Annotated in this window: 99 protein-coding genes, 1 tRNA gene, 1 other RNA gene and 5 pseudogenes (1 of these 106 cut by a window edge); 64 read left to right on the forward strand and 42 right to left on the reverse strand. The window is 39.3% G+C overall.

Annotation, left to right across the window (positions count from 1 at the left end; all coding sequences use genetic code 11):
• Positions 1–1,501, reverse strand: partial view of an exoribonuclease II gene (locus tag AB2N10_RS03090; protein ID WP_354625095.1) — the 5' portion only. Its footprint begins 470 nt before the window's first position; 1,501 of the gene's 1,971 nt are visible here — the first part of the coding sequence; it begins with the start codon at positions 1,499–1,501; its stop codon lies off the left edge, out of view.
• Positions 1,502–1,682: 181 nt separating this feature from the next.
• Between AB2N10_RS03090 and AB2N10_RS03095 the strand changes: the two genes are divergently transcribed.
• Together AB2N10_RS03095 and AB2N10_RS03100 are read left to right on the forward strand one after the other, a co-directional pair.
• A tRNA-Ser gene (locus AB2N10_RS03095) sits at positions 1,683–1,773 on the forward strand.
• A gap of 227 nt (positions 1,774–2,000) precedes the next feature.
• A complete protein-coding gene (locus AB2N10_RS03100) occupies positions 2,001–2,441 on the forward strand; it encodes a hypothetical protein (RefSeq protein ID WP_354625096.1) in 441 nt (146 codons plus the stop codon).
• Positions 2,442–2,477: 36 nt separating this feature from the next.
• Here the strand turns inward: AB2N10_RS03100 and AB2N10_RS03105 are convergent, their stop codons facing one another.
• A complete protein-coding gene (locus tag AB2N10_RS03105) occupies positions 2,478–3,524 on the reverse strand; it encodes a glycoside hydrolase family 18 protein (RefSeq protein WP_369434300.1) in 1,047 nt (348 codons plus the stop codon).
• Positions 3,525–3,731: 207 nt separating this feature from the next.
• Here AB2N10_RS03105 and AB2N10_RS03110 point away from each other — a divergent pair, with 207 nt between their 5' ends.
• Together AB2N10_RS03110 and AB2N10_RS03115 are read left to right on the forward strand one after the other, a co-directional pair.
• Positions 3,732–3,983: a hypothetical protein gene (locus AB2N10_RS03110; protein ID WP_354625099.1), complete on the forward strand. Its 252-nt coding sequence runs from the start codon at positions 3,732–3,734 to the stop codon at positions 3,981–3,983.
• Positions 3,984–4,168: 185 nt separating this feature from the next.
• A complete protein-coding gene (locus tag AB2N10_RS03115) occupies positions 4,169–4,681 on the forward strand; it encodes a methylated-DNA--[protein]-cysteine S-methyltransferase (protein WP_354625100.1) in 513 nt (170 codons plus the stop codon).
• 21 nt (positions 4,682–4,702) lie between these two features.
• Here the strand turns inward: AB2N10_RS03115 and AB2N10_RS03120 are convergent, their stop codons facing one another.
• Together AB2N10_RS03120 and AB2N10_RS03125 are read right to left on the reverse strand one after the other, a co-directional pair.
• Entirely contained in the window at positions 4,703–6,502 is a 1,800-nt protein-coding gene (locus AB2N10_RS03120) for a DUF3413 domain-containing protein (protein ID WP_369434301.1), read from the reverse strand.
• Positions 6,503–6,507: 5 nt separating this feature from the next.
• A complete protein-coding gene (locus tag AB2N10_RS03125; protein WP_354625102.1) occupies positions 6,508–6,732 on the reverse strand; it encodes a DUF1414 domain-containing protein in 225 nt (74 codons plus the stop codon).
• 181 nt (positions 6,733–6,913) lie between these two features.
• Between AB2N10_RS03125 and yejK the strand changes: the two genes are divergently transcribed.
• The 7 genes from yejK (at position 6,914) to AB2N10_RS03160 (ending at position 12,399) form a co-directional block, all read left to right on the forward strand.
• On the forward strand, positions 6,914–7,978 hold the full coding sequence (gene yejK, locus AB2N10_RS03130) for a nucleoid-associated protein YejK (protein WP_354625103.1): 1,065 nt from the start codon (positions 6,914–6,916) through the stop codon (positions 7,976–7,978).
• A gap of 240 nt (positions 7,979–8,218) precedes the next feature.
• Positions 8,219–8,509, forward strand: coding sequence for a 6-carboxytetrahydropterin synthase (locus tag AB2N10_RS03135; RefSeq protein ID WP_369434302.1), 291 nt, complete (start codon positions 8,219–8,221; stop codon positions 8,507–8,509).
• On the forward strand, positions 8,437–9,084 hold the full coding sequence (locus AB2N10_RS03140; RefSeq protein WP_369434303.1) for a 6-carboxytetrahydropterin synthase: 648 nt from the start codon (positions 8,437–8,439) through the stop codon (positions 9,082–9,084). Before AB2N10_RS03135 ends, AB2N10_RS03140 begins: the two co-directional genes overlap by 73 nt.
• A 17-nt stretch (positions 9,085–9,101) precedes the next feature.
• On the forward strand, positions 9,102–9,455 hold the full coding sequence (locus AB2N10_RS03145) for an HIT domain-containing protein (protein WP_354625105.1): 354 nt from the start codon (positions 9,102–9,104) through the stop codon (positions 9,453–9,455).
• Positions 9,456–9,485: 30 nt separating this feature from the next.
• Positions 9,486–10,085 carry a penicillin-binding protein activator LpoB gene (locus AB2N10_RS03150; protein WP_354625106.1) on the forward strand — a complete coding sequence of 200 codons (600 nt, stop codon included), beginning with the start codon at positions 9,486–9,488 and terminating at the stop codon, positions 10,083–10,085.
• Between the two features lie 52 nt (positions 10,086–10,137).
• Entirely contained in the window at positions 10,138–11,385 is a 1,248-nt protein-coding gene (locus tag AB2N10_RS03155) for a hypothetical protein (protein ID WP_354625107.1), read from the forward strand.
• 18 nt (positions 11,386–11,403) lie between these two features.
• On the forward strand, positions 11,404–12,399 hold the full coding sequence (locus AB2N10_RS03160) for an LPP20 family lipoprotein (RefSeq protein ID WP_354625108.1): 996 nt from the start codon (positions 11,404–11,406) through the stop codon (positions 12,397–12,399).
• Here AB2N10_RS03160 and AB2N10_RS03165 read toward each other — a convergent pair.
• Positions 12,360–13,277: a ketopantoate reductase family protein gene (locus tag AB2N10_RS03165; protein WP_369434304.1), complete on the reverse strand. Its 918-nt coding sequence runs from the start codon at positions 13,275–13,277 to the stop codon at positions 12,360–12,362. The genes AB2N10_RS03160 and AB2N10_RS03165 overlap by 40 nt on opposite strands.
• Before the next feature lie 107 nt (positions 13,278–13,384).
• On the opposite strand from AB2N10_RS03165, the gene AB2N10_RS03170 reads away from it, so the two are divergent.
• The 3 genes from AB2N10_RS03170 to AB2N10_RS03180 all read left to right on the forward strand — a co-directional run bounded on the left by AB2N10_RS03170 (position 13,385) and on the right by AB2N10_RS03180 (position 15,612).
• A complete protein-coding gene (locus tag AB2N10_RS03170) occupies positions 13,385–13,867 on the forward strand; it encodes a YajQ family cyclic di-GMP-binding protein (protein ID WP_354625111.1) in 483 nt (160 codons plus the stop codon).
• A 147-nt stretch (positions 13,868–14,014) separates the two neighbouring features.
• Positions 14,015–14,824 carry a mechanosensitive ion channel family protein gene (locus AB2N10_RS03175; RefSeq protein ID WP_369434305.1) on the forward strand — a complete coding sequence of 270 codons (810 nt, stop codon included), beginning with the start codon at positions 14,015–14,017 and terminating at the stop codon, positions 14,822–14,824.
• Positions 14,825–14,955: 131 nt separating this feature from the next.
• Positions 14,956–15,612 carry a cupin domain-containing protein gene (locus AB2N10_RS03180; protein ID WP_354625114.1) on the forward strand — a complete coding sequence of 219 codons (657 nt, stop codon included), beginning with the start codon at positions 14,956–14,958 and terminating at the stop codon, positions 15,610–15,612.
• A gap of 45 nt (positions 15,613–15,657) precedes the next feature.
• Here AB2N10_RS03180 and ettA read toward each other — a convergent pair whose 3' ends face one another.
• Entirely contained in the window at positions 15,658–17,334 is a 1,677-nt protein-coding gene (gene ettA, locus AB2N10_RS03185) for an energy-dependent translational throttle protein EttA (RefSeq protein ID WP_354625115.1), read from the reverse strand.
• A gap of 246 nt (positions 17,335–17,580) precedes the next feature.
• Here ettA and AB2N10_RS03190 point away from each other — a divergent pair, with 246 nt between their 5' ends.
• The 11 genes from AB2N10_RS03190 to AB2N10_RS03240 all read left to right on the forward strand — a co-directional run bounded on the left by AB2N10_RS03190 (position 17,581) and on the right by AB2N10_RS03240 (position 32,824).
• Positions 17,581–18,675 carry an acyltransferase family protein gene (locus AB2N10_RS03190; protein WP_354625116.1) on the forward strand — a complete coding sequence of 365 codons (1,095 nt, stop codon included), beginning with the start codon at positions 17,581–17,583 and terminating at the stop codon, positions 18,673–18,675.
• A gap of 319 nt (positions 18,676–18,994) precedes the next feature.
• Positions 18,995–20,260, forward strand: a complete 1,266-nt coding sequence (gene glyA, locus AB2N10_RS03195) for a serine hydroxymethyltransferase (protein ID WP_354625117.1) — start codon at positions 18,995–18,997, stop codon at positions 20,258–20,260.
• A 722-nt stretch (positions 20,261–20,982) separates the two neighbouring features.
• Positions 20,983–22,614 carry an ABC transporter substrate-binding protein gene (locus AB2N10_RS03200; protein WP_354625118.1) on the forward strand — a complete coding sequence of 544 codons (1,632 nt, stop codon included), beginning with the start codon at positions 20,983–20,985 and terminating at the stop codon, positions 22,612–22,614.
• Between the two features lie 74 nt (positions 22,615–22,688).
• Positions 22,689–23,609, forward strand: a complete 921-nt coding sequence (gene oppB / locus AB2N10_RS03205) for an oligopeptide ABC transporter permease OppB (protein WP_354625119.1) — start codon at positions 22,689–22,691, stop codon at positions 23,607–23,609.
• Between the two features lie 12 nt (positions 23,610–23,621).
• Complete coding sequence (gene oppC / locus AB2N10_RS03210; RefSeq protein ID WP_354625120.1) at positions 23,622–24,524, forward strand: oligopeptide ABC transporter permease OppC; 903 nt, start codon at positions 23,622–23,624, stop codon at positions 24,522–24,524.
• A 19-nt stretch (positions 24,525–24,543) separates the two neighbouring features.
• Positions 24,544–25,512 (forward strand): ABC transporter ATP-binding protein, encoded by a 969-nt coding sequence (locus tag AB2N10_RS03215; protein ID WP_354625121.1) that lies wholly within the window; start codon positions 24,544–24,546, stop codon positions 25,510–25,512.
• A complete protein-coding gene (gene oppF, locus AB2N10_RS03220; protein ID WP_354625122.1) occupies positions 25,509–26,498 on the forward strand; it encodes a murein tripeptide/oligopeptide ABC transporter ATP binding protein OppF in 990 nt (329 codons plus the stop codon). Before AB2N10_RS03215 ends, oppF begins: the two co-directional genes overlap by 4 nt.
• Positions 26,499–26,940: 442 nt before the next feature.
• Complete coding sequence (locus tag AB2N10_RS03225) at positions 26,941–28,167, forward strand: efflux RND transporter periplasmic adaptor subunit (RefSeq protein ID WP_354625123.1); 1,227 nt, start codon at positions 26,941–26,943, stop codon at positions 28,165–28,167.
• Positions 28,168–28,181: 14 nt separating this feature from the next.
• Positions 28,182–29,735 carry an efflux RND transporter permease subunit gene (locus AB2N10_RS03230; protein WP_369434306.1) on the forward strand — a complete coding sequence of 518 codons (1,554 nt, stop codon included), beginning with the start codon at positions 28,182–28,184 and terminating at the stop codon, positions 29,733–29,735.
• Positions 29,736–29,751: 16 nt separating this feature from the next.
• Positions 29,752–31,368, forward strand: a complete 1,617-nt coding sequence (locus tag AB2N10_RS03235; RefSeq protein ID WP_369434646.1) for an efflux RND transporter permease subunit — start codon at positions 29,752–29,754, stop codon at positions 31,366–31,368.
• 1 nt (position 31,369) lies between these two features.
• Positions 31,370–32,824 carry an efflux transporter outer membrane subunit gene (locus tag AB2N10_RS03240; protein WP_354625124.1) on the forward strand — a complete coding sequence of 485 codons (1,455 nt, stop codon included), beginning with the start codon at positions 31,370–31,372 and terminating at the stop codon, positions 32,822–32,824.
• A gap of 382 nt (positions 32,825–33,206) precedes the next feature.
• Here AB2N10_RS03240 and AB2N10_RS03245 read toward each other — a convergent pair whose 3' ends face one another.
• From AB2N10_RS03245 to AB2N10_RS03280, 8 genes and pseudogenes are all read right to left on the reverse strand, one after another.
• A complete protein-coding gene (locus AB2N10_RS03245; protein ID WP_354625125.1) occupies positions 33,207–33,506 on the reverse strand; it encodes a YciI family protein in 300 nt (99 codons plus the stop codon).
• Between the two features lie 2 nt (positions 33,507–33,508).
• Positions 33,509–34,062, reverse strand: a pseudogene (locus AB2N10_RS03250) (septation protein A).
• A 31-nt stretch (positions 34,063–34,093) separates the two neighbouring features.
• Positions 34,094–34,903, reverse strand: a complete 810-nt coding sequence (gene trpA / locus AB2N10_RS03255) for a tryptophan synthase subunit alpha (RefSeq protein WP_354625126.1) — start codon at positions 34,901–34,903, stop codon at positions 34,094–34,096.
• Positions 34,900–36,090 carry a tryptophan synthase subunit beta gene (gene trpB / locus AB2N10_RS03260; RefSeq protein ID WP_354625127.1) on the reverse strand — a complete coding sequence of 397 codons (1,191 nt, stop codon included), beginning with the start codon at positions 36,088–36,090 and terminating at the stop codon, positions 34,900–34,902. The genes trpA and trpB overlap by 4 nt, the downstream gene beginning before the upstream one ends.
• 28 nt (positions 36,091–36,118) lie before the next feature.
• Positions 36,119–37,528, reverse strand: coding sequence for a bifunctional indole-3-glycerol-phosphate synthase TrpC/phosphoribosylanthranilate isomerase TrpF (gene trpCF, locus AB2N10_RS03265; protein WP_369434307.1), 1,410 nt, complete (start codon positions 37,526–37,528; stop codon positions 36,119–36,121).
• Positions 37,522–38,544 carry an anthranilate phosphoribosyltransferase gene (gene trpD, locus AB2N10_RS03270; RefSeq protein WP_369434308.1) on the reverse strand — a complete coding sequence of 341 codons (1,023 nt, stop codon included), beginning with the start codon at positions 38,542–38,544 and terminating at the stop codon, positions 37,522–37,524. Before trpD ends, trpCF begins: the two co-directional genes overlap by 7 nt.
• Positions 38,544–39,152 (reverse strand): aminodeoxychorismate/anthranilate synthase component II, encoded by a 609-nt coding sequence (locus tag AB2N10_RS03275; protein WP_354625129.1) that lies wholly within the window; start codon positions 39,150–39,152, stop codon positions 38,544–38,546. Before AB2N10_RS03275 ends, trpD begins: the two co-directional genes overlap by 1 nt.
• A 4-nt stretch (positions 39,153–39,156) precedes the next feature.
• Positions 39,157–40,760: pseudogene (locus AB2N10_RS03280) on the reverse strand (anthranilate synthase component 1).
• 354 nt (positions 40,761–41,114) lie between these two features.
• On the opposite strand from AB2N10_RS03280, the gene AB2N10_RS03285 reads away from it, so the two are divergent.
• From AB2N10_RS03285 to rluB, 3 genes are all read left to right on the forward strand, one after another.
• The gene (locus tag AB2N10_RS03285) at positions 41,115–41,984 is read left to right on the forward strand and encodes a PHP domain-containing protein (protein ID WP_354625131.1); all 870 of its coding nucleotides are present in this window, start codon (positions 41,115–41,117) and stop codon (positions 41,982–41,984) included.
• Positions 41,981–42,601, forward strand: a complete 621-nt coding sequence (locus tag AB2N10_RS03290) for an L-threonylcarbamoyladenylate synthase (RefSeq protein ID WP_354625132.1) — start codon at positions 41,981–41,983, stop codon at positions 42,599–42,601. The genes AB2N10_RS03285 and AB2N10_RS03290 overlap by 4 nt, the downstream gene beginning before the upstream one ends.
• A 95-nt stretch (positions 42,602–42,696) precedes the next feature.
• Positions 42,697–43,572: a 23S rRNA pseudouridine(2605) synthase RluB gene (gene rluB, locus AB2N10_RS03295; RefSeq protein ID WP_369434309.1), complete on the forward strand. Its 876-nt coding sequence runs from the start codon at positions 42,697–42,699 to the stop codon at positions 43,570–43,572.
• A gap of 49 nt (positions 43,573–43,621) precedes the next feature.
• Here the strand turns inward: rluB and AB2N10_RS03300 are convergent, their stop codons facing one another.
• The 4 genes from AB2N10_RS03300 to AB2N10_RS03315 are packed head-to-tail and all read right to left on the reverse strand — an operon-like array spanning position 43,622 to position 48,671.
• Positions 43,622–45,172 (reverse strand): efflux transporter outer membrane subunit, encoded by a 1,551-nt coding sequence (locus AB2N10_RS03300; RefSeq protein WP_369434310.1) that lies wholly within the window; start codon positions 45,170–45,172, stop codon positions 43,622–43,624.
• Positions 45,173–45,201: 29 nt separating this feature from the next.
• Positions 45,202–46,305, reverse strand: coding sequence for an HlyD family secretion protein (locus tag AB2N10_RS03305; RefSeq protein WP_369434311.1), 1,104 nt, complete (start codon positions 46,303–46,305; stop codon positions 45,202–45,204).
• Positions 46,306–46,308: 3 nt separating this feature from the next.
• Positions 46,309–46,521, reverse strand: a complete 213-nt coding sequence (locus tag AB2N10_RS03310; RefSeq protein ID WP_354625136.1) for a DUF1656 domain-containing protein — start codon at positions 46,519–46,521, stop codon at positions 46,309–46,311.
• Positions 46,521–48,671, reverse strand: coding sequence for an FUSC family protein (locus AB2N10_RS03315; protein WP_369434312.1), 2,151 nt, complete (start codon positions 48,669–48,671; stop codon positions 46,521–46,523). The genes AB2N10_RS03310 and AB2N10_RS03315 overlap by 1 nt, the downstream gene beginning before the upstream one ends.
• Positions 48,672–48,869: 198 nt before the next feature.
• On the opposite strand from AB2N10_RS03315, the gene AB2N10_RS03320 reads away from it, so the two are divergent.
• A complete protein-coding gene (locus tag AB2N10_RS03320; protein WP_369434313.1) occupies positions 48,870–51,278 on the forward strand; it encodes a DNA polymerase II in 2,409 nt (802 codons plus the stop codon).
• Positions 51,279–51,285: 7 nt separating this feature from the next.
• Here the strand turns inward: AB2N10_RS03320 and AB2N10_RS03325 are convergent, their stop codons facing one another.
• Positions 51,286–52,188: a LysR family transcriptional regulator gene (locus tag AB2N10_RS03325; protein ID WP_354625313.1), complete on the reverse strand. Its 903-nt coding sequence runs from the start codon at positions 52,186–52,188 to the stop codon at positions 51,286–51,288.
• 127 nt (positions 52,189–52,315) lie between these two features.
• Here AB2N10_RS03325 and AB2N10_RS03330 point away from each other — a divergent pair, with 127 nt between their 5' ends.
• The 3 genes from AB2N10_RS03330 to AB2N10_RS03340 are packed head-to-tail and all read left to right on the forward strand — an operon-like array spanning position 52,316 to position 55,254.
• A complete protein-coding gene (locus AB2N10_RS03330; RefSeq protein WP_354625141.1) occupies positions 52,316–53,002 on the forward strand; it encodes a type 1 glutamine amidotransferase domain-containing protein in 687 nt (228 codons plus the stop codon).
• Between the two features lie 21 nt (positions 53,003–53,023).
• A complete protein-coding gene (locus tag AB2N10_RS03335; protein ID WP_354625142.1) occupies positions 53,024–54,181 on the forward strand; it encodes an iron-containing alcohol dehydrogenase in 1,158 nt (385 codons plus the stop codon).
• Positions 54,182–54,210: 29 nt separating this feature from the next.
• A complete protein-coding gene (locus AB2N10_RS03340; RefSeq protein WP_354625143.1) occupies positions 54,211–55,254 on the forward strand; it encodes an NADP-dependent oxidoreductase in 1,044 nt (347 codons plus the stop codon).
• 78 nt (positions 55,255–55,332) lie between these two features.
• Here the strand turns inward: AB2N10_RS03340 and AB2N10_RS03345 are convergent, their stop codons facing one another.
• The 3 genes from AB2N10_RS03345 to AB2N10_RS03355 are packed head-to-tail and all read right to left on the reverse strand — an operon-like array spanning position 55,333 to position 56,446.
• The gene (locus tag AB2N10_RS03345; protein ID WP_369434314.1) at positions 55,333–55,485 is read right to left on the reverse strand and encodes a hypothetical protein; all 153 of its coding nucleotides are present in this window, start codon (positions 55,483–55,485) and stop codon (positions 55,333–55,335) included.
• Positions 55,482–56,114 carry a hypothetical protein gene (locus AB2N10_RS03350; protein ID WP_369434315.1) on the reverse strand — a complete coding sequence of 211 codons (633 nt, stop codon included), beginning with the start codon at positions 56,112–56,114 and terminating at the stop codon, positions 55,482–55,484. The genes AB2N10_RS03345 and AB2N10_RS03350 overlap by 4 nt, the downstream gene beginning before the upstream one ends.
• Complete coding sequence (locus AB2N10_RS03355; RefSeq protein WP_354625145.1) at positions 56,075–56,446, reverse strand: hypothetical protein; 372 nt, start codon at positions 56,444–56,446, stop codon at positions 56,075–56,077. Before AB2N10_RS03355 ends, AB2N10_RS03350 begins: the two co-directional genes overlap by 40 nt.
• A 415-nt stretch (positions 56,447–56,861) precedes the next feature.
• Between AB2N10_RS03355 and AB2N10_RS03360 the strand changes: the two genes are divergently transcribed.
• The 7 genes from AB2N10_RS03360 (at position 56,862) to AB2N10_RS03390 (ending at position 65,601) form a co-directional block, all read left to right on the forward strand.
• Positions 56,862–57,593, forward strand: coding sequence for a DUF3857 domain-containing protein (locus tag AB2N10_RS03360; RefSeq protein WP_369434316.1), 732 nt, complete (start codon positions 56,862–56,864; stop codon positions 57,591–57,593).
• Between the two features lie 170 nt (positions 57,594–57,763).
• The gene (locus AB2N10_RS03365) at positions 57,764–58,927 is read left to right on the forward strand and encodes a transglutaminase family protein (protein ID WP_369434647.1); all 1,164 of its coding nucleotides are present in this window, start codon (positions 57,764–57,766) and stop codon (positions 58,925–58,927) included.
• A complete protein-coding gene (locus AB2N10_RS03370; protein WP_369434317.1) occupies positions 58,924–60,081 on the forward strand; it encodes a tetratricopeptide repeat protein in 1,158 nt (385 codons plus the stop codon). Before AB2N10_RS03365 ends, AB2N10_RS03370 begins: the two co-directional genes overlap by 4 nt.
• A gap of 159 nt (positions 60,082–60,240) precedes the next feature.
• Positions 60,241–60,978, forward strand: a complete 738-nt coding sequence (locus AB2N10_RS03375; RefSeq protein ID WP_369434318.1) for a pirin family protein — start codon at positions 60,241–60,243, stop codon at positions 60,976–60,978.
• 612 nt (positions 60,979–61,590) lie between these two features.
• Positions 61,591–63,372: a right-handed parallel beta-helix repeat-containing protein gene (locus AB2N10_RS03380; protein WP_369434319.1), complete on the forward strand. Its 1,782-nt coding sequence runs from the start codon at positions 61,591–61,593 to the stop codon at positions 63,370–63,372.
• A 208-nt stretch (positions 63,373–63,580) separates the two neighbouring features.
• Complete coding sequence (locus AB2N10_RS03385; protein WP_354625153.1) at positions 63,581–64,609, forward strand: acyltransferase family protein; 1,029 nt, start codon at positions 63,581–63,583, stop codon at positions 64,607–64,609.
• A 275-nt stretch (positions 64,610–64,884) separates the two neighbouring features.
• On the forward strand, positions 64,885–65,601 hold the full coding sequence (locus AB2N10_RS03390) for a hypothetical protein (RefSeq protein ID WP_354625154.1): 717 nt from the start codon (positions 64,885–64,887) through the stop codon (positions 65,599–65,601).
• A 503-nt stretch (positions 65,602–66,104) separates the two neighbouring features.
• On the opposite strand, the gene AB2N10_RS03395 is transcribed toward AB2N10_RS03390, so the two are convergent.
• The 4 genes from AB2N10_RS03395 to AB2N10_RS03410 form a co-directional block, all read right to left on the reverse strand.
• Positions 66,105–67,841, reverse strand: coding sequence for a methyl-accepting chemotaxis protein (locus tag AB2N10_RS03395; RefSeq protein WP_369434320.1), 1,737 nt, complete (start codon positions 67,839–67,841; stop codon positions 66,105–66,107).
• Positions 67,842–68,073: 232 nt separating this feature from the next.
• Complete coding sequence (locus AB2N10_RS03400; RefSeq protein WP_369434321.1) at positions 68,074–71,166, reverse strand: EAL domain-containing protein; 3,093 nt, start codon at positions 71,164–71,166, stop codon at positions 68,074–68,076.
• A 48-nt stretch (positions 71,167–71,214) separates the two neighbouring features.
• Positions 71,215–72,189, reverse strand: coding sequence for a DUF3369 domain-containing protein (locus tag AB2N10_RS03405; protein ID WP_354625158.1), 975 nt, complete (start codon positions 72,187–72,189; stop codon positions 71,215–71,217).
• Between the two features lie 280 nt (positions 72,190–72,469).
• Positions 72,470–73,375, reverse strand: coding sequence for a hypothetical protein (locus AB2N10_RS03410; protein WP_354625159.1), 906 nt, complete (start codon positions 73,373–73,375; stop codon positions 72,470–72,472).
• Between the two features lie 177 nt (positions 73,376–73,552).
• On the opposite strand from AB2N10_RS03410, the gene AB2N10_RS03415 reads away from it, so the two are divergent.
• The 3 genes and pseudogenes from AB2N10_RS03415 to AB2N10_RS03425 all read left to right on the forward strand — a co-directional run bounded on the left by AB2N10_RS03415 (position 73,553) and on the right by AB2N10_RS03425 (position 77,025).
• Positions 73,553–74,623, forward strand: a complete 1,071-nt coding sequence (locus AB2N10_RS03415; protein WP_354625160.1) for an endonuclease/exonuclease/phosphatase family protein — start codon at positions 73,553–73,555, stop codon at positions 74,621–74,623.
• A 278-nt stretch (positions 74,624–74,901) separates the two neighbouring features.
• Positions 74,902–75,228 (forward strand): annotated as a pseudogene (locus AB2N10_RS03420) (TerB family tellurite resistance protein); the annotation flags it as partial.
• 193 nt (positions 75,229–75,421) lie between these two features.
• Positions 75,422–77,025, forward strand: a pseudogene (locus AB2N10_RS03425) (ABC-F family ATPase).
• Between the two features lie 140 nt (positions 77,026–77,165).
• Here the strand turns inward: AB2N10_RS03425 and AB2N10_RS03430 are convergent.
• The 5 genes from AB2N10_RS03430 to AB2N10_RS03450 all read right to left on the reverse strand — a co-directional run bounded on the left by AB2N10_RS03430 (position 77,166) and on the right by AB2N10_RS03450 (position 81,978).
• Positions 77,166–78,008 carry a GGDEF domain-containing protein gene (locus AB2N10_RS03430; RefSeq protein ID WP_369434322.1) on the reverse strand — a complete coding sequence of 281 codons (843 nt, stop codon included), beginning with the start codon at positions 78,006–78,008 and terminating at the stop codon, positions 77,166–77,168.
• Between the two features lie 291 nt (positions 78,009–78,299).
• Positions 78,300–79,574 carry a GGDEF domain-containing protein gene (locus tag AB2N10_RS03435; protein ID WP_369434323.1) on the reverse strand — a complete coding sequence of 425 codons (1,275 nt, stop codon included), beginning with the start codon at positions 79,572–79,574 and terminating at the stop codon, positions 78,300–78,302.
• Positions 79,575–80,000: 426 nt separating this feature from the next.
• A complete protein-coding gene (locus AB2N10_RS03440; protein ID WP_354625163.1) occupies positions 80,001–80,570 on the reverse strand; it encodes a YceI family protein in 570 nt (189 codons plus the stop codon).
• Between the two features lie 24 nt (positions 80,571–80,594).
• Positions 80,595–81,122: a cytochrome b gene (locus AB2N10_RS03445; protein WP_354625164.1), complete on the reverse strand. Its 528-nt coding sequence runs from the start codon at positions 81,120–81,122 to the stop codon at positions 80,595–80,597.
• Positions 81,123–81,336: 214 nt separating this feature from the next.
• Complete coding sequence (locus tag AB2N10_RS03450) at positions 81,337–81,978, reverse strand: glutathione S-transferase (protein ID WP_354625165.1); 642 nt, start codon at positions 81,976–81,978, stop codon at positions 81,337–81,339.
• Between the two features lie 261 nt (positions 81,979–82,239).
• On the opposite strand from AB2N10_RS03450, the gene AB2N10_RS03455 reads away from it, so the two are divergent.
• From AB2N10_RS03455 to AB2N10_RS03485, 7 genes are all read left to right on the forward strand, one after another.
• Positions 82,240–82,431: a hypothetical protein gene (locus AB2N10_RS03455; protein WP_354625166.1), complete on the forward strand. Its 192-nt coding sequence runs from the start codon at positions 82,240–82,242 to the stop codon at positions 82,429–82,431.
• 93 nt (positions 82,432–82,524) lie between these two features.
• Positions 82,525–84,768, forward strand: coding sequence for a peptidase U32 family protein (locus tag AB2N10_RS03460; RefSeq protein WP_354625167.1), 2,244 nt, complete (start codon positions 82,525–82,527; stop codon positions 84,766–84,768).
• A gap of 133 nt (positions 84,769–84,901) precedes the next feature.
• Entirely contained in the window at positions 84,902–85,669 is a 768-nt protein-coding gene (locus AB2N10_RS03465; RefSeq protein WP_354625168.1) for a hypothetical protein, read from the forward strand.
• Between the two features lie 12 nt (positions 85,670–85,681).
• The gene (locus AB2N10_RS03470) at positions 85,682–86,365 is read left to right on the forward strand and encodes a DUF2987 domain-containing protein (RefSeq protein ID WP_369434324.1); all 684 of its coding nucleotides are present in this window, start codon (positions 85,682–85,684) and stop codon (positions 86,363–86,365) included.
• 15 nt (positions 86,366–86,380) lie between these two features.
• On the forward strand, positions 86,381–87,175 hold the full coding sequence (locus tag AB2N10_RS03475) for a phosphotransferase (RefSeq protein ID WP_354625170.1): 795 nt from the start codon (positions 86,381–86,383) through the stop codon (positions 87,173–87,175).
• Positions 87,176–87,331: 156 nt separating this feature from the next.
• Complete coding sequence (locus AB2N10_RS03480) at positions 87,332–88,015, forward strand: phosphoglycolate phosphatase (RefSeq protein ID WP_354625171.1); 684 nt, start codon at positions 87,332–87,334, stop codon at positions 88,013–88,015.
• A gap of 11 nt (positions 88,016–88,026) precedes the next feature.
• The gene (locus AB2N10_RS03485) at positions 88,027–89,496 is read left to right on the forward strand and encodes an FAD-dependent oxidoreductase (protein WP_369434325.1); all 1,470 of its coding nucleotides are present in this window, start codon (positions 88,027–88,029) and stop codon (positions 89,494–89,496) included.
• Here AB2N10_RS03485 and AB2N10_RS03490 read toward each other — a convergent pair.
• On the reverse strand, positions 89,493–90,875 hold the full coding sequence (locus AB2N10_RS03490) for an anti-phage deoxyguanosine triphosphatase (RefSeq protein ID WP_354625174.1): 1,383 nt from the start codon (positions 90,873–90,875) through the stop codon (positions 89,493–89,495). The genes AB2N10_RS03485 and AB2N10_RS03490 overlap by 4 nt on opposite strands.
• A 349-nt stretch (positions 90,876–91,224) precedes the next feature.
• On the opposite strand from AB2N10_RS03490, the gene AB2N10_RS03495 reads away from it, so the two are divergent.
• Together AB2N10_RS03495 and AB2N10_RS03500 are read left to right on the forward strand one after the other, a co-directional pair.
• The gene (locus AB2N10_RS03495; protein ID WP_369434326.1) at positions 91,225–92,211 is read left to right on the forward strand and encodes a hypothetical protein; all 987 of its coding nucleotides are present in this window, start codon (positions 91,225–91,227) and stop codon (positions 92,209–92,211) included.
• Between the two features lie 526 nt (positions 92,212–92,737).
• Positions 92,738–93,169 carry a hypothetical protein gene (locus tag AB2N10_RS03500; protein ID WP_369434327.1) on the forward strand — a complete coding sequence of 144 codons (432 nt, stop codon included), beginning with the start codon at positions 92,738–92,740 and terminating at the stop codon, positions 93,167–93,169.
• A gap of 74 nt (positions 93,170–93,243) precedes the next feature.
• On the opposite strand, the gene AB2N10_RS03505 is transcribed toward AB2N10_RS03500, so the two are convergent.
• Entirely contained in the window at positions 93,244–94,725 is a 1,482-nt protein-coding gene (locus AB2N10_RS03505; protein ID WP_354625177.1) for a carboxypeptidase M32, read from the reverse strand.
• Between the two features lie 236 nt (positions 94,726–94,961).
• Between AB2N10_RS03505 and AB2N10_RS03510 the strand changes: the two genes are divergently transcribed.
• Positions 94,962–95,600, forward strand: coding sequence for a DNA-3-methyladenine glycosylase I (locus tag AB2N10_RS03510; RefSeq protein WP_354625178.1), 639 nt, complete (start codon positions 94,962–94,964; stop codon positions 95,598–95,600).
• Here AB2N10_RS03510 and AB2N10_RS03515 read toward each other — a convergent pair.
• A complete protein-coding gene (locus AB2N10_RS03515) occupies positions 95,590–96,399 on the reverse strand; it encodes a DUF2914 domain-containing protein (RefSeq protein WP_354625179.1) in 810 nt (269 codons plus the stop codon). The genes AB2N10_RS03510 and AB2N10_RS03515 overlap by 11 nt on opposite strands.
• Before the next feature lie 314 nt (positions 96,400–96,713).
• Here AB2N10_RS03515 and hisS point away from each other — a divergent pair, with 314 nt between their 5' ends.
• The 5 genes from hisS to AB2N10_RS03540 all read left to right on the forward strand — a co-directional run bounded on the left by hisS (position 96,714) and on the right by AB2N10_RS03540 (position 101,775).
• Complete coding sequence (gene hisS, locus AB2N10_RS03520) at positions 96,714–98,003, forward strand: histidine--tRNA ligase (protein ID WP_354625180.1); 1,290 nt, start codon at positions 96,714–96,716, stop codon at positions 98,001–98,003.
• A gap of 10 nt (positions 98,004–98,013) precedes the next feature.
• A complete protein-coding gene (locus AB2N10_RS03525) occupies positions 98,014–98,682 on the forward strand; it encodes a tetratricopeptide repeat protein (protein ID WP_354625181.1) in 669 nt (222 codons plus the stop codon).
• A 22-nt stretch (positions 98,683–98,704) separates the two neighbouring features.
• Entirely contained in the window at positions 98,705–99,901 is a 1,197-nt protein-coding gene (bamB, locus tag AB2N10_RS03530; RefSeq protein WP_354625182.1) for an outer membrane protein assembly factor BamB, read from the forward strand.
• Between the two features lie 180 nt (positions 99,902–100,081).
• Positions 100,082–101,548, forward strand: a complete 1,467-nt coding sequence (gene der / locus AB2N10_RS03535; RefSeq protein WP_369434328.1) for a ribosome biogenesis GTPase Der — start codon at positions 100,082–100,084, stop codon at positions 101,546–101,548.
• Entirely contained in the window at positions 101,548–101,775 is a 228-nt protein-coding gene (locus AB2N10_RS03540; protein WP_354625184.1) for a zinc ribbon domain-containing protein, read from the forward strand. Before der ends, AB2N10_RS03540 begins: the two co-directional genes overlap by 1 nt.
• Positions 101,776–101,846: 71 nt before the next feature.
• Here AB2N10_RS03540 and AB2N10_RS03545 read toward each other — a convergent pair whose 3' ends face one another.
• The 4 genes from AB2N10_RS03545 to AB2N10_RS03560 are packed head-to-tail and all read right to left on the reverse strand — an operon-like array spanning position 101,847 to position 105,301.
• On the reverse strand, positions 101,847–102,425 hold the full coding sequence (locus AB2N10_RS03545) for a BON domain-containing protein (protein ID WP_354625185.1): 579 nt from the start codon (positions 102,423–102,425) through the stop codon (positions 101,847–101,849).
• A gap of 7 nt (positions 102,426–102,432) precedes the next feature.
• The gene (locus tag AB2N10_RS03550) at positions 102,433–103,017 is read right to left on the reverse strand and encodes an SIS domain-containing protein (protein ID WP_354625315.1); all 585 of its coding nucleotides are present in this window, start codon (positions 103,015–103,017) and stop codon (positions 102,433–102,435) included.
• Positions 103,018–103,035: 18 nt separating this feature from the next.
• Positions 103,036–103,404, reverse strand: a complete 369-nt coding sequence (locus tag AB2N10_RS03555; protein ID WP_369434329.1) for a YraN family protein — start codon at positions 103,402–103,404, stop codon at positions 103,036–103,038.
• Entirely contained in the window at positions 103,373–105,301 is a 1,929-nt protein-coding gene (locus tag AB2N10_RS03560; protein ID WP_354625186.1) for a penicillin-binding protein activator, read from the reverse strand. Before AB2N10_RS03560 ends, AB2N10_RS03555 begins: the two co-directional genes overlap by 32 nt.
• 146 nt (positions 105,302–105,447) lie before the next feature.
• Between AB2N10_RS03560 and rsmI the strand changes: the two are divergent.
• Positions 105,448–106,305, forward strand: a pseudogene (gene rsmI, locus AB2N10_RS03565) (16S rRNA (cytidine(1402)-2'-O)-methyltransferase).
• A 57-nt stretch (positions 106,306–106,362) separates the two neighbouring features.
• Positions 106,363–106,720: RNase P RNA component class A (gene rnpB / locus AB2N10_RS03570), an RNA gene on the forward strand.
• A 148-nt stretch (positions 106,721–106,868) separates the two neighbouring features.
• Here rnpB and AB2N10_RS03575 read toward each other — a convergent pair.
• The gene (locus AB2N10_RS03575; protein ID WP_354625188.1) at positions 106,869–107,144 is read right to left on the reverse strand and encodes a hypothetical protein; all 276 of its coding nucleotides are present in this window, start codon (positions 107,142–107,144) and stop codon (positions 106,869–106,871) included.
• A gap of 259 nt (positions 107,145–107,403) precedes the next feature.
• Between AB2N10_RS03575 and glgA the strand changes: the two genes are divergently transcribed.
• The 5 genes from glgA to AB2N10_RS03600 all read left to right on the forward strand — a co-directional run bounded on the left by glgA (position 107,404) and on the right by AB2N10_RS03600 (position 113,827).
• Positions 107,404–108,882 (forward strand): glycogen synthase GlgA, encoded by a 1,479-nt coding sequence (gene glgA / locus AB2N10_RS03580; protein WP_354625189.1) that lies wholly within the window; start codon positions 107,404–107,406, stop codon positions 108,880–108,882.
• Between the two features lie 233 nt (positions 108,883–109,115).
• Complete coding sequence (speA, locus tag AB2N10_RS03585; protein ID WP_354625190.1) at positions 109,116–111,029, forward strand: biosynthetic arginine decarboxylase; 1,914 nt, start codon at positions 109,116–109,118, stop codon at positions 111,027–111,029.
• A gap of 10 nt (positions 111,030–111,039) precedes the next feature.
• Entirely contained in the window at positions 111,040–111,960 is a 921-nt protein-coding gene (gene speB, locus AB2N10_RS03590) for an agmatinase (RefSeq protein ID WP_354625191.1), read from the forward strand.
• A 239-nt stretch (positions 111,961–112,199) separates the two neighbouring features.
• Positions 112,200–112,754: a GNAT family acetyltransferase gene (locus tag AB2N10_RS03595; RefSeq protein ID WP_354625192.1), complete on the forward strand. Its 555-nt coding sequence runs from the start codon at positions 112,200–112,202 to the stop codon at positions 112,752–112,754.
• A gap of 20 nt (positions 112,755–112,774) precedes the next feature.
• Positions 112,775–113,827 carry an alpha/beta fold hydrolase gene (locus AB2N10_RS03600; protein WP_354625193.1) on the forward strand — a complete coding sequence of 351 codons (1,053 nt, stop codon included), beginning with the start codon at positions 112,775–112,777 and terminating at the stop codon, positions 113,825–113,827.
• A 7-nt stretch (positions 113,828–113,834) separates the two neighbouring features.
• Here the strand turns inward: AB2N10_RS03600 and AB2N10_RS03605 are convergent, their stop codons facing one another.
• Genes AB2N10_RS03605 through AB2N10_RS03615 form a run of 3 tightly spaced genes read right to left on the reverse strand, consistent with a single transcriptional unit; the run spans position 113,835 to position 115,214 of the window.
• Complete coding sequence (locus tag AB2N10_RS03605; protein WP_354625194.1) at positions 113,835–114,026, reverse strand: hypothetical protein; 192 nt, start codon at positions 114,024–114,026, stop codon at positions 113,835–113,837.
• A 59-nt stretch (positions 114,027–114,085) separates the two neighbouring features.
• Positions 114,086–115,084: a cupin domain-containing protein gene (locus tag AB2N10_RS03610; RefSeq protein ID WP_369434330.1), complete on the reverse strand. Its 999-nt coding sequence runs from the start codon at positions 115,082–115,084 to the stop codon at positions 114,086–114,088.
• Positions 115,068–115,214, reverse strand: coding sequence for a hypothetical protein (locus tag AB2N10_RS03615; protein ID WP_369434331.1), 147 nt, complete (start codon positions 115,212–115,214; stop codon positions 115,068–115,070). The genes AB2N10_RS03610 and AB2N10_RS03615 overlap by 17 nt, the downstream gene beginning before the upstream one ends.
• Positions 115,215–115,343: the final 129 nt, after the last annotated feature.

The following is a 115,343-nucleotide window of genomic DNA, read 5'->3' on the forward strand; positions in this document are numbered from 1 at the left end:
GGGATGTCCATGTCGCATAATGCTCAACGCCCATGGTGAAATGCGCTTCTGGTTTACTTTTGGTGTCTGCATAGGCAAGCAGTTTACGTAGTCTATGGTCTAAATAGTTATTATGCAGGTTACTCACTTGTTGACGCATTTTGGTATAACCGGTTAACGTTGATAAAGCATCAACATCACTTTCTATACCATATTCAGCCAGTAATTCGACGGCTTTAGCTAAACGGTCGGAAGCAAAACCAGAATGGCTATTAAAGACGCCTTGCGCTCTATGTTTTGCTAAAAAGTCACCCGCACAAATATTAGCGGCAATCATCGACTCTTCTACGAGACGGTTCGCGGTGCGTCTTGGCTCGCAGATAATTTCGTACACTTCACCTTTATTATTGAGTTTGAAGGTGTAGTCTGGTTGGCTTTTAAAGACGACATTATTATCGCTTCGCCATGTGAAACGTTTTAATGTCGCCTCATTTAAGGTGTGTAATAGCTTACTTAACTGACGACTAGGTTGCCACACATCATTATTACCCTCTTCGTTTTCTAGATAATCGGAAACATCATTATAATTAAGACGATAATGTGATTTTATCCATGCAGCAAAAAAGGTTGCTGGCCCCTCTAATTGGCCATCATGATTGATTTGAACAGCGCAACAAAGTGTAGCTCGCTTTTCTCCCTCTTTTAATGAACAGAGACTATCGCTTAAATCTCGCGGTAACATTGGTACATTGAAATTGGGTAGGTAGTGAGTAAAGGCACGTCGTTTTGCTTCATCGTCAATGGAGCTGTTTTCAGGCACGTAGGCAGAAGGATCGGAAATGGCGATGGTTAGTAGCCAACCCGCGCTATTTTCTTCTATATAGAGTGCATCATCCATATCCTGTGTATTAGCACCATCAATGGTAAAAAAAGGTGTTTTAGTTAAATCGGCTCTTTCTAGATCTGTATCAATAACCTGCCATGGATGGTCAAATTCAGGGGCTTTAGCGGGAAGATTATGTGTTGCAACCGCCACTAATCGGTAGGCAAAGGGATCGCTGCCATCGGCAATCTTCTCAATCACCTCGACCATAAAACCATTGCCTTCTAAGGCATGACTCAATAATTTTACTTTTACCCAATCTCCATCAAGATAGCCATTTTGTAAAAGCTGATGGCCGCCTTTGACCTTGAAAAATGCCTTTAATAGCGGATTATTTGGTTCGATATTAAGATGTTTGCCTTTCACTGATAGACGGGCAATAAAAACATCAATGCCAGCTTGTTTTAATTTGTTAGGTTCCGCCGTTGATTTATCACCATTTTCACGAATAAACGCATTGATATGGTCGCCATGCAATACTTTTTTCATCTCACTCGGCGGGATAAAAAAGCGTTTACCTTTGTCTGTTTCTAGAAAACCATAGCCACGTTCAGTTGCTTTTACAATGCCTTGACGTTTCGGGATGTTTTCTTGAATTTGAGTTTTTAATTGGCTAAGCAATGGGTTGTTCTGAAACATAAAATAAAACCTTAAAATGAATGCTGTGCACAAACGAAAACTGAATGGCAAGACAGTAGGTAAATATAAAGGGGATTGCCGTTCAATAAAAGGGGCAAATACTCAAAAGGCATGAAAATTAAAATAAATAAAAATAATGCTTGGCTTTTTTATTAATTATGTTTAATATGCGCCTCGTTCCGGAGGGGTGGCAGAGCGGCTTAATGCACTGGTCTTGAAAACCAGCGAGGGTTAATAGCTCTCCGAGAGTTCAAATCTCTCCTCCTCCGCCACATTAAAGAAAAAGCCCACTGATTTCAGTGGGCTTTTTCGTTTCTACAGTATTAAAATCAACGTTAAATTGCTCTTAAGTAAACAATTATTGGTTGTTTACTCTTACTGGTTCATGAAACCGCATTGTATTTGCTATAATCGAATCTGTTTTTACGTTAATAATGGTAACAAAAACTATCACTGCTGGTAATTTGTTATTCGATTTAAATATATTTAGGAAAATAATATGGGTAAGATCTTTTCATTATTCTTTTTGCTGACTCTCTCTTTTAGCTCGATGGCCAATCAAACATCACAAATTATGTGCGGTTTTTTGTCCAATCAAACAGGGCTGATTGCAGAGCAAGTGCAAAGTGGAAAAGCTATCGAAGCGGTTGATGAATACCAAGAACTGCTCACTATATTTCCTGAGGGTGGACCATTTTTCCAAAGTGAGGTAAGGGGGTTTTTATTAATGACAGAAGAATTGTCTCCTGATTATGTTAGTAGCTTTTTTGCTCATGCTTGTATTAATAATTATATTTCTGATAAAGCCTTGATTATTAAATTGGAACCAATTATTAAAGAAGCTTGTATTGGTAAAAAAGAAGAGCCTCGCACTTGTATATATAAAACGCTGAATGATTGGGCTGCGAGTCAAATAGCGAAACAACCTGCGAATAAATAATTAACGCTTGGCGTGGAGCCAAGCGTTAAGGTGTGATTAATCGCAGATAGTTACGATGTTGCCATCTACCGTTTCTTTGATTGCATCGAGCAACGAATAGGTCGGATACTCTCTATAGGCATCTTGATCAAGCGATTGCATCATCATGCCTCCCGCATATTTCATCGCGTATTCGGTTTTATCGACCACGGTGGGGATACCATTATAATCTCGACTTTTGCTATTATCGGTGCACGCATAACTTCTGCTTTCATTGACTATTTGGTCAAAGCTTTCCCCGTTATCAGCAAATAAGGGGATACCTAGGACAAGTTTATTTTTAATTAAGCAACGCTCCGTCCAATAGTCAATAGAATCAATTGCATCTTGTTTAGATGATTGTAAATTATCGGAGTTACTTGTATTAAAAGCCCTGACATTCACAAAATTTACATCATCAAAGACCGTGCTATCAATGAGGTCGGCATAATTTTCATCATCACCAACACCAGAGATAACCGCAATACTTAGTAGATAACCTTTATCCTGTAATTTACTAGATAGCGCGGAGACTAAATCTTCAAAAAGATCACCTTCACTCTTATCCTTTGGGTATTGCCAGTTGAGATCAACACCATTTAAATCATAATCTTCAATAAAATCAATGATGTTATTTACCCATGTTTTGGTTAAAGAGCTTGAGCTTGCAATTGTCTTAAAGTTTGCGCTGCTACCGCTGTCACCTCCGATAGAAATTAGTATTTTGACATTTTGCCCCTGTGCGTAGGTTATCATATCTTCAAAGTCATTGATTTCACTGTCACTGAAGGCGACCAGTGAGCCATCTGATTTAAACTGTAAATAGCCATAGATTAGGTGGGTCAGAGATGCGTAGTAGAGGTTATCAATTTCATCGCTATTATCGCCATTCCAATAGGCAACTTTTTTAAATGAAACCGCAGTCGTATCCGTTGCACATTCCGTTTTATTATTATCGGAAATATTATCATTTATTTTCGAAAAAAGCCCTTGGCAGGCAGTTAAGCTAGCGACTGTAATGAGGCAAAACAGGTACGTTTTACAACGCGTTAGTAAGTCATTCAAAATGATTTCCTATGTAATATTGATATCGGGTATTGATGAGTCCCTAATATCGCTAACTTAGGTTATCTGTGCAAGTTAAAAATAGTATTTTCTGTGCTTCGGTCTTAATAAAAAAAATTGTTCAGCCACAATAAATTTTTTCTCTTTCTAAAATTGAGAATTTGGTTAATTATTTATTTAGTTGCAATCACCAACCTTGGGAGGTTTATGATGAATTACGAAGAAGAAGATGATCTATTTGATGATGATGATATTGACCTTCTTGATTTTGATGTAAATAGCGATGATTTTGAAGTGGTTATGCCCGTTCGTTCAAAAGAGCAAACACGCAGAGAGATTGAGTTATGGCATGAAAAGAGACTGTTGAAATTAGATCTTGATAGTACATTTGATGACTACGACTACGACGATGACTTTAACTACGATATTGGTCGGGATACTGACTACAATTTCGGCTGAGTTAAAGCGACTGCAATAAGCTTGTTCTTAAGTGATTAAAACAAGCTTATTGCCCTGCCTCAATTAAAAGCAAGTGAAGCTATTGCTAAAAAGTAGCGCTCGCTTTCATCGATTTGTTGTCACGCCTAGATAGATTTCATAATCAAAGGAATTGGTATAACTATTCTTTTAAGGGAGTCGCACTGATGTACTTTGATTATATCGAAACACCAATAGGTTTGATTAAATGCCACGCTTCTGAGCTAGGCATAACAGAGGTTGAGTTTAGTGCGAGCCGAATAGGTGAGTGTAATGCGAATCAACACACTGAGTTATGTCTGATACAGCTTGCGGAATATTTTTCAGGGGTAAGAAAAACATTTGATTTACCGCTTGCTCCGCATGGCAGCCATTTTCAAAAAACTGTTTGGTTATGCTTAGCTAAAATCCCCTATGGTCAACTGCTTAGTTACGCTGATATTGCACGTATGATTAACAACCCTAAAGCATCACAAGCAGTGGGCGGAGCAAATGCTAAAAACCCGCTTGCGATTATTATTCCCTGTCATCGAGTTATCGGTTGCAATGGTAAATTAACAGGGTACGCGGGGGGGCTACATCGTAAACACTGGTTGTTAGAGCATGAGGGGATTACTATTAACGGTTTAGCCGATCAACAAAAAATAGCGATAGAAGATTATCGCTATTGTGTAAGCTAATGCCTTGATCGGGAATATCTCTTAATTAAAACGCCTTAGTTTGGTTAGTACATCAATAAGTAGGGTAATGTCTATTTCATCTTCGTTTAGCTCATCACCAAGCCAGTTAATGCTCTCTATCTCGCCGTTATTTGAAAAGCGCGTTATTTTTTCTTTTTGATAAATAATATATTCTTTCGTACTGCCCGACAGGACATATTGGCGCTCTCTGTTATCAAATAGGCTTTGACCACTGCTGTATAGATCTGGGTTATCTTTACTGCCAAATAGCGCCTCCATTAAAGTGGGGACAATATCAACATGACTGGTCATGCGGGTTATTTGTCTGGGTTCTTGTATTCCAGGCCAAAGTACAACTAAAGGGACATGGGCGTTATGGATCATGGCATCGTTACTGGATAGATTATCAAATGTTTTGCCATTTGTGCCGGTGATGATAACGATGGTATTCTCGAGTAAGTCCTTTTTTATTAGGGTTGAAATGACCCCGTTTATTTGTTCATCTATCGCCAATACTTGCTGCTGGTATTGCGTTAATTTTTGTGACTGCGCAGTTAACGTCAATGGGGTTGTGTTGTTCGCTGCAGCACGTCCTTGCTTGTAGTATATAAAGCTAAACCATTTTTCATTTTGAGGTTGTTTAGTTATCCACTGTTGCCATTTTAGTGTGCTACTCGCATTGCTATTTTGTTCTGAATAATTTTCTAATTCAGGTGTTTTTATTTCGCTAAAACTGCTCTGCAAAAATTCCGGATGTACAAATCCAATACTAGAAAAAAGACCAAAATTGTAATTTTCTTTGGATAGGTGAGTCATTAATATAGGTGGAATATAGTTACTGGTTATTTCCGGCCAATAGCGATTAGGTAAACCATAGAATAAGCTAAATATTCCCTGCGAACGATTAGTCGCACCGCTGAAATGCATTGTATAATTCAATCCTTGTTTACTCAGTGAATGTAAAAATGGCATATTGTTTTCATTGAGCATATCTGCACGTAATCCACCTGCACTGATGAGTATGACATTTTTAGGTGTGCTTGCTAGTGGTTTCATAAAAGATAACGTGCTTTTGGGGTAGTGTAGATATTCGACTTGTGCATTGGCATAAGCACTTTGTTGGTTAATTCTTTTTAATAATTTTTCATCGCTAAGCCAGCCTTGTTTGGTCAAAAATGAACGTGCCGTCATAGGATAGGAGAGTGGGTAAATAGATTTCTGTTGGACAATTGGGCGATATTGCGTTGCATCAGCCCAAATGAACGTTAAATGGGTGATAACAAAAGTAGTAAATAGGAATATAGCGATCGGCTTACCAATGGCTTTAGCTTGCAATACGCGACGTTTACGCCAAACAAAATAAGAGATAGCTAATTCAATGGCGAAAATTATAGGAATAGATATGTAGTGCAAATTGATTGAGTAAATTTGCTCAACCTGTTCTGGACGTTGTAAAAATTGCCAAATTAAAGGGGTAATATGGAAGCTATATAGCTTGAATATTTGTGTGTCTACAATTAATAACGTTAACGCTGCGGTACTTATTATTATTGCTAATAATCGGTATAAGCGTTGCATTCGTATAATAAACGCCAGGGGAAAGAGTATTACAACAAATACCACTGCGCATAAAAAACTAGCATGGCCAATTAGGCTAATGAATTGATATGCGATTCCCACAGGCGTGTCAGCTAATCCGGCATATTTTATATAGCGAAGGCTGATTAATGAAATGAGTATGAGGTTAAAAAAAGTAAACCAATGCCCCCAGCTGATTAAGCGAGAGGCGTTATCGTGGAATTTATTACCCGTTTCAACCATATTAATTATTTTTCTTCTGTTTTAAGTGAGGCGGTGAAGGCATCAACAAATTTTTCACCAATTTCAGCACGTTTGTTAACGGGAACATTATTATTAATGATATGTGTAATGCTATTGCCCAAAATCATCAGACTTAGGTCAATGGAGACATCATTATCATGTAATACTTGTAAAACTTCATTTAAGATTTTTTCAATTTTTTTATTAGAATACTTAGAAATAATTGGCATAGTAATTGGTTAACTCGTTAGTAATAAATAATTTTATAATAACATAGCAATGGCAAAGGTAACCTAGTTTTTATTTTTATTAGCAAAATTTTCAATATCGGTATCTTGCTTGCTACTATTGGCTGTTTGTATCTGTATAATCCATACAGACTAATTACTTTTTTTATCTGGTGCACTTGTTATGAATATCTCTGCAACGAACATTATTCTTCATTCATTGAATTACAGCCCTGAGGGTGTACTACAGTGTAAAATGCGTGAAGGTGAATTGCCAATATCACCATCAATTGAATCTTTTTTAAGTGAGTTGCATCGTACTTATCAAAGTAAAACGAATAAAGCATTCGCTTCTTTTACCGCTGATAGTGAAAAAGAGTCGCTATTTCGTGATGCATTAGAAAAAGAGATGGCTGGCGAGCTCGACTTTGTCAGTTTATCGCAACAAGCGGCAACTTGCTTGGTGACTGAATTACAAAAGTATGACTTTGCTGAGCAGGGCGTATTGTTAATTAGTAAATACAGTTGGACTGCTAGTGAATATCTATTTATCGCGTTATTGCACAATAATGAGTCTGTTAGTGTTAACGATAATTTAGAATTGCAGGTCAGCCAGCACATTGAAACGACTAAAATCCAACTGGTTGCACGTATTGATTTAACCTTGTTTGCTCGTGATCCGGAATCAAATCGCTATATCTCCTTTATAAAAGGGCGTGTTGGGCGTCAAGTGTCTGATTTTTTCTTGGACTTTATGGGGGCGCAAGAAGGTTTTGATGCTAAAGCTCAAAATCAAGGCTTAATGAAAGCGGTCGAAGCATTTTGTGATAAAGAAGCTTTGCCGATAACGCAAAAACAAGAGGTAAGGGAAGTTGCCTTTGAATATTGTAAAGAGCAATTAAAACAAGGTGATGATATTGATCTTTCGGTATTATCAGAGCAACTGCAAGAGTCGCCTAAACTCGAAGGTAGTTTTTATGATTTTGTCAGCGAAGATTATCAATTGGAAAATAGTTTTCCTGCTGATCGTAGTGTGATGCGTAAATTAACGAAATATGTCGGGCAGGGGGGCGGAATTAGCATTAGTTTTGACCAAAAACATCTTGGTGAACGTATACATTATGATGCGGATAGCGATACCCTAACTATTCAAGGGATCCCACCTAATCTTCGCGAGCAGTTGAAGCGGGATGGTGATGTTGGTGAGTCAGATAGCCGTCTTGAAAATGACGATACAGCACCATTTTAATGCTTATCCCCATGTTATCTCCAGATGCTTGTCTGGCGCCAACTCGGACACCTGAGCCTCATGTAAAATGAGGGAATTGTTATTCGTTTTTCGAGTTTGACAACGCAGCATTGGTTTTCGGGCTAGCGCCCCGTAGGGCAAGAAAATAGCATAGTTATGCCATGCAGCTCAGTATTTTGTTTCTTACTGACTTTGTACCTTGAAGTATGATGACTATATTACTAAATTAATGAGAGAAGAATGAAATTATTTGTACGTGATTTAACGGTTATTGATGCATCATACTTAGATGCACAACGAGGCTTCGTTGGAGAGAGTTATCAAGTTGATATAACGCTTGACGGTAAGCTCAATGAACAATCGATGATACTTGATTTTTCATTGGTGAAAAAGAAAATTAAAGCAATCATTGATGCCGAGGTAGATCATAAGTTGCTTGTGCCACATGCCGCTGAAAATTGCAGTGTGATCCTGGAGCTGAACGCTCTCAGGTTAATTATATTCTCAATGATAATAGCGCTATTCAATTAAAATGCCCCAATGAAGCCTATTGTTTATTAGAGAGTGAAACCGTCACACTTGAATTATTAGAAACCTATCTTGAGCAAGTTATTTTATTGCAACTGCCTGATAATATTACCGGGCTTGAAGTGAAATTAAGAAATGAACAGATTGCAACACCTTACTATCATTATACTCATGGTCTAAAGAAGCATAATGGTAACTGTCAACGTATCGCTCACGGACATCGTTCTAAAATAGATATCTATATTGATGATGTTTACAGTGATGCCTTGGTCAAGGATTGGGCTAACCGTTGGCGCGATATTTACCTTGTTAGTGCTGAAGATGTGATAGATAAGGGGGATTTGTCTTTTATTGTATTACAGAATAAAAGCGATAAATTATGTACCGCTTACCATGCACAACAAGGGTATTTTGAACTTTTGCTCCCAGCTAGTCGAGCTGAAGTGTTGCCTAGAGATACCACCGTTGAAGAGTTAGCAAATTATATTTGTGAGCAAATAAAAGCGCGTTATAGTGAACAAAAGATCACCGTGTATGCCTATGAAGGTATTGGTAAAGGCGCAATTACAGAACGATGAATCGTAACGGAGGGAACATGGCCGAAGAGACAATATTTAGAAAAATTATTAATAAAGAAATTCCGTCTGATATGCTTTATCAGGATGAATTTGTTACCGCATTTCGTGATATATCACCAAAGGCGCCAACACATATTTTAATTATTCCTAATAAATTGATAGCGACTGTTAATGATATTGAAATTGAAGATGAGTTATTGATAGGTAAACTTTACAGTGTCGCTAAAATGTTAGCGAAGCAGGAGGGGATTGCAGAATCTGGTTATCGTTTAATAATGAATTGTAATCAAGATGGTGGGCAAGAGGTCTATCATATCCACTTACATTTAGTCGGTGGTAAGCCGCTTGGTAAAATGGTTGCTGGAAATTAAATCTTATAAAATAATTCTTTGGAGTAAAAAATGCAGAGTAAAAAAAATATTTTCTTAGCAGCGTTAGTCGCTATTTTTGTTAGCGCTTGTTCAACATCTGTCGAACGTTTAGATGCCGAGAAAGAGGTTGATTTAAGTGGGGCGTGGAATGATAGCGATTCACAGTTAGTTGCCAAAGAGATGATTGAAGATTCATTATCTCGCGCTTGGTTGAAAAACTTTGTAACAGCAAGTGGTGATCAACCCGTTGTCATCGTCGGTAAGATAAAAAACCTTAGTCATGAGCATATTAACACGAACACTTTTATTGCCAATATGGAGCGTGAGCTCATTAATTCTGGCGAGGTACAGTTTGTTGCGTCTGCAGCCGCACGAAATGAAATTCGTGATGAACGTAGTGATCAAGATCTGCATGCATCGGAAGAAACGCGTAAAGAGATGGGTCAAGAGTATGGCGCTGATTTTATGATGCAAGGGCAAATTAACACGATTATTGATATTGACGGTAAAACACAGGTGCGTTATTACCAAGTTAATTTAGAGTTAATAAGCATCAAAGATAATCGTAAAGTTTGGATTGGTGAGAAAAAAATCAAGAAGTTAATCAAAAATAGTAAATTGCGTGAATAATTTAAGCTTGATGGCGCTATCTATTTTATGACTAAATATGTCGGATTCACGGATGCCTAAAGTGATATTAATTATGCTGTGCATGGCCATGGTAGGTTGTGCGCAGCAACAGCAGCAAGAGAGCTTTCAACTAGCTAATTTACTCTATTCTCAAGAACCACAAACTGTACTTAAACAATTACAAAAGAGTGAGCCAAGCGAACGTAGTTCCGCACAATTCCATCTAAATATTGGCATGGTCTATTTATTAAGCGGTCATTTTCATGATGCGATTGATATATTAACGCTTGCTAAGCGTGAAATGGCGGTTTTAGAAGCAGCATCGGTCAGTGAAAACTTTGCGGCAGCGACTATTAGTGAAACTTTGCGCAACTATAGTGGTTATCCCACTGATAAAGTGATGGTGCATACCATGTTAGCTTTTAGCTACCTATTCAATAATGATATTGATGGGGCGCGTGTCGAGGTACTGCAAGCGGATGTTGCGATGAAGAAGCTGGCTAATCGGCAAGAGTTATTAGGTCAGTTGGCGAGCGCTCACTTGTTGTCTGCGGTTATTTATGAAATGCTCGATGAACAATCAAATGCCTTAATTAGTTATAAATTTGCCGCTGATATTATAAAGCAACGAGGATATGCTTTACCCTTAGGGTTAAAAAAATCACTGTTACGTATGAGCTTTAAAATTGGTGATCAAGCTCAATATAATCAATATCGAAAGCAATTTGCCAATTTAGCACTTCCCACTGAAAATAGTAAAAGTCGCATTTTTGCCTTTTACTTTGATGGTATCGTAAGTCATAAAATACAGAAATCACTGATGGTGCCCGTTGATGATGGGGAGCAAGTTATTCGTATTTCTGTTCCGAGTTATCCGGTAAAAAATTACCCCCTAAAAAGGGCTAATTTAGTTTTAAAAGAGCAGCAAGCAAACACAGAGTTAGTTGAGGATGTCGAAGGTATAGTGAGGGATGATTTGTCCGACGATTATCCTTCTATACTATTAATGACGACGGCGAGGGCGTTGAGTAAGTACAAATTAGTCGATACGAGTAATGATGTAGAACCCTTGTTGGGATTGATTGTTAATATGGCTACACTATTAACAGAGATAGCTGATTTGCGCAGCTGGAATACCTTACCATCAAACATACAATTTACTTATTTAGAGACCAATGAAAATGGGGTATCAGTTCAAAATAATGGTGATGCAATTAAAGTTGTGCCAATCGAAAAAGGTTCTCAAAATATTTTGTTAATTAATGGTTTGTCTAATTCAGTATTTCATTATCAACAGTAGATTTATAAAGAGTATGCTATGTATAAAAAATTATCCCGCACTTTAATTATATTTATTAGCTGTTTGTTTGTTTATGGATGTAGTTTTAATTCAGCCCAACAACGCCCCACATGGATTGATAACGCCAGCCAAGACTATGCTGCTCAAGATTATTTAACGGCTGTAGGGCAATCAGATAAGCGTGATCGTGCGACGCAAAATGCCATTGCTAATCTGGCCGAAATATTTTTAGTTAATGTTAACGCACAAACCAATACATTAACGGAGGCGACTAAACAGCAAAGTGCCTTAGGTGTCAGCATGGAAAGCTCGACTGAGTTACGTCGAAGTATCCAAACCGAGACAGATCAAGTTATCAGTGGTGTTGAGATAAAAGAGACATGGTTAAGCCCAGAGGGCGAATACTATGCTTTAGCTGTGTTAAACAAACGCAAAGCGGCATTAAGTTTAAGCGAATCAATAATGGATTTGGATCAAGCAACGCTAAAGTTGGTGGAGTTTAGCCGTCAGGGCGCCACCAATGAACTCGCCTCTTTAAATGCGCTACGTAAAGCGCGTGATTTACAGTTAACGCGCTCGATGGCTAATTTACAACTTAAACAGGTGGGCGTGTCTGGCATTGAGAGTGATTTTTCTAATAGTAAACTTGAGCAGTTGATCGTCGAAAAATTAGCGGCCATAAAAATAAGTGTACAACTCGACCATGATGGTCATAAAAGAAGCATTCAAGGTGGATTGGCGCAATTAGGCATCACCGTAGTTGAATATGCTGATTTACAGATAAATGCAGATATAGACGTTACTGAACCGACCTTACTTGATGGTTGGTATTGGGTGCGCGGGAGTTATACTTTATCCATTGCAGATAAAGGTGTCATGCTCAGCCATAAACGCTGGCCCGTAAAAGTGTCCGCTAAACAAAAAGAGCTACTTATACCGCGTTTAGAGGATAATATTAATCGCCAACTCTCTAACTATTTAATTGAATTACTTAGTGATTCTCCCTCTTTGTAGAGGCTGTATTGATCGATTTTTTGATGTAGCTTGGCAATTGTTGGCACGTTGATCGCGTGTTTAGCTGCCTTTGCTAATAAATAACCGCTTATATATTCATTTTCTGTTTTGCGTTTAAAATGAATATCACGATTCATGGATGAATAATTTTCTGCTGTCTTGCTTATTACTTGCGTAACAGTCGCAAGCAGCTCTTCTTCTGAAAATGGCATCTTTTCTGCTTTACTGATGAGCACACTCTCTTTGATAATTCGGTTAATTAACGTTGCAAACTCAGGGGCGAGTAGTTGACCATTTTTAACTTGGTAGATTGCAGTTAATGGGTTTATGGCAACATTAATTAACAGTTTTAACCACAATTTTTCATTGATATTATCAACCCAATGGGTCTCATTTAATGCTTTATTTAATGGCAAAATGAGATCTTTAAATGGTATCGCTAAATCATTGTAAGCGCCTAAATAGGTAGGGCCAACTCCCGTTTGTTGTATATTTAAGTGAGAGTTCAGTAAACTCGCATTGGCCGTCGTTGCACAAATAATTGGATTTGTAGGCAACAGTTTGGCGACTTTTTCGGCACACCCCATACCGTTATGCATTAAAATAATGGGTTGTTTGTCGCTAATTAGTGTACGTTGCGTCACTATGGCCTGTTCAACTTGCGTTGCTTTGACGCAAACTAGAATAGGATCGTAATCATTTTTTAATGATGCACTACAGGAAATTGCTACCTCTGTTATTTGTTGCTGTAAATCTTGATAGCAGAGTGCATTACTTTGTGCGGCTCTGCGCATAATTAAATGAACATCTTCACCGATGCGTTTTAAATTGGCAGCCCATAAACAACCTATTGCGCCAGCGCCTATTATTTGCCACATGCTATTTACCTTTAAATACTTACTTTGCCAGATCATAACATAGATGAATCTCTTTTTTTCTGGTAACTTATGCCTCAATTATTAAATTTACTTTATAGGAATACAATATGCCTTCATTTGATATCGTTTCAGAAATAAATATGTCTGAAGTTCAAAATGCCGTTGACAATGCCGGTCGTGAATTAGACACGCGTTTTGACTTTCGTGGTGTAAAAGCGAGCATAACGTTAACAAAAGATGTTGTAAAATTGACCGCTGAGCATGACTCGCAATTACGTCATTTGGCTGATATGTTGCGTACTAACCTTATTAAACGCGGAGTCGATTCTCGTGCCATGAGTTTAGATACAGCCAATGCGAGTGGAAAAACATGGACACAAAATGTAACTTTCGCTCAGGGAATAGACCAACCCACGTCTAAAAAGCTGATCAAACTTATCAAAGATAGTAAAGCGAAAGTACAAGTTGCTGTACAGGGTGAGCAGTTACGTGTGACTGGCAAAAAGCGTGATGATTTACAATCTGTTATGGCACTTGTGAAAGGCGCTGAATTAGATGCCGCTTTCCAGTTTAATAATTTTCGTGATTAATCATTAAAAATGACAGTCGCATTCATTTTAGTGAGTGGTAAGGTTAATTAATTTAATTTATAAATCACAAATATTTTACAAAACAATATAAATGTATTAATTTGTTTTGCATATCCAATTCGGATTTATTTTAGCAAGGAGCAGTATATGGACGTAGAAAGTATAATCAATTTAGGAACAGAAATAGTCTTAGAATATGGCCCTAAAGTAATTGCAGCCATTGTCGTTTGGGTTGTCGGTATGTGGGTGATTAAGCTACTGATTAGTGGTGCAAATAAGGTGATGAACAAGAGTAATCTTGATGTCTCCCTAAAACCTTTTTTAGCTAGCCTTTTTGGCATGACGCTTAAGGTATTATTGGCGATTACCGTGTTAGGCATGCTGGGTATTGAAATGACCTCTTTCATTGCCATTTTAGCAGCTGCTGGTTTAGCCGTGGGCATGGCATTATCGGGTACCTTACAAAATTTTGCTGGTGGCGTGATGATCCTAATCTTTAAACCTTTTAAAGTTGGTGATGTCATTGATGCACAGGGTTATGTGGGGGCGGTTAAAGAGATCCAAATTTTTAATACCATCTTAAAAACCCCTGACAACAAAACCATTATTTTACCAAATGGTGGCTTATCTACGGGATCTATGGTTAATTTTTCAACGGAAGGCCGTCGTCGAGTTGATTGGACTATTGGTGTTGCCTATGGCGATGATTTGGATCAGGCTCGTGCGGTTATCCGTAAATTATGTGATGCCGATGCGCGAATTTTGAAAGATCCTGAAGTGGTGATTGTTGTTTCTGCATTAGCTGATAGTTCGGTAAATTTTGCCGTTCGAGCATGGGTTGAATCCAGTGATTATTGGGGCGTTTTCTTTGATATGAATGAAAATGTTTATAAAACCTTTGCCAAAGAAGGTTTACATATTCCATTCCCACAAATGGATGTTCATGTTCATAAGTAAGTTGTTAATAACAAGGCAAAGCATTCGCTTTGCCTTTTAATTTATACCCTACCTGTTTTTTCTACCCACTTCTTTTATTTATACTCGGGGCATTTGACCTTTTTTAGCCAACTATATTTGAGGAAAATTACATGTTGAATATGGATTTTAGCAAACGAATTGTTGTGGATAGTAATCAAATGGAGTGGGTTATTAGCCCATCCCCTAATGTTTTACGTAAGCCGCTAGAAAGAGAAGCAAAAGAATCAGGGCACACAACGAGTATTGTTCGTTATAAAGCGCAATCCTCTTTTAAGGCTCATTTGCATCCAAAGGGTGAAGAAATTTACGTGCTTGAAGGTGTATTTTCCGATGAAAATGGTGACTATCCAAGCGGCTCCTATATCCGTAACCCACCCGGTAGTACCCATACTCCCTTTAGTCGTGAAGGTTGTACGATTTTTGTGAAACTGAATCAATTTTCACCTGAAGACAATCAACAGGTTAATATTGATACCAATAATTCTATGTGGCTAGCGGGGATAGGTGGCCTACAAGTGATGCCATTACATGAATTTGCTCATGAGCATGTTGCGTTAGTTAAGTGGCCTGCTAATGAACGTTTTCAGCCCCATAAACATTTCGGTGGTGAGGAAATATTAGTCTTATCTGGTGTTTTTATCGATGAATTTGGCGAGTGTCCTGCAAATAGTTGGATCCGTTCACCTCACATGAGTGGCCACTGTCCCTTTGTTAAAGAAGAGACCATTATTTTGGTTAAAACGGGCCATTTACCTTTACTACCATGATAAAAAAGCCTCTATCTTAGAGGCTTATCATTTTTATGGTTAAAGTCACGATATACGTTTGTACTTTATTCGATGCGGTTCAATCGCAGCGGCACCATAGGTTTTTTTCAACCACGCTTCATATTCTGTAAAGTTACCTTCATAGAAGTTAATCTGCCCTTCATCACGGTAATCGATGATATGAGTAGAGATTCTATCTAAGAACCAACGGTCATGGGAAATGACCATCACACAACCAGGAAAACCGAGTAGGGCATTTTCTAAAGCGCGTAAAGTTTCTATATCCAGATCATTGGTTGGTTCATCGAGGAGCAGTAGATTACCACCTGATTTTAATAGTTTAGCAAGATGTAAACGGCCGCGTTCACCACCAGAAAGGTCACCCACTATTTTTTGTTGATCGGTACCTTTAAAGTTAAAACGGCCTAGGTATGCGCGACTTGGAATTTCGGTATTACCAATTTGAATAATATCGCTGCCTCCTGATACTTCTTGGAAAACGGTGATTTTATCATCCATGTGATCACGGAACTGATCGACACTGGCAAGTTGTACCGTTTCACCTATTTTGATTTCGCCTGAGTCGGGTTGTTCTGTGCCTGATAGCATTTTAAATAGGGTCGATTTCCCTGCACCATTTGCTCCAATAATCCCAACTATGGCACCCTGTGGAATGCTAAAGCTCAAATCATCAATCAACACACGTCCATCAAATGACTTTTTAAGATGGCTAACATCAACGACTTGTGTGCCTAAACGAGGGCCTGGTGGAATAAATAGCTCATTGGTTTCATTACGTTTTTGGTAATCTTGATTATTAAGTTCTTCAAAGCGAGCCATACGCGCTTTACTTTTCGATTGGCGACCTTTCGCATTAGAGCGCACCCATTCAAGCTCGGTTTCAATTTGACGCTGACGTGCTTTTTCCTGTGCGCCTTCTTGTTTTAACCGTTCATCTTTTTGCTCTAGCCATGATGAGTAGTTACCCTCCCAAGGAATACCGTAGCCACGGTCTAACTCTAAGATCCAACCTGCGACATTATCTAAGAAGTAACGGTCATGGGTAATGGCGACAACGGTGCCTTCGTAATCATGTAGAAAACGTTCTAACCATGCAACGGATTCAGCATCTAAATGGTTGGTTGGTTCATCTAATAATAACATGTCAGGTTTTTCAAGCAGTAGTCGACATAGTGCAACGCGACGACGTTCACCACCCGATAATAGATTTACTTTAGCATCCCAAGGGGGTAAACGTAACGCATCTGCTGCGCGTTCTAATTGGTTATCTAAGTTATGACCATCGTGAACTTCGATAATCGCTTCGAGTTCACCTTGGCGTTTTGCTAATGCATCAAAGTCGGCATCTGCTTCAGCATAGGCGGCATAAACACTATCTAACTCAGTGAGTGCGTTTTTTACTTCGCTAACTGCTTCTTCGATTATTTCGCGCACGTTTTTGTTTAGGTCAAGTACGGGCTCCTGTGGTAAGTAACCAATTTTAGTGCCAGGGAAAGCACGAGCTTCACCATCATACTCTTTATCAACACCAGCCATAATGCGCAAAAGTGTTGATTTACCTGAGCCATTTAAACCCAGTACGCCGATTTTTGCGCCAGGGAAGAAGCTGAGCGATATATCTTTAAGGATGGTACGTTTCGGAGGAACAACTTTACTCACCCGATTCATTGAAAATATGAATTTATCTGGTAATGGTGCCATTTAGGGACCCCTTGTTAGCATATTGAAAATGTAAGAATAATAGGGGAAATATCTAAAAATATAAATAGCTAATCACATGCGAAGTAGGCCGCGTACCGAATTTGCCAAAATTATAATTTTAATCTAAAAAAATATGGGCAAAAATTGTGATGTTATGCGGTTTTTGCTATCTATTTTGATACAAGGCTATCTATGTATGCTTAACTAATGCACAAAACATTTCTTTACTAAACGAATATTTAAGCTGTGGATATTAAATTTACCGAACAACACTCCCTTTTTATTACTTACTCCAAAGCACTTGCCATGATCACCGTGGTGATTGGCCACTATAATTGGATGCCATTGGATATTTATGATCCCTATATTTACCATATGCCGATTTTTTTTATTATCGGTGGCATTGTGATGAAACCGATTCGTGATGTGAAAAAGTGGCTGAAAGACTGTGTTACAAAATATATATTGTATATGGCCATTTGGTATATGGTGATTGGTTTAGTTACTTGGGTTATTAACCATATATTTGCTACAAAAATTGTGCTTCGTTTTTCTGATAGTGGGCAATTTAATCCGTTAGAATTTGCGCTTCAAAGCAATATGCATAATAACAGCTTATTTATGGTGGCTTGGTTTTTGGTTGCATTTTTTCTCATCTCTTCACTCTTTAAGATGCAGATTACTTTGATGCTTTCCTATCTGCAGCCGCGTTTTGTTCCTTTATTGTGTTTAGTTATGGGACTGTTGGTCGGTTATGTTGCAATTGCCGAAGTTGCCCCTCTATTTGATGTGAAAAAATATTGGCCAAACCCGAAAGAGTATTGGTTGATTAATTTTGTTTGTCAGTTAGGTGTTGCTTACATGTATTTGGCTATTGGATATGTAATTCAAAATAACCTTAAGATATTTGCCTCATTTAACATCTTCATTATCTCTGTACTATTGATGTTTACCTTCGTTGGTAATGACTCTTTTCATCGTTTGGGCATGTCTTGGAGTCAATACCCAGATGGTTTTTCTATCCATCTTGTTAGTGCATTACTAGGGTGTTTTAGCTTATTTTCCGTTGCGTATTTTTTAAGCGTATCGGTAAACAATCGAGCTTTAAAAGCGATCGGTTTACATTCCAAAGATATTATGACGATGCATATGTTGGCTTTTGTGATTATTGATCTTTTCATGGTGCAGTTGGGTTACTATGAATACGATAAAATATTGGCATTAGTGCATTACAAGTCAGCATCTATGTGGGCTATTTATATCTGTTTTGGTTTATTTATGCCCATTGCCGTACGTTACTTTATCTCACAACTACAAAAAACGATGCTTGTTAAAATATAACCCTGTCACCTCTAGATGCTTTGCTAGTTAGCGGCTGTAGAACATGGAAATCAGCTCCTAGTATTTTTAAGTATCATGGTTATAAATGGTTAAACTTTATTACTTGTCATTTTATAGAATACGGTAAAAAAGCTGTACGGATATATTTTAATTAATGATCTTCATTGTTACTTATTTACTATGAATTTTGTTCATCTTAAATCCCAAAAAAATTAATTTTTTTACGCTATGCAAGTGACAAAACTTTGCGTAAAATGAGCTACATCACAGAATCATTTAGATTTTATTAGATACCTACCATTTTTAGCAGGAGATGCGCATGTTTAACCGCGATATGAATATTGCAGATTACGATCCGGAATTATGGAAATCAATGACAGATGAAGTTCAGCGTCAAGAAGAGCATATTGAACTTATTGCATCAGAAAATTACACTAGCCCTCGTGTAATGGAAGCGCAAGGTAGTCAGTTAACTAACAAATATGCAGAAGGTTACCCTGGTAAACGTTACTACGGTGGTTGTGAGTATGTTGATGTAGCTGAGTCATTAGCGATTGAACGTGCTAAATCACTATTTGGTGCCGATTACGCAAACGTGCAACCTCATGCCGGTTCACAAGCTAACTCTGCAGTTTACCAAGCACTTTGTGCACCCGGTGATACTGTTTTAGGGATGAGTCTTGCGCACGGTGGTCATTTAACACACGGTGCATCTGTTAGTTTTTCTGGTAAAATTTACAACGCAATTCAATATGGCATTAATCCTGAGTCAGGTTTAATTGATTATGCTGAAGTGGAAGCATTAGCGGTTGAACATAAACCTAAAATGATTGTCGCTGGTTTTTCTGCATACTCGGGTATTATTGATTGGTCTAAATTCCGTGAAATTGCCGATAAAGTAGGTGCTTACCTATTTGTAGATATGGCACACGTAGCAGGTTTAGTGGCTGCGGGTCTTTATCCTAACCCGGTTCCTTTTGCTGATGTTGTAACGACAACAACCCATAAAACATTGGGCGGTCCTCGTGGTGGTTTAATTCTTGCCAAAGCAAACGAAGAGATTGAGAAAAAACTTAACTCGGCAGTATTCCCGGGTGGTCAAGGTGGCCCATTAATGCATGTTATCGCAGCTAAAGCGGTTGCATTCAAAGAGTGTGCAGAGCCTGAGTTTAAAGTTTATCAACAAGCCGTGTTAGATAATGCAAAAGCGATGGTAAAAGTATTCCAAGAGCGCGGTTATAAAATAGTCTCTAACGGAACTGAAAACCACTTGTTCCTAGTGGATTTAATCAGCCAAGATATTACAGGTAAAGAAGCGGATGCCGCATTAGGACTTGCTCATATCACGGTAAATAAAAACTCAGTACCTAACGATCCTCGCTCGCCATTTGTAACTTCTGGGTTACGTATTGGTACACCTGCATTCACGCGTCGCGGTGCAACACCTGTGGATGCAACTGAATTGGCTGGGTGGATCTGTGATATTCTTGATGCGATTAAAGACGAAGAGAAATTAGCAGCCGCTATTGAGAGTGTGAAAGTGAAAGTTGCCACGTTCTGTAAAGCAAACCCTGTCTATGGCTAATTAAGCTTGCATTTATTTGCGTAAATATCGATTGCCGTTTATGAAAGTAAGCGGCATTTTTTTATCCTTTTTCTTATCTCATAAAGGTACCTGACATCCAATACTGGATGCGCTTTTTGTATCAGCATTGTAGCTCGGCTCAACTCATACCAACTCCGGTAAGTATGTGATCTAAATTTTGCGTAGGAAAAACAGCTTAATTCAAGGCGTAATTTGACGTAAATGGTATCAACTCCTCTTATTTATACCAATCCGCATAAGTATTTGATCTATCTTGTTGGTTAAAATAATCGTAATAGCTAGTTATTACTTCTTATCATTAAGTGCAGAAGTGCATAAATTGAATATGCTCTCCACTCTCGATTCTCACTTTGTTATTAGCTTTTAGCTTGCTTTAACGTGTTTCCTCGGCTACAAATTGAACATAAAAATGAAGGAAAAGTAAGTTAATGGCTTTTTTTTTATCATTCCTGCATTTTTAATCGCATTTTATTGATCTTAAATTATGTTGTACAAATATAAAATGCTATGTTGCTGTCGCATCGATTTCAAATATGCAGTAGTTATGCAGTGAATATGCAGCTGAAAGTGGTTCCTTATGCGTTTTTTGTGCATATTTATGCTTTCGGTTGGTTTTCTGATTTCAGGTTTTTATCAGTAAAAACTGTATCAAAAGAAGTTTGACTACTTTATGGAAGATAAACAAACAATGGAGTTTACACATGTATAAGAATAAAATAACTCAATCCCTACTTTTAGCTGCCGGACTTTCTTTGGCTGCAACCTCTATCACAACCTTTGCCGCAAATGTTCCTGCTGGTGTCAAGCTTGCCGCTAAACAAGAACTTGTGCGTGGTAATGGCACTGAAGTCGCTTCGATTGATCCACATAAAACAGAGGGGGTACCTGAATCTCATGTAATTCGTGATTTATTAGAAGGTTTAGTTAACCAAGATGCTGATGGTAATACAATTCCTGGCGTAGCGGAGCGCTGGGAAAACATTGACAATAAAACATTTACTTTTTATTTACGTAAAGAGGCTAAATGGTCAAATGGCGATCCTGTCACTGCGCATGATTTTGTTTATAGCTTTCAACGAGCCGTTGACCCGACAACTGCATCACCTTATGCATGGTATCTTGAAATGACCACCATGACCAATGCTGCAGATATCATCACAGGTAAAAAGGATAAGTCTACTCTCGGTGTTAAAGCCATTGATGATTATACTTTACAGGTTGAGTTAGACAATGCGGTACCCTATTTTGTTATGATGATGGGCCATACCACCATGAAACCTGTCCATAAAGCGACCGTTGAAAAATTCGCCGATAAATGGACGAAAGCTGAAAACTTTGTTGGTAATGGCGCCTTTGTGGTTAGCAATTGGGTTGTTAATGAACGCATTGAAATGACGCCGAATAAAAACTACTGGGACAATGCAAAAACAGTATTAACCAAAGTGACATTCTTGCCTATTGAAGATCAAGTGGCTGAGATGAATCGCTTCCTTTCTGGTGAAATTGACCTTACCTATGAAATTCCAAATGAGCACTTTAAACGTTTGCAAAAAGAACATGCCGAGTCGCTAGCCATTAAAGGTAATCTGTGTACTTATTATTATAACTTTAATACTCATAAAGCACCTTTTGATGATCTACGTGTACGTAAGGCTATCTCCTACGCTATTGACCGTGATATCGTCGCTAATGCAATACTTGGCCAAGGACAAAAACCAGCTTACTTTTTAACACCTGAAATCATTGCTAACTTTGCGCCTCAATTACCACCTTATGGTAAATTAACGCAAAAAGAACGTATTGCAGAAGCGAAAAAATTGTTAGCTGAAGCGGGCTACAATAAAGAGAATCCTCTTAAATTCTCATTGTTATACAATACCAGTGAAAACCATAAAAAACTCGCCGTTGCGATTGCATCAATGTGGAAGAAAACATTGGGTGTTGAAGTGACACTAGAAAATCAAGAGTGGAAAACCTACCTAGAAACCAAAAAACAAGGTAACTTCGAAGCTGCTCGTGCTGGTTGGTGTGGTGATTACAATGAGCCATCAACCTTTACCTCATTAATGGAAGGCAGTAATACTACAGGTGGTATTCATTATAAAAGTGCTGAATATGATGAACTAATCAAACGTGGTATTGAAACAACCTCCGATGCTGAGCGTGAACAACTATACTACGCACAGGAAGCTTTACTTGCTAAAGACATGCCGATTGCACCAATTTATCAATATGTTACAACTCGTTTAGTCAACCCTCATGTGGGCGGCTATGCGGTTAATAATGCAGAAGATAAACTTTATTCAAAAGATATGTATATTATTGCGAAATAATATCTTTTGTATCGGAATACAAAGAGGCTATAGCAGCCTCTTTTTTGTTTAACTTAGCTAAAATTGAGTGAATTATGTTTAAATTCATCATGAAGAGGGTGATTGAAGCAATACCTACAATGCTGATATTAATCACTGTCTCTTTTTTCTTAATGCGATTTGCACCAGGTAGCCCATTTTCCAGTGAACGCACCTTACCGCCACAAGTCATGCAAAATATTAATGCAAAATATGGTCTTGATAAACCAGTTATGGAGCAATATGCCTCCTATTTAACGAATGTGATGCAAGGTGATTTAGGTCCTTCATTTAAATATAAAGACTTTACCGTTAATGAGTTGGTCAGCGCTGCTTTACCTGTTTCGGCGACCATTGGCTCTATTGCCTTTATTTTTGCCCTCTTTTTTGGTGTTTTGGTCGGCACTGTTGCGGCGCTGCGGCAAAATACTTGGTTAGATTACACAGTGATGTCAACGGCCATGCTCGGCATCGTTATGCCATCCTTTGTACTAGCACCCGTGCTTATTTATATATTTGCTATCAATTTAGGCTGGTTTCCTGCCGGGGGGTGGCTTGATGGATCTTCACAATATATTGTGCTGCCTGTTTTAGGGATGGCGATGATGTATGTGGCCACTTTTGCACGTATTACGCGCGGTAGTATGATTGAAATTTTAAATAGTAATTTTATTCGTACCGCGAGAGCGAAGGGGTTGAGTTTCTCCTATATTGTTTTGAAACACGCATTGAAACCAGCAATGTTACCCGTTGTCTCTTATATGGGGCCTGCATTTGTCGGTATCATTACTGGATCCGTTGTTATCGAAACTATTTTTGGTTTACCGGGCATTGGTAAGTTGTTTGTTAATGCCGCTTTTAACCGTGATTATTCCTTAGTAATGGGCGTTACCATATTAATTGGTTTTCTGTTCATTATCTTCAATGCGATCGTTGATATTTTACTTGCTTTTGTCGATCCAAAAATTCGCTATTAAGGGACTAATCTTATGTTAAACACAAAAAAAAATAGCGCCACAGTGGAAAGTTTAGCTGAAAATTTAGAGATTGAAGGGCGCAGTCTTTGGCAGGATGCGCGAATACGTTTTATGCGCAATAAAGCGGCGATGGTGAGTCTATTCATTTTAGTTGCGATTACTGTATCTGTTATTTTTGTACCGATGTTTGCAGAGTTTGCCTATGATGACACCGATTGGTATGCCATGCATGAAGGCCCCTCCAGTGTGCACTGGTTTGGCACAGATAGCCTTGGGCGAGATTTATTGGTGCGTACTTTTATTGGTGGTCGAATCTCATTAATGGTTGGTGTTTTAGGGGCATTTGTCGCGGTCATTATTGGTACTGTTTATGGTGCTACTTCTGGTTTCATTGGTGGTAAAGTCGATAGAGCGATGATGCGTATTCTGGAAATACTTTACTCTATTCCCTTTATGTTTTTGGTGATTGTATTAGTCACCTTTTTTGGCCGTCATATTATTCTTATTTTTGTTGCGATTGGTGCTATTGCTTGGCTAGACATGGCGCGCATTGTACGTGGGCAAACATTGAGTCTACGTGGCAAGGAGTTTATAGAAGCTGCACAAGTCTGTGGTGTCAGTAAATGGAATATTATCAGACGCCATATTATCCCCAATGTATTGGGTATCGTTGCTGTCTATTCCACGTTGTTAGTGCCGAGCATGATCCTAACGGAATCTTTTCTCAGTTTCTTAGGGCTCGGAGTACAAGAGCCGATGACAAGCTGGGGCGCTTTATTGCAAGAGGGGGCACAAACCATGGAAGTGGCTATTTGGCAGATCTCTTTTCCTGCCGCGTTTATGGTGATCACGCTCTTCTGCTTTAACTATATCGGTGATGGTTTACGCGATGCGTTAGATCCAAAAGACAGATAAAAGAATTGAAGGATAGATAATGAATTTATTAGATGTTAAAGATCTACGTGTTGAATTTACCACACAAGATGGTGATGTAACCGCCGTCAATGATCTTAATTTTTCTTTAAAAGCGGGCGAATCACTGGGTATCGTTGGTGAATCTGGCTCAGGGAAATCGCAAACTGTATTTGCTTTGATGGGCTTATTAGCCAAAAATGGCATAATTAACGGCAGTGCAAAATTTGAAGGTAATGAAATTCTCAATTTACCAGAAAAAGCACTCAACAAGGTGCGTGCAGAACAAATTGCCATGATTTTCCAAGATCCCATGACTTCACTTAATCCTTACATGAAAGTCAGCGCACAGATGATGGAAGTGTTAATTTTACACAAAGGTATGAGTAAAAAAGAGGCCTTTGAAGAGTCGGTAAAAATGCTTGAGGCAGTTAAAATACCAGAAGCAAGAGCACGTATTAATATGTATCCCCATGAGTTTTCAGGCGGTATGCGTCAACGTGTGATGATCGCAATGGCACTGTTGTGTCGTCCTAAATTGCTGATTGCTGACGAACCAACAACGGCGCTTGATGTCACTATTCAAGCTCAGATCATGGCGTTGTTAAATGAATTAAAAGCGGAGTTTAATACGGCTATTATCATGATCACACACGATTTAGGCGTTGTCGCTGGCAGTTGTGATAAAGTCTTAGTGATGTATGCAGGGCGTACCATGGAATATGGCACAGTGGATGAAATTTTCTACAAACCAAGTCACCCTTACACCGAAGGATTGTTAAGGGCGATTCCTCGTTTAGATACGGATGGCGATATATTACCAACTATTCCGGGTAATCCACCAAATTTATTAAATTTACCGACTGGATGCCCATACCAAGATCGTTGTCATCGTGTTATGGAACGTTGTAAAAAAGAAGCGCCGCAATTAATACCTTTTGCAGAACAGCGCTCCCGTGCTTGTTTTTCTGACTGGGAGTCTTGGTCATGAGTAGTAATAAAAAATTAATTCTTGATATTAATGATCTGAAAGTTCAGTTTGCTATTCCTTCTAAATCGATTTGGCCTTGGGCTAATGGAAAAGAGTTAAAAGCTGTTGATGGTGTTTCGCTTAAATTGTACGAAGGGGAAACCTTAGGTGTCGTAGGTGAATCAGGGTGCGGGAAATCAACCTTAGCGCGTGCGATTATAGGCTTAGTACCTGCCGCTGCCGGCAGCATTGTTTGGTTAGGTGAAGATTTAACTCAACTCGCTGATGAAGATTTACGTCTCAAGCGTAAAGAAATTCAGATGATTTTTCAAGATCCTTTGGCATCATTAAATCCTCGCATGAATGTGGGGGATATTATCGCTGAGCCATTACGTACTTTTTACCCCAATTTAAGTAAAGATGAGGTTAAAGCACAGGTCAAAGAGATGATGTCTCGCGTTGGCTTATTGCCGAACGTGATTAACCGTTATCCCCATGAGTTTTCCGGTGGGCAATGTCAACGTATTGGTATCGCGCGCGCATTAATACTCAAACCAAAAATGATCATTTGTGATGAACCCGTTTCAGCCTTAGATGTATCAATTCAAGCACAAGTTGTTAATTTATTGAAAGAATTACAACAGGAGTTTGGTTTGAGCTTAGTTTTTATTGCCCATGATCTTTCCGTTGTGAAACATATAGCAGACCGTGTATTGGTGATGTACCTTGGTAATCCGGTTGAATTTGGTGAATGTAAAGCGTTGTTTGCAGATCCGAAACATCCTTATACGCAGGCGTTAATGTCTGCTGTGCCTATTCCAGATCCGCGTATTGAGCGTAATAAAAAAATACAGATGCTAGAAGGGGAGTTACCTTCGCCAATTAACCCGCCTTCAGGTTGTGTATTCCGTACACGCTGTCCGATTGCAACGGATAGTTGTGCAGCTGAAAAACCACGATTAATTGGCAATGAAACACACGCATTGTCCTGTTTGTTGCGCAGTTAATCATAGCTGATTGATTTGCTAATAGTTAACCCATCAATATGATGGGTTATACCCATTCCTATATTTTAATAAATATAAATGAGTAGTTCATTAAGCCATCCTTTAAAAATGGTAAAAAATTAATTATTTTTGCTGGTGCCTGTACATAGAAAGATATGCTTGAATTGCCAACTTAAAAAGTGATAAAGAGTGGCAAACAATGAATGATCTCCATTGTTGATATTTCATTACTTTCCAATAAACATCACATTAAAGGCGTATAAAAATCAAGCTTTATCATGTAATAATATATTTAATGTTGAATTATCCTTTCTCTCTGTTAAAGTGCGATCATCGCCGTTTTATTTAGTGAATCTATTGAATTAAAACGAACTTTCATTGGCACTTTTTTTAAGTGAGTCTAAAATTTTACCGTTAGAGTTAAAAACAAGGAATCCGCATAGTGATTAAAATAGGGCGCCGGCTTTACGTGACATATCCTCTTACTAGCAAACATTTATTATTATTGTTAGGTTTCTTTTTGGTTGGATGTGATAAAAAAACTGATGCACCGCCTCCTGTTGTCAGAGAGGTTAAAGTCATTACTGTTGAACCAAAAACCGTGGATATTAAAATCCCACGTTTGGCTCAGCTAGAGAGTTCCAAAGAGGTTGCTGTCGTTGCCCGAGTTTCAGGCTTCTTAGATAAAGTTGCTTATAAAGAAGGTACTGCTCTTAAAAAAGGTGACGTCATGTTTATTATGGATAAACGTCCGTTTTTAAGTGAACTTGATGCGACAAAAGGTGAGTTGGCAGCTGCACAGGCAAGATTATGGACCGCCAATGCAAATTTAAAACGTATTAAACCACTTGCTGAAGCTGATGCGATGAGCCAAAGTGATTTAGATACAGCAACAGGCGAACAACGGGCTGCAGAAGCCGCCGTATATTCAGCTCAAGCTGCGGTAAAAAATGCACAATTGAATCTGAGTTATACAACTATCAAAGCCCCTGTAACCGGATTAAGTGGTGCAGCCTTCCAACGTGAAGGAGCCTATTTAAATTCAATGGGGGAATCTGCTTATATCTCTTACGTTGCGCAATTAGATCCTATTTGGGTCAATTTTGCTTTATCGCAAAATGAATTAACTAAGTATATGCAAGAGCAAAAAGATGGCTTGATAACAGCACCAGAGCAAAGCGATTATAAATTTGAAATCGTGCTTGCCGATGGCAGTACATATCCTCATACAGGTTACTTGGACTTTTCTTCGCCTATCTTTGATAAAAATACAGGTACGGTGAAAATAAGAGCCGTGGTACCAAATCCGAATCTTTATCTACGACCTGGTATGTTTGTATCGGCAAATATATTAGGGGCAAAACGTCCTAATTCAATCGTTATCCCTCAACAGGCAGTGCAACAACGTGCTAATGGACCTATCGTTCTAGTGGTTAATGATAAAGGCATCGTCGAAGCTCAGCCAGTTGTTATCGGTGAGTGGTTAGGTGATGGTTGGATTATCGAAGATGGTCTTAATGGTGGGGAAGCGCTAATCGTTGATGGTTTTAAAACCACAGCACCTGGAATGAAGGTGAAAGCTTTACATTATATTCCTAAAGCAAAAGAGTCCGCGAAACCTGAAAATACAAAAGATCAGGTGAAGACCACCGAATCTGTTGAGCATTAATTAAGGATATAATAATGGGCCCAAGTTTTTTTATTGATAGACCAATTTTTTCTTCGGTTATATCTATCGTTATTGTATTAGCTGGTTTGGTCTCTATGTCGGTCACTCCTGTTTCGCAATATCCCGATATTGCTCCTCCTACAATCAATGTATCTGCGACATACCCTGGTGCGACCGCAGAGGTGGTTGCTAATACTGTTGCTGCGCCTATTGAGCAGCAGGTTAATGGTGTCGATAATATGATCTATATGGTTTCCACAAGTTCATCTTCTGGAAACATGACACTCGTTGTTACCTTCGAACCAGGAACTGATCCAGATATCGCACAGGTTAACACGCAAAACCGGGTTGGGCAGGCAACGGCTCAACTTCCTGAAATCGTAAATGCACAGGGTGTAACAACGCAAAAGGTATCGCAATCTTTCATGATGGTAATTAGTTTTACCGCAGATGAAAAGAAAATGAGCAAAGTAGAGCTAGACAACTATGTTAATCTCTATATTTGGGATGCGATCAAGCGATTACCAGGTGCTAACTTATCAACGGTTTACCCTAGTCCTGACGTCGCTATGCGTTTGTGGCTACAGCCAGATAGACTAGCGCAAATGGGGATTACTATTCCTGAAATCACCAATGCGATCAGTGGACAAAATCAAGCCTTTGGTATTGGTCAGTTAGGGGCTAATCCTTCGCCTGCCGGTACAATACAAAATATTCCGATTACCAGCCAAGGTATGTTGGTTAAGCCCGAAGAATTTGACAATATTATGATCAGAGCGGGTACTGAAAATAACGCATCAATCGTACGTGTACGTGATATTGGCCATAGTGAGTTAGGCTCAAGAAACTACTCATTGACCGCTAAAACAAATGGCAAAATTGCAAGTCAATTGGTGGTATATCAACAGGCAGGTGCGAACGCAATTAAAACCGCTACTTTGGTAAAAGAGACACTCGAGGAGTTAAAGCCTAACTTCCCTAAAGGGGTCGAATATGAGGTGGTGTTAGATACCACTAAATTTACCCAAGAATCTATCAATAAAGTTGTTCATACCTTCTTTGAAGCGGTAGTGTTAGTTGTTATTGTTGTATTTTTATTTTTACAAAGTCTTCGTGCGACGATTATCCCTGTCATTGCGGTACCCATTGCAATTATCGGGGCTTACATTGGCATTTATGGTCTCGACTTCTCGACTAATATGCTGACATTGTTCGGTATGATCTTAGCTATCGGTTTGGTGGTCGATGACGCTATTATCGTGGTTGAAGCCGTTGAACACAAAATGGAGAGTAAGGGGTTAGATCCAAAATCTGCAGCAAAAGAGGCGATGCAAGAGTTAACTGGCGCATTAATATCAATCGTATTGGTACTTTCGTCGGTATTTTTACCTATTGCGTTTTTAGGTGGTATGACCGGTACGTTATATAAACAGTTTGCCATTACCATTGCCATTTCTATGGTGATATCGGGTATCGTTGCATTAACGTTGTCGCCGGCTTTATGCTCAATAATTTTGAAAGCTCCTAAGAGAAGACAAGAAAAAACATGCGTTTTTTGCCGCTTTTGATAACGGTTTTAATAAAATAACGGATCTTTATATACATGGTGTTAGATTTTTTATCTTCAATAAGACCATCGGTTTATCGCTATTTTTAGGTGTGATCGTTGCAATGGTCATGCTCTTTAAAGTGTTACCAAGTAGTTTTGTTCCCGAGGAAGATCAAGGTTATTTATTTGGTTTAAGCCTGCAACCGGATGCAGCTAGTCTTGAGCGTACTACCGCGGTAAATGATAATATTGCGACTATTCTACGTAACGATGAACCTGCGATTAAATCGGTTGCGACTTTAAACGGCTTTAGTATTCTTGATTCACAATTTAGAACCAATACCGGTCTATTGTTTGTGCAATTAAAAGAGTTTGAGGAACGTACAGAAGCTGGTATGAGTTCCTTTGATGTTGTTAAAAACTCACGCAAAGATTTAGCCGGAATAGAAGATGGTATTGGCATGCTAGTCAGTCCGCCATCATTACCTGGTTTAGGTTCAACGGGAGGGTTCGAATTCTATATTCAAGATAAGATCGGAAGTAGTCCTGCTGAATTGGAAAAAGTAACACAAGAGTTCCTCTCCGCTGCAAGAAAAAAACCTGAATTAGCGGGCGTAAGTACGACATTTACAGCGTCAGAAAGGCAACTTTATCTTGATGTTGATCGTTCACGTGCTGAGTTAATGCAATTATCGATACCTGATATTTATCAGACGCTTGGTGTTTATTTTGGTTCCTCATACATTTCACAATTTACTGATTTTGGTCGAATTTGGCAGGTAATTATTCAAGCCGATGGTAAATACCGTAATGATCCGAGTGACTTTGATAATATTTACGTTAAATCTCAAACGGGTGAACAGATACCACTTTCTGCAGTATCGACATATAAATATGTTGCTGGTGCAAATATGTTGCCGCGTTTTAATGGTTTCCCTGCAGCAAAAGTTACCGGTGCACAAGCACCCGGATACAGCTCTGGGCAAGCGATTGAAGCAATGGAAAGTGTAGCGCAACAGGTATTGCCAGAAGGTTATGATTACACTTGGTCAGGTCAGGCTTATCAAGAGAAAAAAGCAGGTAACACTGCAATTATTGCCTTTGCCTTTGGCTTAGTCATGGTGTTCCTGATTTTGGCTGCGCAATACGAAATGTGGACACTACCGATTGGGGTTATGCTTGCCGTTCCTTTTGCAATTTGTGGCGCTCTTTTAATGACCTGGGGACGCGGACTTGAAAATGATGTCTATTTCCAAGTTGGACTTGTTACCTTGGTCGGGTTGTCCGCTAAAAATGCAATCCTTATTACCGAGTTTGCTTTAGATAATTTCCGTAAAGGGATGTCTTTAGAAGAGGCGGCTATAGAAGGTGCTAGATTAAGATTAAGACCGATTGTGATGACTTCATTAGCATTCATTCTTGGTTGTGTACCGATGGCGATTGCATCAGGACCTGGTGCAAATAGTTTACATGCGATCGGGACTGGTGTAATTGGTGGCATGTTAGCATCGACCCTTATTTCATCATTTTTTGTACCGATGTTTTTTGTTATTGTTGAGAATGTTAGTGCTAAGTTTTCTAAGGAACATAAAACAGCTGAAAGCAGTGAAGTGGCCGCAATTGATAGTGCTAATATTAAGGAGGAAAATTAAGATGAGATTCCTTAAACGTAGTTTAGTTAGTGCATGTTGTTCGGTTGTTTTATTTGGCTGTACTTTAGGCCCTGATTACAAACGTCCTGATATTGAAATGGCTGATAGCTGGAGAGTTAACTACTCTTCTGCTGCTGAATTAGCGAATGAGAGTTGGTGGAAAAAATTTAATGATCCAGAGTTGGATCATTTAATTTCAGTGGCTTTACAAGAAAATCTCAATATTAGTATCGCAGCGAGTCGGGTAGAACAATTTCTTGGGGCATTAAATACCACTCGCGCAGAGTTCTATCCACAAATTGGTTACAGTGGCGATTTAGGGCGAACTCGTCTATCAAAAGAGGCTTTTGGTACGGGAAGTGATCCCTACTATAGCCAATATGACGCTGCGTTAGGTGCCACTTGGCAGCTTGATCTGTTTGGCCGTGTACAACGACAAACGGAAGCGGCTATTGCTCAAGTATATAGCTCTGAGCAAGGTCGTCGCGGTGTTATCATGTCTGTTGTGACAAGTGTAGCGACAAGTTATATCGGTTTGCGTGGCCTTGATCAGCAATTACTTATTGCTCAGGAAACTGCCGACAGTTATAAAAAGACCTTAGATATATTTTTACTTCGTCATAAATTTGGGACCGCATCTATGATGGAAGTGGCGCAAATAGATTCTCAGTATCAGCAAGCACTGGCTTCTATTCCTGAGTTACGGGCAAAAATTGCAGCGCAAGAAAATATACTATCGATCTTATTAGGCAAGAATCCTGACGCTATTAAACGTGGTCTGAATTTAGCTGAAATGAAGTTACCAGAGGTACCTAGTGCTTTGCCTTCTTCATTGCTTACTCGCCGCCCTGATATCATGCAAGCAGAGCAAAATTTAATTGCAGCTAATGCACAAGTAGGTGTGGCTGAAACACTCTATTATCCTGATATATCAATCACAGGTGCGCTTGGCTTAGTTAGCTCCGATTTAGGCGATTTTGTACAAACTAGTGCTCGAACATGGAATCTAGGAGCAAATATTGCTGGTCCAATATTTACTTTTGGACGTGTAGAGGGGGTTGTTAAATCCGCTGAGGCTGCGCGAGATGAGGCTGAAGGAAATTATCGTTATACAATTTTAAATGCTTTGCGCGAAGTAAATGATTCGCTTGTATCAACTAAAACAACGGCGGAATCGTATACTTCTCAGAGTAAAAGAGCAGACTCTTTACGCACCTATGCAAGACTTGCACAGATGCGTTTTGACAATGGTGCATCGAGTTATTTAGAAGTGTTATACGCCAATACAGAGTTATTTCAAGCAGAGTTAAATAGCGTTGATGCGCAAGTTGCCTATTACAATTCGTTGGTTAATGTTTATAAAGCAATGGGTGGCGGTTGGGTTGATACCGTCGTAGAAGAGGTTGATCCTACGCTTACCATTGAAAAAAGAGTGGCAGAGCAGGAATACTTTTAATCGCTGAATGACCTCTTTTTAATGATTAGTCGTGATTATAAACGGTTAATGGTTAACTGAATGAAATAGAAATCCGATGTTCACAAGAGATCGGATTTTTTTTATTGGTTAAAAAAATAATAGATCAGCTATTTATACCAATTCCGATAAATAGCTGATCTATTTTACTGGTTAAAACAACTTACTGCTGCGTTGTAATTTTCGCAAAGGGAATAACCATTTACGTCAAATTACGCCTTGAATTAAGCTGTTTTTCCTGCGCAAAATCTAGATCACATACTTACCGGAATTGGTATTATTCCGATTGGTATTATTGCAATGCAAGCGCAAGGGGTAAACGGAGAGCTATCTCTCTCCGTTTGTATAGTATTTACCTATTTGACTAAGGCAGAGCTTGCTTAAATGGTTTTACGATTACTTTGCTGTAGATACCCGCTTCGATATAAGGGTCACTATCGGCCCAAGCCTGAGCATCCTGGAGTGATGGAAATTCAGCAATCACCGTTGAGCCTGTAAATCCTGCTTCACCCGGATCATCGCTGTCAATCGCTGGGCATGGCCCTGCAATAACTAAACGGCCTTGCTCATTTAATGCTTGTAGGCGTGCAATATGTGCAGGGCGAGCTTGTTTACGTAGTGCTAGGCTATTTTCAATATCTTGTGAAAAAATGACGTATAACATAATTATTTATCACTCTCTGGTTGAGTAGTTACAGGAAGGTATTTGTATAGGTATAGTCCACTTAGGACGGTAAAAACAAGGGTTAGGGCTAATAGACCAAACACTTTAAAGTTTACCCACACATCTTGAGGTAAATTAAATGCTACATAAAGGTTCAATAGGGCTAATGCTGAAAAAAAGATTGCCCAAGCTGTATTGATGTTATTCCAAATATGATCGGGTAAACACAGCTTTTTTTACCTAGCATTTGTTTGATAATGGGCTTTTTATAAAATAGTTGACTAACGAGTAAAGCAACTGAAAAGAGGCCATAAACGATGGTAACCTTCCATTTTATGAATAGATCATCGTGGAAGATAAGTGTAAATGCACCAAATACCAATACCATTAAAAAAGTGATGAGGTGCATTTTTTCTACTTTGCCATTTTTATAATAATTAAAGGCAAGCATTAGCCCCGTCGTCACCATTAATGATGCTGTGGCTATATAGATGTCGACCATTTTATAGACGGCAAAAAATATGATTAATGGTATAAACTCAAAGAATTGTTTCATCGCTCTCTCTTTTCATTATTTAGCTCGCAAATTATTTATGAGTTGCCGCTTTCATTTTACTGATAAATTTATCCATTTTTGACAGTAATAGCGCCGGATCATTAACATTTTCTTCTATTATTTTGACCACTGCGGAGCCTGATATTGCACCTGCCGCCCCTGATTTTATCGCTTCTTTCACTTGTGCTGGTGTTGAGATACCAAAGCCTAAAAGTGCAGGAGGCGCTTGATGTTTGTTAAGGGTTGCTAGCATATGTTCAACGGGCATTCCGGCCTTTGCATCAGCGCCTGTGACACCTGCGCGACTAAGTAGATAGGTATAGCCTTCGCCATACTCCGCGACTTGTTGTAATGTTTCTTGATCACCATTAGGTGGTGCGATAAATATTTGCTGCAGGCCAAATTTACTGGCAGCTGCGCGGTATGGGGCACTCTCTTCTAGTGGTACATCGGCGATAAGAATCGAATCTACGCCTGCTTCAGCACAGCGTTGATAGAAGTTTTCGATACCATTGCGATAAACAAGGTTAACATAAAGAAGCAGACCAATTGGAATGGTTGGGTGCATTTTACGTATTTCTGCAATAATCTGTAAACAGCTATCGGGGGTTGCTCCGGCATTTAGTGCGCGGGTTGATGCATCTTGAATAACCACGCCATCGGCAACGGGGTCAGAAAATGGGATACCGAGTTCTAGTGCATCGGCGCCAGCTTTCACTAAGGTATCAATGATTTGTATCGATAGTTCACGGTTTGGATCACCAATAGTAACAAAAGGAACAAATGCACCTTGCTGCTCTGTTGCTAGACGATTAAACAATGCTTGATAACGTTGCTTCATTTTTTCATTCCTTTTTTTGTGAAGATCTCGGCAACGGTAAAGATATCTTTATCACCGCGACCAGATAAATTAACAATAATGATTTGCTCTTTATCATCTTCTTTAATTATTTTTAATGCATGTGCTAGTGCATGAGCCGACTCTAATGCGGGAATGATCCCTTCTTGTTCAGCGAGGGCTTTAAATGCATCTAGTGCTTCATTGTCCGTTGCATTAACATATTGCGCACGTCCTGTTTCAGCAAGATAGGCATGTTGTGGACCAACAGAAGGGAAATCAAGTCCTGCAGAAATAGAATAGGATTCTTGAACTTGACCATGTTTATCCTGCATCATTAAAGAGTGCATGCCAAAGAAAATGCCTTTAGAGCCATATGATATAGGACAGCCATGCTCACCCGTTTCAACGCCATGACCGCCGGGTTCAACGCCAATAAGTTCAACACTAGGATCGTCAATAAAGTCGTTAAAAATCCCAATTGCATTGGAACCTCCCCCAACGCAAGCTATAACCTTATTAGGTAATATTCCTTCTTTTTTAAGTATTTGTTGTTTCGCTTCTTCGCCAATAACTTTTTGAAATTCACGCACAATCGTTGGGAATGGGTGAGGTCCTGCGGCGGTGCCGAGCAGATAATGTGCGCTATCATAACTACCCGCCCAATCGCGTAGGGCTTCATTACAGGCATCTTTTAATGTCGCTGATCCAGACGTGACAGGAATTACTTCTGCACCCATTAAACGCATACGAAATACATTGGGCTCTTGGCGTTCACAATCGACTGCACCCATATATATTTTACACTTTAAACCAAGCAGGGCACAGGCTAGTGCAGTAGCAACACCATGTTGACCAGCCCCCGTCTCGGCAATTATTTCATTTTTGCCCATGCGTTTGGCAAGCAGTGCTTGGCCCAGAACTTGGTTAGTTTTATGCGCACCACCGTGAAGTAAATCTTCACGTTTTAGGTAAAGCTTGGTTTTTTTACCTTTAGTTAAATTACGGCATAGAGTAAGCGGAGTTGGACGACCTGCGTATTCAGTTAATAACTCTGCAAATTCAGCAATAAATTCAGGATCGGTTTGTGCTTTTAAAAACTCTTGTTCAAGTTGCTTTAATGCTGGAACCAGAATTTGTGGTACAAACATACCGCCAAATTGTCCAAAATAGGGATTTAATTTTTCCATTGTTCTGTATACCTTATTTTAAAATATTTTAATTACGTTGCATGTAGCTGCGTATAGCTGAAAAGGCTGCTTCTAATTTACTTCTATCTTTTATGCCGGGTTTACTTTCTACACCAGAGTTAAAATCTAGTCCTGCACAACCAATTAATGCCGCTTGCTGTGCATTTTCTGGTGTTAAACCACCCGCCAGTATAATAGTGCTTTTATCGATACTGGCATCATTAAGTAGCTGCCAATTGAATACTTCACCCGTGCCACCACTTTGATTGCCAATGCGTGTGTCGAGAATATGTTTTTGCACATTATATTTACTAAATTCAGGTAGTTTGTCACTAATGCCGTGCGCTTTCCATATTTCACATTGGCTTGGTAAAATGGCGCGTAACATTTTAATATCTTTAGGTGTTTCATCACCATGAAGTTGGACAGCTGTTAGCCCAAGCTGTTTTACGGTGTAGGCAATTATTTCTGGATCTTCATTTTGGAATACTCCGACATACAGCAATGGTGCACCTGCCATTGTCAAGCGTGCCTGTTCCATGTCTACATAACGTGGTGATCTTTCTACAAAGATCAAACCACCATAGACGGCACCGGCCTGACAAGCATCGGCTGCAGCACGAGGCGCGGTTAAACCACACACCTTATTTTCGCCATAGATTAAGCGGCGACATGCGCGATCAATATTTTGTTGCCCCATAATCGAGCTACCCACTAAGAAGCCATTGGCATATTTACTTAACTCTTTTACCTGAGCGTGGTTATAAATACCAGATTCTGAAATGACAATACGATCAGCAGGAATGCGAGCAGCTAACTCCTTAGTACGATCAAGGTCGATACTGAGATCACGTAGATTACGGTTATTAATACCAATGACTTTAGCACCTAAGGCGATAGCTCGGACTAATTCGTGTTCATTACTCACTTCGGTCAATACACCCATATTTAGGCTATGTGCTGTATCACGATAAGCTTGATAGGCATCATCATCAAGTACCGATAGCATCAATAATATTGCATCTGCTTGATGGTAACGAGCTAAATAAATTTGGTAAGGATCGACAATAAAATCTTTACAAATGACCGGCTGAGTAACCTGTTCACGTACTTGAGTAATGTAGTTAAAATCGCCTTGGAAGTACTTTTCATCGCTTAGAACTGATATCGCACTGGCATAGTTTTTATAAACACCTGCAATTAAATCTAAATCGAAAACGGGACGAATTAACCCCTTTGATGGAGACGCTTTTTTACATTCTAAAATAAAGACACTGTTATCTTGATCTAATGCTTGGTAAAAGTGACGATCACTTTCAGTGATCTCATCTTTGAAGGAAATTAAAGGTTGTTTTTGCTTCCGTTCAGCCACCCACAATAATTTATCATCAACAATTTTACCAAGGATGGTATTTTGTAAACTTTGGTCATTTAACATTGACTCTGCTCCGCTAATTGTTGCATTAATTGTAAAGGTTTACCTGTCTTCATCATATCCAAAGCCATGCTTGCCCCTGTTTTAAAATCATCGGCAAAGCCATTTAGTACCAAAAGGGCAGAAACGTTAATGGCCACAGCAGCTTGCTGTGCATCGCTGCCTTTACCCTGCAATATTTGCTCAATGATTATTTTGTTCTCATTGGCATCTCCACCAAATATGGTTTCAATGGGGTAGCGTTTTACGCCAAAATCTTCTGGCGTTAAACGATATTCGATAATTTCACCATCTTTGAGTTCAGCAACTTCTGTTTCACCATGTAATGCCACCTCATCTAAGCCACTGCCGTAGACAACCATGACACGTTTCATGCCGAGTTGTTTATGTACTTCCGCTATCGGTTTCAATAACTCCGGTGCATAGACGCCCATCAACTCAAAATCGGGACGAGCAGGATTGACTAATGGACCTAACAGATTGAAAATAGAACGTGTTTTTAAGGCCGCGCGAACGGGCGCAGCAAAACGCATACCTGCATGATATTGTGGGGCAAAAATAAAGCAGATATTTAAATCATCTAAACATTGGCGGGCAATCTCTGGGCTCATATTGAGATTAATACCAAAGGCGGCTAATAAATCCGATGAGCCCGACTTACTTGAGACGCTACGACTACCATGTTTACAAACTTTCACGCCACATGCCGCAGCGACAAAGGCACTCGCCGTTGAGATGTTAATGGTACCGAACCCATCTCCACCCGTACCGACAATATCGGTAAAAGGATAGTCAGGGCGGGGAAAGGCTACCGCCTGCGCTAATAATGCTTGCGCAGCACCGGTGATCTCCTGCGGAGTTTCACCTTTTATTTTTAAAGCGGTTAAAACCGAAGATAAAACAATTGGGTCGATTTCACCTTGCACAACCAGTTCAAAAAAGTGTTGGCTCTGTGGGCTAGAAAGTGATTTACCCTGATAAAGTTGTTCTAACATAGCTTGGATATTAAATGCATTCATTAAACACTCTCCCTAGTGGTGACCAAGTTTAAGCAATTTTCTAATAATTTAGCGCCTTCGCAGGTTAAAATAGATTCAGGATGGAATTGCAAGCCAATAACCTTATCCTGCTCGTTATAAACGGCCATACACATACCGTTGTAATCTGCGACGACTTCAAGACTATCGGGGACAGTTGAGCCGATTAATGAGTGATAACGGGCGACGGACAAGGGCTTCTTTAACCCTGCGAACATTCGGTCTCCGCAGTGACTAATTAATGATGACTTACCATGCATAATCTGTTCTGCTTGGCCAACAACGCCACCATATTGTTCGATCAAAGCCTGATGGCCTAGGCAGATGCCGATCATCGGTATTTTACCGCGGCATAAGCTGATTAATTCAATTAAACATCCCGCAGCACTGGGGGTACCCGGGCCGGGGGAAAGTACTAATACGACTTCATTTTCACAGGCATCAATATAGCTTTTGATCTGAGTTGCAGATAAGCTATTACGATATATTTTAACCGGATAACCAAGTGCTTTAAATTGATCCACTAAGTTGTAGGTAAATGAATCAAAGTTATCAAGAAAAAACAGGGTTTGTTTTGTTGTCTTAGTCATCTGCTTATTTTCCTACACTCGGGGTTGCTGAAACTGCTTGTAATGTTGTGCCGTGGGCTAGGGCGATCGCATTGAGAACTGCCGCTGCTTTGCTACGCGTTTCATCGGCTTCAGCCTGAGGGTCAGAATCAAAGACGACACCAGCTCCAGCCTGCGCCTGTGCAATACCATCTTTAACAAAGGCCAACGAATAACAATACAGGTATCCATATCGCCGTTGCCATTAATGTAGCCCACCGCTCCACCGTAACTACCGCGGCGCTTTTTCTCGACTTGTCGGACTAAATCCGATGCGCGTATTTTAGGGGCACCAACTAGGGTTCCCATATTCATGCAGGCTTGATAGGCATGTAATGCATCTAGATCAGAGCGTAATTGACCAACCACACGGGAAACTAAATGCATAACGTGGCTATAACGATCAACCTGCAATAAATCAGCAACGTGGCGAGAGCCCGGTTCACTAATTCGTGCCACATCGTTACGTGCTAAATCGACTAGCATTAAATGTTCAGCCGTCTCTTTTTTATCTAAGCGTAATTCCAGTTCCAAACGGCTATCTAAATCTTTGTTAATAGTGCCATCTCTATTAAATCCGCGAGGGCGAGTTCCTGCAATTGGGTAAATCTCAACTTCATTGCTAGATTGGGTATATTTCAAGGCACTCTCAGGTGATGCGCCAAACAAAATAAAATCCTCATCTTTAATGTAAAACATGTAAGGACTTGGATTGGTCTCTTTTAGCTTGGCATAGGCGGCAACCGGATCGGGACAAGGCAGAGAAAAAGTACGTGATGGAACCACCTGAAAAATATCACCCTTAACAATATACTCTTTTAAGGTTTGGACATTCTGGCAAAATTGTTGATCCGATACATCCGTTGTGACCTGCCCATTAAGTGGTGTGATAGAGGGGAGTGGGGCAACAAAGTTATCACAATAGTCTTGAATCTCTTTGATACGTGATTGAATGCGTTGTTCATTCTCACTGGAATATAGGCCGCCAAAAACAGTACCGAGAATTTCACTTTGTTGTGTTTGATGGTCTTGAATTAACAGCGTTTCAGCAACATAGAAGACAAAATCAGGGCAGATATTATCACTCTCTGGCACATCTAATAAATCTTCGAAGGTAGCGATGAAATCATAAGCAAAAATTCCACCGAGAAATAGTGCTTGATTGTGAGCCGAGCTGTTTTTTACTTTGTCAACAATACAGCGCAACGCATCAACTGGAGAGGCTGATTTAAGGCGTTTATCTTCATCACCACTGTTATCAGAAGCTGGGAAGGTCAGTTGTAAATGGGAGGGAGATTGTTGCGTAATAATCAGTGTTGAAAATTGAGGGGTAATAAAGGTGAGTAAGTCTTTACCATTATCGGTTAATGCCTCGAGCGTCACAACGAGGCCGTGACAACTTATTTTCATACATGCATCGAGTAGCATTAAACTTTTAAGGTGGGCTTTACTGGCTATTTCAGCGGAGTCCAAAAGTAGTTGGTTATGACTATTTTCTGCGATTCTCTGAAATAATGTGAGTGAATCACTGATATATCTGCAATTTGCAGAGATGCTTTTTAAAACGCCAATGGGGTGTAATGTGTTCATTTTCTTATCCTTTCATATATTCAGTCTGTGGTTGGCATATTCTTGTTATGTTTACCATCGCCATCGCTGTATAAGGATCTGCGCAATTATATCCATATTACTTCTCAAAATTTGTTGTTAATTTTTTTACTTTTAAAGCTGCAAATACAAAAAAAGCCCGCGTTATGCGAGCTTTAAGGTTTTCTGGAAAAATCGATAATATACAAAAAACTCATTGCTCGCCTAAGAGAATGAGTGCCACCAAGAATCTTTAAGAGTAATTGTATTTAAAATCATATATTATGCATCCAATAAATTATGGTAACCATTTTTTGCGATTCTGCTTTTAATGTCAAGTTGATTTTTAGGATATTCATGTTAATTGATCTGCACTCACACACGAAAGCGTCGGATGGACAATTAACCGCCAAAGAACTCGTTGAGCGCGCAGCAAATCGGCAAGTTGATATATTGGCAATTACTGACCATGATACGGTTGATGGCTTAGCTGAAGCTCGACAAACTATTGCTGAGAAAAATCTAAAGTTAACGTTAATTGATGGGATCGAAATAACCACGAATTGGTTAAATCATGAAATTCACCTTGTTGGTGTCAATATCGATCCCAGCCATCACGCATTAACCGATTTAATCGCACAGCAAAAGCTAAAGCGTGAAGAGCGAGCGATGGAGATGGGTAGGCGATTAGAAAAAGCAAAATTATTGGGCGTCTATGAAGGGGCGAAAGCTCTGGCTGGTGACGGTGCAATCACGCGTGCTCATTTTGCTCGGTATTTAGTGACCATAGGCGCTGCACCAAGTTTCGCAAAAGTGTTTGATAAATATTTAAGTCGTGGCAACATCGGCTATGTTCCGCATAATTGGGTTGACTTAGCGGAGGCCATTGCAGTGGTCCATTTAGCGGGTGGACAAGCTATTTTGGCTCACCCTAACCATTACCATCTATCCAATAAATGGATGCGCCGCTTGTTTAGTGAGTTTAAAAGTTTTAATGGTGATGCCATGGAAGTGGCGATGGGGCAGCAGTCTCCACAAATGCGTCAGCAGTTAGCGATGTGGAGTGTTGAATATGGATTACTCGCATCGCAGGGGAGTGATTTTCATTTTGTGGGGCCTTGGCGTGACCTCGGTAAATCGTTACATTTACCCGATATAAGTAAAGCAGTATGGGCAGATTGGCCTATTTACAAAGAACTATTAAGTAGAGACGGAATGTTAAAATGAGTCAATTTTTTTACGTGCATCCAGAAAATCCACAAATTCGATTAATGAAGCAGGCGGTGGATATTTTAAAAAATGGTGGGGTAGTGATCTACCCGACGGATTCTGGCTATGCATTAGGTTGTACCATGGACAATAAGCGTGGTTTAGAACGTATATGTCAGATTCGAGATTTAGATAAAAAGCATAATTTTACTTTGGTATGTCGAGACCTCTCAGAGATAGCCACTTATGCTCGCGTTGATAATCAAGCCTATCGTGCTTTGAAAAGTAATACGCCGGGTGCCTATACTTTTATATTTAAATCAACCAAAGATTTACCTAAAAGATTAATGAACCCAACTAAGCGCACTATTGGTATCCGCATTCCTGATAATGCGATAGCCTTAGCTTTATTGGCTGAGCTTGGTGAGCCTTTGATGACAACCAGTTTAATTTTACCGGGTTCGCAAAGTACGGAGTTTGATCCTGAAGATATAAGAGACAAATTAGAAAACCGCGTAGATTTAATTTTAAATGGCGGTTATCTTGGCGAATCACCAACGACAGTTATCGATTTTTCCGATGACGAAGTGGTTATTTTGCGTGAAGGTGCTGGTGATGTAAGCCCCTTTATATAAAAACAGCGCACCATTGTTAGGTGTGATTAAATTTGCCAACAGCGCCTTTGCGCTTGTTGGTATTGGCTTAATGAGAATTACCCAAGGATATTAAAATGAGTGAAAAACTACAGAAAGTATTAGCGCGTGCAGGTTTAGGATCGCGCCGTAAAATGGAAACGATTATTGCCGAAGGACGTGTTAGTCTCGATGGTAAAATTGTGCAACTCGGTGAACGTGTTACTGAAGATCAAGTGATCCGTGTCGATGGTCATGTGGTTAAAAATAAAACCGCAGAAACCGTCGTTTGTCGCATATTGGCATACAACAAACCGGAAGGCGAAATTTGTACGCGCAGTGATGAAGAGGGGCGTAAAACTGTATTTGAACGTTTACCGCGTTTAAATGGTGCACGTTGGATCTCCATCGGTCGATTAGATATTAATACCTCGGGTTTATTGCTATTTACCACCGATGGTGAATTTGCTAATAAAATGATGCACCCCAGTAATGAAGTCGAGCGTGAATATGCGGTACGTGTCTTTGGTGATGTTGATGAAGCGATGCTTAACCGTTTACGCATGGGGGTGAAACTCGATGACGGCGAAGCGAAGTTTTTATCAATTAAAGAGTCAGGTGGCGAAGGTATTAATCGTTGGTTCCATGTTGTATTAACAGAAGGTCGTACACGTGAAGTACGTCGTTTATGGGAAAGCCAAGGTGTACAGGTAAGTCGTTTAATGCGTGTACGTTATGGCAATATTCATTTAGATAAACAGTTACCCCAAGGTGGTTGGCAAGAGTTAAACCTAAAAGAGGTCAACTATTTACGTAAATTAGTGGATATGCCTAAGGAGACGGAAAGTAAGGTTCGTGTCGATATTGGTAAAGTAAAAAATGCACAATCGCGTATTCGTCGCGCGGTGAAAAAACATAGTCAGCATCGTAAAACGAATGAGCGTCGCCGTAATACCAGCCGAACGCGTAGCTAACGTTATTTGCTAGCCACCTTCGCAAAGAAGGTGGCTACGTTATGGCAAATTATTGTAACAGATCATCCCAATTAGCCGTTCTTGCTTTCATCTCTTGTTTTATCTCTTGCGGTAATAAATCCACCGGATCACGATCCTCTCTTATTTGCCACCCACCGCCGAGTGCAAGGTAAACATCGACCAAACTTGCTGCAATCGCTCCCTGGTGAGAGGCTAATAAATCTTCTTGTTGAGAATAGGAAACTAAAGTGTTAATCACTGTATTAAAGTTTACCGCCCCATTTTGATATTGAAAGGTGGCAATATCCGCAGCACGTTTTGCTGCTGCCGCCGATGTTTCATATAACGTCACTTGTTCTTGATTTTTTAAGTAGGCGACTATTTTATTTTCAACTTCAACCTGTGCGGATAAAACGATGTTTTTGTAATCAATTAATAATTGTTGGAATAAGGCATCCTGTAAACGAACATTACTCTGTAATCTTCCATAATTGAATATATCCCATTCAAAGGCACTGAAAATCGACCATGTTTTGCTATTACTATTGAATAAATTACCCATGCTATCGGCACTGTTTCCGATAGAGCCGCCTATCGAAAAGTGTGGATATAATTCACTGGCCGCAAAGCCTATTTGTGCACTTTGAGCGGCCAGCGAACGTTCTGCTACGCGAATGTCAGGTCGTCGGCGGATAAGATCCTGTGGCATTCCCAAGGCGATGAATGGTGAAGCAATGGGAATAGCTTGTTGCTCGTTCAGTATATAATTCAGTGCTTGCGGCGATTCTCCTAATAGTAGTGCTAACGCATTTTTAGATTGCTGCAGTGATATCTGTAAACTTGGTACACTTGCTTTGCTGTTGTTGAGTAAGCTTAATGCCTGATCGACATCCAACTCACTGGTATCGCCGGCATTCGCTTTTGCTAAGGCAATGCGGTAGTTTTCCTCTTGCAGTTGGATACTTAACTGTGAAACATCAATGCGCCGTTGATAGGTGCGAATTAAAATGTAATTTTTAACGACTTGTGATATTAGCGAGATGACTACGCCATCATAATTGGCAACATTGCCATCGAGTTGCGCTTGAGATGATTCAATTTGACGCTGAAAACGGCCCCATAAGTCAACCTCCCAACTCAAATTAAAGCCACTATTATAGTTGTTGAATGCGCTGCCATTTGCTTCTTGCCTTGATACACCCGCAGTGATGGATTGTTGTTGTGGATATTGATTCGCAGTGGCAATCGCCAATTGTTGCTGTGATTGTAAAACACGTAGCGCCGCCGAGCGAATGTTGAGGTTTTGTTTTAATGCGGCTTCTACAAGACCATTAATTTGCTCATTGTGGAATGCATTTTTCCACCATTCAATACTCGGTTGTTGGTTTTCAATAGCAGCATGTTTATCTACTATCGCCATTTCTTGTTGCTGCTCTGTAAATTTTGTCTGCTCTGGGATGAGGTCATTATCGCTAGGAGCGATATAATTAGGACCCAGTGTTGTACAGCCACTAAGTACTAAACAGAGTAAGGGTGTTATCACTCTATTTTTTTTCATATGGTCTAAACGATCATCTTGATCTATTGGTAACGCGGCCATTCTTTTCTCTTATGTGTAGACATTAATTGCTATGAACATGGTTCGGAAAAAACCAGTACAGATGCTGTTGAGCCGACACGTAGTGCGACATTTTCAGGAATATCGAGTAATTTGATATTAACAGGGATACGCTGTGCAAGTCGAATCCATTCAAAGGTCGGATTGATAGTGGGAAGTAGTTCAAATCCAGTGCTTCCCGTTTGCTGGGCAATCCCCCAACCTAAATCAGTGACGACCCCTTCGATCGGAGTGTCTGGATAGCTCATTAAGGTGATAACTGCACGATTACCTGGGCACATATTTCCGACGGAGTTTTCCTTAAAGAAGCCACTTATCCAATAACTATTCACATCAACAAAGGCAATAATGGGTTGGTTGGCCACCACCTGAGAACTGATTCGCAAATTTAAATTGGTAACATAACCATCAACGGGCGCGATCACCTTGGTAAACTGTAAGTTAAGTTTAGCTTGCTCTACAGCTGCGCGGGCCGCTCGAATTTTAGCATTGTCTTCCCCCATTGCGCCAAGTGCCGCTCTGTTTTGTGCCAAATCCGCTTTTGCGGCAAGCAGTGTGGCGTTAGCTTGACTGAGACTCGCTTCCGCTGATTTTTTTTGTTCAATGGATATTTCGTAATTAGCCTTAGCCAGTTGTACCGCTTTTAAGGACGTTGCTTTTTGTGGCAGTAACTCCTGTTGGCGTTGATATTCCGCTTTGTTTTTTGCAATGGTGGCAAGGTTTGCATCAATATTCGCATTTGCCTGAGTAATGGCATGAAGTGACACGTTAACATGGGCTTCGCTTGATTTTATTTGCTCAATCAGAGAGTTGTAATTATTAACTGCGCTGTCAAGTTGTGCCGTTGCTTGTGCTAAGGCATTGTCAAAGGTACGCGGATCTATCTCAAAAAGCAGTTCGCCAGCCTTGACAAACTGATTGTTTTTTATTGGCAAGGTAATGATTTCGCCAGAAACACGCGGTGCAATTTGAATCACTTTTGCTCTCACTTGCCCATCTCGCGTCCATGGATGGTTTATATAGTCATAATATTTATAGGCAAAGGCTAATACTGCAATGAGCAGCACACTTCCCGTTAATAAGTAACTTCGATATTGTTTAATGAAGGTCGCCATAGGTTATCCTGGAATGACAAAAAGACTAAAGAAAATAGTATAAATAATGTTAAATGCAATAAACACTATCGGGGTATAGAAAAAGTATTTGGCTAAATCATACTTGTTTAATAAATAGACGGTTAACATAGAGACTATGATGGCCAGTATCCAAGCAATAAACAGAGGCGGAAAATAGACGCCACCGAGGGCAAATTCATGGGGAATAAAACGCATTATGCAAACCTCTCTTGTTGCCATTGTTGCCAGTCTATTGCCTTTGCTGCGTGTAAATAGTTAATACTTGCTTCTGATATTCCACGATAACTTGCAATCAATAGCAAGATTGATTCTGCTTCATCTTCACTGATGATATTAGCTATTTTATTGACTATTTGTGTTGTGAGGTACTCCATATTGGCCAGTCGTTGCCTCATAAACTCTTCATTTCCTGCATTCGGGGGGCGACTCCATAACTGTAAAGGCTCCATAATAAATTTTTTAAATTTATTTAACTGTCTATTTAGCTCAAGATTATCACAGTAGATCCCATCACATTGATGTAATTGTTCAATTCGATAGGATAACGTTTGCAAGGCAAGGAGTAAATCATGTGACTGTTGTTGCGTTGTATTATTAAAGGTTTTGTAATCAATAGCTCGGGTCCATGTACCGATATCCTGAGGCAATGCTTTTATTTCATTCAAATGTCGCGATAATCGATACAGAAAAAAAGATGATTTATTTTTTTTGGCAAAAAAGAGTGAATTAGCAGATAACCACAGTGCTTTTTTAAAAAAGTATTGCACGCGTTTTTGTACATGTTTCTCTGGAGAGGAATATTGTAATAAATAAGAGACTATATAGGCTAAAGAAACAGCCATAACCATGAACAGGCCTTTATTGAAGATTGCTGCTACGTCATAGTTTTGTTGGTTGGAAATTACGATGATATTATTAATGCTCATCAGCGAAACCAATTTTCCAGTGCCTGTAAAAAAGTAGGAAGCGTAGGAAACTATAATAAAAAAGACCAGCGCCAGTTCAGCAAAAAGGGTGATTTCAGGCAAGATAAATATATAAATACAGATGCATATGGGAATAAGAAGGACAAAGTTTTTTAATATTTCAGCTAGATTGATTTGTTGATTTAAGCTCACACTCATGGCAAGTATTGCCGCTAACTCAAATAAAGCATAGTGTCCGGGCGTATCGATGTATATCCAAATGATAAAGCCAATAATCAATACTAGAGGCGGAAAAAAAGCCTTGCAGATCGATATCCAAGTTGGTTTTATTGTTTTTTGCCATAAAGAAGGAGTTGGATATATTTCAACTGTATTAGCCGCTAAAAGCCCCATTAATCCTTGTAAATAATTAATCGTGTATTTTAGATTTTTATCGATCTCTTTTAGCTCTTTAAGGGTTAACGAGATAGCCGCTCTATCATAGTGAGAGAGTGTTTTTAAGATGGCAGGATCTGCCACTAAAGGGATTTCGCTTAGTTCGATATGACATTTCTTATTAGATACGATCTCCTCTATTTCATTAAATAGTTGTATTCGTTGGCTAAGATGTTCATTTAATCTAGGTATGACTGCATTTAGGTCGAGATGTGAAAGCATCGATAAGCTTGCATGCCATTTTTGTAAACACTCCGTCTGTACAGTAAAAATAGCGACCATCCCTTTCAAGAGGTGGCGATTGCTAAATATTCTAATATTTTCAGAACTTTCTATTTGTGTTGCATTGCTAAAGTTAGTTAACAGTGTGATTTGTTGGTTACCAAATTCAACCTGCGATAAGCTTGATGGCGAACCCTCTATTATTTGTTGGCAATTGGCGATCATTAATTTTTGGCTATGGATAAGTTTAAGATAGGCTTGTTTAATTGCTCCGGTATTTTTTTGTGGCCAAATAAATATGCCAATCAGGCTATAGACAGCGACCCCGAGTATTGTTTCAATGGTGCGTGCAATAGCATGTTGAAAGAAATCATTGACATCCCCTGGTATTGCTGTGATCGCAACGGCTAAACAAGTAAACCCCATAACATTCCAGAAATAGGGTTTATCCTCATCGATTACCATCATGTAGCTTGTAAAGAAAATAAAAACGCTACAAAATCCTAAAAATAACCATCTTTCCTGCGGCGCTAAGGCGACAATGGCAATAGCGGCTAGGCAGCCAGGTATGGTGCCCGCAGCCCGTAACATCCCTTTTTTTAAGGATAATCCCGGCGGAGACAAGGAAACCATAGCGACTGCGAGAGCTGACCAGTAGGGATTTAACCAGCCAGAGCCAAGTGCGATACCATAGGCAATGACAAAGGCCATGCCGACTTTAATCGCTTCTTTGGTGTGACTTGATATTGTTAATCTAGTCATAGTGGTGCGACTACTTATTTGATTATTCATTGGCTATATAGGGTAATTGGCATGGCGTTATCTCTTCCTGCATTGTAAATTTAATTGCTTATCCTGTATTGTAATTTATTTGCTCTGTGTGAAATTTAGGTTATATGTTTAATTCAACTCTATTATGAGTCCCATTCACTATTTTCAATCAACAAATGGTCGCCACTATTGAGTCATATTCTTTTACGCAACACTATTGAAGGTTTAATTCTATCTCGACAGCAAAATGAAACGGCACAGGGGGTTGAGCTGGTTCTATGGCTTGCCACTGGCTTAGGTCCGTGTCGTGTAGTTATTCCTGCGCAACGTTATGTATTTCTGATTTTACAGGATGATTTAGCGCGTGCTATTTCATTATGGCAAAGCAGCAAGCTAACCCCGCAACAAATTCGCTCATTATCCATTAAATCTTTCAATCAGCAACCTGTTACTGCAATTTATACATTGAATAATAAACAATTCCGAGCATTACAAAGTATTTTAGATAGTGCCGGTATTGCGCATTTTGAAGGAGATATAAAAATAGCAGATCGCTATCTCATGGAGCGCTTTATCTATGGCACAGTAAAAGTGCAGGGGGATATAGAGTGGAATGGACGTTATTGGACAAGCATTGCTCCTAAATTAAGTGCGGGGACGGCTTCACCTCAACTAAAATTTGTCTCCTTAGATATTGAATGTAGTCCACGGCAAACGTTGTATTCGATTGCGTTAACCTATGCGAATAGCAGCAGTGCATCGATAAATAGCTCGCCCTATTCACGGGTCTTAATGGTCGGCCAACAAGCGCAAACTGAAGATATCAACATTCAATGGGTGAAAGATGAGCGAGCACTATTAGAGGCGTTACAACAATGGTTCATTGACCATGATCCGGATCTTATTATTGGTTGGAATGTCGTTGATTTTGATATGCAGTTATTGGTGAAGCGTGCTGCATTGCACAAGATGCCACTTTGTCTCGGCCGTGATCAATCGCCATTACGTTGGTTAACGCATCAAGATAATCCAAACCAAGGCTCATTGATTATCAATGGTCGGGTCGTATTAGATGGTATTGATCAGTTAAAAAATGCCAGTTGGCACTTTGATAGCTTCAGTTTGCAATTTGTTAGTGAATCGCTGCTGGGCGAAAGCAAATTGCTAGCTAGCAATGAGGATAAAGGGCTGGAAATCCAACGTCTTTTTGAGCAAGATCCGATTGCGCTGGCACGTTATAATCAACAGGATTGCTTATTGGTTGAACGTATTTTTGCAAAGGCGCAATTGATTGAATATGCCATACAACGCGCTTGCCTTACGGGCCTTGCATTAGATAGACGTGGCGCATCGGTGGCGGCTTTTACCAATTTGTATCTGCCGTTATTACATCGTAGCGGTTATATTGCCCCCAACATAGGTGATATTGAGGCGCAGCACTCTCCCGGTGGTTTTGTAATGGAATCAGATCCGGGCTTCTATTCTTGGGTGTTAGTGTTAGATTTTAAATCCCTTTATCCATCAATTATGCGTACCTTTAAAATCGATCCGATGGGGATGATTGAAGGGTTACGTGAAGATCCTTCCCTCTCCATCCCCGGTTTTAGAGAAGCGCGATTTAGCCGCAGTGCCCATCATCTTCCCGGCATTTTGGATAAATTAAGTGCCGCCAGAGAGCAGGCTAAGAGAGAGAACAACCAACCATTTCAGCATGCGATTAAAATTATCATGAACAGTCTCTATGGTGTGCTTGGCTCGGCTGGTTGTCGTTTTCATGATACCCGTTTAGCGAGTTCCATTACCCTGCGTGGACATCAAATCATGAAGGAGACCAAGCAAGTTATCGAAGCGCAAGGTGAACAAGTCATTTATGGTGATACGGATTCAACCTTTGTGTGGTTAAAGGCGTGCAAAAATAGTGAACAAGCAGCACTGCGGGGGCAGACGTTAGAGAAGATCATTAATCATTACTGGCAGCATAAATTAGAGAAAGAGTACCAATTACACAGCTATTTAGAAATTGAGTTTGAAACCTGCTTTAGAAAATTTTTTATGCCCACCCTGAGAGGGTCGACAACGGGATCTAAAAAACGCTATGTTGGTTTAAAGCAAACCGCAACGGGTGAAAAAATGTTGTTCAAAGGGCTAGAAACGGTGCGTTCCGATTGGACCGAGTTAGCACAAAACTTTCAGCAAGCGTTATACGCCAAAGTGTTTGCCGATGAGCCTATTGATGATTTGATCATCGAGACCATTAATCAACTTAACCGAGGTCAACTTGACCAACAGCTTATCTATCACAAGCGTTTACGCCGTCCTTTGGCGGACTATATTAAGAATGTCCCGCCGCAAGTGCGGGCAGCACGTTTAGCGGATCAACATAATGGCGCATTAGGGAAGCCCTTACGTTATCAGCAGCGCGGTCGGATCGCTTATTTGTTCACCATTAATGGCCCCGAGCCTCAGGAGTACTTAGCTTCAGCTATCGATTATCAGCACTATATTGATAAGCAGTTGAAACCGATTGCCGAAGCGGTATTGCCCTTACTGGGTAAGGATTTTGAACAAATCGTTTCCGATCAGCTATCACTGTTTTAACAATAAATTAGAGCGTATTGTATTTCACAAAATAGGCTTTTAAATAATCGATTAATAAACGTAATTTTTTTGAGTCCGCGCCACCCGGAGGGAATACCCCGTAGACATTAATATCAGAGAGTTTGTAATCATCGAGAACCGACTCTAGCGTGCCCGCTGCAATTTTTGGCTTTGCATCGTAGGTGGGAATCCGACCTAAGCCATGTCCTCCCTCAACAAAGGCGGTGCGAGCTGAAGCATTGTTGGTGCTGATCCCTCCCTTGACCTTGATGCTAAAGGAGCGATTACCTTTGCTAAGCTCTAATGTATTGGAGGTGAGTTTATAGATAACCCACTGATGTTCAGTTAATTGAGCAGGGGTCGTTGGATAGCCATGCTTTTTAAAATAGTCTGGAGAGCCACATAGGCAAGTTGTGAGCGTTGATAATTTACTCGCTTGTAATCCCGAATCCGCTAAGGGGGCGCCACGAATAGCAAGGTCAATCCCTTCCTTAATAATATTAACCACCTCATCGGTAAGCACCACATCTAACTCTACTTTTGGATAAAGTTGCCGAAATGAGTTGAGCGCTGGCACAATGGTTTGCAGCCCGATATTTACCGGGCAGGTCATTTTTATCAGACCTTCTGGTTCGTTTTTTAAATTTTCAATTTGCTGATTGGCGGCAGAAGCTTGCTCTGCGATGACTCGGCAACGTTGAAAATATTGTGTGCCTGCTTCGGTTAAGGTGATTGAACGAGTCGAGCGATTGAGCAGCTTAATGCCTAAATGGGTTTCTAATTTTTTTATATGATAGCTCACGACCGCGCGTGATAAACCGATATGTTTGGCAGCGGCACTGAGACTACCTTGCTCAACGACCTGCGCGAAGACGACCATGCTTTTTAGCTGTTCAAAGGAGATATCCATCATTAATTCTTTTATTGTCAAATTTATTGAAACAATGTAGTTAAATAACTGCGCATTGTCCAAACAATATTCGCGGCATATACTGATCTACGTCAAATAAAGTAAGGTCATCAAAAGGAGTTAATTTATGAGCAAGAAAATATTAATGGTTTTAACATCCCACGATAAACTCGGCAACACGGGTGAAAAAACGGGATTTTGGGTCGAAGAGTTTGCCGCGCCTTATTATCTATTTAAAGACGCAGGCGTTGAAGTGACGCTGGCCTCTCCCGTTGGTGGACAGCCACCGATTGATCCGAAAAGTGAGTTAGCTGATTTTCAAACCGAGTCGACCAAACGATTTGCCACAGATAGTGCTGCACAATTGCAATTAAAAGAGACTAAGCAACTTGCTGATATTGATCAAGCTGATTACGATGCGGTTTTTTACCCTGGTGGTCACGGGCCTTTATGGGATTTAACCGATAACAGTGATTCTATTACCCTAATAGAAGCTTTTCTTAATGCCAATAAACCCGTAGGGGCAGTCTGTCATGCGACTGCTGCATTGTTAAATATTAAAGATAATGCCGGGCAATATGTTGTAAAAGATAAAATCATTAGCGGTTTTAGTAATAGTGAAGAAGATGCCGTGCAATTATCCGATATTGTGCCATTTTTATTGCAGGATGAATTAATTAAACGCGGAGCAGACTATCAAAAAGGAGCGGATTGGTCTCCCTTTGCAGTACAGGATGGGCAACTTATTACGGGACAGAATCCCGCTAGTTCTGAGCTTGTTGCTGAAAAATTAATTAAACAAATTAACGCGTAATTATTAAAGAGAGGGCACAGTATGTTCAATTTTAGTTTCGAAAATCAAACCCGTATTCATTTCGGTGAAGGACAAATTAGCGCAATAAGCAAAGAAATTCCAGAGGATGCCAAAGTACTCGTCGTCTATGGCGGCGGCTCGATAAAAAGCAATGGCGTTTATGAACAAGTGGTGACGGCATTAAAAGATCATACTTGGTTTGAGTTTTCTGGTATTGAGCCAAATCCCAAATACGATACGTTAATGAAAGCACAGGCGATTATCAAAGAACATGGTATCGATTATTTATTAGCGGTTGGTGGTGGATCCGTTGTTGATGGCAGTAAATTTATCGCTGCGGCGGCGTTTTATGAAGGTGATGATCCTTGGGATATCGTTGCCAAGCAAGCACCAATAAGCAAAGCGCTACCAATTGGTGTGGTATTAACCCTACCAGCGACGGGTTCAGAAACCAATATTGGTTCGGTTGTGACTCGAGGTGGCACTAAGTTACCCTTTATGAACCCGTTGGTTCGCCCTCAATTTGCGGTGTTAGATCCTGCGGTCACATTATCATTATCGGATCGTCAGATTAGCAATGGTGTAGTGGATGCCTTTGTTCATACCATGGAGCAATACCTTACCTATAGCGTTAATGGGAAAGTTCAAGATCGTTTTTCAGAAGGGTTATTGCAAACCTTAATTGAGGAAGGGCCGAAAGCGCTTAAAGCAGAAACGAAAAACGACCTTGAAGTACGAGCCAATATTATGTGGTCAGCAACGATGGCGCTGAATGGGTTAATTGGATCGGGTGTACCGCAAGATTGGTCAACACATATGATAGGACATGAATTAACCGGTGCCTATGAAATTGACCATGCGCGTACCTTGTCAATCGTTTTACCCGCGGTGATGAAAGTGCGTCAAGCTGCTAAACACGACAAATTACTTCAATATGCACAACGTGTATGGCATACCAACAGTGGCAGTGACGATGAACAAATCGCACAAGCGATCACATTGACGGAAAATTTCTTCCATGAGATGGGCGTGCCCGTTCGATTATCTGAAGTCGATTTAGGAAAAGCAGATATTGATCTGCTCATTGCGAATCTTGAAGCGCATGGCATGACGGCATTAGGTGAAAAACAAGAGATCACTATTGCAGAGAGCCGCAAAATATTAGAGCAAGCTTTGTAATCTTACTGAATATATAGATGGAAATAATGATGGCACAAACGAAAGATTTTAATCGACAAATATTATTATCATCGCGCCCTGTTGGCGCGCCAAAGTCTGATAATTTTAAATTCGTTGAAAGTGAAAAACCACAGATATCAACGGGGAAAGTATTACTGCGTACGGTCTATTTATCACTAGATCCCTATATGCGCGGACGTATGAGTGATGCCAAATCCTACGCGCCGCCTGTTGAAATTGGTGCGGCGATGGTTGGTGGCACAGTATGTCGCGTTGAGCAATCGTTAAATAGTGATTTTGCCGTTGGGGATTGGGTTGTCTCTTTTTCTGGATGGCAAGATTATAGCGTTAGCGATGGTGTGAATCTGCTTAAGTTAGATGCCAGTTTAACCCATCACTCATATGCGTTAGGCATTTTAGGTATGCCAGGATTAACGGCTTATATGGGGCTGTTGGATATTGGTCAGCCTAAAGCGGGAGAAACGGTGGTGGTTGCTGCGGCAACGGGTGCCGTGGGCAGCTTAGTGGGGCAAATAGCTAAACTTAATGGCTGTAAAGTGGTGGGTATTGCTGGTGGAAAAGAAAAGTGTGACTATGCAGTGCAAGCACTTGGTTTTGATTATTGCTTGGATCATAAATCGGCTAATTTAGCAGAACAATTGGCAGAAGCTTGTTGTGACGGTATTGATGTCTATTTTGAAAATGTCGGCGGTAAGGTTTTTGATGCCGTACTACCTCTGTTAAATAGTAAAGCACGCATACCGCTATGTGGCTTAATTTCACAGTATAACGCCACTGAGTTGCCAACGGGGCTGGATAGGTTATCCATGCTAATGGGGACGTTGTTGGTGAAACGTATCAAGATGCAAGGTTTTATCGTATTTGATGATTATGGGCACCGCTATAACGAGTTTAGTGAGGCAATGGTAGCTTGGTTAAGTGCCGGTAAGATTAAATATAAAGAGCAATTAGTCGATGGTTTAGAAAATGCACCGACTGCATTTATGGGATTACTACAAGGTGAGAACTTTGGTAAATTAATTGTGCGCGTTGGCCCCGATGATTTAAATTAATGCCGATATATTGCCATGCAATTCGGGGTGTTGTAACACCCTGGCTTATAACGCCAAAGTAGTCATTTGGCGTTTTATTTAAAAAAGAGCATGTTTACTAAAATCAGGACTGGGTACAACGGGACTGAAATAAAAACGTAAACCATATTCAGCACCAAAATTATCTGGTTTCTCAATATATTTATAGGCTTCAATTCCTATGCGCACCGGCATTGGGCCAATTTTTGTCATGGTATTAAAACCAAATCCAACTGGAATCGTCCAGACATCACCATTATCCGCTTCCCGTTCGCTGTAATATTCGGACTGCCAAACCCAAAATTGGTTGAATCATTATAACGGTAAAATGCGATATATTGGATATTTGTCATATTCACATCGTCACGATCTTGAACGCCTGAAATACTCCACCAGTGCTGTACGACTGCGCCATACATATACTCTTTAGGTGCGCCAACATGTAGCAAAACAGCCATCGGGCCAACACTGTTTTTCCCTGTTCCAAAGGCTTTGTTCGTTGCTGTATCGAGCATTGCAGTAATACCGAAACCCATGATATTAGGTGGCTTGACCATATCATTGCTGCCTAAGGCATTCCATAAAACGATATCGCCCATCTCAGTTTTTCTTTCAAAATCAACCGAAACGGGTAATTCGCCACCGGGGTATTGCGTTGCCCCTTGTCTTAACTGTGGCGTTTCCCAGCTGTGAATCGGAATAACAGGGCGGAAGATATATTTTATATTCTCGGTTAGCTGGAAGGGCATAACAGGTTCAATAGTGGTGGTGTTATAGACCTTTTTATCTTCCCCGAGAAAATCTAAATAATCGCCATCGTACCAAGTCGTATCATTTTGCATATACAACAGCATAACTCACCCAGCGGGTTGTTAATCATTTCATTGATTTGAGCCTGCGTATAGCCACCATTTAACGCTTGCTGCTTTTCGTTGGGTGTTAATGCCTTCTTTGAGGATTGTGCGCTATTGTTAGTTTTCGTCTCGACTTGTGCTAATTGTAGTGAAAAATCATCACGATAGCTCAAAGGAGAGGGCTCGCTGATTGAATTGGCATGCCATAGGCTTGCGTCAATAGCAAAGTTTGTAGCATTTTCTAAAGCCATTAGTTGAGGGGATAAACCTAGGCTAATCAATCCAATGGCTGAAACCATGCTTAATTGAGAGATGTTCATTGAAAATTCCTTTTATATTTTTCCATGGCAAAATAAATTGCCTTCGCTCATCGTAACTGAGCCCTGATTATTACTAAAGTAAATTATAGTTTATCCACATGCTAGGAGTTATATTTTTATTTGCCATCCTAACAACTTCTCTACTTAAAATAAAAAATAAACATCAAAAATATGTTTTTTAGATTTTAAAAAAACATGCCTTTTTTACCTGATTATTTTTTGTTTTTTTGTATTTGTCTCTAACAAATTGATAATAGCCCTATTTTTGACATTTTTGACTGTTATACTGAGTCGCTAATAAATAGAGGTCGTTCCGGTGCTGATTATTCCTTATGGTGATGGTTGTCATTTTTTTATGATAGTGGGGCGGGTTTAGTGAGCGTTTTTTGCTTTCTTTATGGAGATTTGATTGTATATGGATATTTTTCTGCGTCGTAGCAGTGCTATATGTTGTTGTCACTATTTTATTGTCGCTGTTATTTTATTTTTTCAAAGTATCAGCATAGCAGCGACCCAATCACAGCTTGTTGAGTCTAACGGCTTTAGCTATCGTATCGCTCCCAGCGATTTATGGGTCAGCATAAATGGTTATGATATTCCGGATAGCGACTCCTCTGAACCGGTTAGCTATCTATTAGTTGATCAGCAAGTGAAATTCGCTAATGGTCAAGCAACGGTTTATAACCGGAATGTTGAACAGCCGTTAACAACGGAAGGGGTCATGCGATCCTCTCGTGTAGAAGTCTCCTTTAATCCCGTTTATCAAAAATTAGTGTGGCATAAGGTCACCGTAAAACGGGGTGCTAAGGAGATGAATCGTCTCTCCTCCTCGGCTATTACCTTGCTGCAAAGGGAGCAGTCTTTAGATCAAGAAATTGTTGATGGTTATGTGACTGCGATGCTGGTGATTGATGATACTCGTAAGGGGGATGTTATTGATTACAGTTACTCTATTGAAGGTCGCAATCCAATCTATGGTCAACATGCCTTTTTTAATACCTTTATGGGCTGGACGGTTCCGTTGTTAAACTCAACAGACGTTTTATTTTTGATAACAGTCGTGATATTCAATATAAGCTCGATCAATTTGATGATAAACCCATTATTTCGCAAAAAAATGGGTTCACTGAGTATCAATGGACGCTGAAAAATACGCCCGCCATTTTTGTAGAAAAAGAGTATCCAGCATGGTATCGCGTTTATCCCCAGCTATCTTTTTCATCCTTCCAAAGCTGGAAAGACGTCAGTGCTTGGGCAAAGCCTCTTTACGCAAATAGAACGATTAGCAATCCTGAACTGCTGAACTTTATCTCTAAAATCAAGCCATTAAAGCCGCAAGAACAAATTGTTAAAGCATTGCAGTTTGTGCAAGGAGAGATTCGTTATTTAGGCATCGAGTTAGGGGTTAATTCCCATCAACCCCATGATCCAGATGAGGTGTTTAAAAATCGCTTTGGCGATTGTAAAGATAAAACATTGCTGCTTATCGCCATTCTTGAAAAATTGGGGATCACCGCTCATCCCGCCTTGGTTTCCACATTTGGGGCGGTTAACCTACCTAATGAGTTACCTAGCCCTATCGAATTTAACCATGTTATTACACGGGTCGAAAGTGATGACCAAGTTTATTGGTTAGATCCAACGAGAAGCTTGCAGAGCGGTGCATTAGATCGCCTTGGCTATCGCAGTTATGATAACGCCCTTGTTGTTGGCCACCCATACCTTGCTCTGGTTGAAATGCCCAAAACGGCTCAGCAGGTAGCTGAAATTCGTACGCGTGAGTATTTTAACGTCATTGCCTACGAAGCCCCTGTGGATTATCGAATCGTGACGGAGTATAGCGGTATTGAAGCGGAATATATTCATTCTCAATTTATCACGCAAGGTCAAACGACCATGGCGCGTAAATTTCTCAATTATATGAATCGTATTTACCCAAATTTGCAAGCGGGTGCCCCTTTAACTTTTGAGTATGATTCTGAACAAAATATTGCAACGGTTGTTGAGTCCTATCGTCTTACTGACTTTTTTAGAACAGAACCAGAGCGTCTATTAGCAGATATTTATCCCTATAGTATTGCAGAATATTTTACACTGCCAACAACGGTGAACCGTAAGACTCCCTTGGGACACATTTATCCTATAAAAGTAATGCATCAATCCTACATTTCTTACCCTGAGTGGATAAAAATGTCTTTATTTAACAATACGGAATCGATTGATACGCCATATTTTTCGCTCTCTTTTAGCGAGGATTATCGCGACCGAGCGATTATTACAAGTTATCTGTATGAATCAAAAGGGGCCTTTATTCCAGTCAAAGATGTGCCTGAACATATCGCTAAGTTACGCAAAGCTAAGAACAGCTTAGCGAAAGTGTATGAAATAACCTATACAAAGAACCAAACAGAGCAAACCATGGGCACCTTTATTGAACACCTTAATAAACACATTGATCGCATCACGGGAGATAGACTATGAAAATCATGAAGATCTCATTATGTTTTATCTGCTTTATCTTGCTTAACGGCTGTGCAAGTACAACGGTACCATCCTCAACTAGCGCGAGACAAACCCTTGATATAGAAGCGTCTCCTGCTTATCCTAGTGCCACACTGAATGAATTTATCGCTGAGCTATTTGATGTGTTGCAAAGACAGGATGAAAAAAGTTATCTAGCAATGTGGGATGCCAATGAATTTGCAGAGCGCAGTGTCGGGCTGATGGCTAGTAGCCCCTACAATGCAAACTTAGTGAGAAATACACTACTTAAAAAAGACCTTTTTGCTAGGCTTACGAACAGTAATTTAGCGATATTTAAGGATGCTCAGCTGATCTTACTTGACAGTGATAAGTTGCAAATAAAAATTCGCATTAAACGCGGCCATGAAAGTTTATATACTGCAATTGTTGTCAGTCAGCGAGATGGTCAATATAAGATAGTTGATCTGTTAGATTATGGAATTGGTGTTTATCAGAGCCAAAAGAGTGCTAGCCTGTTTGCCCATGTTCTCAGTGATGATGAAGAGGAACGAGCATCGGTGCAGAAATTTACCTATGCCACGCAAGCGATGAATAATAACAATCCCTATAATGCAATCACTCAATTAGAAATGATCCCCGAGCCGTTACTTAGCAATAAAGTCTATTTGACGACTTATCTGATGGCTTCATCGGTCGATGAAGTGCAGATTAAAAAGGCACTGCAACTATTAGAAAAATATTATCGAGATGACCCCTCCGTCTCTTATCTAATGGCTCAGCTTTACCTTATGAGAAAACAGGAGAGAGAAGCCATTGCGGCATTAAAAACATTCGCAGACATTATTAAGACAGATGCGCACGTACATTTGATGATTGGTCATCTCTATTTAGCCATTAATGACATTGATAATGCCATATTACATGGCAACAAGGCCTTAAGAATTAATCCAAGAGAGGATCTTGCCTATTGGATGTTAGCGCAAGCATTATCACGTAAAAATCAACCCGATGATGCACTACTGGCGCTGAAAGTATTAAAAAATTATTTTGCCTATGAATTTAAAGCTGACCACTTTAAATCAGAAAAAGCCTTTGCCTCCTTGTACCAATACGAAAAATTTACTACATGGGTAGAGCAACTTCCACGATAAAACGGTAACGGGGTAGCTATTCCCATGGGCGTTATATTAAAGGGAATAGCTGACTTTTTTAGTTCAATATTTTTGAATAGATCGTTCAGTTATTACCGTTATTAATCATCGCTTTCATTCAATATAATTAACCGAACAAAACAGCGTGAGGGAATTAAAATGAAAGCAGCTCATCAAAAAATTAGTGCCTCGGAATTACATTATTTGCCGAGTAGTGAAGTGCATCCCGCAGATACCTATTTTCATTTTTCATTTGCCAATTATTACAATCCAGTGCGGATGCACTTTGGTGCTCTGCGTGTCCTAAATGATGATGAGATTAAACCGCATAGTGGTTTCGGTCGCCATCCACACCAAGATATGGAGATAATCAGTTATATTATTTCAGGGAAATTAACCCATTGGGATAATGTGACCGAGCAGCAAGAAACCATAGGTCGAGGTCATGTGCAGGCTATTTCAGCGGGAACTGGTGTTTGGCACTCCGAGCAGAATCAACAAGATCAATCCTGTCGTCTTTTACAAATTTGGGTCATGCCAGCGACAAAAGGTGGGACAGTGCGCTATAACCAGCGCAACTTTCACTTAAGCGACCGTGAAAATAAGCTGTTGCATATTGTTGCTAACCCGAAGAACAAAGAGACTGCCCCCCTCTATGTTAATGCGGATGTGAATTTGTACGTGTCGGAAATAACAGCGCCAGATACGCTTGTCGAATTTCAATTAAAACCGGGCAGACAGGCATACATTAATTGCATAGAAGGGACGATGAAAATAGCAGGTTACCCATCACTCAACCAGCAAGATTCTTTAACGATAAGTGAAGAGGGCTGCCTTAAGCTTTCTGCTGCGGATAAATACGCCCATTTCATTATTATTGAAATGGCGCAAAGTTAATTTTTTATAATACCAATTCAGATAATATTATGGTCATAGCTTGTTGAGGAAAAATGATGGAGAGTAATACCAATCGGGAAATAGCTGATTCTATTTTACTGCCTAAAATAACTTACTTTTTTGTTGTAAGTTTCGCAAAGGGAACAACCTATTTGCGTCAACTTACGCCTCAAATTAAGCCATTTTTTCTGCGCAAAATTTAGATCACAGACTTAATCCGATTGGTATAAGGCGCATGACTGAGTAATAGCAGGCTATTGCGATTGAATGTAACGCAGCTATCTATTATTTTAATCAACAAGATAGATCAGATGCTTATCCTTTCGGGAGCATGGAGAAATAGGCATTAGTGGTTATGTACCAAGCTAGTGCATTTTGACGTGGTGTATCGCCCCCATTTTAAATGCAATTTAAATTTACTCAAAGAATTCACTAATCTCTACTATTATATGTTAGAACTGTATCAATTACCGAGCATCGCCAAAACGGTCAACATGGCAGATATCAAGGGCTATTAATCTCTATGGAATAGTACCGTTAGGGCATCGGCAAAATTGGTTAGTTGCGCATCATCGTGACAACATTTAATAGAGAGACAGGTGGGATAACTAAATGGATAAAAACAGACGGGTAGTAACGGCAGGCATCGCTCTATCACTCTTTTTTATCGCTGCCTGTGTCGCTACGGATAAAATAGTTTATCCGGAAATGGTTGCAAATAGTGCCGCCATTCCCCCCATTGAGTCTGCCCCCGTTATTGAACCAAGATTAGATATCGATTCATTTTCCTTTACTCGCAATATTTATATAGATCGCCACTTAGAGGATGATTGTGACAATTATAACGTCGCATTACGTGCCTGTGGCAGTGGTTCTGAACTGGCATTTCACAGTATCAAACGAGCACAACAAAGCGCTGCTGCGGGCGTTTTATTTTTAATTCGAGGGGGAAATTATAACGAAGTACTACATGTCACGACGTCAGGGCGTGCGGATGCTTATTTGGGATATTCTGCCTACGCGAATGAAAAGGTCACCCTGTTAGATATTAATAGCGAAGATAGCGGTGAAGAGTACGGTGCCATTTGGTTAGATCAAGTCTCCTATGTATTGATTAATGGCATTGATGTCCGAGGCTCTATCGGCTTTGGGCGGCTCTTGAATGCACATTACAATATAATCACTAATAGTGAATTTAATGAATCGACCATCTGGCGAAATGGGCGTGGAAAAAGCAAGCGGGGTGGGTTGTATGTTGCCTTTAGTCACTACAATCGCATTGTAAATAACCGTTTTTATAAAGGTACTGATGCCCTTGCGCTGGTTCATTCTAACCATAATTTAGTCGCCGATAATCGCATGGATCTCGCAGGCCATGATCTATGGAATATAAAATGTGGCAGCTTTAATGTGATCCGTAATAATCTATTTAGCAATAAAAATCAGAAATTAGGCTCGGTATTTGATTGTGAAAAAGGGTCCATGAGTTGGCATGGCAACGGTGAATTTGCACAGCAAAAGGAGCGGCTTAATAGTACGCAATATAACATGATTGATAATAATATCTTCAAAGATGCGCAGCATTACTATTCAACGAGCGGCGGCAATGGCATTCAGTATGCGGGGCAAAATGGTATTATCCGTCGAAATGTTTTTTATCATGTCAATGCAGGCATTGGCATGGCTTCATACAAAAGCGAGGCCACCTATAACTATGGTAATCGCATCTATAATAATACCTTTCACGATAATTGGTGTGCGGCCATCGCAATCGGTACGCCAATCAACAACATGACAGACAACGAATATCGCAATAATATCCTTTGGAATAACCAAGGTTTCGCAGCTTCTCACTGCAAGGAAAATAATGGCGTACAAATTCTACTGCGCAGTAATAAATCAGTCGGTCGCTTTATCAACAATAATATTGCCAGTAGCGTTGATGACGATGTTTTAGGTATCTGGGGACGATCGATAAACCATTCCCTGTTGAGTTATTACATTAGTATTGGTCTGGTGGAATTTATCGACACGCTCGAAGAAGATCCACTTTTTGTTGATCAACAAGAGAACGATTATCGCCTGCAAGCGAGCAGCCCAATGATAGATAGCGGCGCGTTTTTAACTACCATCATTAGCCCAACTGGCAGCGGCAACCAGCTACAGCTAGCGGATGTTAAATATTTCTATGATGGTTTTTCCATCCCCGGGGAAGTTGGCGACAGTATACAAATTCAAGGTCAGAGTGAAACCGCAATAATTGTCAAAATAGACTATGAAAAACAAGCCATTATTTTAAATAAAGCAATGAGTTGGAATCAAGGCGATGGCATTGCTTTGCAGTATAACGGCAGTTCGCCAAATCTTGGTGCTATTCAATACAAGGCTCATTGATGGCGTTTATTTAAAGTCACGCTGTACAGCTTTCGCTTTTATTTGCAACGCTATTTTTGTTGCAAATTCTTATTTCACGGGGTGTGGCAATTTTTTTTATGGTAAGTAAACATCCACTTTTATTTTCTGTTACTTTACAAAAATTAAAGATAATACTCTCTGTTATCTGTTTATTGCCCCTTTTTTTAGCGAACTTAAGAGTAATAGAATGAAACCATATCCACAAAAAATAGCCAGTCTGGAAATGATGCGTGTTATCGCAATGCTCGCTGTCATTATTATTCATATCCGTTTATTTGTTGATTTTCCATTTAGTGATGGCAACGCTTGGCTCGCTGATATTTTTAATCAGCTTAGTCGTTTCGCCGTCCCTTTTTTCTTTATATTATCGGGGTTTTTTATCCAACCTAAGTTGATAAACAGACCGATATCGACCATCCACCAGTATTGCAAACCGTTATTAAAAATATGGGTAGTGTGGAGTCTCATTTGCTTACTACTACCGACACGTTTAGATGCACTGATGAGTAAAGGATATTTAGCAGAACGTATCGCCTACTGGGATTTTTTACTCGAAAATCCACTTAACTCCTTCCTAGAAGGGGGCTTGGTACATTTATGGTTTTTGCCCGCATTAATGATAGCGGTCGCTATAATGGCATTTTTTATACGTTTTAGAATGCTTTACCTATTACTACCCGTTAGCTTCATCGTTTATCTTTATGGGGTATTTGCAGGAAGCTACGCCTCGTTAACGGAACTCAGCGCACCATTTTTAACCCGTAATGGCCCCTTTTTCAGTTTGTTCATGGTCGTTATTGGTTTTGAAATTCGCCGTAGAGAGTGGCGCTTATCTACATCGTCTGCTTTATTACTGTTAACACTAGGGGTGGTGGGGCACTTTGTTGAAGCCTACTGGTTGTTTACCAAAGGAGTGGTATTTTCTAGCCATGATTTTTTACTCTTCACACCATTATGGGCGACGGGGTTATTTCTCTTGTTATTAACTAAACCCAATATGGGCAATCATCCGATAACCTATTATTTAAGTCGCAGCACATTATCCATTTATGCCAGTCATCTTTCCATTGCTATTATTTTTTATAACATTGTTGGTGCTTTTGCCATAACAGGCTTACCCAGAGATGCCATCATGTTATTCGGTACCGTTATAACCACCTTACTCTTTGTTAAGGTGATTGAAAAAACGCCGCTGAATAAAATATTATTTAGATAAAAAAGATAGTTATTAGACTTCTTATCAAATTCATGACGCACTGTTTTATTCATAATTTAGCATTGGGTTTTACGTCACCGTGCAGGTTATATTTGTTAACATTCTAATTTGCTATACCTATATCAAATCAAAGTTTTTACAAATAGTTAGCGAACTGATTGATTACATGATGCTTAATAGATAATGTGATGATTATTTAAAATAAGATAGGTGGCGCGGTGCATTACATCATGCTATTTATAAAGCTGTTAGGTGCTTCACGGAGGTAAGTAGTATTGCAAATTTCTGATTGGATATCTTTAGGATCAAGTCTAGGGGCTTTGGTAGCTGCAACAATAGCACTCATAACCTTATTTGAAATAATTAAGCAGAGAAAATCATCTTTCAAACCAGATCTTATCGTTTTGAATAGCAATTTTCGTATTTCTTATCAAGATGTCGAAAACCAATTTCCCACGAGTTGGGATACAAAACAAGATGGAGAAGAACATTCTCTATCAATTGTAAATATAGGACTTGGGGTAGCTAAAGCTATAAAAATAAAATGGTGTTATGAGCACGAAAAATTATTGGATATGGTCATATCTAGCAGCCCGAAAAGTAGAGATATTCACAATCAAATTATTCAGGATGGTGCAGAGTTATTTTTAATTTTTCAGGATGGTAAATTTAAGCTTCCAATTAGTTATGGATTAGACAAAGAGTTCGACTATCTTATTCCTATTTCGCAAATGGAAACAGTAAATACGATTCAAATACCAAAAGCATATGAAGCATTAATGTCATTACTTGTATCTCATCGGGTTAGTATTGATGACCACCCTTTAGATGAGTCATTACCTTCGTTGAAGTTGGAAATTACATATAAAGATGCAGGGGAATACAAACATTATAAAGCGTTTGAATTAAAGCCAAAATTTATAAGTTCTATGAGAGAAGATATTATAGGTATAAGTGCGTTTGATTTTGAGTTCTCTCTAAATCGCACATAACACATATGAGCCCCAACGCTGTCAATAGGGTGTAGTAAATTGTTCGGCCTCTTTTTGGTCGAATAACATGATCAGCAAAAAATTTTACTTCATCTGTCGTATGGGCTGTCAGAGCAATCGTCTACAGCAAACACATATAGAGGCTCTCTTATTGTGGTCTCACCACTGCCTGTTCGCATATAGTAACAGTAGTGTAGAGTAGTGTAGGACACCCAAACCTTTTTGACTAAATTGAATATTATACTTACTATATAAACAGTGTTTTTGTTTACAGTTATTGGGTTTAGCATGACACAATCACGTGCTTCGTTAATTTCTCGATGTGTTCGCCGTGCATTTTTGTGTGGCGAAGATAATTACAGCGGTCGCGCCAATTGAGGACACCCTAACATTTGATTGATGCAAATCAATCAAATGTTAGGTAAAAAAAACATTTGGGTGTCCCAGATTTCGTTTGATTTGCTAATCGAAACCTAAGGGCAACCCTTTTTTCATGTTATATATTAAACTTTAAATATTTCAATTTCAGCTTGCATGGTTTCTGCTAATTGAGCTAATTCATCACTTGCAGCACTACTTTGCTCTGCACCGCTTGCGGTTTGGTTAGAAATATCACTAATATTTGTAATATTGCGATTTATCTCTTCAGTTACCGATGTTTGTTCCTCGGCTGCTGTGGCAATTTGTGCATTCAATGAATTCATTTGCTTAACGTTTTCGGTTATTTCTACTAATGCATCGCCCGCTTTTTGTGCTTCCATTGCTGTATTTTTAGCATTTTCAGCACCTTCAACTAACCGTTGAGTAACACCGCGACTACCCTGTTGTAAATTTTGAATGGTTTGCTGTATTTCCTGTGTTGATTGTTGTGTGCGACTTGCTAAACTCCTTACTTCATCAGCAACTACCGCAAATCCTCTCCCTTGTTCCCCCGCGCGAGCCGCTTCAATGGCTGCATTTAAAGCGAGCAAGTTAGTTTGCTCAGAGATGCTTTGAATAACACCAATAACACTGCCAATATCTTCGCTGTGTTGTGCAAGGGATTGCATTGCTGTAACTGATTCTTGCATTTCACGTGATAAATTTTCAATCATATCGATGCTTTCCTTGACGACTTTTTGTCCTTCAGCGGAAGCGTTGTCTGCATTTATAGATACTTGAGATGCGGCACTTGCACTCTGAGCAACTTCATGAACAGTCGCCGTGAATTGGTGGATAGCTGTAGCAATGAGTTGTGTTTGCAGCTGTTGCTCTACCACATTTTGCCGTGTTTGCAGAGCGACTGCTGAATTTTCTTCTGCAGAGCGCGCTAACTGTGAGGTTGATTGATGTGTCGATTTTACGAGATTTTGAAAACTGCCGACGATTTGATTGACGTAATTGGCGATATGTGTAAATTCATCATTGCCATTTAAATGGATACGTTGTGTCAGATCGCCTGCACAAATTAGATCACTGCTGGCCTCTAGTTGTTGCGATGCTAAATTAACACGTTTAAGAATCATCAATGATAACAATGAAATAATCAGTATGCTGACCACGACGGTGATAATGACGACATACTCGAAATCGTTAATATCTGCTTCTGCCTGCTCATAACTTTCTCTTGCTTCTTTGACTTGTAAATTAAGGAAGCCTTGTGCTTTTTCACTGACTAATTTAAATTCGGGATTAATTTTTTTCAATAAAATGAGATTAGTTTGGTTGTAATCGCCTGCTTTTAATGCACTTAACGCTGGGGAAAAACCTTCATTTGTAATGATATCGAGATTTTTAACTAATTCATTTGCTTGTGATTGTTCGGCCTCGGCTAACTCTGAGCTCATAATTTCGTTATCAACGATGTGGTGTAGTATGGTTAATGATTCGTTGATCGTTGTAATGTGCGCATCGATAGGGTGATCATGTAATTTTGCAAATGGAGAGTTGGGATCATGTTGTAGGGAGAGTAAAAGCGCGCTTCTTGCTTCACCGAGTTCATTTAATATTTTTCCTGCTCGGATGCTATGTTGCATACCTTGAAAGAATAAATCTTCAATGGATTTGGTTGCCTGTTGCATCCCTGAATAGCCTTGAAATGCTAAAAAAAGTAGTGCGCTAAGTGTTAATAAAACGCTTAATTTTAAACGGGCACTAACGGATTGCAATTTCTTAAAAAATAGAAAAGGCGGATTTAACGCCTCCGATGAGCTGTTCATTAAAGGCTGTGGTGATGATGCCGTATTATTTATTGTTGACATAAATTTCCCTTTTAATCATTAATAAATCTTTGCCCCAAAAAAGAGTGGTAAAGGATTTCGCAAACTCATATCGAAGCGAATCCTGATTTGATGACCGAGTTAATTATATTGTATATGTTAGAGCGACTTACCACTAAGTGGAAGGCCAATGGCTATTGTATTGTTATAAATGTGATAAAAAAGTGCTTTTTATGGTGATTTTAGGGCGTTTTTTTGAGCTGATTTATTACTCTTATTTTGCTTCTAGTGCGATAAAATCATCGTAACAAACTGGCCTTGAAAATAGATAGCCTTGTCCTAAGTCACAACCCATTTTTATTAGTAACTCTTTTTGTTTTTCCGTCTTAATTCCTTCTGCAATCACTTTGATGCCTAATTTATGTGCCATTACAATAATTGATTCACAGATGATTTTTGAGTCTAGCGAATCAGCTAGATTTCTAACAAATTCACGGTCAATTTTTAGGTAATCTACATCATACTCTCGGATATAAGTTAATGAAGAGTAACCCGTTCCAAAGTCATCTAGTGCCAATTCAATACCCACATCGCGAAAGCTTAAAAGCAATGCTAAACTCTCTTCGGTGGTCGACATTAATACGCCTTCGGTAATTTCAATAACCAGAGAAGAAGGGGAGATACCAACTTCGTGTAATTTATCTGCCCATTGTTGTAACGATTTCGATGCAGCTGAAAGTTGTACTGGAGAGACATTAATACTTAATTGAAACTCATCGCCAAAGATAGATTTAAATTTCGATAATGCAGCGCAAGCGTCAGTAAAAATCCATTCACCAATTTGATTTATAAATTTAGTTTCTTCAGCGATCGCGATAAATTCAATGGGTGCGATGACTCCCTTGCTTGGGTGGTTCCAGCGAATTAAGGCTTCCGCTTTGACTATTTTTCCTGTTGTTAAGGAGATAATTGGCTGAAAATAGAGTTGGAACTGTTTAAGTTCAAGTGCCACATGAAGCTCTTTAATTAGCCTTGTTCTATTGACTGCTGCATCTTGCATTGCTTGTGTAAAACAGTGGGAACAATTTTTACCTAAGGCCTTTGCCGCATACATGGCTTGATCAGAGGTTTTAAGAAGGTCGGCAGAAGATTGACCGTCTTGAGGGAAATAGGATATTCCAATACTTGCGGATATATATATCGCTTCTCCTGCGATGTTATATGGTTCATTGAAACCCCTTAATAGTTGCTCGACCACCTGTAGGGCAGCATTTGTCTGTTTTAGATTTCCTAAAATAACAATGAATTCATCTCCACTTTGTCGGGCAACGAAGTCATCAGCCCTTACTTTTGATAATAGCCGTTTGGAGACTAATTTAAGTAGTATGTCCCCTTTATCATGCCCTAATGTATCATTAACTTGTTTAAACTCATCTAAATCTACAAATAATGTCGCAATATATGTTTGATTTCTTCGCGCCTTTATTATTTCAAGATTTAAATGTTCGACTAAGGAATTTCTATTAGGTAAGTCGGTAAGGTGGTCAAAATTGGCTTGATGCCAAATGAGTTGATTAGCATGTTTTTGCTCTGAAATGTCGCGATATAAAGCAACGTATTTAATAATTTCATTGTTACTATCGTAAATGGCATTAATACTTACCCATTCAGTTAGTATCTCATTATGTTTCGTTTTATTATAAATCTCTCCCTCCCAGTGTCCTTTTAGCTGTAGAGAGGCCCATATTTTCTCATAGAAAGTAACATCATGAAGTCCTGACGCAAAGATATTAGGTGTATGCCCTAATACTTCATCTCGGGAATAACCAGTAACCGCTGTAAAAGAGGGATTAACATTAAGGATCTTACCATTAGCATCCGTGACAACCATGCATTCACTGCTGTTTTCGAATACAGAAGCGGCGAGTTGTAATGTTTTTTCGTTGTGTACTCTTCTGGTAATATTACGAATCACAAGAATAACATCCGTAGAATTATTTATTGTATTGGCGCGAGCCTCAAAAAAAACTAATGAGCCATTAATTTCTAGGGAGTATTCCCATGTTATTATTTGCTGTTTTTGGCGTAATTCGGTTATGTTTTGTCGATAAAGTAATGCTGCATAGTCGGGAATGACTTCGGTCATTTTTTGGCCAAGAAATTTTTCAGGGGGAAGGTACAAGTCATCTAAGGTTGATGCTCGATAATCGATAATTGTATCATCATCACTAATTTTGAAATAAAGGTCTGGTAATGCGTTAAATATAGAATCTAGTTCTTGGTTTTTTTGATTGGCATTTTTTTCAGCATTGAGCCTTTCCTTAGCCATTTTGTCAAAATTTTTGGCTAGCATCGCCAGTTCTTGTAATGCAATATCCTGATGAATTGGTGAATATTGCCCCCTTTTTAATTTTACCGTTGCTTCGTAAAGTAGTTGTAATGGTTTTCGTACATTGTTTGTTAAATCTCGAAATGCAACAAAAGAAACTAATGCTAATAAAGTAAAAAATATCAATAAGTTAGTTAATAATGATAATGCAGCTTCATTGCCTACTTTATCTAAGGGAATCGCAATATTAAGGGTGATATTTTCCCCTTCATCGGTAGTATAAAAATTTTCTTGGATATAAATGCGTGAGATGCCATCTTTTCCTGTGACGACATTACTCTGTAATTCATTGCCCATAGTGGGGAGTGGTTTTAGCCCATAGCTGTCGGCCTGTTGACCGTGCCGCTGAATATCAATGGGAAAATTTGCAACGATATGTCCTTCTTTATCGGTAATAAAAGCCACAGATTCTTTAGGGAGTTGTTCTTCTGAAAGCTGCTGACTCCACCAATCTAAGGAAAGTACAGCAACAACAACGGCAATCACATCGTTGTGATTAGTTATTACGGGGTAGGCAAAATTAACGCTAGTGTTATGTGTTGCACGATCTAATTGAAATGTACCTATCGAAAATTGTTTCTGTTTAAGGCTACGTTGGAAGTATTTTCGATCACTTACATTAATTTTATCTGTCAATGGCAGAGCATTACAGAGTAAATCACCATCTTTATTGGGAACGCCGAGGTTCGTATAGGTGCTATTAATTTTAAGTATTTTTTTTAAAAAATCGCCACAAATAGGGGATGTTGGATTTTGTAATTCAGGCACGGTTGCAAGATATTTTAGATAGGAATGGGTCTCTTCTATGAGCTTTATTTGTCTGAAGCTTAGTTTTTGTGAGGTTAATATCGCTTGCTGTTTGTAGTTTTTAATACGGTTTTGGTATTGCTCGACACTATTGATGGCTATCAGCAACACTCCCGGTAAAGAAAGGATAATAATAAAGGTGTAAAGTTTATATTTTAATGGTTTTAGCATTTAACCTCACCAACACTTATATATTAAAATAGTGACTCATTACTACTATTAAATCATGTGTAATAAATTACTGGGGCTGCCCGTATCCTTATTATTCTGTCTCAAAAGCAAGTTCTCTATGGTTAAAATACTGTTGATAGAAAACAATTTAATTAGCCGTAAAGAGCTTTCACTTAAATAGTCTAAGCATTTAATAATAAATACCGTTTCGGAACCTCGTTGGGATTGAAAATAGTGGCAGTAATAGGGATGCTCGATCACCGTATTTTTATTCTTAAATGCGCTTTGTGCAATTGTACTTAAGGGGGATTTAGATTCTGTCAGCCTGTTTTCATCTATAAACGATGCCATTGTTTCTTCGATACTAATATTGAATGAATATTGATTAGACTGAGTTATGGTTAATGCTTCCGTGCTTTTAATCAAAAAGTGCGTATTTTGTGCATTTAAGACATTTTTAATTTGATTAAGTACGGTGCTAGATAGGCCAAGCACATCATCAATTTGTGTCATATTGTTGATAGAATCGATTAATGCCTCAAGTCCTTTTTTATAGTTTTGAATACGTACTAAATCACGATATGAACGGAGCGCGGTATACACGGTATGTTGTAATGCATGTGTTGTTAATTCTGTTTTTTCTTTATAGCCATCAATATCATAATCACGCACCACTTTATGTTCAGGCGCCATGCCAGGTTGTCCTGTTCTTAATATGATCCGGCTATAATGGTTATGTAAATCGTTACGAATATACTTAACAACTTCCAATCCAGCTTCATCAGATTCCATTACTACGTCTAAGAATACCATGGCGATATCGTCATGGGCTGCTAAACATTGTTTAGCTTCTGCACCACTATACAAATTAATGAAAGATAACTTTCTATCTTCAAATTGAAAATTATTTAAGATTAGCTCGGTAACTTTATGTACTTCAACATTGTCGTCAACAATTGCTATTTTCCATGGCGGTAGATTATTGTCATCTTTACCTACTATATCCTCTGCAAGCCAATCCATTATTCATCCTTAAAAATTCAATTTACGATTGTTATCATCCATTTAGACACCAGAATTTATCATTTATATTGCTGATAATATCCATTGTGTAACGTGACTGTCAGCCACCGCACGGGTAACATCTATAAGCATATTCCAACAAATTGAATTTACAACATATGTAAGTTGAAACTTGGTAACCTTATATCGGTTTTGCGTCATATAGCACTATTTTATAGCCTGTCTATTCACAAATAGGTGATTATTAATTTCATAAAGTTTGTCTTTTTCATGCGTTAAATCAAGGTTGGCTTGAGGGGTGATACCAATACGTTTTGATATTAAGTGGCGTTTGTGGCGTTAGGTCTGGATTGTTAATGACAAAAAGTCGTCTCCCTGCGAGGTTTGCGCTTTTTATATGTTGTGCAAATTCATCATTGAACATTTTATCGAATGAGCCATCACTGATCATCATTTGCAATCCAGCCTCAATGCGTTTAGCTAGTTCGGGTTTAGCTGGTGTCACGAAAAAATAGGTAGGCAGGACAGTATAAAGTAATAGATCCTTTTCAATTCGTAATTCAGGGCATTTAACTTTATAGATGTTATATTCATCTTCACTTTCATTAATGCCACGCATAAAGGTAATGAATCGTTCTTTGAATAGCATTGAGAAAAGTCCATTATAGTTATTACCCAAGACAATATTAAAGTCATTTTTTTCGAGTATCTTGGTTGATATCCACTGTGTACCTGAGCCTGTTGGAATGCTTTTTAACTGCTCAACTGTTTTTATGTTTGATAACATTGCTTGATTTTTCGCGAGAATTAAAAATACTCTGTAGCCCTGTATTCCCTTACGAATCGGAATGCGTATTGGAATCAGCTTGTCCTCCCATAAAGGCGTGGTTGCTTCAGCAAAAACATGAATATTAACGCCTTTTTGCATCTCTTTGAGTGTGCGGGCTCTGCTCATTTTTAATCGGGATTGTTCGATCGAGGTTATTCCATATTGAGGTTCAGTTATTTTTAAAATAGCGCTAAGTAATCGATGTGGATAATCATAGCGTTGATCTTGAGCGGAAAGAGGCTGATTAACTAATACAACCTCTGCGAAGCTTAAGGTCGGAGCTGATAGGGCTAGATAGATAGCGATATTGATCAGGCAACAAGGGATATCTATTTTTTTGTTAGGAAAATTTATCAAGTTTGCTTCCGATGCTTTTTTCTTGCTGTTAAATATAGGATCATTTCATTTACAATCCTAGGCGAGTAGAGTTTATCTGTGACATTAAGTGCCTTATTAACAATTGACTTGATAACAATGGGGGGAGAATTTAGATATACTTTACTTCTAAATTGATATTCAAAAGTAATACCGCCAATGATTGATAACGAACAGTTAAATCAAATCGCGCCTCTTATTGAAGAGGTGGCTGATGTTAGCCTTAAAATAGCGACTTTCAATTTATTCAATTACCTTGAGCCTCCCTTTGCTTTTTATGATTTTGAGCGGATATACAGCATCGAGCAGTGGCAAAAGAAGCAGCGTTGGATCACGCACTATCTACAGCAACACAAACCAGATGTGATTGGCTTCCAGGAGGTGTTTAGTGTGCAATCGTTAAAGGCATTAGTGGCACAATGTGGCTTCCCATATTTTGCTGTTGTCGATGAAATGCGTGTTGTGGATGATTATATTTGCCGTGATCCGGTCGTTGCGATTGCCTCGCGTTACCCAATTAAACAAGTTGAAGCCGTTGTAGCGGATCCAAAAATAAGTGAAGAAATGGGCTTACATCGCGAATTTTCATTTAGTCGTAAAGTCCTGCGAGCGACGCTGGATTTACCTCATATTGGTGATTGTGACTGCTATGTGGTCCATTTTAAGTCAAAGCGTCCCATGTTAGAGTTTACTGAGGATAATACGCTATCGCTTGAAAAAAATAGGGTTGAACAATTCAAAATGCAAATAGCAGGAGAGTGGGGATCAACCATGCAACGAGGTAGTGAGGCTGCACTACTATTTATTGAAATGATAGCGCGTAAAGAGACAACAGGGAATGCGATGCTGCTTATCGGAGATTTTAATAATAGTTTAAAAGATGGCGTTCTAAATCACCTGCTTAGCCATTCTCTTCGCGTTGGCTCACAAACCGACAGCGCGAGGTATATTGGTCAATATTGTTTGTGGGATGCTTGGGATCTGTTTCAGGCAAGCGCTGAAAACAATCGTCATATTGTCCGTCCGCCGACACACTATTATGGTGAGATAAGTTCCGTGCTTGATTATATTTTACTTTCCTGTGAATTTAACGCGTCATACCAACACAGTATTTTTGCAGTGACTGATTATCACACTTACAATCGTCATTTAATTAATCCCAGTTTTGAATATGATGGCGAAAGCACGGATCATGGCGTCGTTATGGTGACATTGACGCTGCGAAGTTAGTCACCGTTAGATTGTTCCATAGTGGAATTGATCACTTATGATATTTCATTTCGGGAGCTTGAAGGATTTTTTTGATAAACTTAAAAAATGGCATAGTGCTAACAAAAGGGCACTATGCCCTTGCTAATTTTGTATAATTACCCATTTTGTAACGGAGAATTTGAATGATTGCAAAAATTAAACATTTTTTAACGACACTTGTCGAAAACGATGCTGGTCATTCAGAGAATGACTATATGCTTTCTATTACCGCTTTACTTTAGCAAGTTTGCAACGCCGATAATTGTATTACGGAGGAGGAGGAAGCGACCATTAGGCAGACACTCGGTAAGCTATTTTTAATGGATAAAACGCAAATTAATGAATTAATGGTAAGCGCTAAAAATATCAGCCAAGAAGCTAATTCACTGTTTGAGTTCACGGATAAATTGCGTGGATTATCCGCTGAAATGCGTATAAATTTAGTGACGGCAATGTGGGAAGTAGCCTATGCGGATGGAGAGTTAGATCCGATTGAAGAGATGATTATTCGCAAAGTATCACAACTTATATATGTCAGCCACAATGATTTTATTCGCACAAAACTCACCGTATTATCTGCATAAAATATTCGTATTGAACAGTATTTGAAAGCAATGGAGTTGCTTCATTCTTGAGATTATTTTCATACTGTTTGTGGTAATGCTCGACATTTGTCGCTGACCTTCTGTATACTCTGCCGCCTATTTTCTCTTATTGCATCGCTTTTTGACATTCCTCGTTAAAAAATTAGTCAGTAACCACCTAGGAACACATTTTTTGATTTCTACAGCAAATATCACCATGCAGTTTGGCGCAGAGCCTCTTTTTGAAAACATTTCAGCTAAATTTGGTAACGGTAACCGCTACGGTCTGATCGGCGCCAATGGGTGTGGAAAGTCAACATTTATGAAAATTCTCAGTGGTGAACAGGAACCAAGTTCTGGCAATGTCTCAATTGCTACGGGCTTAAAGTTAGGGACATTAAGCCAAGATCAGTTTGCCTTTGAACAATATAATGTTATCGATGTCGTGATCATGGGAGACGAGGCGCTCTGGAAAGTGAAACAGGAACGCGACCGAATTTACGCCAAAGCTGAAATGTCTGAAGCGGATGGCATGGCCGTTGCTGAATTAGAGCATGATTTTGCTGAAATGGACGGTTATAGTGCTGAAAGCCGCGCCGGGGAAATATTGCTCGCAGCGGGCATCGATGAAGCATTTCATTTCGGCCTAATGCAACAGGTGGCACCCGGCTGGAAATTACGTGTGTTATTGGCACAAGCTTTGTTTGCTAATCCTGATATTTTATTACTTGATGAGCCAACCAATAACTTAGATATAAATACCATCAATTGGCTATCTGAAGAACTTAATCAACGAAAATGCACCATGATTATTATTTCTCACGACAGGCATTTTTTAAACTCAGTGTGTACTCATATGGCGGACATTGATTATGGGAACTGCGCATTTATCCCGGTAACTATGAATATTTTCTCGCAGCTTCGAGTTTGATTCGTGAACAATTGCTCTCAGAAAATGCGAAGAAAAGTGCTGAAATTAATGAACTTCAAGATTTTGTTAACCGTTTTGGTGCTAATGCATCTAAAGCTAAGCAAGCGAGTTCACGCGCTAAAAAAATGGATAAAATTAAGCTTGATGAAGTAAAATCATCAAGTCGTATGAGTCCATCAATACGTTTTGCCGAAGGTAAAAAAATGCATCGCCAAGCCTTAGTGTTAGAAAAGATAGGCCATGGTTTCGATGGTGAGCAGCTATTTTCGGGTGGTGATTTAATTTTAGAAGCGGGGGCTAAATTAGCGATTATTGGTGAAAATGGTGTTGGTAAAACCACTTTATTACGATGCTTAGTCAATGAGTTGGAAAATCAACAGGGTGTTATTAAATGGTCTGAAAATGCCAGTATTGGTTATTGCCCACAGGATAGCAGCGCTGATTTTGATAATGATTTAACGCTGTTTGATTGGATTTCGCAATGGCGAACCGCTAAGCATGATGATCTTGCCGTGCGTGGGATGTTAGGGCGTTTATTATTTACTGCCGATGATGCCAATAAAAAAGCACGAAACTGTTCGGGTGGTGAAAAAAATCGTCTTCTTTTTGGCAAATTGATGATGCAAGATATTAATGTGTTAGTGATGGATGAACCGACTAACCACATGGATATTGAAGCGATCGAAGCGTTAAATGAAGCACTAAAAGTGTATCAAGGCACATTAATTTTTGTCAGTCATGACCGTAAATTTGTCTCATCATTGGCGACGCGAATTATCGATATTAAAGATAAAGCCTTGATCAATTTCCATGGCACATACGATGAATACATTGCCAGTCAATGTGAGTCAAAAAAAGTTGCTTAAAGATAATTTTACTGATTTTTAGTTGATTGATGAACGTTTTAAATGTGCAATAAAATCAATCAATTATCTGTTTTGTGTGTTAACTGTTGCTGAAAATGATGAATGTAGGGGGAGCAGGTTTATTAATTTTAAATCGGTTTTTAACTGACAACTTTATCACGTCCTAATGATTTCGCCATATATAACTTTTCATCTGCATTTGCGAATAAACTATCCACTGATTGGCTACAGTGGGAATAATTTGATACGCCAAAGCTACAGGTAATGCTTCTGTATAAAAAGAAACTATCATTCATTCCAGTCGTAATATCGGAACCACTGGCCATATCTACTTCCAGCATCGATTTGCAGATATCATGAGCAGTAATTTTATTTAACCCATAATGGCCTAAATGGAGTCTATCTTTAATCGTGAGACGGATGCGTTCAGCTATGGTCGTTGCCTCTTGCAAACTGGTTTCTGGCAGCAAAAATAAAAACTCCTCTCCACCATAGCGGTAAGCAAAGTCAGAAGGTCGCAAAGATTCCAATACTAATTTTCCGAATAAGGAGAGTGTCTCATCACCAACGGAATGACCGAATTTGTCATTTACTTCTTTGAATTTATCTAAGTCACAGATAATTAATGAAAAATCAGAAATAGTTCCCTCATAGACTTCATTTTCTAAACTGATTATTTTTCGTTCTGAAAATTCTTTGCGTCTTAAACCTGTTAATTTATCTAAGGATAACTTATTTATTGCATTTAAATTTTTGGCGGCTAAATCAAATCGTCCATCTTGAAGATGTTGATTATGGGAGTCGACAAAATCATAGTTCATTATATCGCGATAAAAATAGTAACACTGTTGTTCTAGCGAGTTTCTATTTGCATCTTTGTTATTAGGTATACTTAAAAAATTTAACAGGTTAAAAAATTCGTTGCCGTATCTAAAACCGCTATCAATCTCTATTTCTGATCCCTGATAATTTAAAAATTGCATAGCTAACCTTGCCTTGCATTGCCAAAAAATTTAAGTTTTTGTGAGCGTGCTATAATTCCCTATTAACTATCAGTTTGCAAATTATAAATAAAAATTTTTATCCTATTATTACTTTTTAAACTTATATAATGATGCGCAAGAAGTACCGTCAAAGTTTAAAAGATCGCAGTAACAAAGTAGAAGCTATAGTGAGAGTCCATGTGATGAAATAATCGCGAGTTGCTGAAATATAGGTTGCTATTTTTCAGCTACAATTCTTAAATCCTGTTTAGGGACGTTGCTCGATGCCGTTTAAAGTTTATCTGCTCGGGTGACCTTATTACGGCCATTCGCTTTAGAGTGATAAAGTGCTCTGTCGGCTTCCGCGAAAACTTCTTGTAAAGTGCGTTTTTCTTTTACCGAGCTTACACCAAAGCTGGCGGTGATTTTCATATCCTGTGGCCAATTATAAGCTTCAATATAAATTCTAAGCTTCTCTGCACATGCTGTAGCTGCTTCTGGCGATGTGCTGGGTAGTAAGATGACAAATTCTTCCCCTCCCCAACGGCCAATGTAATCCTGTTCACGTGAATAAGTGCGTAAAATATCCGCTATGTTCTTAATCACTTTATCGCCCATTGCATGGCCATAGTTATCATTTATAGATTTGAAATGGTCGATGTCAGCGACAATTAAACTATAATTTATATGATGAATATTCCAATCTATCTCTACTTGGGCAAATAATTTATCCAGCGCATGGCGATTTAATAATCGTGACAATTGATCATGGTTAGCGATATCTTTTAATAAATCACGTTCAGATTGAGCATGCTTATATGCTGATTTTAGCAAAAACAGTCTATAGCCAATGACTAAAAACAGACTAAAAAGCAAAATGGTTATAACTATGAGGTAAAAATTTTCTTTGCTAATCACTTTTCCTGTGAAAGTTATGTGTCGTATTTCAAACTCCTTTTTTCCAAGGCTGCTGTGAGTACCCGTTAAAACTTCGATAAACATTACTTCAGAGAAATCTAAACGAGAAGATTCGATGGGTAAATCTCGCTCTAGCACCCACCAGTGAGCAACGTTAAAATCTGACATACGAAAGGTGACGGGGGACCCATATCGACTTGGTTTAAATTCAAGTTTATTAAATTTATAAGAGAGTTTATCTTCGCGTTCCGTTAGTTCATCCTCATGAGTTCTTAAGAAGAGGCGGATAGTATCCTCCGCGTTACCGTCAATGTGGTAATCTATTGTTATTTTGTCGTAACTAGATAAATCTAGCCCCATACCGGATTGCGGATCTATCAAATCTAATTTGAAAGAGCAGTATGGGAAATCCTGTCCTGAACGTATTATGCAGCGCCATTTATAACTATCTGGAGAGTTTATTCGAGTTATAATTGAACTTCCTCCACTATACGAATCAGTTACTAACTCTTGGGGATATGGTTCGGAAACATCGACTACAAGGGATTTATTAAATGAATAAGGGTAAAGCACAATAGCAATTAATGAGATTATGACCGCAATTAAAGCTGTAATTTCTAATGGGTTTAGCATCGTTCGTATATTCATAAAATAACTACCTAAGGATATCAATTGATCAATTTTATGATGTCCTAAAACGTGACAAAAATATTAAGCTGAAATGGCATTATTTAATGTGGGCTAATATACTAGCCTCTTTTTTTATTTGGGGCGAGCTTTGTTTCTGAAACATGTTAAGTGGCAAACTATATTTCCCCCGTCAAGCTCATGTTACTTGAATAGGCAAAGTCAGTAATAAAATGAGTGCCGAGATGCTAGGCATAAAATTGAAGTATCGTTATTCTACATAGCGCTTTAGTAGCAAATCGGGTTACTCGATGGGGATATTTGTAGCATTACTATTATCCCCACAAAATACCCCCTGTTATCTGTCATTAAAAGCGCACAGAGTGGGTTCGGGTCACTGAGTTATCTTCACGTTATTTGGTGTGATATATTTTAACTCACCACCTCTTATTTACGGATACCTTCAACTTCAAGTTGCATATCTACGTAGCTACTTGCACCCATCACTTTAATACCAAAGTCGGCTAGCTCTAAGCGAGTTGTACCAGAAAAGCCTGCGCGATAACCACCCCAAGGATCGCTACCTTCGCCAATAAAATTAGCGTCAATAGTGATATTTTTGGTTACACCATGTAATGTTAAGTCACCACTAATCGCGATACCGCCATCGCTTTTTTGTGTCACCTTAGTGCTCACAAATTTAGCCGTTGAATACTTGCTGGCATTAATGAAATCACTGCTTTTAATATGTTTATCACGTTCAGCATGATTGGAGTCTAAGCTGGTTGTATCAATAAGGACATTTACTTTAGCACTTTCAATATTATTGGCATCGTAGCTGAATTCGCCACTGAAATTGTTAAAGCGTCCTTGGATAAAACTGTAACCTAAATGGCTGACTTTAAAATTTACCGAAGCATGAGCGCCCTTTGTGTCAATAGTATAATCGGCAGCATTAGCAAAACCTGTAGTTATTAAAGCAGCAGTTAGCAGTGCTGTAGTCAGTGATTTTTTCATGGTAATCCTTATAGTCAGTTGAGTTTATAGCATTTTCTTAAGTGTATTATCTTTATCGATAAAATGATGTTTTAGCGCAGCCAGCGCGTGTACGCTTGCTAAAGCAATTAACGTGTAAGCAAGGTAATAATGAATGTCACCAGCTATATCTTCTTGATTTTCAATAAATGATCCGAATCCTGGAATTGAAAACCAATTAAATATTTCAATAGCGCGGCCATCTGCGGTAGAGATAAGGTAACCAGAGATGAATATAGTGAACAATAAAATATAAATAAGCGTATGCGCTATTTTTGCGCTAATGACCTCCCATCGTGCGCCTTCTATTTTGGGAGAAGCGGTCACGTTTTTGTAAATGATGCGCAGTAAAGTGATCGCAAATAAGCATATGCCGATAGATTTATGCCAATGGGGGGCTGTTTTATACCACTCGCTATAGTAACTCAGGTCAACCATCCAGACACCCAGCGAAAATAGCAGGATCACGAGCAGGGCAGATGTCCAGTGGAATAGTTTAGATAAACGATTATAGTGGGTAACGGATTGTGGCATGGAGATACCTTTAGCTTAAATTGGTTGTTAATGTTAAATGTTCTTTAATTTATGTAACATTTTAGTTAAATTTTGGAATATTCCAATAGCGATAAAGAGAATAGTTTGTTCAAATTTTTTGATGTTTTAAAATGTGGTGAGAGCTATTCGTTGAGTTTAGCTCTCCTGTCTGATTGCTGAGTGGTATTAAATAGGCCTATTGGGGGGGAACTGCTTAGTTTTTTTCTGGAAATATAAACTCCTGCTCTGATTCTAGCCAAGTCGGGTAGTGGCTCATAATTGAACGATATAGCTGCTGGTTAATCAAATTTTCTAACCAGCGCTGTAGGTGTTGATATTGCGAGTTGTTAAACCAGTTTAGATCGACACGTGAAAATTGGCGAATAAAGGGAAAAATGGCTGCATCAGCAAGGCTAATATGGTCCGCAAAGAGATAGTTGTGTTGGCTCAGGCGGCACTCTAAATCGAATAAAAATTCTTCCGCTTGTTCGCGATAGTAGCCAGCGGGATATTCGGTAAATCTATCGGCATATTTATATCTGTCTAGCCAATATTTAAAATCATTATCATTTTTATCAATCAAACTTAGCATTTGCGATATATTGCCGTTTAACCATTCCTGCGGATCTGATTGCTGTAATGCCCACACCATAATATCTAAACTTTCATCAAGTATGGTTCCATCATTAAGTTGTAATAGTGGTACCGTGCCTTTCTTGGATATGGCGAGCATCGCTGGTGGTTTATTCTGTAGTTTAATTTCACGTAAATTGACCTGTTGCCCACTAATACTTAGCGCGAGGCGAGCGCGCATTGCATAGGGACAACGGCGAAATGAATAGAATGTATGAGGCATGGTTGAATCCTTGGTTGCTATAGAGATGAATCGTTTAAGGAAAACATGTAAAGATGATTGCCAGTGGCTAGTTTTAGCATTTTGTGGATATGATTTCAGTAATAATTGTACTTTGTTGAATTATTTTTACTATTAATGATGACTTATCCATTTTACTGGCAACATTTTCCAATAATATCAACAACTAAATAATAAAATGAACTGATACTATGATTAATAGTCCTATTAGTATGGGGATCCTATTGTCATTTTCGAGGTTTTATGAATGATCTTAAAAGCGTAAATATACAAGATACCCGACCATTTTTTCAACGAATTTTAGGTTACTTTTTATTAGATGAGTGCCCTAAATGCCACTATATGGCCTATGCACCTCCCTCCTATGGCTATCAGGGACATTGTAAGGTTTGTGATTATAGTGAACCTATAGTACCGATAAAAGATAGAAGATGAAGACTCTTTCTAGTAGTTAACCCACTATAATGGACATCATGTGGTGGTTTCGGGTAATATCCGCCCCCCTCACTTAAAGTAGGTTGGTCGGTTATGAAACAACAATTTGAATTATTAGCTCCAGGTGGTGACCTTGATTCGATAAAGGCTGCTATTATCGCAGGAGCTGATGCGGTTTACTGTGGATTAGATAGTTTTAATGCCAGAAAGCGTGCGACCAATCTTTCATTGCAAGAGTTAAGTGGGCTGATTCCTCTCGCACATAAACACCACTGCCAAATATTTCTGACTCTAAATATCATAATTCTTGAGAATGAGATTGGCCCATTAATCAAGCTACTCAACCAATTAGTCAATATTAAGATTGATGGCGTTATTGTCCAAGATCTTGGCCTGTTTTATCTTTTAAAAAGTTACTTTCCCAGCCTAGATGTGCACGCTTCAACGCAGGTGACCATGCATAACGAGGGGCAGATTTCATTCTTCAACAAGCTTGGCGTGTCGCGCGTTAATTTATCGCGAGAGCTCAATATTGATGAGGTAAAATCGTTAACGTCTTTTGCATACAAACATCATATTTTAACGGAAGTGTTTGTGCATGGTTCCTATTGTATTGGTTTCTCTGGAATTTGTTATATTAGTTCAGTACAAAGTGGTAATTCAGGAAATCGCGGTCGATGTAGCCAACCCTGTCGAGATCAATATAAAACAACCGCTATGGGCAGCGATTATCCACTTAATTTAAAGGATAATTCTGCTTTCTTTGATTTGCCCGCCTTAGCTGATGCCGGTGTCTATTCTCTGAAGATAGAGGGGCGGATAAAGGGGGCAAGTTACGTCCATAGTGTGGTTAGCAGTTGGCGAGAACAACTACAACGTTTCTATCAAAATGATGACTTACTCAGTGATAATAGCTCGCTCTATAAAGTATTTAATCGTGATTTCTCGGATGGTTTTTTAAAGGGAAATATTAATAAGCTGATGTTTATTGATAACCCGCGCGATCACAGTTTAAAACATATCGAGCTGCAGTATGAGGGGGCGGGAGACGTAAAGATTAAACAGGCAAAACAAGCTCTTTACGAGGAAAAAAAGCAGCTTGTTAAGACGCTTGCTGAAAAAATAGCGGAGCTTGATATTAGCCCCGAGCCAGTAACTATTGAAGTCTCTGGGCAATTAAATAGACCATTAGAGGTGCGTGTAAGTAGCAAACAGGGGCGTTTTGTCGTCCTTTCGCAGAGTCTTCTACGCCAAGCGGATGAGCAATCGATTAACCGACGTGCCATAGAAAAACGTTTTAAAAGTTTAAATACGGGGCAGGTCGTTATTGCACAATTGCAGTTAGATAATTTAGATGCGCAGTTAAGCATTCCCTTTAAAGAGTTATCTCTGATAAAGGAGCGTATTGCTTTTTTTCTTAATGGTTCTGTTGATAGCATTGCGCCAGTGAGTTTGCCTGCGTTACAAAGCCAAACTAATACTCAAGTAGCACCTTCATTATCAGTACTGATATCCTCTATAGATGACCTGCCATTATCTGCTGTCTCGAATATTGATATTCATTATAAATTACCCGATGGCTTTGCCAAAGAGAATGCCCGTTTCATTAAGCTCTTTCAAGAAAATAAACGGTTGATAGCCTGGTTTCCTTCTTTACTAATCGCGGATGATTACCATGCGGCCGTTGCTTTTCTTAAGGAGTTACAGCCAGCACAGATTGTCACCAATAATCTTGGTATTGCTTACGTTGCCGCACAACTAGGTATTAACTGGGTGGCAGGCCCTTACTTAAATATTACCAACTCCTATAGTTTATTAAGTTTACAAAATATCTCTCATTGTACTGGGGCATTTATTTCCAACGAAATTAATAAAAAACAGATAAGCCTCATTCAAGCACCAGAAAACTTTTCACTTTTTTATAGTATGTATCATCCTATTTTATTGATGAGTAGTCGCCAATGTTTTTTCCAACAAACCGTAGGCTGTAAAAAGCTCACTATTGATCAGCGTTGCATACAAAAATGTCATAAATCGGCACAGATTATTAATTTACAGGGGGTCTCATTTACTATTGATAAACAGAAGGGCGGCTACCCAAGCATTTACAGCGATCAAGCTTTTCTAAATTGCGAAATAGTGAGCGATTTAGGCGATAAATTTAATACTTTCTTAGTCGATTTTAGTGAATTAGGGGCACTCTCTCTGACTGTTCAAGATAAAAAGAGGTTAGTTGACCATTTTCAAGCTTTGCTCAAGGGCGATTGTGAAGCTGAAGCTCACCTTAAAGCTGCCATTGCTAATTCAACCAATGCACAGTATAAAAAAGGTTTATAAACTTGAAAACAAAAAGGAACTGCCTACAATGACCAACTTAAGGTTCGCTTAATGGTTGAAAGTTGCTATTGTATAGCCTCTAACGGCACTGTGTGGCAAATAAGATATTTTTTCTGAAGGTTATTTACTTGTTATGAATAAGAAACATTTTGTATTAGGTGGTGATATTAATAAATCACTTAATGAAGGCTATCAACTCAATTTTCAAGCGCTTTTTAAAGATGCCTATGCCATTACTCGTAAGCACTATATTGCATTGATCACCGCTTGTATTTTAACGCTGACCATTTTAGCAAGCTGTTTTACCCTACTGTTGGATTCATCGGCTAGCTTAGGTGAGGTCGGTAATATGCTTATTAATTACGTGATTACACTCCTAATCGCTCCCCCATTACTGACCGGTTTGCAAATGATGGGGATTCATCATGCGATAGGTTTAAAAACGAAGCCCTTAAACCTGTTTAACTATTTTAATATTTTCATTAAATTATCATTGGCATCGATGATGATTAGTTTGATTTCTAATATTATTAGCATGGCACTAACGCAAACATTAGGTGATTTAGGGTTTCAGTTATCAATAGTGTTTTTGCTTTATTTGAATATGGCCTTTAGCTTGGTCTATCCACTCATTGCAGAGAAAAAATTATCAGCGCAAATGGCGTTGAAAATATCCTTTAAATTAGTGCATAAGAATTTATCACAATTTACCTTGATGTTTATGATATTAGCGGTTTTGTTTGTATTATCACTATTGCCCTATGGATTAGGATTGCTATTATTTATTCCTTTCTATTTCAATTTAATGGGAATCGTTTATCGACAAATTTGTGGCATTGGGGTCGTTGCCATGGAAGTCGGCGAAGATGGAAATACCCCAAATGATGAATTTGAAGCTTAATTATTGATTCTAATGAGTACGACAATGCGCCGATTTGCCCTATTTATCTCTCTATTTTGTTTTTTAAGTAGCGCTAATGGTGCGCCATTAAAATTGAATTACTCGTTGTTTTTTGGCTACATGAAAACCCTCTATAAATTGCAGTATGAACAAGTCACAACGGCATTTTTTTTAGTCGATAAAAACAGTGGCAATGGTTGTTTAATTGAGCAAGCTGAGATGGTTGTGGATGAAAAACGAGAGGCTATCGCGTTTACTCAAGCAGGGCGTTTGTTACCTTTTTTTTCCGATGAACATCGTAAAGATGGTGCGATTATAGAGGTGCGCTTAATATCTGGGCAAGAGAACAGGCAATGTGATTTACAGGTGACATTAATGGCCAAAGAGTCGCAATTAGAGAATTTAACGCACTCAAAACTAGCCTTGATTAGTGAACAATTACAAGGGGTTTTAAATAAAAATGCGGGCATGATTGGTAAATATTTTTTGCCTGATTTTATCGGTGTGCGTGTGCAACCCGTGCAGCCTGTATCAGCGGCGCAGCGCAAAGTATTGGCCGAAAATATAAAAGTTGCCGATAATGGCGATTTGCTAATCAGTAATCAATTTTTACAAACTGATAAGGGTGAGTCGCTCATTAATTTTCAAGTACAACGTATCACTCCTTGGTTAGAGAATAATCATCAGCTCCATTAACCTACATACTACTTAATGCCAATATCAGAACTGCTTGAAGATGAAATTAACTGGTTAGCAAAACGTCCCCTTGGGCGTTGTATTTCGATCACGGCCTTGGATAATGCGCTAACCAATAAGGTGTTTTTGTTATGCTATGAAGATCGGCAGCGTTATATCTTTAAACGGTTAAATCGCGTTGCTCGAAGCCGCCAGCAAAGGGAAACCGAATTGCTTGTACAGCAGCTTGCCTGTGAATATCAGTTAAGCCCCAATGTGATCATGAGCAGTGACCATTATCGCCTGCAAGAATATATTCATGGCGACCATTTACCCACTCATTCCATCCCTTCTACAACCCTTGATTTACTGGCATTGCAGCTTAGTCGTATTCATCAATTACCTGCTATTGCGATTGGACAACAAAATTTAGCCGAACAATTACAACGGCTTAAAATAGAGAACGATACATCCGATGAGATGCAATTTAATCATTATTTGCAACTTGCTAAACAACTCGATAGCAGTGGTGATCATACTACTTTATGTCATGGGGATTTATCGCTAAATAACATACTATTAACCCCTCAAGGTGATGTTAAAGTGATTGATTGGGAATACGCGGTACTTGCATCTCCTGCTTACGATGTTGGTAGTTGCAGTGCAATCAATCAATTAAGTGTGGTTCAGGAGGTCAAGCTGATTGAAGAATATTATTTGTTGAATGAGTGCCGTGTGTCAGCTCCCTTGGCACAATTTCAAGCTGATTGTCATGCCTATCGCTCACTGTTTACCTACCTTAATCAATTATGGAAAAAACGTTTCCTATAAACTCATCTTACCTCAACGAGATTGGTTCAGCGCTGCTGTCTATTTACCCCAGAAGTCGCTTAGGTATAACAATGACTAATCATTTACGATGGTAACCGCTACTTATCTTTGCTATCGTAAGATGAAAATTATCCCTACTATCGCAAGGCTATAAAATTGAAATTTAACAATAAAAAAGTCATTATCTTTGATTTAGACGGCACGCTGATTGATAGTGCTCCCGATTTGGCTGTCTCGGTTAATTACATGTTAACACGTCTCGAACGCGCGACTTTTAGTGAAAGTGAGATTCGTTCATGGGTTGGCAATGGTGCAGCAGTATTGGTAAAGCGCGGTTTATCTGGATCATCTGTAATCGATGCAAATATTGATGACACTTTTTTCACAGATGCGCTGCAGATTTTTCTTAACCATTACAAAACCCATCTATGTATCCACACTGTGCTTTATGATGATGTTTTAGCGAGTTTAAAACTGTTAAAGGAACAGGGGTATCGTCTAGTGATCGTCACCAACAAACCTTATCAATTTATTGCGCCGATTTTAACTGGATTGCAGCTCGACGGTTTGTTTGAGATATTGCTCGGAGGGGATTCCCTTGCTAAGCGTAAACCCGATCCATTACCCTTGCTACATGTCTGTGAACAGTTACAAGTTAACGTCGATCAATGTTTAATGGTTGGGGATTCAAAAAATGACATTTTGGCAGCGAAAGCGGCGAAAATGGATAGTATTGGTTTAACCTATGGTTACAATTATGGTGAAGATATTGGTTTGCATCAACCCGAAGCTGTGTTAACCCACTTCGCTGATATTGTCACTTGTTTAACGCCGCAATAGGGGCTGAAAATATGATTGAAATGGCTGAAAATAACTCGCTTAAGGTTGCAATTGTAGGTGGAGGTATTGCCGGTGCAACGATTGCAATTTATTTGTCAGAATTAGGTATCGATGTTTCTTTATTGGAAAAGGGACCAAGTTTAGTCAATGGACCTCCTATTTGTCATCTTCATGCGGGGGGGAATTTATACCCAGAGATATCTGATCAGCAATGTCTTACTTTATTAGCGCAATCCATTGATATTTTGCGCTTATATCCGCACGCCTGTGATTATCGTCCAACGGTAATTGCCGTGCCAAAGAACCACAGTAGCACCCCTCAGGAATTATTACCGAGGCTTAATAAATTACGTAATGAATATCAACGCTTAATTGATCAAGATATTGCCAATAAACAATTAGGTGAAAGTGAGGCGTATTATCAATTATTTGAACGTCATGAAGTCGAGTGGTTAGCAGAGCAAGAAGTTGTTGAAAAGCCTAAAACTTTGCAGGAGTGGATGATCCCTGTAGCCAAAAACATTGAGTTAGATAAGTTGCAATTTCCGTTAATTATGGTGCAAGAATATGGCCTAAATCTATTTCGTTTGGCAGCGACAGCTGGACTTGTACTACAGGAAAATCGTCACTGCCAGCTTTTCATGAATAGTCATGTTGGTGATATTCATCCCTTGCCAAATAACGGTGGTTGGCAAATAGACTTTTTGCAAGTAGATCAAGAGAAACAGTTAAAGGTTGATTACTTAATTAACGCGGCTGGTTTTAGAACGGGGATTATTGATGATATGTTGGGCTTTAAACGACAACGTTTAGTTGAATTTAAAGCCGCTTATGTCACGCATTGGAATGAAAATAATTACTGTTGGCCAGAGGTCATTTTTTACGGTGAGCGTGGTACCCCCAATGGGATGGCGCAATTAACTCCTTACCCTGAGGGGCATTTCCAATTACATGGCATGAGTCAGAATATTACTCTTTTTAAAGATGGACTCGTGGCAAGCACAGTACAAAGTGCACAGCCTAAATTAGGTAATGATTTTATTAATAAAATCGATAAAAGTTGGGCTGAAAATGAGATAAATCTGCGTAGTCAAAGTGCCATTGACCATTTAGCGGCTTTCATTCCTCGTTTTAGTTCGGCGACTATCGCCTCTAAACCGTTGTTTGGTGCACAGCAAATACCTGGAGGCGATCCATCCTTACGTGCATCTGATGTCTCATTTGAAGGAGAGCGGTATGCACGTTGTGAAATTGTTAAAGCTTCGTCGGTATTAACCGCTGCCGATGAAATTATTGAACAGTTAATTCGTAGTCGATTACTCTCACCAGAGACCAGCAAAAAAAGAGACTTTAAGGTAACGCAGCAGCTCAAAGAAGTCGATATTCTTGCCTATGCACAACGTTTAACTGAGCAACGAGATTATCCCATGGCGCTAGCGGATATTAATGTTCCCGCTAGACCGCGTTGTGAACATGGCTAAAAGGCATGTTGACCAATCATTGGTGTTGTTTGATTGCTGGTAAATAAACTTGCATGCAAACGTAATGCGTGGTTGTCGGTTAGGCTGGAAATATAATCGGCAAGCACCCGTTTCTCGCGGGAGGTATCGCCTTCTTGTGCTCTCCATAGCTGTTTGATTGGCTCAGGGAGAAATCGTAGTGGTCCTGTATTAAATGCTTCAAATAGCTCCATCACTATCTGTTGTCCTCGATACTCTAATATTTGTAAATCAGGACTTTTAATCACATACTTGAGCACAAAGCGTTTTAAAATATTCAATACATTAAACATGTCAGGCGCTAAATAAGCGTTATAAGCGAGGAGTGGGTCGCTAAATTCATCATTCACTTTTTCAATACTAATAGAGGTAATTAATGCATTAACTAATGCCCCAATTGCATCTTTTCGTTTGAAATGTTGTGCTGAAAATAGGTTGTTAGTTAACTCATCTAACTGTTCGGCTAGGCAGCAATTTTTAATTTTTTGTAGTTTTATCACGACTTTTTCTTGCCATAACTGCTTATTGACTATTCCCATGGCAATGGCATCTTCTAAATCATGCACACCATAGGCAATGTCATCGGCTATCTCCATAATTGAGCAGTCAAAGGATTTATAACGTGATTTTTTATGCGATTTATCATCGCCATCCTGTTCACGCAGGCTACGAAAGAGCGTTTTATCGGCTACTGATAATGGGCTTAATACGGCCTCTAGTAAGTTTTTGTCGTGATCATAGATCCCCTTACCAGGCATCCACTCTTCCGTTTTTAGTTCTCTAAAGTTGCGACTTTTATCGGGAGGGTACGGGGCGCTAATCTCACTTAAACAGACCGGGTATTTAAGCAAGCCAAGTAAACTGCGACGTGTTAGATTCATACCGTTATATTCGGTGTAAGGTTCGAGTTGGGTTAAAATTCTAAAGGTTTGTCCGTTTCCTTCAAATCCGCCATGATTGATCATCATATAATTGAGTGCTGTTTCTCCCCCGTGACCAAATGGCGGGTGACCAATGTCGTGACTCAAGCAGATTGTTTCGATAAGATCATGTCCTGGTAATAAAGGGCAAAATTCAGGTTGTGATAATGTTAGGTGGGCAATAATGCCTGCGCCGATTTGTGCTACTTCGAGTGAATGTGTTAAGCGAGTTCGATAAAAATCACTTAGCCCATTATTATGAATTTGCGTTTTAGATTGTAAACGTCGAAAAGCTGCTGAATGGAGCACTCTTGCTTTATCACGCTGGAAAGGTGAGCGTTGATCTAAGCGGCGTTTTTTACCCGGTTCATCTGCTAGGCGCTGTAACCACAGATCTGAAATGCACAGCGCAGGAGTAAGATTTATTTTTTTTAACGCCATATTAACCTCATCTATAGAGACATGAGTAAAAAGTGTAACGCGAAGCAACTATAAAAAATAGTATAAAATTCTGTTAGTTAAATATCGTTATTATTAGCTTAACTGATTCAGTTTATAAATCGGGCCATAAATATGATAAATCGTCATTTTAATTATTTAAAAAAATAGAATAATTATTAAGTTTAGTGCTTACTCGCATTTGTATTTATAGCAGGAGTGACTATGCTTATGGTGTTTTATACAACACAATTTTAGTAAAAAGAATTACATTTAAGTGAACAGTAAGTCGCGTTTTTTGTCATTAAAATTAGCGCTTGCAACCTGAAAGATAGTTACTAAGGGATTGCTTATGTTTAAATTACCAGAAATACCCACATCAAGAATTAAACCGCCGCTCGCTATACCACTATTAGGTGTGCTCCTCGTATTAACTCTTTTCATTGGTTATCAGATATTTAATGAATACCGCATATATCAAATTAACCAGATAACGCAAGACTTTCCAACAGCATCGGGGACCGCTTCCGAGGTGGTTATTTCTTGGCGCGATGATTCAACCAATGAGAGTGGCTTTATTGTTGAGCGTAAAAGCGACGGTGATTATGCGCTTATTGCGACTTTAAATCCGAATGAAACCTCATACATAGACTATGCGGGGGTTGCAGGAAAGCAATCTTGTTATCGAGTAGCCTCATTTAATGAAGCGGGTAGTGCCTACTCTGGTGAAAGTTGTATTGATCTCCCTGAGGTTGTACCTCCCTTACCCAGTGATGAAGAGCCTGAAACGGGTAATGATGTTTGGTACACTTTTATTGATAAACCGGGCGTAGTTGAGCTTGATGGACGAGAATTTTATAGTATTAAAAGTGGTGCTTATTTCAACAGTAGTTTTAGTGCCGATGAAATTATCGATGTAAATTTTGCCATTGCAAGCGGTAAGCTTGCCTATCGAGACTCAAACCGTTTTGTATTTAAAGACCAAGGTAGGGTGCTTGAAAATGGCTTTGTAAAAATGAAATTTAATGAACTCAATAGTTTTAGTTTTTCACTGCAGGGTTCGGGTAATTATCAAGAGGCAACGTTATTATTATCGGCTATAGCAAGGGATATGGAGGGTGCTATGTTTACAGTGAGCGTTGGCGATATAACAGAAACCATTACGTTGCCTGAGATAGCTAAACTATATTATCTGTCAATAGAGATTGGATTTGATCAATTGGCTAGTGTAAAAATTACGCCAATTGGCAAACATAAACGTAGTTTTATAAATTTGGCCGGTATTATATTAAATGAACCTAGTCAAATTCAGTCAGACGTCGGTGGATTGAGACCTTAGAAAATATCACATACAGGTGTCATTCATTATTCTGTGCGGTGTCTTGGTTGTATTTAGTTACCACTTCACCGCTTATCACATCAGGTAAGCTAATATTTGCTGATTCATAGCGCATCAGGCTATTTATTCAAGTACAAAAACAGCTATTCATAGAATAACTCATAACAGAATGACTCTGTTCGAACACTATCTAGGATAGTAGTTTTCGCATCTGTTATTTTAAGTAAAATGCGTAACTTTATTACCATAATTTAAGAACACGAGTATAATCTAGCCGATTAAATCAGAGAAGGGATAACAGTGAATTCGGTTTCATTATTTACCTAGTATCTAGTAGAAAATATAATACCAATCGGATTAAGTATGTGATCTAAATTTTGCGCAGGAAAAATGGCTTAATTTGAGGTGTAAGTTGATGTAAATGGTTGCTCCTTTACGAAACTTACAACAAAAAAGTAAGTTATTTTAACCCGCAAAATAGATCTGCTATTTATTCCGATTGGTATAACACTAAATAGAGTGAACCGTGATACAACAGTTAAACAACGTTCCTGTAGAAAATATCCGTAAAGATCCTGAGGTTAAACGCCTATTAAAGCGCATGCCAAAGTCTGTGCGACAAAGTTTTGATGAACAACAGCTGATACATATTCGTAAGGCGATTGGTGATCGCAGTGAAGGGGAGCATAGTCTCGATTGGCGAGCTGTTTTTACGCTGCCTTTATGTGGGTGGCATTTCTATTTTGTCTTTTTACTTGGTAAAAATCGACGAGAACTCACTGATAAAGAGAAGCAGATATCGATTTTACTCGGGGTGCTATTAATTTCAGTGGTGACTTTATTGGGGCTCTTATTTATTGCTGTCGCCATGTATTTATTAAAGTCCGCTGCAGGTATCGATTTATTCCCCGATTTTTCCCTTGGGCTTTGGCACTGGTTTAAGGTCAATAGAATGTGATTGAGCTGAATAATGTGGAGGAATAGCGATTAAGCGAATGACTAAATAGTCAGTCGCTTATTTTTCATGCTCCTTTATAGATACCTATCTTGCAAATGTTGTTTAAAGTACACTGGATTTAGTGATTCTCCAGTTGCTTGTATCACTAATTGATTGGTTGCGAGCGTACTGCCTTTGCTCCAGATGTTGCTTGATAACCAAGTAAATATTGGTGATAGATCGCCTGAGCGAATGGCCGCATCGACATCAACCGTCTTTTTCATCGCCGCCATAAATTGTGCTGCATACATGGCGCCTAATGTGTAGCTTGGAAAGTAGCCAAAACTACCATCGGTCCAATGAATATCTTGCATACAGCCATTTTTATAATTTCCCGCCGTGGATATGCCGAGATATTGTTGCATCTTCGTATCCCAGTATTCAGGAATATCATGATAACTTATTTTTCCATTGATTAAGTCACGCTCGATTTCATAGCGTAAAATGACATGGGCAGGATAGGTTAATTCATCGGCATCAACGCGAATTAAATCGGGTTTCACACGGGTATATATATTTTGTAAATTACTGGCAGTAAATATTGCTTGATTATTATTAGGAAAATGTTTGCCTGTCAGTGGGGCGAGTTGTTCGATAAAGGCTTGTGAGCGACCTAGTTGCATTTCAAAAAATAGGCTTTGTGATTCATGTATGCCCATTGACCGCGCTTCACCTACCGGTAGGCCTGCTAGCGATTTAGGTAATCCTTGTTCATAACGTGCATGCCCCGTTTCATGAATGATACCCATTAAAGATTGTACAAAGTCAGCTTCATCGTAACGTGTGGTAATACGCACATCTTGACTAACTCCGCCACAAAATGGGTGAGAGCTAATATCTAATCGACCATGATTAAAATCAAAATCTAATAGTTTCATGACATCTAGCCCAAGTGCCCTTTGCTGTGCAGTGGAATAGTGCTCGGTTGGAATTGCAATTTTTTCACCCGCTTGTTTTTCTTGTACTTGCTGCGTTAGTGTTGGTAACCAGGTTTTTAAATTGGCAAATATCGAATCTATTTCACTTGATGATGTGCCTGGTTCGTAGAGGTTGAGTAGTGCGTCATAGGGCGTTTGATTGTTCGCATGTGCGCGAATTTGAGCTTCTTGTTGTGCTAAATTAACCACTTCTGCAAAGTTTTTTGTGAAGCCTTGCCAATCATTTTCCTGTCGTTGTATTCGCCATGCATGTTCACATTTTGAACCAGCAAGGGATTGTGCTTGTACAAGATCATCGGGTAGCAGTGCTGATTTTTGCCACTGCATTTTCATTTCTAATAAACTCGCCGTTTCAATCGGATCAAGTTGTTCTGACTCTGCTTTATCAAAGAGTTCCCCAAGATGGGCTGCAGTTGCCAATTGGTGAACATGTAAAGATAATTCAGCTAAGGCACTGGATCGCGCATTATTGCCTCCGTTAGGCATCATCACGGCTTGATCCCAGCTAGTAATGGCATATAAATGGTTAAAGTTAGCTATTTTTTTATAGTGTTCAGTTAGTTTTTTATAATGCTGCATTTGCCTATTCCATCTGCAATCTGTAAATTGAGTAGTCTGTATATTAATACCAATCGGAATAAATAGCAGATTTATTTTACTGGTTAAAATAACTTACTTTTTTGTTGTAAGTTTCGCAAAGGGACAACCATTTGCGTCAACTTACGCCTCAAATTAAGCCATTTTTTCTGCGCAAAATTTAGATCACATACTTAATCCGATTGTATAACAGTCACATTATTTATTAGGTATTCATTTTGAGCAATAGCTATCTCTATACCGCCGAAGATGGTTTGACACGCTGCTGGTGGGGCAGTGAACAACTTGATTATCGTCACTATCACGATAACGAGTGGGGACATCCCGTTGCAGATGATTTTAGATTGTTTGAAAAAATGTCCTTAGAGGGGTTTCAGTCTGGTCTTTCATGGCTCACTATTCTGCGTAAACGTGAAAATTTTCGAATTGCATTTTCCCAATTTGATTTTAATAAAGTGGCTAATTTTACAGAAAAAGATGTGAGCCGTTTATTGCTTGATCAAGGCATTGTTCGCCACCGCGGTAAGATAACCGCCACTATCAATAATGCCCGTTGTGCACAACAGATAGTCGCAGAGTTTGGCTCGCTTGCAGCTTATATATGGCAATGGGAGCCCTCTAAGGTTGAGATGCATCTTGGTAAAGAGGCACATCAACATCCCATTGCAAGTATCACCGCAACATCTATCGCACTGAGTAAGGCACTGAAAAAGCGCGGTTGGAAATTTTTCGGACCAACAACCGCCTATGCCTTTATGCAGGCGATGGGATTGGTTAATGACCACCATAAAGAGTGTGTCTGTTTTGAAAAAGTGGCACAATTACGCGCCACTTTTAAACGTCCTATTAGTAAGTAAATTGTTGAATAGCAAGTGTTTCACCCTTGCTGTTGCGAAGAGCAACTTGCCATAATCCGTGCATATGGGCTTGTATGAATTTTGTTGAATAACTACGCCAACGGTCACCGAGAACGGCCACTTTTACCTTTGCTACGGGTTTACCATTGAAGCTCCAATGATAATAGATTGTTTGATCCTGCAAATCGTGTATATCTGCGTAGGCATAGATAGTGGCAAGCTCATTTTTAAATTTAACGTCATTAATACTGCCTATAGGTTCTCTGTTGTTAATTCCCTTAGCGAGCGTGAAACGATTTATCTGCGTCGCAAAAATCTCTGTTTTAAGTTTGCTAAAAAGCTTATCGGTAGGCTTAGTTGTCCTGTTATTTCCTGAGGGAGTGATCTTCTTGGTGATAGGGTTTATCACGGCTGCAGATGTTTCTGTGACTGTAACGGGCTGTTGTCTCTGCATTGCTGGCAAAATGGCCCGCTTGGCGGTGAAAGTTGTGGCAGGTTGCGCACTATTTTTATCTTGGGCGTGATGATTTGGGCGTTCCGATGTCTTAACTGAATTGATTAAGGAGCTATCTCGAGTAACAGCCTCTTGTGAGTTGAGGGAGTAAATACCCTTGATAATTAAAGAGCTTGTTGCAATGACAGCAAAGCTGACCACTGCAATTCTACGCCAATTGTAGTGGTAATCGATGGTTTGTTTTGCGACGCTCTTTTTTGAGCTATTAAAATTAATTCGGATTTTAAGGTTGTTTGATTCCTGCATACGATAACGCTCATGTCCATATGTTATAGCAATCCACATAAATATCTGCTTTATCTCATTTGTCTAAACAAGTGATGACCACAATATATGCGGATTGCTGTTAATAATTGCTGCTAATATTATAAATTGAGGCTATTTTGACAGATGTTTAAGGGTAATAGAAATAGATAGCGGTTATTTATTCGCTGATCGCTGAGTGAATATTGTACAAATCCTGCAAAGTACTCATTTAGCAATCATTTATGAGGTGAAAATTTCTCTGATTTATCCCTATCCTGCGGTTTCATCTATGTTCAAAAGTCCCTATAATAAGCGACAATTTAATCATCACTTTACTCTATTTGGAATGCACTGTGACAAAAAAGATCCAAGCTATTCGAGGCATGAACGATACCCTTCCAGAGCAAACTCCTGTTTGGCAAAAATTAGAATCGTTATTAAGACAGGTTGTTAGTAGTTACGGATATTCTGAAATTCGTATGCCAATTGTTGAAAATACTAACCTTTTCAAACGTTCAATTGGTGAAGTTACAGATATCGTTGAAAAAGAGATGTATACCTTTGCTGATCGCAATGGTGACAGTTTAACACTTCGACCGGAAGGTACAGCTTCCTGCGTACGTGCCGGTAATGAACATGGCTTGTTATATAATCAAGAGCGTCGCTTATGGTATACGGGGCCGATGTTCCGTCATGAACGTCCACAAAAAGGGCGTTATCGTCAATTCCACCAATTTGGAGTGGAAACTTTTGGTATAGCGAGTGCGGATATTGATGCAGAGGTGATTTTATTATCTGCACGTCTGTGGAAGGCCCTCGGTATTGACCAGCATGTCGAATTACAAATTAATTCATTAGGCTCTAATGAAGCACGTGCAGAATATAAAGAAGCATTGGTTGCCTTTTTATCTCAACATCAAGAACAACTCGATGAAGATAGTAAACGTCGAATGCATAGTAATCCACTACGCGTTTTAGATAGTAAAAATCCTGACGTGCAAGCTTTGTTAGTTGGTGCACCAAAACTTTCACAATATCTAGATGCAGAATCAGCATCGCATTTTGCTCAATTACAAGAATATTTGCGTGCCGTTGGCATTGATTTTGTGATTAATGAGCGACTTGTGCGTGGACTTGATTATTATAATCGTACTGTGTTTGAATGGGTAACTAATACATTAGGATCACAGGGCACAGTTTGTGCCGGTGGTCGTTATGATGGATTGGTCGAGCAACTCGGTGGTAAAGCAACTCCAGCAGTTGGCTTTGCAATGGGATTAGAGCGCATCATATTAATGTTGGAAACACTACAGTTAAATGCAGATGTTAAAGGCGATGTTAATATCTATAGTGTGTTAGTGGGTGAAGGCGCGGATATGGCGGGCTTTAAAATGGCGGAGTTAATTCGCAATGAATTTCCACAACTTAAAATGATGCATCACTGTGGTGCGGGTAATTTTAAAAAGCAGATGAAGCGTGCCGATAAGAGTGGTGCTCGTATTGCTTTAATTATCGGTGAGAGTGAGCTTGAGAGTGGCTGTGTCACAATTAAAGAGTTACAAAGCAATGTAGAGCAACAAACAGTTGCAATGAATGAGCTAGTTAAGGTATTACCTACCATTTTCAATGAATTAAAATTATAAGGAAAGTAACGTGGTTGACATTATTGAAGGTTACGAAACAGAAGAGCAACAAGTAGATGCCATTAAAAAATGGTGGAAAGAGAATGGTAACAGCTTAATTATTGGCGCTGTAGTAGGTTTAGCTGGACTTTGGGGATGGCGTTATTATAACGACTCTGTTATTGCAACTCAGGAACAACAATCCCAAGCTTATAGCACAATGTTATTACAATTTGAGGCGCAGAATGGCGCAAAAGATTTAACTCAAATTAGTGCTTTCGTTAATGATAATATTTCTAATAACTATGGAATATTAGCAGCGTTATTATTGTCTAAAGAAGCGATTCAACAACAAAATTTTGCATTAGCGAAAGAGCAATTGTTACAAGTGCAAAAAGAAAATAAATTTGCACCGCTTAATGACGTTGTTAACTTGCGTTTAGCACGTGTCCAAGTAGAGCTTGGTGAGCATGAAGCTGCGTTACAAACATTAACTTTAATTAAGTCAAATAGCTTTTTAGCTAAAGCCTCGCAAGAAAAAGGCAATATTTACTTACATAAAGGAGATTTGCAGCAAGCTCGTGGGGCATTCCAAGAAGCGATTATGGCCAGTGAAGGGCGTGTAGATCCTATATTACAGCTACAATTCGATGACTTAGCAACGACAACTGACGATGTTGCCGCTCCTGTGCTTGAATAAGCCCAATAGATTGAGATGATTAATGAAAAAATGCTCTAAATATCTAGCTGTTATTGCCAGTGTTACTTTTTTCTTAAGCGGTTGTTCAATATTTTCTAGTGAAGAAGATGTTGTGCAAATGGCTGAAGTACCTGTATTTAAAAGTACCTATAAACCGCGTGTTGCTTGGAAAAGAAGTGTCGGCAGTGGTGTCGATAAATATTATTCCCAATTGCAACCTGGTATAGGTGAAAATGCCATTTACGTTGCTTCTCGAGATGGTTATGTTAAAGCATTTTCCATAAAAAACGGTAAACAACTCTGGTCGACAAATTTTAGCGATGATCCTCACAATGAGTTAAATCGTTCTGCCCGTTTCTCTGGTGGTGTTACCGTTGGTTCCGATGCTATTTATATTGGCACAGAAAATGCGCAGGTATTAGCCTTCAATAAACAAGATGGCAAATTACTGTGGTTGGTCGACGTGGGTGGTGAAGTCGTTGCTAAACCCGCTTATGCAGCGGGAAAAGTCATCGTTCATACTACGCGCGGAAATTTGTATGCTTTAGATAGTGATACCGGAGAAAAGCTTTGGACGTTGAATAATAAGCAGCCCACCCTAAGCTTACGTGGCAGCTCAACGCCGACGATCGCGCAGGGTGGCGTAGTCTATGGGCGTGCCGATGGCTTTGTTTCAGTTGCGTTATTAGAAGATGGACGTCCCTTATGGCAACTACCTGTCGCACGACCAAGTGGTGCAACTGAGCTCGACCGAATCGTTGATGTTGATATGCAACCGATTATTCGTAATGGGATAGTTTATGCGCTTGCCTATAATGGTAACTTAGTTGCTATTGATCTGCTCAAAGGTGAGCAAATTTGGGCGCGTAAATATGCGGGGTATACCGATATTGCGTTATCCGGTACGACGATTTATTTAACCGATTCTCGTGGCCATATTTTTGCTGTTGACTATAATTCTGGAGCAGAGCAGTGGATGAATGGACAATTATCTTATCGTGATGTGACCGGTGTGACGGTTGCCAATGAGTATATTGTTGTTGGTGATGGTGAGGGGTACCTCTATTGGATTGATCGTGATGATGGTTCCTTTGTTGCGATGCAGAAACTTGATTCAGATGGCTTGTATATGCAACCAATTGCAACGGATAAATACCTTTATATACAGACGCGTAGTGGGGACCTGATCGCCATTGAAAAGCCGATATTAAATGAATAATTTGTAAATTATTATTTATAAAAATAGCGGTTAGTCATTTAGTTAGTTAATTTCCACAAACTAAAATGGTTTAAATTGCAGCGATACAATTAATTACGAATAATTAATTATTTATTTATTGTATACTATTAGCCCCTCGCTTTTGCCTAGGGGCTTTTTTTGTTTTATAGGATTGAAAATATGTTACCAGTGATCGCCTTAGTTGGTCGCCCAAACGTGGGTAAATCAACGTTATTTAACCGCTTAACTCGGACGCGTGATGCGTTAGTTGCGGATTTTCCCGGTTTAACGCGTGATTGTAAATACGGCCAGGCAAAAATCGATGAAAAAGAGTTTATTGTTATTGATACAGGCGGTATTACTGGCGATGAAGAAGGTATCGATGCCTTAATGGCGGAGCAATCGTTACAGGCGGTTGAGGAAGCGGATGCCGTATTATTTCTTGTTGATGCGCGCGCAGGGTTAACGGTAGCAGATGAAGCGATCGCTGAATATTTACGTAAACAAGATAAGAATGTCTTTGTAGTGGCCAATAAAACCGATGGCGTTGATGCTGACTCTGTTTGTGGTGAATTTTATGCGTTGGCGTTAGGTGAAGTTTATCAAATTGCAGCAGCACATGGTAAAGGTGTGCTACAGATGATAGAGATTGCTTTAGACGGATTTTTTGATGTCGTTTCTGATGTAGATGAAGAAGACGATTTTTTTGATGAAGCAGAATATGTTGAAGAAGATGAAGAATCGCTATTAAAAGAGCAAGAACGTCTAAAAAATCTGCCGATCAAACTGGCTATAATTGGCCGCCCTAACGTAGGAAAATCGACACTGACTAACCGTATTCTGGGTGAAGAACGTGTGCTTGTTTATGATATGCCGGGGACAACACGAGACAGTATTTATATTCCGATGAGCCGAGAAGGCCGAGAATACGTACTGATAGATACGGCTGGTGTGCGTAAACGTAAAAAAGTAAATGAAACCGTTGAAAAATTTTCGGTTATTAAAACCCTAAAGGCGATTGAAGATTGTAATGTTGTACTGCTCATCATTGATGCCCGAGATGGCATTTCAGATCAGGATTTATCATTATTAGGCTTCACTCTAAATTCAGGACGTTCTCTGGTTATTGCCGTTAACAAGTGGGATGGCATGAGTGAATATGATAAAGAGCGGGTTAAAAGTGAATTAGATCGTCGTCTTGGTTTCATCGATTTTGCTAAAATTCACTTCATTTCAGCATTACACGGTACGGGTGTTGGTCATTTATATGAATCTGTTGATGAAGCCTATGATTCTTCAACTAAACGAATTTCAACTTCAATGTTAACGCGAATTATGACCATGGCAACGGATGACCATAATCCACCAATGGTGCAGGGGCGTCGTGTTAAGTTACGCTATGCACATGCGGGTGGTTATAATCCTCCACTGATTGTTATTCATGGTAATCAAGTAAATAAACTACCTGACTCCTATAAGCGTTATCTGATGAACTACTTCCGTCGTTCTTTGGCAATTATGGGGACACCGATCCGAATTGAATTCAGAGAAGGTACAAATCCATTTGAAGGTCGCCGTAATAAATTAACACCTAATCAAATGCATAAACGCAAACGTATGATGAAGTTTCATAAAAAAGGAAAATAATGATGCAATTAAACTGTTCTAAATGTGGCCATGAACTTGTACGTAGTGGCGAATTAAAACGCCATTGTGAGGCTTGTAATAGTGATTATTCATTACGAGTTACCTGTAATGAGTGTGGTGAGCAGCTGGAGCGTTTAAAAGCCTGTGGGGCGGTTAATTTTTGGTGTGATAAGTGTAATGAGTTAAAGAGCAAATCTTCGGCCGTTTATACACTACAGGAAGGTTAACGGAGCTACTGGACTACGACTACAGCTGAACGTTCTATTGTTCAGCTGTAGTCGTGCAATATTATTCGTTATTATTTATCGGTAAATTGAAATATACGATTCACTTTTTTTACGCCTTCCACTTTTCGCGTAATATTGGTGGCATTATCTGCCATTTCTGCGCTTATTTGACCGATTAAATAAACTTCTCCATTTTCAGTGATGACTTTTATTTTTAATGGGTCAATCTCTTCATCTGCTGCCAACATCGTTTTTACTTTGGTTGTAATCCAAGTATCTTTACTTTGCTGAGAAAAACCCAGAGGGGAGCCTATTTGTAATTGGTTATAGAGCCCTTTTATGTTAGTTAAGGTATTGATTTGTTTGTCAATGGCATCTTTGTTTTCTTGCGTATTTACTTGCCCTATCAGTAATAGATGTCCATCGTTTGCAATGTAATTAATACGGATTAGATCGGGGTGTATTTTTAATTGTTGCACTTTTTCAGCTGCATTCATGGCTAATTCTTTATCATCTATTTGCTGATTAACGCTGCGCGAATCACTTTCGACCGCTATTGCTGTTCCCGTGGCGACGAATAAGCCCGCCACGCAACCTTGCAATTGAGAAAATATAAATAATAAAGGTAATGTGTAAAATAATTTTTTCATAAATACTCTAATTTTGAAGGAAAAGTTGATGGTCGATTAAATCACTTAAGCAATTGATAACTAATAGATGAATCTCTTCAATGCGTGAACCTTTGTCACTTGGTGCGCGAATTTCAATATCATCGGATCCGAGAAGACCGGCTAATTCTCCACCATCAACACCATTTAAAGATATTATCTGAATAGATTTACTCAGTGCGGTTTCAACTGCCTTGATCATGTTACGGCTGTTACCACCATGACTAATAGTTAACAATATATCACCGGCTTGAGCAAGTGCCGATATTTGTTTTGCAAAAATCTGATCGAAGTGGCTATCGCTGGCAATGGCGGAAACTAACGCAGCATCTGCTGTAATTGCAATCGCGGGTAAAGAGGGGCGTTCCGTTTCATATTTATTGATCAGATGAGAAGCAAAAATTTGTGCTAATGCTGCAGCACCACCATTGCCACACACCAGAATTTTATTTCCCTTAATCAAAGTAGCAGCAAGTACCTTTGCTGCTTTTTCAATGGATTCAGGCAAAGCTTCTGCTGCAACTATTTTGGTTTGAATACTCTCAGCAAAATGAGCTTGAATTCTTTCATTTATCATAATATATATTTCATCTTATTCTATAAAAGCGTTTTGGATCCACTCTAGCGTATTCGAATGTTGTTCGATGGCAATCGCATCAAAACGGCAGTAAGGCTCGTATTCGAGTTGTGCTAGATAGTGTTTGGCTGTTTTTATTAATTTTTTCTGTTTAGCTGTTGTAATCGATGCGAGTGCTCCCCCAAAATCACTATTTTTGCGATACCTAACTTCAATAAATACTAAGGTATCTTGATCCTGCATAATTAAATCGACCTCACCCATACGGCAATAATAATTTTGACACACTAAGGTCAGCCCTTGACTAAGTAAATAGTTAAGGGCTTGTTTCTCAGACTTTACGCCCTGAGAATTACTCTTCTGTAATAGCCGTGTCAATTTCAATACTGTTACCTTGTTGGTATTTAGCCCAACTCAATTTAGCTTGAACAATATTGCTGTTATCAAGAGTTAGTTCACCGACCAATCCTTGATAGTTGTAATTGGCAATATTTTGTAACGGTATTAATTGGTTAATTAGCTGGTAGCTATCAAAACCTAAAGCAAATAAACGTAAGGTAGAATAGGGCTGTTTTGGCCATACCTGTTCAACCTCGTTAAACACCGTATTATTAACATCAATGAGATAGTTAATATCTGAAAAAGTGATTTTTTCTAACTCTTTGTTTTGTTTGCCATCATGGTCAACCACATGGCTACGTGAGTTTGCATAAAGTGGAATGGCTTTAGCAAAAGGACTAATAGAAACATCAATAAAGGGCTTGATCAAATTTAATTCATCACGATTACTGACAATATAAATGGCATCAATATCGCGGCGACTACGCACCTCTGTCTCTAAAGGCAGGCCAGTTAGGTTTTTAATCTGCGTGATACGTGTTTTACTTTGGTCTATCTGTAATACACCACTTATAAATTCAGCTAATTGTGCTTTATTGTTAAAAAGGTGGACTTCTGCCTGCTCTGCTTGTTCAGTCTGTTGTTCACTTAGAGTTAACCACTGTGTTGTAAATGCATCAGCAATCCGTTTTCCATAGGCTGAATTTGGAGCGATGATTAACGGTTTTTTATGCTGTTGTTGAGCAATAAGTTGCGCCGCTTGTTTGGCTTCCTGTTCCGGTGAAATGGGGAATGCGTAATGCCAAGCCACCCGGTTTTCTTCCATTTGTTCATTATCAATACTGTTAAATGATAAAACGGGAAGTTCAGCCATTAAAGGTAATAACGAATCAACTTCTCTTTTGAGTAGCGGGCCAATGACAAAATCGATATTTTGCTCGGTCATCGCCGTAATGATCTGTTCTGGTGATTGTATATTCGTATCAAAAAAGTGCAATGTTGGAGATTGAGTGGTTATGTTTTCACTCTCTTTATTGTGCTGTTGTTTATAAAACGCATGTAATAACCCATATTGAATGGCTTTTCCTTGCTGTTCAAAGCGCCCGGAAAGGGGGATTAAAATAGCAATATTTTTCGGTTCATAGGCACTCAATTCTTGGATGTCAGTTAGCTTTTGTGGCATTAAGGATAATGCAGGGTGTGTTGGATAACGTTGTTGCCAATTTTCTAAAGCATGTAATAGCTGGTTAGCGCGAGATTGATAACGCTGATAAAGTATCGCTAGTTCATACCAACCTTGTTTAATTTCTTGAAAACTTAATATGTTACCTGCTGGAAGCTGATTTTCATCATATTGATTTAATACAGATTCCGGTAATAATAGTAACTGCTCGAGAAGCATATCAGTGTATTGTTGCTTTTCTTGTTCATTGCTTGATACGGGAATTAACAGTAGTAATGTATCCGATGCGCCTGAAGCATCACCACTTTCTTTGTATATTTTTGTCTGTAGCTTTAGATAATAGAGATAGCCAAGGGCAGATAGTTTGTCGCTCGTTAGCTTGTTCAGTGCAGTTTGAGCCTCACCAAGACGATTTTGTCGGTATAATTTATCGGCCAGTAACAGCGACAGCTCAGACTGTTGTGTGTCACTCAGCGGTTGGCTTTGTAAGTATTCAATAATAGAGTTTGCTAAGGTAAATTTACCCTCTGATATTAATGCTTGCAGTGTAATAAATTGCCATGATGTATTTTTATCACTTCCTAACTGTTCATCTTTTTTAAGATAATAAGCTGAATCGTAGTCCAATTTTGAGAACAGTGCTGGCGGAATATCTTCTGGTGCAGGTGGAGTACTTGTACAGGCAGACAAAATTGTGACCGTTAATATCATTATTAAACTATAAAAAAATCGTTTCGGTGAGGTTAAAACGTGCAACATGTTATCCCTTATGTATTAACAAACTTTAATAAATGTCGATAGCCAAAAAAACTGCAAATATTTCCAACTACTTTGCCTATAGTGTAATATTGCCAGCACAGTTAAACAATCCTATTCACTTATCTATTCATTTATTAGGCGACAATATGTCCGAAAATCACCCGATTTCCTCTCTACTTCCCGCAAAACTCTATATTGTTGCCACTCCGATCGGAAATATTAGCGATATTACGCTACGTGCTATCGAAACCCTACAGCAAGTTGATGTGATTGCCGCGGAAGATACGCGTCACAGTGGCAAGCTATTAAGTCATTATCAAATAAAAAAACCGCTTTTTCCACTTCATGACCACAATGAACGTCAGCGTGGTAACGTATTGATTGAAAAAATAAAAGCGGGGCAATCAGTGGCACTTATTTCCGATGCGGGTACGCCGTTAATTAGTGATCCGGGTTATCACCTAGTTAATGAATGTCGCGATGCGGGGGTGGATGTAGTCCCTATTCCTGGACCATCTGCGGTGATCACCGCTTTAAGTGCCGCTGGTTTAGCAACGGATCGTTTCTCTTTTGAAGGTTTTTTACCCGCGAAGGAGAAGGGCAAACAAGATAAATTAAAGATGCTCATTGAAGAGAGCCGTACCATGGTGTTCTATGAGTCTCCTCGTCGAATTCAAGATACATTAGCACAGATTGTTGCAATCTTTGGTGCGGATAGAAAGGTGGTCATTGCCCGTGAATTAACGAAAACCTTTGAATCTTTTTATGCAATGCCTGCGGGTGAAATGGTTGACTGGTTAAATCAAGATAGTAATCATTGTCGTGGTGAATTTGTTTTGATGGTAGCCGGCGCAAAAAAACGAAGAGAGTATCTCTCAAGTCGCATTAAATACTTTGGCGTTATTAAAAGAGCATCTTCCGCTTAAAAAGCAGCAGCGATAACCGCTCAAATTCACGATGAAAAAAAGAATGAGTTATATAAATGGGGTTTAGAAAATTTATAGGTAAGGATGATCGTTAATACTTGTATTAATCATCATGCTTCCCGTATAATCCGCCGCGGAATTGACTAAATCGTCGCTGCCGTTATCTTTACCGATAACGGGGGAGGAAAGTCCGGGCTTCAACAGGGCGGGGTGCCAGGTAACGCCTGGGTAGCGCGAGCTAACGACAAGTGCAGCAGAGAGAAGACCGCCTATAAATTTATTTGTAGGTAAGGGTGAAAGGGTGCGGTAAGAGCGCACCGGCCAACTAGTAATAGTTTGGTGCAAGGTAAACTCCACCCGAAGCAAGACCAAATAGGCTTCCTGAGGTATGGCCCATACTGGAAGCGGGTAGGTTGCTTGAGCCTGTGAGTGATTGCAGGCCTAGACGAATGACGATTCACGACAGAACCCGGCTTATCGGTCAATTCTATTATCTTCTACTCCCTTTGTTTTACAAAGGGGTGTAGAGATTCTTACTGCAGTTAACTAATCATCTACATTGTTTATTCAAATTAAAGTTGATAATTATTTATCACCTTCTATCGATCAGCCTGTTTTTAAAATAGAGCATCGCGTAAAGGTTAAATTCTATTATTACGAACTAACGCACGGCGGACGTTTTTACACATTTTGCCGAATTTTGCCAGTTCATTAAATGTAGGGGGAATATTACGATTAATTTGATGCTGCCAGTAGGTGAGTTCAGAATCCACTAACTCCATCAGTTTTTTGCTACAACCAACGCAACTGTTGTCAGGCCCACAGACAAAAGTATCCTCTTGATATAAGGGAAACTCATGTTTCACTGCATCAATTATCTGTTGCATGGCAGTTATTCTGTCTGGTTTTTTATTCACAAAAAATCGCTTTAGATGGGATTGCTATTAAATATTGCCGTTATTTTATACCATAATGCGCCTCAAAAAAGGAAAGAGTTTGCTCACTAAGCGAGATAAAATTTTGGCTCTTCCTGCTTTTATAGTAATCTTGAGGTTTATTCTCGTCAGCAATCAAAAAATATAATAATCAACAATAATGTTTACCATGAAAGTTGAACATCTACTAGATAATTGTTTTTTGTGGCAGAGTGGCTTATTGGTTAAATTTGAGGGGTAAATGATGAATATAGTTTGGGCAACAAGTGAGGCAGCACCGTATGCTAAAACGGGTGGATTAGCCGATGTCTCTTTTTCCTTGCCACATGCATTGGCTGAAGATGGCCATCATGTATCCGTTTTTATGCCCTATTACCCACAAGTTATGGCAGAACAATGTGCCGATACCGTGTGTGTGCATGAGCTTTTAGGCGTTCCTTTTGGTGATGAAAATGAGTTGTGGGGGAGTATCCGTCAGCATAAGCTTAGTGACAATTTATCCTTCTTTTTTATTGAATTCGATCGCTATTTTGACCGCCCTAAATTATATGATTGGGATGGACATGAATACTCTGATAATGCAGAACGTTTTATCTTTTTAAGCCGAGCTATTATGCAGGCGGTACTCGCATTAGATCTTAAAGTCGACGTTCTACATTGTAATGATTGGCATACGGCCTTGTGTAGTGTTTATCTAAAAAGCGGGTTATATGAATCCTATGATAATTTTAGTGAAACAAAGTCTGTTATGACTATTCATAATATTGGTTATCAAGGGGTATTTAATAAAGCGAATCTTTATTGGACTGGATTGGGTTGGGATTACTTTAATGTTAATTGCTTTGAGTTTTACGACCAGCTTAACCTATTAAAAGCAGGTGTACTAACAGCCGATATTGTAACAACCGTTAGTCCAACCTATGCTAAAGAAATTTTATCGGTTGATTATGGCTTTGGATTACAACGCTCTTTACAACATCGCGCCGTACAAGGAAAGTTGCGTGGAATTATTAATGGTATTGATGAGTTAGAGTGGAATCCTGAAACGGATAAATTAATTCCAGCTAATTTTTCACATAAAGATCTGCGTGGTAAAGCAATTTGTAAAGCGGAATTGCAAAAGGAATTTGGCTTGCCAATACGCCCTAATGTGCCTTTATATGGGATTGTATCAAGACTGGCTACACAAAAAGGGTTAGATGTCTTTATCGATTGTGTTGAGGAGATGCTCATAAATGATGATGTGCAATTTGTCATTATTGGCTCAGGAGATATAGCCCAAGAAGCAGCATTGCTTAACTATGCAAAAGCTTACCCGAATAAATTCGGCTGTTACATTGGTTATAACAACAAACGAGCTCATATGGTTGAAGCTGGCTCTGATTTCTTTGTAATGCCTTCAAGATATGAGCCCTGTGGACTTAATCAGATGTACAGCATGAAATACGGTACGCTACCAATTGTGAGATCAACAGGGGGATTGGAAGATACGGTGCGCAATTACTCACCGAAAAGAATCAATAAGTCCACTGGCTTTAAGTTTTATGACCTTCACACGGATTCACTCAGAACAACTATGAGATGGGCGGCTTCAATCTATCACAATGAGAAAACTGCATTTGCGAAAATGATCCAAAATGGCATGACCATCGATTTTTCATGGCATCATACCGCCGTTGAATATGAAGAGTTATATCGACACGCCAACAGTCGTTTCTGATTAATCGCCCCGTTATCCATTGCTTCTTTAATTCGCTGTGATTGGTAACGGGATATGCTCCTTGCAATTTTTTACTACCCCGTAACAAAATCATTCTCTTTATATTTATCGAACAATAATATTATTTAGCAAATATAATTTTCTTTACTGGACTTTATACCTATATTTGATTCTAATTCCTAGACGTCACTATGCTGGTGATATGGGTAAAGATTACAATTTAAGGACTATTAATGAATAATAAAACTTCCCTTGACGATGTTCGTGCTTGCTACAATGTGCGTCATTGGAGCCAAGGTTACTTTGGTATTAACGATGCTGGTAATGTTTATGTTGCCCCACGAAATAATCAACCAGAGATGTGTGTTGACCTTAGTACCGTCGTCGAAAAAATTCAGGATAAAGGTTTATCTTTACCTGTATTGGTGCGTTTCCCTCAAATTATTCATCAGCGTGTTAATGGCATCTGTGAAGCTTTTAATAATGCCATTCAAAAATATGATTATGCTGAAAAGTATTTACTGGTCTATCCAATCAAGGTTAATCAGCAACGCGAAGTTGTTAATGAAATTATTGCCAGTCAGTTCGACCAAGAAGAGAAGCAGCTCGGTTTAGAGGCGGGCAGTAAGGCTGAGTTATTGGCTGTATTGGCGTTAGCGGAAAAAGCTTCATCGGTGATTGTTTGTAATGGCTATAAAGACCGAGAGTATATTCGCCTTGCATTAATTGGTGAGAAACTTGGCCATAAGGTACATATTGTCTTAGAAAAAATGTCGGAGCTTAAATTAATTTTAAGTGAAGCTAAGGCGCTTAATGTTGAGCCTCGCTTAGGTATTCGCGTTCGTTTAGCTTCTCAAGGTAAGGGAAAATGGCAAGCAAGTGGCGGTGAAAAATCTAAATTTGGTTTATCTGCTTCACAGGTATTGTCTGTTGTTGATACGTTAAGCGCAGAAAATAAACTTGATACTCTACAATTAGTGCATTTTCACCTCGGTTCTCAGATAGCAAACATTCGAGATGTTCGCTTTGGGGTGAGTGAAGCCGCACGATTCTATTGTGAATTACGTAAACTCGGTGCGCAAGTTGCTTATATGGATGTCGGTGGTGGTTTGGCTGTTGATTATGACGGTACTCGCAGCCAATCATCTAATTCCATGAATTACAGTTTAGCTGAATATGCTAATAACATTGTTGGTACGATTGCTGATATCTGTTATACCTATCAGCAACCCGTCCCAGCCATTATCTCTGAATCAGGTCGCTCATTAACAGCGCATCATGCGGTATTAATTTCCAATGTAATTGGTGCTGAGTCTTATCAACCAGAAACATTGCTTCCTCCGAGCGACGATGAATCAGTGTTATTGCAAAATATGTGGGGATCATGGGAGCAATTAGATAAACGTAATGATGACCGTGCATTAATAGAAATTTACCACGATACACAAAATGACGTCGCCGAAGTGCACAGTCAATTTGCAACGGGTCTACTTAACTTGAGGCAACGTGCATGGGCAGAGCAGGTACATCTGCGAGTTTGTCATGAACTTAATAAATTAATGGATGAAAAAAATCGTTTCCATCGCCCTATTATTGATGATTTAAACGAAAAATTGGCTGATAAACTGTTTGTTAATTTCTCCTTATTTCAGTCATTGCCTGACGCATGGGGGATTGAGCAAATATTCCCAGTATTGCCTTTAAATGGATTAGATGATGCGGTACAAAACCGTGCCGTTTTACTTGATATTACCTGCGATTCTGATGGGGCTATTGACCATTATGTAGATGGGCAGGGTATTGAAAGCACGTTATTAATGCCTCGTTGGACAGAGGAGAAACCTTATCTAATGGGATTTTTCCTAGTGGGCGCGTATCAAGAAATTCTTGGCAATATGCATAACCTATTTGGTGATACTCACAGTGCGGTGGTGATGGTCAATGATGATGGTGAAATAGACGTGACCGAAATCGCCCACGGCAATATTGTCGAAGATATGCTCAATTATGTCAGCTTAGATTCTGAAGAATTTAAAGAAACCTATTCTCAATTAGTGAATAGTAAATTACCACCTGAAGAGCGTGAAGAGGTCTTTGATGAACTCATTTTAGGCCTGAAAGGTTATACCTATTTAGAAGATTATTAAGGAACAATAGATGAGTCAATTATTTCAGCAAGTGGATAATTCAATTTACTCCAATGCCATGACTTTTTTACGCTTGCCATTGGCGATGGATCCCGTCGCTGCGAATGCACAGCTAGCGGTATTAGGTTTACCCTTTGATTTAGCAACCACTGGGCGTTCTGGTGCGCGTATGGGGCCAACAGCGATTCGTCATGCCTCGATTAATTTGGCATGGGAAGGTTATCGTTATCCTTGGAAATTTAATTTGCTTGAGCAAATCAGTGCCATTGATGCGGGAGATTTAGTATACGATTGTGGTGATGCCGCACAATTTACAGATAAAGTAGAGAAGGCCGCCAATGAGATCCTCTCTTCCGATAAAGCGCTGTTAGCGCTCGGAGGGGACCATTTTGTTACTCTGCCTTTATTACGTGCGCACCATAAGAAATTCGGAAAAATGGCGCTGATTCATTTCGATGCACATACAGATACCTATGACAGTGGCAGCCGCTATGACCATGGCACCATGTTCTACCATGCGCCAAATGAAGGATTGATCGATCCCGACCATAGCGTGCAAATCGGTATTCGTACGTCATATAATCCGAATAATCACGCTTTTACCGTGATTGATGCGATGCAGGCTAATGACCTTAGTGTTGAGCAAATTTGCGATATTATTCGTACTAAAATTGGATCGCTCCCTGTTTATTTAACTTTTGATATCGACTGTTTAGATCCCGCCTATGCACCAGGTACTGGGACTCCCGTGTGTGGAGGATTAAGCACAGATAAAATATTAAAAGTGTTACGTGCTTTGCAGGGGATTAATATAGTGGGGATGGATGTCGTTGAAGTCTCGCCTGCCTATGATAGCAGTGAAATAACCGCATTAGCTGGTGCAACGATTGCCGTTGAACTGATGCATCTTTGGGCTGTTAATAATAAATAAGTGTATTCCCTTGCCATAGCAGATGTGACAACCATTTTGCTATGGTGAGGATCTAATACCAATTCCGGTAAGTATGTGATCTAGATTTTGCGCAGGAAAAACAGCTTAATTCAAGGCGTAATTTGACGTAAATGGTTATTCCCTTTGCGAAAATTACAACGCAGCAGTAAGTTGTTTTAACCAGTAAAATAGATCAGCTATTTATCGGAATTGGTATAAACAAGGAAGGAGATGCAGACGTGAACATAACGCTAAAAGTGGCCACTATTGACCATGTTGACGAGGTGCTTGCACTTCATTACAAATATCAAATAGATTCAATCTCTGAACATGACAAAGCAGATGGTTTTATTACAACCGCTTTTACTAAAGCACATTTAGTTGCGTTAATTGAAAAAGAGCAGGGGCTTTGTATAGCTATTGAGAATGAGCAAATCGTTGCCTATGCTATGTCCGCTTCTTGGGGATTTTGGCAACAATGGCCGATGTTTCAATATATGGTCGAAAATTTACATGATGTACCTTTCGAAGGGCAGAATTTAACAGTTGATAACTCCTATCAATATGGACCCATTTGTGTTGATAAACGTGTTCGTGGTCTGGGCGTTTTTGAAAAAATATTCACTTTTAGTCTGCAACATATGGCTAGTCGCTATCCAGTGATGGTTACCTTTATTAATAAAATAAATCCAAGATCTTATCACGCTCATACAGGTAAAACCGCATTACAGGTAATTGAAGAGTTTCAATTTAACAATAATCACTATTATAAATTAGCGTGTAAAACAGCTTAGCAACAAGCAAGGAGTGCTACTTGAAAGTTTGTTTTTCCCGTAGATACAAACCATTATTACTGCTTCTTATTGTTGTTTTGTCGTACGGCTGTAGTTCACCACAAACTCAGCCTCTCTCTGATATTCTCCTACCCCCTCAATTACAAAAGAACTATTTCATTGCTGATGATGGATACTATCTACCGTTGCATACCTATTGGCCTGATGGCCCTGCTCAGGGAATCGTCATTGCTTTGCATGGTTTTAATGATTACAGCAATGGCTTTACTAAGATGTGTGAATATTATGTCGCTCGCAATGTAGCTTGCTTTGCCTATGATCAACGTGGTTTTGGACAAACCGTAATGGCGGGTTTATGGCCAAAAGCTGGGCGATTACAGCAAGATTTAGCTGTTATTAGCAAGTTGTTAGCAAAGCAATACCCTGATTTACCTATTTATGTCGTTGGTGAAAGTATGGGCGGGGCGGTTATTCTCACTGCGATGGCGGATAACAGATTAATGTTATCACATTATCTGCAAGGGGTGGTTTTATTGGCGCCAGCTGTTTGGGCAAGAAGCACACAGCCATGGTATCAGAGATGGTCATTGTGGCTTGCTGTGCATACCTTTCCTGATTGGCAACCGACGGGCAAAGGTTTAGGTATTCAAGCCACCGATAATATTGCTGCGTTACGGGCGATGTCGAGTGATCAATGGGTGATAAAAAAGACCCGTATAGATGCGTTATATGGATTAACTAATTTAATGGATAACGCATTGTTAGCGGCTAAAAAGATCTCGATTAATAGTTTTATTGTCTATGGTAATCAGGATCAAGTGATACCGAAAAAGGCAATGTGCAGCATGTTAAATAATAGTAAATCAGCGCCAGCAAGAGTTGCTTTTAAGCTCTATTTAGAGGGGTATCATATGCTATCCCGTGATTTACAAGCTGAGAATCTATTTGCAGATAGCTATCAATGGATGTTTGCCTTACCGTTGTTGAATGAGCAACGGCAAGACAAACAGAATAGATCATCGGATATTATAACAATCGAATCCGATAAACCTATCAGCTATTGTGAGCCATAAACCGCTACTATATTTTTTGTATATATTTTAAACAGCCCGTCGACTTGTCACGTATCGTCGTATATTGGCCTTCATAAATACAGATAACTTTACCCTGTTCTTTATAGGTTTCCATATCGATACGAAGCAAGGTGAATTGCTCACTGAAAACAGGTGTAGAGCAAAACAATATCAATATTAATAAGCTTAATTTTTTCATTTTTACCTCTCCGTTTTCTCTTTGCTTGCAAAAAGATGCAATAGGGATAGCTATTGTGATTACTCTGCGTACCAGTAGCCGTTATTTACAAGCTCAGTAAATAGCGTTAGGGCACCATGATTTTCATGTAACAGATCGATAACTTCACTACCAATCTCATCTTGATCACAAAGATGATGGCCTAGCTCTTTAAAGCCCGTACAGTCAAAGTGCAATCCATTAATAAATAAAGAGGTTGCTGCTTGTTGAAAATAAACCGCACGTAATCCGCCTAAACGGATAAATTGTGCGCCATCTTCAAGGAGTTGTAATATCTCTTCATTTTCCAGTGCTGGTTCAACGGGGGCAATGTCAAGTTCATGTTTGGCTTCACTAATCATTTTGCCAAACCAAGGTATTAGCGCTTCGGGAGTTTGGCAGTTGGCGAGCATAACGCGATGTAACTCTCGCAGTTCTTGGGTTTCAATTTGCCCTGGTCTTTCGCGTAGCTGCATGACCCGATCCGTGTAACGTTCTGGTGTTGCATTATTATCTATATTGTAATCGGTAAAGCTACTTAATAGATCATTTTGATCTGGCGCGCGAAACCCAACGCTGTAGTTTAATGATGGTTCAATCGCGTAACCTTCGTGGGGGTAGCCACAGGGAATATAGAGGATGTCGCCTGGCTCAAGCTCAACATCTATGATCGCTGCAAAGCTCTCACAATGTTTGAGTGCGCCATGTGCCGCAAATTCATGCAATTCACTCTTTTCGCCAACGCGCCAATGGCGTTTACCTAACCCTTGAATAATAAATACATCATAATTGTCGATATGTGGGCCGACACCACCCTGTGGTGTAGAATAACTGATCATCAGGTCATCAATACGCCAATTTGGCAGAAAGCGAAAGCAGCGAACTAACCCTTGAGACTCGCCATGCCAGTGGTCAACGGCTTGAATTAATAAACTCGCGCCCTCATGTTCTAATTTCTCGAAGGTAGTAAAGGGGCCACATTCGGCTTGCCACTGCTCACCTTCTTTAAAAACAAGGCGACTTTCAATCTCTTCTTCCATCGCTAAGCCTGGCAATTTCATCGGGCATGATGGGATCAATAAAATCGCTAAATCCTTGTTTAATAACTGTTGGTTTTTTTTGCCAGTAGGTGTCGAGAAAATGGTTAATATCTAAATTAAGTTCAAACATGAAGGCCTCTTACAGTGATTAAATTGGGGGTGCTTGTTTTGATTATATACCCGTTAGCCGTGAAAAGGGATTACCGACATTAATCAAAATATAATAGAAGGGATAAGGGAAAATAAAAAGGCAGCCAAT

The sequence above is a fragment of the Psychromonas sp. MME1 genome (genome assembly GCF_041080865.1).
Classification (GTDB): Bacteria; Pseudomonadota; Gammaproteobacteria; order Enterobacterales; family Psychromonadaceae; genus Psychromonas.

Excerpts from the sequence above, each read along its gene's own strand:
- AB2N10_RS03545 (WP_354625185.1), bottom strand. The coding sequence starts at position 102,425 with ATGAAAAAATTATTTTACACATTACCTTTATTATTTATATTTTCTCAA.
- oppB (WP_354625119.1), top strand. The coding sequence starts at position 22,689 with ATGTTTAAATTCATCATGAAGAGGGTGATTGAAGCAATACCTACAATG.
- AB2N10_RS03310 (WP_354625136.1), bottom strand. The coding sequence starts at position 46,521 with ATGCGTTTTATTCCCCATGAATTTGCCCTCGGTGGCGTCTATTTTCCG.
- AB2N10_RS03385 (WP_354625153.1), top strand. The coding sequence starts at position 63,581 with ATGAAACCATATCCACAAAAAATAGCCAGTCTGGAAATGATGCGTGTT.
- glyA (WP_354625117.1), top strand. The coding sequence starts at position 18,995 with ATGTTTAACCGCGATATGAATATTGCAGATTACGATCCGGAATTATGG.
- AB2N10_RS03605 (WP_354625194.1), bottom strand. The coding sequence starts at position 114,026 with ATGAAAAAATTAAGCTTATTAATATTGATATTGTTTTGCTCTACACCT.
- bamB (WP_354625182.1), top strand. The coding sequence starts at position 98,705 with ATGAAAAAATGCTCTAAATATCTAGCTGTTATTGCCAGTGTTACTTTT.
- der (WP_369434328.1), top strand. The coding sequence starts at position 100,082 with ATGTTACCAGTGATCGCCTTAGTTGGTCGCCCAAACGTGGGTAAATCA.
- AB2N10_RS03430 (WP_369434322.1), bottom strand. The coding sequence starts at position 78,008 with ATGCAATTTTTAAATTATCAGGGATCAGAAATAGAGATTGATAGCGGT.
- AB2N10_RS03470 (WP_369434324.1), top strand. The coding sequence starts at position 85,682 with ATGAGTACGACAATGCGCCGATTTGCCCTATTTATCTCTCTATTTTGT.
- AB2N10_RS03275 (WP_354625129.1), bottom strand. The coding sequence starts at position 39,152 with ATGACTAAGACAACAAAACAAACCCTGTTTTTTCTTGATAACTTTGAT.
- rluB (WP_369434309.1), top strand. The coding sequence starts at position 42,697 with ATGAGTGAAAAACTACAGAAAGTATTAGCGCGTGCAGGTTTAGGATCG.
- AB2N10_RS03450 (WP_354625165.1), bottom strand. The coding sequence starts at position 81,978 with ATGCCTCATACATTCTATTCATTTCGCCGTTGTCCCTATGCAATGCGC.
- yejK (WP_354625103.1), top strand. The coding sequence starts at position 6,914 with ATGAATATCTCTGCAACGAACATTATTCTTCATTCATTGAATTACAGC.
- AB2N10_RS03215 (WP_354625121.1), top strand. The coding sequence starts at position 24,544 with ATGAATTTATTAGATGTTAAAGATCTACGTGTTGAATTTACCACACAA.
- AB2N10_RS03245 (WP_354625125.1), bottom strand. The coding sequence starts at position 33,506 with ATGTTATACGTCATTTTTTCACAAGATATTGAAAATAGCCTAGCACTA.
- AB2N10_RS03485 (WP_369434325.1), top strand. The coding sequence starts at position 88,027 with ATGATTGAAATGGCTGAAAATAACTCGCTTAAGGTTGCAATTGTAGGT.
- trpA (WP_354625126.1), bottom strand. The coding sequence starts at position 34,903 with ATGAAGCAACGTTATCAAGCATTGTTTAATCGTCTAGCAACAGAGCAG.
- AB2N10_RS03355 (WP_354625145.1), bottom strand. The coding sequence starts at position 56,446 with ATGAACATCTCTCAATTAAGCATGGTTTCAGCCATTGGATTGATTAGC.
- AB2N10_RS03335 (WP_354625142.1), top strand. The coding sequence starts at position 53,024 with ATGTTCAATTTTAGTTTCGAAAATCAAACCCGTATTCATTTCGGTGAA.
- trpB (WP_354625127.1), bottom strand. The coding sequence starts at position 36,090 with ATGGAAAAATTAAATCCCTATTTTGGACAATTTGGCGGTATGTTTGTA.
- speA (WP_354625190.1), top strand. The coding sequence starts at position 109,116 with ATGAATAATAAAACTTCCCTTGACGATGTTCGTGCTTGCTACAATGTG.
- ettA (WP_354625115.1), bottom strand. The coding sequence starts at position 17,334 with ATGGCACCATTACCAGATAAATTCATATTTTCAATGAATCGGGTGAGT.
- AB2N10_RS03240 (WP_354625124.1), top strand. The coding sequence starts at position 31,370 with ATGAGATTCCTTAAACGTAGTTTAGTTAGTGCATGTTGTTCGGTTGTT.
- AB2N10_RS03455 (WP_354625166.1), top strand. The coding sequence starts at position 82,240 with ATGAATGATCTTAAAAGCGTAAATATACAAGATACCCGACCATTTTTT.
- AB2N10_RS03315 (WP_369434312.1), bottom strand. The coding sequence starts at position 48,671 with ATGACTAGATTAACAATATCAAGTCACACCAAAGAAGCGATTAAAGTC.
- AB2N10_RS03375 (WP_369434318.1), top strand. The coding sequence starts at position 60,241 with ATGAAAGCAGCTCATCAAAAAATTAGTGCCTCGGAATTACATTATTTG.
- AB2N10_RS03155 (WP_354625107.1), top strand. The coding sequence starts at position 10,138 with ATGCCTAAAGTGATATTAATTATGCTGTGCATGGCCATGGTAGGTTGT.
- AB2N10_RS03465 (WP_354625168.1), top strand. The coding sequence starts at position 84,902 with ATGAATAAGAAACATTTTGTATTAGGTGGTGATATTAATAAATCACTT.
- AB2N10_RS03110 (WP_354625099.1), top strand. The coding sequence starts at position 3,732 with ATGATGAATTACGAAGAAGAAGATGATCTATTTGATGATGATGATATT.
- AB2N10_RS03300 (WP_369434310.1), bottom strand. The coding sequence starts at position 45,172 with ATGGCCGCGTTACCAATAGATCAAGATGATCGTTTAGACCATATGAAA.
- AB2N10_RS03135 (WP_369434302.1), top strand. The coding sequence starts at position 8,219 with ATGAAATTATTTGTACGTGATTTAACGGTTATTGATGCATCATACTTA.
- AB2N10_RS03180 (WP_354625114.1), top strand. The coding sequence starts at position 14,956 with ATGTTGAATATGGATTTTAGCAAACGAATTGTTGTGGATAGTAATCAA.
- AB2N10_RS03475 (WP_354625170.1), top strand. The coding sequence starts at position 86,381 with ATGCCAATATCAGAACTGCTTGAAGATGAAATTAACTGGTTAGCAAAA.
- trpD (WP_369434308.1), bottom strand. The coding sequence starts at position 38,544 with ATGAATGCATTTAATATCCAAGCTATGTTAGAACAACTTTATCAGGGT.
- AB2N10_RS03350 (WP_369434315.1), bottom strand. The coding sequence starts at position 56,114 with ATGCAAAATGATACGACTTGGTACGATGGCGATTATTTAGATTTTCTC.
- AB2N10_RS03360 (WP_369434316.1), top strand. The coding sequence starts at position 56,862 with ATGGATATTTTTCTGCGTCGTAGCAGTGCTATATGTTGTTGTCACTAT.
- AB2N10_RS03175 (WP_369434305.1), top strand. The coding sequence starts at position 14,015 with ATGGACGTAGAAAGTATAATCAATTTAGGAACAGAAATAGTCTTAGAA.
- AB2N10_RS03170 (WP_354625111.1), top strand. The coding sequence starts at position 13,385 with ATGCCTTCATTTGATATCGTTTCAGAAATAAATATGTCTGAAGTTCAA.
- AB2N10_RS03460 (WP_354625167.1), top strand. The coding sequence starts at position 82,525 with ATGAAACAACAATTTGAATTATTAGCTCCAGGTGGTGACCTTGATTCG.
- AB2N10_RS03165 (WP_369434304.1), bottom strand. The coding sequence starts at position 13,277 with ATGTGGCAAATAATAGGCGCTGGCGCAATAGGTTGTTTATGGGCTGCC.
- AB2N10_RS03445 (WP_354625164.1), bottom strand. The coding sequence starts at position 81,122 with ATGCCACAATCCGTTACCCACTATAATCGTTTATCTAAACTATTCCAC.
- AB2N10_RS03560 (WP_354625186.1), bottom strand. The coding sequence starts at position 105,301 with ATGTTGCACGTTTTAACCTCACCGAAACGATTTTTTTATAGTTTAATA.
- oppF (WP_354625122.1), top strand. The coding sequence starts at position 25,509 with ATGAGTAGTAATAAAAAATTAATTCTTGATATTAATGATCTGAAAGTT.
- AB2N10_RS03125 (WP_354625102.1), bottom strand. The coding sequence starts at position 6,732 with ATGCCAATTATTTCTAAGTATTCTAATAAAAAAATTGAAAAAATCTTA.
- AB2N10_RS03340 (WP_354625143.1), top strand. The coding sequence starts at position 54,211 with ATGGCACAAACGAAAGATTTTAATCGACAAATATTATTATCATCGCGC.
- AB2N10_RS03395 (WP_369434320.1), bottom strand. The coding sequence starts at position 67,841 with ATGTCAACAATAAATAATACGGCATCATCACCACAGCCTTTAATGAAC.
- AB2N10_RS03415 (WP_354625160.1), top strand. The coding sequence starts at position 73,553 with ATGATTGATAACGAACAGTTAAATCAAATCGCGCCTCTTATTGAAGAG.
- trpCF (WP_369434307.1), bottom strand. The coding sequence starts at position 37,528 with ATGTTAAATGACCAAAGTTTACAAAATACCATCCTTGGTAAAATTGTT.
- AB2N10_RS03200 (WP_354625118.1), top strand. The coding sequence starts at position 20,983 with ATGTATAAGAATAAAATAACTCAATCCCTACTTTTAGCTGCCGGACTT.
- oppC (WP_354625120.1), top strand. The coding sequence starts at position 23,622 with ATGTTAAACACAAAAAAAAATAGCGCCACAGTGGAAAGTTTAGCTGAA.
- AB2N10_RS03370 (WP_369434317.1), top strand. The coding sequence starts at position 58,924 with ATGAAAATCATGAAGATCTCATTATGTTTTATCTGCTTTATCTTGCTT.
- AB2N10_RS03290 (WP_354625132.1), top strand. The coding sequence starts at position 41,981 with ATGAGTCAATTTTTTTACGTGCATCCAGAAAATCCACAAATTCGATTA.
- AB2N10_RS03115 (WP_354625100.1), top strand. The coding sequence starts at position 4,169 with ATGTACTTTGATTATATCGAAACACCAATAGGTTTGATTAAATGCCAC.
- AB2N10_RS03230 (WP_369434306.1), top strand. The coding sequence starts at position 28,182 with ATGGGCCCAAGTTTTTTTATTGATAGACCAATTTTTTCTTCGGTTATA.
- AB2N10_RS03540 (WP_354625184.1), top strand. The coding sequence starts at position 101,548 with ATGATGCAATTAAACTGTTCTAAATGTGGCCATGAACTTGTACGTAGT.
- AB2N10_RS03615 (WP_369434331.1), bottom strand. The coding sequence starts at position 115,214 with ATGTTTGAACTTAATTTAGATATTAACCATTTTCTCGACACCTACTGG.
- AB2N10_RS03100 (WP_354625096.1), top strand. The coding sequence starts at position 2,001 with ATGGGTAAGATCTTTTCATTATTCTTTTTGCTGACTCTCTCTTTTAGC.
- AB2N10_RS03610 (WP_369434330.1), bottom strand. The coding sequence starts at position 115,084 with ATGGAAGAAGAGATTGAAAGTCGCCTTGTTTTTAAAGAAGGTGAGCAG.
- AB2N10_RS03400 (WP_369434321.1), bottom strand. The coding sequence starts at position 71,166 with ATGCTAAAACCATTAAAATATAAACTTTACACCTTTATTATTATCCTT.
- AB2N10_RS03490 (WP_354625174.1), bottom strand. The coding sequence starts at position 90,875 with ATGGCGTTAAAAAAAATAAATCTTACTCCTGCGCTGTGCATTTCAGAT.
- AB2N10_RS03505 (WP_354625177.1), bottom strand. The coding sequence starts at position 94,725 with ATGCAGCATTATAAAAAACTAACTGAACACTATAAAAAAATAGCTAAC.
- AB2N10_RS03515 (WP_354625179.1), bottom strand. The coding sequence starts at position 96,399 with ATGTGGATTGCTATAACATATGGACATGAGCGTTATCGTATGCAGGAA.
- AB2N10_RS03145 (WP_354625105.1), top strand. The coding sequence starts at position 9,102 with ATGGCCGAAGAGACAATATTTAGAAAAATTATTAATAAAGAAATTCCG.
- AB2N10_RS03405 (WP_354625158.1), bottom strand. The coding sequence starts at position 72,189 with ATGGATTGGCTTGCAGAGGATATAGTAGGTAAAGATGACAATAATCTA.
- AB2N10_RS03345 (WP_369434314.1), bottom strand. The coding sequence starts at position 55,485 with ATGACAAAAATTGGCCCAATGCCGGTGCGCATAGGAATTGAAGCCTAT.
- AB2N10_RS03435 (WP_369434323.1), bottom strand. The coding sequence starts at position 79,574 with ATGAATATACGAACGATGCTAAACCCATTAGAAATTACAGCTTTAATT.
- AB2N10_RS03380 (WP_369434319.1), top strand. The coding sequence starts at position 61,591 with ATGGATAAAAACAGACGGGTAGTAACGGCAGGCATCGCTCTATCACTC.
- AB2N10_RS03160 (WP_354625108.1), top strand. The coding sequence starts at position 11,404 with ATGTATAAAAAATTATCCCGCACTTTAATTATATTTATTAGCTGTTTG.
- glgA (WP_354625189.1), top strand. The coding sequence starts at position 107,404 with ATGATGAATATAGTTTGGGCAACAAGTGAGGCAGCACCGTATGCTAAA.
- AB2N10_RS03150 (WP_354625106.1), top strand. The coding sequence starts at position 9,486 with ATGCAGAGTAAAAAAAATATTTTCTTAGCAGCGTTAGTCGCTATTTTT.
- AB2N10_RS03330 (WP_354625141.1), top strand. The coding sequence starts at position 52,316 with ATGAGCAAGAAAATATTAATGGTTTTAACATCCCACGATAAACTCGGC.
- AB2N10_RS03285 (WP_354625131.1), top strand. The coding sequence starts at position 41,115 with ATGTTAATTGATCTGCACTCACACACGAAAGCGTCGGATGGACAATTA.
- AB2N10_RS03325 (WP_354625313.1), bottom strand. The coding sequence starts at position 52,188 with ATGGATATCTCCTTTGAACAGCTAAAAAGCATGGTCGTCTTCGCGCAG.
- AB2N10_RS03495 (WP_369434326.1), top strand. The coding sequence starts at position 91,225 with ATGTTTAAATTACCAGAAATACCCACATCAAGAATTAAACCGCCGCTC.
- AB2N10_RS03440 (WP_354625163.1), bottom strand. The coding sequence starts at position 80,570 with ATGAAAAAATCACTGACTACAGCACTGCTAACTGCTGCTTTAATAACT.
- AB2N10_RS03305 (WP_369434311.1), bottom strand. The coding sequence starts at position 46,305 with ATGGCGACCTTCATTAAACAATATCGAAGTTACTTATTAACGGGAAGT.
- speB (WP_354625191.1), top strand. The coding sequence starts at position 111,040 with ATGAGTCAATTATTTCAGCAAGTGGATAATTCAATTTACTCCAATGCC.
- AB2N10_RS03120 (WP_369434301.1), bottom strand. The coding sequence starts at position 6,502 with ATGGTTGAAACGGGTAATAAATTCCACGATAACGCCTCTCGCTTAATC.